Below are 109,025 nucleotides of genomic sequence, written 5' to 3' on the forward strand. Positions count from 1 at the left end.
GACCAGACTTCACAACCAGCCAGCCCGTCGGAAACATGACCATATTCGACTTGGCGCCGGGTTCGCCCAGATCCTGCATCCGGCCTTCGTCGAACAACGGCACCACAGCCAGCGGCTGCGGCTCGAAGCCCAGAACCCGGGTTCTGTTGCGCGATGTGCGACGGCGCGGAGGCGTAGCCGGGGTTGGCGGCTGGCCGGTTTCGGGCGCGGGCGGCGCCTCGGACGGGGGATCGGCCTCGATGTCCCAGATGTTCACCGCGGGGGTCGGGTCTTCCCTTGGCGGGGTCACGCTGGTCGCGGTCCTTGTCAGAACCTCGGGCGCACCGTCTGCCAGCTTCGGGAAACGGCTTGCTGCCGGACCGTGCGCCACGGGCACCGTCTGGACCGGATCCTGCGATGGCCGGACCTGCCCACCCTCGGTTCCCCGAGAGTCCGCGTCTGCGTGACGGCGCCCCGGTTTGCGGCGCAAAAGCCAGTCAAGAAAGCTCATCCCAATTCTCTCCTTCCCCGCGGCCTTGTGCCGGACAAACCTTCCCTCGGACAGCACGCCAGCCCCTGGCATTACCGCACGGGTGGCATCAGCCCCTGACACTCATCTCCCACCTGGGTTCACAAGGCGTTGCGGAGCAACTGCTCCGTCAACGATTCCCGATGCGAGAAGGGTCCGACCGTAGCGGGTTCCTGTAAACGACCCTCTTGTGGGTTTTGCACAGAAAATCTGGCCAAAACATGATGCCACTTCGGTCATTTGGCGATCAAGTAATGTTGAATTCGTTTACAAAACTCGTTCAATCACGAAATCTGCAAGGTCTGATAGCAGCGCGCGCAACTGATGCGCGGGAAGGTTGTCCAGGGCCGCGCGCGCTCGCCCGGCCCATGCAATGGCGTCCTCCCTTGCTGCCGCAATCGCGCCATGGCGAGACAGAATCGTCATCGCCATCTCCAGGTCGCCCTCGCGCTGGTCACCCTGCTCGATCACCCGGTGCCAGAAGGCCCGCTCCTCGGCCGTGGCCTTCGCCACAGCCTTGATCACCGGCAGCGTCAGCTTGCGTTCGCGGAAATCGTCGCCGGTATTCTTGCCGATCACCGCATCCTGTCCGCCGTAATCCAGGATGTCATCGACCATCTGGAAGGCGATGCCCAGCGCATCGCCATAATCGAACAGCGCCCGAACCTCGGCCTCGGGTGCCCCTGCGATAACGCCGCCCACCTCGGTCGCGGCCGAGAACAGCGCCGCAGTCTTGCCCCGGATCACCTGAAGATATATGGCCTCATCCGTCCGCAGATCCTGGGCGGCGGTCAGCTGCAGCACCTCGCCCTCGGCGATGGTGGCGCTGGCATTGGCCAGGATGTCCAGGACGCGCAGGTTGCCGGTTTCCACCATCAGCTGAAAGCTGCGGGAAAAGAGGTAGTCCCCGACCAGGACGGAAGACTTGTTGTCCCACAAAAGGTTCGCCGTGGGGCGCCCCCTTCGCCGCTTGCTTTCGTCAACCACGTCGTCGTGCAGCAGCGTGGCGGTATGGATGAACTCGACCGTCGCCGCCAGCTTCCGGTGGTCCGTACCCTGGTAGCCCAGCATCCGCGCCGCAGCCAGCGTCAGCATCGGACGCAGCCGCTTGCCCCCGGCCTCGATCAGGTGGGCGGTCACCTGGGGTATCCGGGGCGCGTGTTCGCTGGCCATCCGTTCGCGGATCAGCGCGTTCACCGCGGCCATGTCCTCGGCCAACCACTCCGCCAGCCGGTCCTGCGGTGCCTTCGCCTTTGCCTCGCCCGATCCGTCCATGCCCCGCCCATGCCCTTGCCCCGTCGCAGTCGCGGGGTTAACTCCAAATCATGAAGGAACTTCTGCGCACGAACGACCCGACGCTGATCGCCTTCGCCACGCACCTTCTGACGGGCGAGGGTATAGCCAGCTTTCCGCTGGACGTCCACATGAGCGTCCTTGATGGCAACATCGGCATCTTGCCGCAGCGGCTGATGGTGGCGGATCGCGACCATTTCCGGGCCAGCGCGGTGCTGCGCGACAACGGGCTGGAGCCCAGCCCCTGATGTTCGCCGCTGCAGAGCTTTCGGACGACAAGTTCCTCTGCGGCCGTCTGCGCCTGCTGCAACCGGTGAAGGGCTATCGCGCAGCGACGGACCCGGTTCTTCTGGCTGCCGCCTGCCCGGCCACCTCAGGGCAAAGCGTTCTCGACCTGGGCTGCGGTGCCGGGGCAGCGGCGCTGTGCCTTGGCTTGAGGGTGCCGGGCCTGCACCTGGCCGGCCTGGAGCTTCAACCGGACTACGCCGATCTTGCCCGTCAGAACGCCCAGCGCAACGGGATTGCTCTGGAGGTGCATGAGGGTGACCTGGCCCGCATGCCCGGCGCGCTGCGCCGCGACTTCGACCATGTCATCGCCAATCCTCCCTACTACCCGCCCGGCGGCAGCCCGTCGCCTGTGCCGGGGCGGGCACGGGCGATGCGGGTGGAAACACCCCTGGCGCATTGGGTGGCCGCCGCCGCCCGCAGGCTGCGGCCCGGCGGCTGGCTGACACTGATCTGCGGGGCCGACGGCTTGCCCGAGGTGCTGTCTGCCATGGCACCGAAGCTGGGTTCGGCCAGCGTCCTCCCGCTGGCGGCACGCGAGGGGCGGGCAGCGCTGCGGGTCGTCGTGCAGGCGCGCAAGGGCGGACGCGCGGCCTTCAGGCTGCTTGCGCCCTTCGTGATCCACCAGGGCCCGGCCCACGACGGCGACCGGGAAAACTATACGCCAGAGGCGAACGCAGTCCTGCGGGAAGGCGCCGACCTTCTGGCGCGCTTCCGCTGACGGAATGCTGACAATCTGTCACATCACCGTAACAGTGGGTGACACGACTCGGCTTTCGTGATCGACTGTTCCTTGTGGGTAGCTTTTCACAGGAGGACGACCATGACGATCGCATCGCATCTGGTGGAACTGCGCAGGAAGCACGAGGCCCTTTCCGAGATGGTCGAACAGGAACAGCGCAATCCTGGATCGGATGCCCTGAAGATCGCCGAACTCAAGAAGCAGAAGCTGCGGCTGAAGGAAGAGATCGCACGTCTCAGTCACTAGGGTGCGCGGCCACTCGCCCATCCACTGCCGACACTCCGCACTGATCCGGGCGCAATGCGTCCGGCGGAATGGATGGGCGTGCCTTGTCAATAGCGCCGGCCCTTGCGGCCAGCGCCGCCCCACCGGCAATAAGAACGGCCGCGATGGCAATTGTCCAGGTCGGTCGTGCAATGCCTGCGGTGACCAGCGCGATCGTGGACAGCAGGGGTGCCGCATAGGATGCAACGCCCAGCATCTGGATGTCGCCTTTCTTCATCCCGATGTCCCAAGTGAAGAAGGCCACCCCTACCGGGCCCACGCCCAGTGCAAGTAGGGCGCCCCAGCCAAGGCCGGTCGCAGGCCAAAGCGTATCCTCCAGGGCAAGGTGCGCTGCCAGCGACAGCGCCGCCGTCGCAAGGCAGAAGACCGTCACGCTTTCCGTTGGAACCGAACCCAGCCGCCGCGACAACACCGAATAGCCGGACCAGGTCAATGCGCACAGGAAGGCAAGCGCCAGCCCGGCTGCCGATCCCTCGGCATCACCCCCACGGCCCAGCACGATGATTGCCGCTCCGGCGAAGGCAATCAGCGCACCAACCACATGTGGCGTCCGAAGGCGTTCACCGGGCAGGAGGCCAGAAAGCAGCACGATGAACAGCGGCCAGAGATAGGCAATCAATCCAGTCTCGGCCGAGGGCGATAGTCGGAAGGCGGTGAAATACAGGAAGTGATAGCCGAAAAGACCGGCAGTGCCGAAGGCATAGACCTTCCAGCCGACCTCGCGCAGCACGCCCACCCCCCGACGGGCCGTCCAGACCAGCCCGATCAGCCCGCCGATACCGAAACAGACCGCGTTCAGCTGCAACGGCGGCACCGGGGCACTGCCGATTGTGAACAGGGCCAGCAAAGCCCACATCAGGACCGCGGTGAAGCCGATCCAGGTTGCGCGGGCGCGACTCATGGCAGAGGCCCATCCTTTGGCCGGGGCGTGATGGCGCGAAACCGTTCGCGAACGCGCTGCAGCTTTGGCAGAAGGTCCGGGTTCAGCAGGCCCCGGGCAAAGGCCGCCTGATAGACCGAATGGAACGGGCTGGAGTTCACTTCGGTCATGACTGGCCCCTTGTCGGTCAGGAACATGTCGATGCCCAGCACACCCAGTTCGGGAAGGGTGGCGTGCGCCGCGCGCGCGGCGGCGAGCGCCGCATCGAAATCGGGCAGGGTCTCGCCGACCATCGGCGCGCCGGTCACATGGTTCGCCTCCATCAGCGTGCCGCCCAGGCGGCGCCGGTCCTGCAGACGCAGGACGCGCCCCGAATATGCGTCGATCGCGGCATAGCCCCCCAACGGCCCTGCCGAGCTGTCCACCATTGCAGCCTTCCCCGGCATCTTCTGCACCGTGTAAAGCACCTCGGGCGCGGACCCGTCGTGAACCGTGACCACCCGCAGCGTGCCGATCACCGGGCCGATCATGCGGGCCAGATCGGGGTGCGGATGCTGCAGCTCTTCGAACAGGAAGCCGCGGGCATGGTTCTCCCATATTTCCTGCACCAGCGCGGCAAGCGGCACGGTCTGGCCATTGCCTAGCCTGATCCGGCCGTCCGGCTCCAGCCCGATCAGGCTGACGGCGCCGCGTCCGGTGCTGCCGAACACCGGCTTGCCGAAGCACGGCAAGATCCCCGGCCGTTGCAGGAAGTCTGTCAGCGCCTCGCGGCTGGAGAGCCATTCTGCGCCACTGCCCGGATCTTCGGCTGCCACGATGCCCAGACGCCGCGGCATTGCCAGCCCGGCTGCCTGAAACCCGCTTGCGGCGGCAAACTTGTTCTGGGTCTTCTGGCGCAGCTCTGGCGTAAAGGGGGGCTGCAGCGACAGGTTCAGCGCCTTTCCCGCCCGCAGCCCCAGAAATGCGCGACGCTGCGCCCAGTTCAGTCCGGGTTGCCATGCGCCTTCCAGGAAATACTCCTGCGACGTCAGCTTGCCCCACCCCCGCCCAAGCAGAAGAACCTCAAGCCCGATCCGAAATGTCGAAACCCCGCGCAACTGCGCTGCACCCAGGGTGGCGGCCCGAAAATCGAACCACCTGCCTTGCGGCTTGTGCGTGAGGATCTGCTGCATCTGTCATCGTGCTCTGCGGGCAGGGGCACCCTATCCCTGTGCACCGTCGCCTGCAATCGACAGCCGTCACGACCCGCGCGATACAATCAGATCATGGCACGTTTACTGTCGCCAGAGACGCGACAGACGGCAGCGAAGATCACACGAAGAACTGCCCGCCGTTCGCGCTGATCGTGGATCCGGTTATGAAACCAGCATCGTCGCTTGCCAGGAACACCACGCAGCGCGCAATTTCCTCTGGTTCGCCAAGACGGCCGACAGGGATCTGCGGGATGATGCGTTCGTTCAGCACCTTTTCATCGATGGCCTTGACCATTTCGGTCGCGATGTAGCCCGGGCAGATCGCGTTCACCGTGATTCCGGCGCGCGCGCCCTCTTGCGCCAAGGCCTTGGTGAACCCGAGGTCACCCGCCTTTGCCGCCGAGTAGTTGGCCTGCCCGGCCTGGCCCTTCTGGCCGTTGATCGAACTGATGTTGATCACGCGACCGAACTTGCGGTCGCGCATGCCGGACCAGACGGGATGGGTCATGTTGAACAGGCCGGTGAGGTTGGTGTCGATTACCTCTTTCCACTGCTGCGGGGTCATCTTGTGGAACATCGCGTCCCGGGTGATGCCGGCGTTGTTCACCAGCACCTCGACGGGGCCCAGGTCGGCTTCGACCCTGGCGATACCAGCGACACAGGCATCGTAGTCCGCGACCGACCACTTGTAGGTCGGGATGCCGGTCTCCTTCGTGAAGGTGGCCGCCGCCTCGTCGTTGCCGGCATAGTTCGCCGCGACCTTGTAGCCCGCCGCCTTCAGCGCGACCGAGATCGCCGCCCCGATGCCCCGCGACCCGCCAGTGACCAGTGCAACCCGTGCCATCGTGATTCTCCTCCTCCAAGTATGCCTTTGTATGCCATTGAAATCCCGTTACCGAAACGAAAACGGGCGCGCAACATTATTGCGCGCCCGCTTCGCTCTTGCAGCCAGCTGCTGCAGCGCCGCAACAGATCAGGCGCGTTCCAGGCACATGGCAACCCCCATGCCCCCGCCGATGCACAGCGTTGCCAGCCCTTTCTTCGCATCGCGGCGCGCCATCTCGAACAGAAGCGTGTTCAGGATGCGCGCACCCGAGGCGCCGATCGGGTGACCAATGGCGATCGCGCCGCCATTCACGTTCACGATCGCCGGATCCCAGCCCATGTCCTTGTTGACCGCGCAGGCCTGGGCGGCGAAAGCCTCGTTCGCCTCGACCAACTCAAGGTCGCCGACCTTCCAGCCCGCCTTGGCCAGGGCCTTGCGGCTGGCATGGATAGGACCGACACCCATGATCGAGGGGTCAAGCCCGGCCGTCGCATAGGACGCGATGCGGGCCAGCGGCTTCAGCCCGCGCCTGGTGGCCTCTTCCTCGGACATCAGCAGCACCGCCGCCGCGCCGTCGTTGATGCCGCTGGCATTACCGGCAGTGACCGTGCCGTCCCTGACGAAGGCGGGCTTCAGCTTCTGCATCGCCTCCAGCGTGGCGCCGTGGCGGATGTATTCGTCCTGGTCCACCACGATGTCGCCCTTGCGGGTCTTCACCGTGAACGGGATGATTTCGTCCCTGAATTTGCCGGCCTTCTGTGCCGCCTCGGCCTTGTTCTGGCTGGCTAGGGCGAATTCGTCCTGCATGTCGCGGCTGATCTGCCACTGGCTGGCGACGTTCTCGGCCGTCTGACCCATATGATAGCCGTTGAAGGCATCCCAGAGCCCGTCCTTGATCATCGAATCGATGAAGTTCAGATCGCCCATCTTCTGCCCGGCGCGCAGATGCGCGACGTGGGGTGAAAGGCTCATGCTTTCCTGCCCGCCCGCGACCACGATCTTTGCGTCGCCCAGCTGGACATGCTGCGCGCCCAGCGCCACCGCGCGCAGGCCCGATCCGCAGACCTGATTCAGCGACCAGGCCGAGGATTCCTTCGGCAGGCCCGCCTTGATATGCGCCTGCCGCGCAGGGTTCTGCCCCTGACCAGCGGTCAGCACCTGGCCCAGGATCGTCTCCTCGACCTCGGCCTTGTCGATGCCGGCGCGCGCCACAACCGCCTCGATCACGGCGGCGCCCAGATCATGCGCCGGCGTATTGGCGAAGGAGCCGTTGAAGCTGCCCACAGCGGTGCGGCCCGCGGCCACGATTACGACATTGGTCATCTGGATGCTCTCCCTTGCGCCCGTGCGATCCGAGATGCGGCACATCCGGGATGCACCGCTCAAGCCCTGACCTAAGGGCACAAGATCACAAGCGCAAGAATGTTGGCGCAACCACGGCAACCCCTGCGCGGACCTGCCGCGCCCCCGGCGCCGTCATCCGGCCGCGCCCGATAACGATGGCCGTCCGTGCCGAAAGGCCCGGAAGTCGGGCGTCACGGTGGGTGGACCGAACAGATAGCCCTGAAGGCATCCCACCCCCTCGGCCCGAAGCCAGTTCGCTTCGCCCTCGGTCTCGACGGCCTCGGCGGTGACATACATCCCCACCTCCTGTGCCAGGGCGATGGCCGCGCGCACGACGACCTGCGCCTCACCCGAGGTATCTACATGCTTCACCAGATCGCCATCGATCTTTGCAATCTCGAAGCGCAGGTCGCGCAGCAGACGCAGCGACGTCATGCCGGCGGCGAAATCGTCCAGCGCGAAGACGATGCCATGGCCGCGCATGTCCGCCATGAAGGGCGCCAGCACGTCGGGCACCTGAAGCGCGGATGCCTCGTTGATTTCCAGGATCAGGTTCTGCCCCAGGCGCGGATGGTCGCGCAGCGCCTTGCGCAGGATTCCGATCCACGGCTGATAACCCACGGAACGCGCCGACAGGTTGATCGACACCCGGATCTGTGGATTGCGTTGCAGCGCCATCAACCCCATCCGCAGGGCGGCACAGTCGATTTCGCGGCCCAGTTCGGTCTGTTCTACGGCACCCATGAAGTCGCGCGCCGGGATCACCTGATCGCGCAGGTTCAGCAGCCGGATGAAGCCTTCGAAGAACCCTATGATCGACGGATCAGCCGCATAGACCACTGGCTGGAAGGCCAGCCGCATGCGACGATCCTTCAGGGCAGCGGCCACCTGGGCGATCGTTTCCCGGTCCTCGGTCGTTACCGCCGCCGCCAGCGGACTGGCCAGCGCCGGATCCCGGTCGTATTTCGACAGCTTGGGTTCCTGCAAGAAGCTCATCAGATCACCCGGACCAACCCGAATCCCTGTCGACAGGGTGATCCGGCAAAGGTAAAGGATTCCTCAATTTTCATATTTTGTTCCGGCATTCGCGCGCAGGTCTGCGATGGAAAATCCCGAAGATCCGAAACGTTGTCCCTGGTGCGGAGCCGATCCGCTTTATGTCGCCTACCATGACAGCGAATGGGGCCGGCCCGAACGTGACCCGCAGCGGCTTTTCGAACTTCTGATCCTGGAAGGCTTTCAAGCCGGCCTGTCCTGGATCACGATCCTGCGCAAGCGCGACAGTTTCCGCGCCGCCTTCGCCGGCTTCCGGCCCGAAACCCTTGCGACATGGGGCGAAGCCGAGATCGCCCGCCTGCTTGCAGATCGCGGGATCGTCCGCCACCGCGGCAAGATCGAGGGCACGTTACGCGGCGCCCGTGCGTTCCTGCGGATCGAGGCGCGGGAAGGGTTTTCGCCCTTCCTCTGGTCCTTCACCGGCGGCGTGACGCTGGACGCCTGTCCTGCCCGCATGTCCGACATTCCGGCCAGCACGCCGCAATCGGCAGCAATGTCACGCGCGTTGAAGGCCGAAGGCTTCGCCTTTGTCGGCCCTACCATCACCTATGCCTTCATGCAGGCCGCGGGCATGGTGAACGATCACCTTGCCGACTGTCCCGCGCGCATCAGCCGAAAGACCCCGCGGGCCATCTAAGCGGGCCCTTGGCGTTTGCGCCATGAAGGATCATATAGACGACAGACATTCCGCAAGGGGGCAACCATGCTGGGCCTGGGCGAGAAACCGCAAGCCGATACCAATCTGATCAAGGACGGAACCGAAGCCACCTTCATGGCCGATGTGATCGAGGCCAGCCGCGAGGTACCGGTGATCGTCGATTTCTGGGCCACCTGGTGCGGACCGTGCCGCACGCTGGGCCCGATGCTCGAAGCGGCCGTCACCGCCGCGAAGGGCAAGGTGCGGATGGTCAAGATCGATGTGGACCAGAACCAGCGCATAGCCGCGCAACTGCGTATCCAGTCGATCCCGACGGTCTATGCCTTCTGGCAGGGTCAGCCGGTCGACGGCTTCCAGGGTGCGGTGCCCGCCTCGGAGCTGAAGGCCTTCATCGACCGCGTTTCGGCGCTGGCCGGGGACGGGGGCCTTGCCGATGCGCTCAAGGCAGCCGAGGACATGCTGGCAGAAGGCGCCGCCGTCGATGCAGCCGAGACCTTCGCCGCGATCCTTGGCGAAGAGCCGGAAAACGCTGCCGCCTACGCGGGACTTGTCCGTGCGCACATCGCGCTTGGCAACCTTGACCAGGCCGAGTCCTTCCTTGCGGCCGCGCCCGCGACGGTGGCCAAGTCCAAGGAATTCGACGCCGCGCGCGCGCAACTGGAACTGGCGAAGCAGGCCGCCAAGGCCGGCCCCGTGACCGAGCTGCGCGCCGCTGTCGAAGCCAACCCTAACGACCATCAGGCGCGCTACGATCTGGCTGCAGCGCTGCTGGCCGCCGGCAAGACGCAAGAGGCGGTGGACGAACTGCTGGAGCTTTTCCGCCGCGACCGCAACTGGAACGACGGGGCGGCCAAGGCCCAGCTGCTGACTATCTTCGACGCGCTGAAACCGCAGGATCCGATCGTGCTGTCCGGCCGCCGCCGCCTGTCGTCGATGATATTTGCCTGACCCCGGCGCCGGGCTAGATCCTTGCGCATGATAAGCGCCGCCGACCTTCCCGATGTCATCCCGGTCTTCCCGCTGCCCGGGGCACTGATGTTGCCCCGGGCACGGCTGCCGCTGCACATCTTCGAGCCTCGCTATCTGGCAATGATCGAGGATTGCATGAAGACGCGGCACCGGCTGATCGGCATGATCCAGCCGCGCGAGACCCCGGCATCGGAACGGCGGCAGGGCGAAAAGCGCTTGCAGGCCATCGGCTGCGCCGGACGCCTGACCGGGTTTTCGGAAACCGAGGACGGGCGCTACATGATCACCCTGTCCGGCATCTCGCGCTTTCGTGTGAAGGAAGAGGTGCAGGGCTTCACACCCTATCGCCGCTGTCTGGTGGACTGGTCCCCCTTTACCCGCGATCTTGGGCCGCCAGAGGATGACCCCGGCTTTCGTCGCGGCGAGTTCATGGCGCTGCTTGGCCGCTATTTCGTCAAGCTGAACCTGTCCACCGACTGGGACAGCCTGAAGGAGGCCGAGCCCGAGCTGCTGATCAATTCGCTGTCGATGCTCTGCCCCTTCAGCCCCGAGGACAAGCAGGCCCTGCTTGAGGCACCGACACTCGACACCCGGCGCGAGACGCTGGTCACACTGATCGAATTTGCCCTGCGCGGCGGGGCCGACGAGGAAATCCTGCAATGACCGAACCTGCCGACCGCCGGATGCTGGAGGCGCTGGTCTGCCCGGTGACCCATGCGATGCTGACCTATGATGCCGAAAGGCAGGAACTTGTGTCGAAGGCCGCGCACCTGGCCTTTCCGATCCGCGACGGCATTCCCGTGATGCTGGTCAGCGAGGCACGCGAGATCGAATAGCCGCCCGCGGCTCAGATCATCTTGATGGTGTCCTTGCCCACCGCAAGCATATAGCCGCGTCTGGCGATGGTCTTGACCAGAAGCTCTGACACAAGCTGGTTGCCCAGCGCATCTCGCAGGCGTTTCACCCGTGTCGCGCCGGCGGCTTCGTCACAGTCGGCCTCGTTGCGGCCAGAGATCACCGCCTCGATCTGGGCGCCTGTCAGCACCTCGTCGTCCATCCGCGCCTCGGCCAGGACGGCTAGCGTTTCCAGCGCCGCCTCGGTCAGCTGGAATTCCATGTCGTTGATGTAGACGGCCCGCGCCTCGCGGCTGATCATCAGACTTGCCACCTGGATCCCCGACCGCTGGATCGCCGAAATGCGCCGGTTCAGCGCGATGATCATCACCAGAAAGACCAGCGCGGCGATCAGCATGGCGGTGGAAAAGACCAGCAGCACGAAGATCACCATCCTGTAGCTGCTAAGCACCTCGGAAAAGGACGTGCCCGACTGTGCCAGGATCTCCAGCAGCTTGATCTCGGCTGCAGTGGTCAGATCGTCATTCTCGACGAAGATGCGTTCGACCTTGGCGTTGAAGGCATTCGCATCCGGCAGATTCAGGAACAGGAACAGCGCCGCAGCCAGCAGGATCAGGACGATGGCACCGATTCCGAAGGCAACCACACGGTTGCCGGCCTTGAGACTGTCAGTAACGGAGGAAATAGGCTCCGGCACTCGCTTTCCTTTCTTCAAGCCCTTCGGGCCCGAATGTGGACAGAACGTTGAGCAGCGTCCAGCCGTCTGCAGCAAGTCTCGGCGCAAGTTCGCCTTCCGCCGCCGCAGGCGAGCAGTTGCCGTCGGAAACCTGCGCCACACCGTAATGCAGCTTCAGCGGTTCGTCACGCTTGGCCTTGTAGTCAGCGTAGCATTCCGCCGCCGCGGGGCCGGCCAGCACCAGTGCGAGGGCGGCAGTGATCATCAGTCTTGTCATTTTTCCGGCTCCTGACTGGGCGGCTGCTCGATTGGCCAGACAATGCGCATGGGTGCGCTGATATACAATATCAGAGTGAAAATACGGAAGATGATATGGGATAGCATCGCCCGCATGGGGTGCTGATATCGCCTAACCGGCGGGCGTTATTGCTTACTTTCAGGCGGGGTGGCGAGTGTCGGGTCATCGGGTCCGCGCAGCAGCGTGCGGGCCGACCAACCAGAGCCGTCGCAACAGGAGGCCCGCATGTCCGTCGAGTTCACAAGCAGATCCCGCCACATCGCGTCGCAAGGGATTGCCGAGACCGGCACCCCACCGCGCCGCCTTGCCGCCATGCTGACTGCCGGTGCGGTGGCCCTGGCCCTGATTCTGGGCGCCGCTGTTCCGGCCAAGGCCGACCGCAACGACGATCTTGCCAAGGCACTGATCGGTGCGCTGGTCGTGGGTGTCATCGTGAACGAATTGAACGACAAGCACCGACCCGCCCCGAAGCCCGAGCCGGTAAAGAACCGCCGCGTGCCTGCGGTCTGCGAGATCTCGATCGACGGGGCGCGGCAGTCGGTCAGCCTGTATTCCGAGAACTGTCTCAGGCGCGAAGGCTTTGACCACCGCCTGCCGCGCAACTGCGCCAACACCGCCCGCGTCTTCGGCCGGGCCGACAGGGTCTATTCCGCGCAATGCCTGCGGGATGCGGGGTTCCGCGTCTCCGGCCGCTAAGGGGCGCGGAGCCGGGCGGGGGTGCCCTTGAACCCCGCCCGATCCGGGGGTGGAAGGGGCGAGCAGCCTTCCACCCCCTTTTTCCGCGCCGCGATACCGGATAGTCCAAAGCGCATGTCCCGCATCATCCCCGATTTCAGCCACGAGACGGCAGCCCATGCCCGCGGCGCGCATCGAGTCGTAGGGGTGGATGAAGTCGGCCGTGGCCCGCTGGCGGGGCCGGTCACGGCGGCGGCAGTAAGGCTCGATCCCGAGCGCATCCCGGAAGGGTTGGCCGATTCCAAGACACTGACTGCCGCGCGGCGCGAGGCGCTGTTCGACCGAATCATGGCCACGGCCGAGGTTAGCATCGCCCATGCGACAGTAGAAGAAATCGACAGCCTGAACATCCTGCGCGCAAGCCATCTGGCCATGGAGCGCGCCGTCGCAGCCCTGGCGCCCGACCATGCCCTTGTCGACGGCAATCTGGTGCCGCGCGGCCTTGCCTGCGCCGCGACCGCCATCGTGAAGGGCGATGCAAGGTGCCTGTCCATCGCCGCCGCCTCGATCGTGGCCAAGGTGACGCGCGACCGGATCATGGTGGATTTGGCGCAACAGCACCCCGGCTATGGCTGGGAAGTGAACGCAGGCTACCCGACCAAGGCGCATCTCGAGGCGCTTCTAAATCTTGGTGTAACCCCTTGGCATAGGCGTTCCTTTCGGCCCGTGCACAATATCTTGTATCAAGAGAATTCTGTAACCCACTGATTCAAAAAAGAATTTGACGGCGATTCGCCTCTGCCCCATCATTTTCCCCAACATCGGCACACCAAGATGCCGGGGCAGAGGCAGAGACATGACGACCAGGAACACCGCGGCAGAAGCTTGCCTGCCGTTGAACCAGATCCTTGCCGGTGACTGCGTGGAGGTGATGAACTCGCTTCCCGCAGGCAGCGTTGATCTGATCTTTGCAGACCCGCCCTACAACCTTCAGCTCAAGGGCGAGCTGCACCGCCCTGACAATTCCCGCGTCGATGCGGTGGATGATCACTGGGACCAGTTCTCCAGCTTTGCGGCCTATGACGCCTTCACCCGCGACTGGCTGGCCGCCGCTAAGCGTCTGCTGAAGCCGAATGGCGCGATCTGGGTGATCGGCAGCTATCACAACGTGTTCCGCCTGGGGGCAGAGTTGCAGAACCAGGGCTTCTGGCTCTTGAACGATGTCATCTGGCGCAAGTCGAACCCGATGCCGAATTTCAAGGGCAAGCGGCTGACCAACGCGCACGAGACGCTGATCTGGGCCAGCCGGGACGAGCAGGCGAAATATACCTTCAACTACGAGGCGCTGAAGGCCTTGAACGACGGCGTGCAGATGCGGTCGGACTGGGTGATTCCGCTTTGCACCGGTCACGAACGGCTGAAGGACGAAAACGGCGAAAAGGCCCATCCGACCCAGAAGCCCGAGGCGCTTCTGCATCGGGTGCTGGTTGCCACGACCAATCCCGGCGACGTGGTTCTGGACCCGTTCTTCGGCACCGGCACCACCGGGGCTGTGGCCAAGATGCTGGGCCGCGACTTTATCGGCATCGAACGCGAAGCCACCTACCGCAAGGCCGCGGCCGACCGCATCGCCCGCATCCGACGTTTCGACGCCAGCGCGCTGGAGGTCACCGGCTCGAAACGCGCCGAACCACGCGTGCCTTTCGGCCAGGTCGTCGAACGCGGGATGTTGCGACCGGGGGAGGAGCTATATTCGATCGGCAATCGCTTCAAGGCCAAGGTCCGTGCAGACGGGACGCTCATCGGCAATGACGTGAAAGGATCGATCCACCAGGTCGGGGCCGCTCTGGAAGGCGCGCCCTCCTGCAACGGCTGGACCTACTGGCACTTCAAGCGCGACGGCAAGCTGGTGCCCATCGACATCCTGCGCCAGCAGATCCGCGCCGAGATGGAGGCCGACGGCAGCCGCACACACTGACACCCGGAACACGCCTGTCCCCCGGTCCGCCTGGGGGACACCTGCCCCGCCGTGACATCACGGCGGGGTTTTTTCACCGGGCGGCCTGGTCGCTTCGGGCAAAGACCCAGAAGCGCATGGCAAGGTAGCTGAGGGTCGGAACAACCACCGCAACCGCCGCCAGGGCGGGAAGGAAACCCCAGCCAAGCAGGTCGGTCGTGACATGAACCGTCAGGCTGCTTGCACCCAGCCCGAGTAGCGACAGAACAAGGAAGCGGACAAGCTGCGATCCCGATTTCACGGGTGCGCCAAAGGTCACGCGGGCGTGACCCGCATAAGACAGGACAATGGCAGCGGCAAAGCCGGCCAAGTTCGCTTGTTGTGGCGTTACCGACAGCGCGGCCTGCACGACCAGCGCGACCATCACATGCGCGAGGGTGGCCAGTGCCCCGACCCCGCCGAACCGGACAAGTTGCGCGAGCATCGCCCTGTCAGGCCTTTTCCAGCACCGCCGCCAGCGACAGCCCGACCGGCAGGCGCACCCGCCCGACGAGATGGCGCTCTGCCCCGAAGACGCGCGCCAAGACGGCATTCAGCCATCCCGGCGGCATGCTGTCATCCGGCGTTTCGCTGCCGGTCATGCGCTTGAAGGTCCGTGCGGCCACGGCCGCCGGGAACAGGAAGAAGTTGAAATAGCTGCTGTAGCTGACCTTCAGCCCCGCCTCTCGTGCCGCTGCAGCCAGGCTGGCGCGGGTATAGCGGCGGAAATGGTGGTGCCGCTCGTCATGCCGCGACCAGAGGAAGGGAAAGGCCGGAACCGTTACCAGGATCGCCCCCCGGTCTGACAGGTGCGCGGCCAGCGCAGCCAGCGAAGCAATATCGGCCTCGATGTGTTCCAGGACGTCGAACAGTGCGATCAGGTCATAGCGGCGATCGGCGAATGGCAAGTCGGACGGCAGCGCGCCGAACTGCACGTCCAGATTCGACTTCGCGCGCGCATGCGCACGCGCGCCCGCATCGAATTCGAAGGCATCCACCTGACCGAACCGGCCCAGCATCGCCAGATTGCCACCACTCCCACAGCCAGCCTCGAGGATCGCCGCATCCGCCCGCCGACCAAGGTGTCGCGCCACAAGCGCGGCGATGATCTCGCGCCGGGCGACAAACCACCAATGAGCGGCCTCAAGCTCGTTCATCCGGTCGTAGACGGTGCGTTCCATGTCAATCTGCCGCCTTCGCCGACAGGAACTGAGACCGCACCACATACAGCGGGCGTTGCCGGACCTCGGTGTAGATGCGCCCGACGTATTCGCCGATGATGCCCAGCGCGAACATGTTCAACCCCCCGAAGACCAGAATCAGGATCACGGTCGAAGCATAGCCCGGAACGTCGATCCCGAAGATCAGCGTGCGGAAGAACAGGAAGGCCGAATAGAGCAGGGACAGGACGGCCATCATCATGCCGACATAGGTCCATATTCGCAGCGGAACGGTGGAAGAGGAAAAGATCGCATCCAGCGCCAGCTTGGTCAGCTTCCAGTAGCTCCACCGGCTTTGCCCGGCGGCTCGGGGCGGGCGTTCATAGGTGATCTCTTCTGTCTCGAAGCCCACCCAGGAAAACAGCGCCTTGTTGCAGCGCGACCGTTCACCCAGCTGGCGGATCGCCTGCACCACCTCGCGGTCCATCAGGCGGAAATCCCCCACATCGCGCGGGATCGGCTGTTCGGCCAGCGCGTTGAAAAGCCGGTAGAAGCCATTCGCCGTCGCCTTCTTGAGCCAGCTGTCTGCATCGCGACGGGAACGACGGGCGTTCACCACCCTGGCGCCCCCCTGCCAGCGGCGAATCATTTCCGCAATGACCTCTGGCGGATCCTGAAGGTCCACGTCCAGTGGAATGACCGCATCACCCGTCGCGTGATGCAGCCCTGCGGTCAGAGCGGCCTCCTTCCCGAAATTGCGCGACAGATTGATCAACGAGATGTCGTCCCGCCCGGCCGCCTCGGCCAGGATCGTCCGTTCTGTCCGGTCGCGGCTGCCGTCATTCACAAACAGGATGTCGAAGCTGACAGAAGCTCCGATCCTTGCCATCATCTCGGTCACCCGCTCCACGAACACGGGGATGCTGGCTTCCTCGTTGTAGACCGGCACGACAAGGGTAACGCGCGGCACGGCACGGATCCCTGCAGCGGCGCGATGGTCGACCTCAAGCTGAACGACTTCGGCACCCGGCTTCTTCTTCATCACGACGCAACTTTCCGCTGTAATCCCGGCATTTCACGTTTCCCGAACGGCAAAAGTATGGCGTTGTTGGGGATATTGGGTGATCGAAAGCCGATAGTTCCGGGCCGCCCGCCCCTACGCTTCCGCAAACCGGGCACGGCCCCCTACTGGCAAAGGCACCTCTGCATCATATCAACAGGTTGATGCGTCTGCAAAAGTTACCTATCTCGAACAGGTTCCCAAGGGAGAGGTCATGGTCTTTCGACGGCGCAGCCCGCCCAATCTTGCCCGCAGGATAAGGAACCTGTTCCTGCCACCGGGCGGATGGAGGCGCGCCTTAACCTACCTGCGCCACCGTGCATCGCGCATCCCCGACGCACCGCACCGCATCGCCCGCGGCCTGGCCTGCGGCATCCTTGCCTCGTTCACGCCGCTGTTCGGCCTGCATTTCTTTCTGGCCGCAGCCCTTGCCCTGCTGATCCGGGGCAATGTCATCGCCGCGCTGATCGGAACAGCGGCGGGCAATCCGCTGACTTTTCCCTTCATCGCCATCCTGTCGCTGGATCTTGGTCATCTGATCCTCGGCACCCGGGCCGAGGCGGTGCCGATCACCCAGATCATGACGGCCTTCGGCCAGGCCGGTGACGAGATCTTCCGCAACGTCCGCGCCATGTTCAGCGCCGATATCACGAACTGGAGCCGGCTGGAGCGGTTCTTCAACTATGTCTTCCTGCCCTATCTGGTGGGCGGGCTTGGACCGGGCCTGGCGGCGGCAACGGCGGGATACTGGATCAGCCTGCCGGCCCTGAAGGGGTATCAGAAGCTGCGGGCGGCGCGGCGTGAGGCACGGGCACGCAAGCAGGCAGAGGCAGCTGCAGGAGAGGGAACAGAAGAATGAACGGCGCCGAAACCCTTGTGCGGACCCTACTGGCCAGCGGCGTGCGGGTCTGCTTCGCCAATCCCGGAACCTCCGAGATGCATTTCGTTGCCGCGCTTGACCGTCATCCGGACATGCGCTGCATCCTTTGCCTGTTCGAGGGTGGGGTTTCGGGCGCGGCAGACGGCTATTTCCGGATGAGCGGCGAAGTAGCGGCCACCCTGCTGCACCTGGCGCCCGGGTTCGGCAATGCCTTCGCCAACCTGCACAACGCGCGCAAGGCCCAAAGCGGCGTGCTGAACATCATGGGCGATCATGCCGACTATCACCTGCGGTTCGAGGCGCCGCTGAAGGGCGATACGGTCGGAATCAGCCAGGCGGTATCGCACTGGACGCGGGTCTGTTCGGAAGCGGGCCGCGTGGCGACAGATGCCGCCGATGCGATCCAGGCGGCGCGGGCGCGGAACGGGCAGATCGCCACGCTGATCCTGCCGGCCAACATGGCCTGGGATCCGGCCGAGGGGTATCAGGTGGCCCCACCGCCCCCGCCGCTGCGCCGCCCCTCGGTGGCAGAGGTGGCCGCCGCCGCCCGCGCGCTGCGTCAGCCCGGCGCGGTCCTGCTGGTCGATGGGCCGGTGCTGTGGTCCGACCTCGGGCTTTTGGCCAGGCGCCTGACCAAGGCGGCGGGGGCACGGCTGATGCAGCCCTTCTTCGTCAGCCGGTTCCGCCGCGGCGCCGGGGCGGTGAAGATCGAACGCATGGCCTACCGGATCGAAGAAAACCTGAAGCTTTTGCAGGGCGCCTCGGCGCTGGTTCTGTGCGGCACCGACCGGCCAGCCGGGTTCTTCGCCTATCCCGGCCTGCCCTCCACCCCCGACGACCCCGACACGCGGCTTATCGAACTTTGCACCCGCGGGATGGATATCGGCTGGACACTGCGGGCGCTGGCCGACGAGATCGGCGAGGCGGACCTCGGACCGGACGATTTCATGCCCCTCGACCTGCCCGCCCTGCCCGAGGGCGACCTGACCGTGACCAAGGTTGGCGAAGCGATCGCCAACCTGATGCCGGACAATGCCATCGTGGTCGACGAGGGAATTTCCGCATCCTACTTCCTTGCCCCGGGTCTGAAACGGGCGCGGGGGCATGATGCCCTGACGATCACCGGCGGCTCGATCGGCTTCGGCCTGCCGAATGCGGTGGGGGCGGCGGTTGCCTGCCCGGACCGCAAGGTCGTGGTGCTGGAGGGCGACGGCTCGGGCATGTACACGCTGCAATCGCTCTGGACCATGGCGCGCGAGCGGCTGGACGTGACTGTGGTGATCTTCGCCAACCGGGGCTACCAGATCCTGCGCGACGAACTTGCAGCCGTGGGCGTGCGCGAGGTCGGCCGCAACATCCGCCGGATGTTCGATGTCGAGGGGCCGGAACTTGACTGGGTGGCCCTGGCACGGGGGCACGGCGTGGACGGCGTTCGCGTGACCGACATGGCCGGGTTCAACGCGGCCTTCGCCGCAGCAATGGCAGAATCCGGGCCGCGTCTGATCGAGGTGGCCTGCTGACACGGGGCTTGCCGTACCACTCGAACCCCCGACAGTCGCGCGAATTGCGGCCAGCAGCGGCCCTATCCGGCGACCGGGTTCAGCCCCTTGTTGTAGGCATGCCAGTCGGTGATGTCGGGATAATGCAGGCGCCGCCAGGCCCTGACGCGCGGGTTCATCAGCCGACGCCACAATGGCGGGATCATGGCCGCCATGGTCATCAGCGGATAGCCGTACGGCAACTTCGGCGCCTCGTTCTCGCTGTAGGTCTGCAAGAGAGGAAAGCGCCGGTCGGGCTTGTAGTGATGGTCGGAGTGGCGCTGCAGATTGATGAGAAGCCAGTTGGAGGCCCGGTGCTCGGCGTTCCAGGAATGGCGTGGCAGGACATGCTCATACCTGCCCCCGCCGAGGTGCCGCCGGGTGAGCCCGTAATGCTCGATGTAGTTGACCAGCTCCAGCTGCCATATCGCGGTGAAGGCCTGCACCAGGAACAGCCCCAGCCCCACCCAGCCGCCCAGCACCACCGCCAGTGCAAGCATCGTCGCCTGCAAGGTGGCATAGCGCCAGAACGGATTGCTGCGATGCCACCATGGCAGGCCCTTCCGCGCCAGCATCGCGGCCTCTGCCTGCCAGGCCGACTGCGGACACTGGCGCAGGACGCGCGGGAAGAAGCGGTGGAAACCTTCATTGTATCGCGCCGTCACCGGATCGCGCGGGGTTCCGACATGGATGTGGTGGACGCGCAGGTGTTCCGACCGGAAATGCGAATAAAGCACGGTGGCGAGCAGAAGGTCGGCCAGCCAGCGCTCGATGCGTGATTTCTGGTGCATCAGCTCGTGCGCATAGTTGATCCCTATCGTGCCCGAGATGACGCCCATGCCGAAGAACAGGACGATCCCTTCCACAGCGGAAAGGTGATCGGCGCGCGGAACATACCACAGCATTGCGACCAGCAGGGCGAACTGCACCGGAAACCAGATCAGCGTCACCGCGCGGTGCCAGGTCAGAAGGGATTCGTCGGTCTGCGGGTCGGGATTTTCGGTGTTCAGCCCGCTCAGCGCGTCCAGAAGCGAAAACAGCCACCAGGTCGCCAGCGGCAGAAGTGCCACGGTCCAGCCGCCCTGGACCATGCCCAGCACGGCCAGGGGCGGCAGGCAGAGCGACAACCAGAAGGGAAACGCATTGGGCAGCGGACTCATGCCAAGACCTTACCGGAATGGCGGCGGGTCTCAACCGGCCAGGTGGCGACAGGGGCGCAGGGCTTCTAGGGCCCTTGCACGGCGTGCCAGGGGGCACTGCATGCAGGACGTAACTCCAAACGGCGATGCAGGGGCTCAGCCAAGCGTGCTGCGCGCCAGATCCCAGGCCTTTCGCATGACCGTGGGCAGATCGGCGGGGCGGAAGGCCGCCAGCGGAACCCATTCGCCCCGGGTCACGGGGCCCTGAACCAGGGCGACATGGACCGACAGGACCAGATGAAAATGGGTGAAGGTATGGCGCACCTCGCCGATCTCCTTCCAGTCAGCCGCCGCAGGTGCAGCGCCGCCCGCCCCGTCCCATCCATCGCCCGGAAAACCCAGCATGCCGCCCAGAAGCCCACGTTCTGGCCGCCGCTCGAGCAGCAGCGCATCCGCGCGGTGACCCAGCCAGAGCCTGCCGCGGCGCAGCGGTTTTTCCGCCTTGCGGCTTTTGCGCGGCAGGTCGGCCTGCACGCCGGCGGCCCGGGCCGCGCAGGCATGGAACCAGGGGCAGATCCCGCAGGCCGGGCTGCGCGGGGTGCAGACCGTGGCGCCAAGGTCCATCACGGCCTGGGCATAGTCACCCGGACGTGTTTCCGGGGTCAGCCTTTCGGCAAGGGCAACCAGCGCCGGCTTCGCTGCGGGCAGGGGTGTCTCGACGTGGAACATCCGGGCCATCACCCGTTCCACATTGCCATCGACCACTGTTGCCGGCTCGTCGAAGGCAATGGCGGCAACGGCACTGGCGGTATAGGGGCCGATCCCGGGAAGGCTCAGAAGGCCCTGGCGCGTTGTGGGGAACCGCCCGCCATGGTCGGCCACGACCGCCCGGGCGCATTTAAGCAGGTTCCGGGCCCGGGCGTAATAGCCCAGACCGGCCCATTCGCCCATGACCTGCGCGTCCTCGGCAGCGGCCAGGTCGGCCACCGTGGGCCAGCGGGCGGTGAACCGGTGGAAATAATCCCGAACAGCCGCCACGGTGGTCTGTTGCAGCATGACCTCGGACAGCCAGACGCGGTAAGGATCGGGCCGCACACCCGCCGCGCGATCCCCGGGCGCGACGCGCCAGGGCATTGCGCGGGCGTGACGGTCATACCAGGCCAGAAGCTGGTGGCTGAGGGTCCGGGCGTCCTGCATCGCGCCAAAGATAGCCAACACGCAGCGCGGGGCCAGCCCCCGCCGATGCGTCACGCGATCTTTATGGCCTGACATGCAATGTCACTGGCAGGCCCGGCGGGCTGATATAGAATACTGTCAAATGGCACGGAAACCGCTTTCCTCTCCTTCTGCCGAGCACCGCATGCGCGGGTTCGAACCGGCCTTCGGGCTGGTGAAGGATGCCATCCGCGCGGCCAGCGAATCACGCGGCTTTGCCGTGGCGCGGCTTCTGACCCACTGGGCCGAGGTCGCAGGTCCGGAAATGGCCGCAAAGACCCGGCCGGTGAAGATCAGCTATGGCAAGGGCGGCATGGGTGCGACGCTGACGCTTCTGGTCAAGGCGACCGAGGCACCGATGGTGCAGATGGCGCTGCCGGTGCTGAAGGAACGCGTCAACGCGGTCTACGGCTACAACGCCATAAGCCATATCCACCTGACCCAGACCGCCGCGACCGGATTTGCCGAGGGTCAGGCAGAGTTCGCCCCCGCCCCCAGGGCATCGCCGAAGCCAGACCCCGCCGTGCGGACCAGGGCGCAGGAAACCACTGCCGGGGTTGCAGATCCCGGTCTGCGGAGCGCGCTTGAACAGCTGGCGCAAAATATCTTAACTCGCCGCGCATGACAAAGGACGCGACCCTATGCTGAAACTGAACCGCCGCGCGATGATCGCCCTTGCCGCTGCTGCCTCGGCAGCGATGACCCCGGCGCTGGCCGAGGAAATCCCAGCCGCCGAGAGCCCGGGTGATTTCTCGCTTGGCTCGCCGGACGCTCCGGTGAAGATCGTCGAATACGCAAGCTACACCTGCCCGCATTGCGCGGACTTCCACGCCAAGGTGTTCAAGAACCTGAAGGCGGAATACATCGACACCGGGAAGGTCCACTTCACCCTGCGCGAGGTCTACTTCGATCGTTACGGCCTGTGGGCCGCGATGGTCGCGCGCTGCGGCGGCGAAATGCGCTATTTCGGCATCCACGACATGCTGTTCGACAAGCAGCAGGACTGGGCTGGCACGCAGGATCCGGTTCAGGCCGTGCAGAAGCTGCGCGAGATCGGTCTGGCTGCCGGGCTGGACAATGCGGCGCTGGACGCCTGCCTGAACGACCAGGCCAAGGCCGAAGCCCTGATCGCCCAGTTCGAAAAGAACATGGCTGCCGACGAGGTGAAGGGCACGCCGACCATCTTCATCAACGGCGACCGGCATTCGAACATGTCCTGGGATGACCTGAAGGCGATTCTCGACGCCAAGCTGGCCGGCTGACATGCCGGCGCCTCTGGATGGCATCCGCGTCATCGAACTGGCGCGTATCCTAGCTGGCCCCTGGGCCGGGCAAACGCTCGCCGACCTCGGCGCGGATGTCATAAAGGTTGAGGCCCCCGAGGGCGACGACACCCGCCGCTGGGGCCCGCCCTTCATCGAGGCAGGGGGCGAGCGCACCGCCGCCTATTTCCACAGCGCGAACCGGGGCAAGCGGTCGATCATCTGCGATTTCCGCACGGCAGAAGGACAGGAGACGGTACGCCGTCTGGTGGCCGATGCCGATGTGGTGATCGAGAACTTCAAGGTCGGGGGACTGGTCAAATACGGGCTGGACTATGACAGCCTTCGCAAGGTGAACCCGCGGCTGATCTACTGCTCGATCACCGGCTTCGGTCAGACTGGTCCTTACGCGCACCGCGCCGGATACGACTTCATCATCCAGGGCATGTCCGGGCTGATGAGCGTGACCGGCCCCGCTGACGGCCAGCCGCAGAAGGTGGGCGTGGCGGTGACGGATGTCTTCACCGGGGTCTATGCCGCGACCGCGATCCTTGCTGCGCTGATCCAGCGCGGGCAGACCGGGGAAGGCCAGCACATCGACATGGCGCTGCTGGACGTGGCCACCAGCATCATGGCGAACCAGGCGATGAATTATCTGGCCTCGGGCAAGCCGCCGGGGCTGATGGGCAACGCGCATCCGAATCTGGCGCCCTATGCGGTGTTCGACTGCAAGGATGGCTGGATCATCCTTGCCACTGGGAACGACGCGCAATACCAGCGCCTGTGCCGGATCCTTGGGCTGGAGGACATGGCAACCGCGCCTGAATTCCTGACCAACGCAGACCGGGTGACGAACCGTGCCGCACTGACCGAACGGATCACGGCGGCGACGAAGACCTGGGCCAAGGCCGACCTTCTGGCGGCCTGCGAGGCCGAAGGCGTGCCCGCAGGGCCGATCAACAACATGGCCGAGGTCTTTGCCGACCCGCAGGTGATTGCCCGCGGCATGCAGATCGCGCCCGGGGGCCTGCCGGGGGTGCGCAGCCCGATGACCTTTTCGGGCGCGGAACTTTCACTTGACCGCCCAGCCCCAAGGCTCGGCCAGCATCAGGACGAGGTTCTCGGTCCTCTAGGCTGACACAGCCCCCAAGATCCTGCGCCTTCGTCCTGTCGTCAGTTCACCCCGGTGATCGGGCACGAAGTCATCGTCGTGTCCCCGGGAAACGCCGCCACGCGGTTTACCTAGAGACCCAGACGGTCAAAGGCGGCATCCAGCGCTGACCAGTCCTCGATCCGCAGACGCACCACCAGCGTCAGCACCCTGGGCCGCCAGTGCGGCGGCAGGCGGGCCGCATCCTTTTCCGTCGTCACCAATTGTGCGCCGTGGGCCAGTGCCTCGGCCTCCAGCCGGCGCAGCAGGGTTTCCGACAGCATCTCGTGATCGGCCAGCGGCTCGCCGCGCACGACCTCTGCGCCCTCTGCCCGCAATGTCGCAAAGAAGCGCGCGGGGTCTGCGATGCCGGCAAAGGCAAGCACCCTTGTGCCCTGCCAATCCATGCCCATGCGCAACGGTTCCAGCACACCGCGCAGCCTTGGCACCGTGACCTGCGCGCCCCAGATCGCATCGAAGTGGGCCTGAGCCTGGGGCGAACCGATGGTCAGCACCAGATCGGCGCGCGCCAGGCCCACGGCCACGGGTTCGCGTAGCGGGCCGGCAGGAATGCAGCGCCCGTTGCCGAACCCCCTTGCGGCGTCGACCACGACCAGCCCCAGCGCGGGGCGCACGGCCGGGTTCTGGAACCCGTCATCCAGAAGCACGACCGTTGCCCCGGCTGCTTCCGCCGCGCGCACCCCGGCGGCGCGATCCCTGGCCACCCACACCGGGGCGACGGCCGACAGCAGCAGCGGTTCGTCCCCTATGTCACCGGCACGGTGGCGCAGGGCATCCACCCGGACCGGCCCCTTCAGCCGACCGCCATGACCCCGGCTGACCACCTGCACCGCCTGGCCCCGTGCGGTCAGGCGTTCGACCAGGGCGAGCGTGGTTGGCGTCTTGCCCGCCCCGCCCGCCACCAGGTTTCCGATGCAGATGACCGGCACACCAGGCACATGGCCGGGGCGCCGCAGACGCCGCGCCGTTCCTGCGGCGTACAGCCATCCAAGTGGGGCCAGAAGTCGCGGCAGAAGGCCAGGACGGTCAGGCGGACGGAACCAGAATCCCGGGGCCCGCATCAGGCGGCGCCATCAGTCAGGGCGCGAATCCGGGCGAGGACCGCCTCGGTCACCTCGGCGCCATCGCTCGCCACGGCCCAGGCGGCCTGGGCCAGCCGCGCCGTCCGGTCAGGTGCCAGAAGATCGCCAAGCGCATCTCCCAGATCGCTGGCCGCGACCACCGCCCGCGTGGCCCGCGCCGCCCCGAGGCGCGCAAAGACCTGGCCGAAGGCACCGGTCCGAGGACCATGCAGGATGGCCGACCCAAGTGCAGCCGCCTCCATCGGATTTCGGGTCGGACCGGGGCCATTCAGGGTGCCGCCCAGAAAGGTGATCGGGGCCAGCCGATACCAGAGCCCGTATTCGGCCGGGTTGTCGACGACGAATACCTCGATCTCGGGGTCTGGCTCTTCATCCTGCATCCGCTGGGCAACCGACCACCCCTCCTCCTCCAGACGCCGCGACAGTGCCTCCGCCCGGCCGGGATCATCGGGCATCAGGATCAGAAGCAGCCGGTGCGAATAGCGCAGTGCGGCACGATGGGCGGCAAGGACGGCAGACTCTTCCGCCTCGGGCGGACCGGCCGCAAACCAGACCGGTCGCGTGGCAAGAACCCGGGCCAGAGCCGCGCGCTCTGCCTCAAGGCAGGGTGGAGCGACACTTTCCTCTTCCATCCGGCCCGTCACCGCGACACTGGACAGCACCGCACCGGATTTGCGGAACGCGCGCGCGGCGGGCTCGTCCACGGCGCAGATGTGGGAAAACCGCGAAAGTGCCGCGCGCATCAACCCCGGATACCAGGCATCGCGGTCGCGCAGGAAAGCCGGCATCGTGGCATTGACCATCAGCAGCGGGATCCCGCGCTCTGATGCCTCGTGCAGGGCGGCAGGGCGCAATTCGCCCTCGGAAAAGACGGCGATCTCGGGGCGCCAGTGGTCAAGGAAGGCGCGGATTTCGGCGGGATTGTCCGCTGGCGGCTTCTCTTGCAGCACACCGTTCCGTCCTGGCAGCTCTGCCGGGCAGGTCAGCAGGACGGCAAGGCCGTCTTCCTCGACAAGACGCCGGGCCAGTGCCAGCATCGGGCTGGCCTGGCCGGGGTTCGGGGCGTGCAGCCAGGCAAGCCGTCCGGCAGGACGCGCGACACGCACCGCAGTCTTGCCGACCTCGCGCCGGTGTCCGAGATTATAGAGCTTCAGCCCCAGCGATGCCGGCATGGACTAGCCGCCAAGCTCCTCGGTCGGCGAACCGGATTTCTCCTCGTCACGCAGGCGGTGGATATGGGCGATGAAATAGCGCATGTGGGCATTGTCCACGGTGCGCTGCGCCTCGGCCTTCCAGGCCTGGTAGGCCGACTCGTAGTTCGGGAACATGCCGACGACGTGAATCTTCGATACGTCCCGGAAGACATTCGACTGAGGGTCCACCAACTCGCCCCCGAAGACGAGATGCAGGCGCTGGGTCATGATCGGCTCCATTCTGTGGCGCAAGGAGCCTATCCGTTTCCGCCGGCAGGGGGAAGGCTGCCACCAGACTTGCGTCACAGGTCGCAAGGGGCCACATTCGCCCTCACCCTGCCCCGGAGGCGGGATTGAGATGGAGGTATTGCCGTGGATCTTTCCTTTCTGATTGGCTGGCCCGGGGTCTATCTGGCCATCGCGCTGTTCATCATTCTCTGCATCGTCCTCGGCGTCCGCATCGTGCCGCAAAGCGAAAAGCACGTGGTGGAACGCTTTGGCAGGCTGCGGTCGGTCCTGGGACCGGGGATCAACTTCGTCGTACCCTTCCTCGACCGCGTCGCGCACAAGGTCTCGGTCCTGGAACGCCAGCTGCCCAATGCCAGCCAGGACGCCATTACCGCCGACAACGTCCTGGTCAAGGTGGAGACCTCGGTCTTCTACCGCGTGACCGAGCCGGAAAAGACTGTCTACCGCATCCGCGACGTGGACGGGGCGATCGCAACCACCGTGGCCGGGATCGTCCGGTCCGAAATCGGCAAGCTGGAACTCGACCAGGTGCAGTCCGGCCGCGCCCAGCTGATCGAGCGGGTGCGTGAACAGGTAAAGGCCATGGTTGACGACTGGGGGGTAGAGGTGACGCGGGCCGAAATCCTGGACGTGAACCTTGACGAGGCGACGCGCGCCGCCATGTTGCAGCAGCTGAACGCCGAGCGCGCCCGCCGCGCCCAGGTGATGGAGGCCGAGGGCAAGAAGCGCGCCGTGGAACTGGCCGCCGACGCCGAACTCTACGCCGCCGAACAGCAGGCCAAGGCCAAGCGCGTTACCGCCGAGGCCGAAGCCTACGCCACCGGCGTGATTGCCGGCACGATCAAGGAAAGTGGGCTGGAAGCCGCGCAGTATCAGGTCGCGCTGAAACAGGTCGAGGCCCTGCAAGCCATCGCCGTGGGCCAGGGCAAGCAGACCATCCTCGTGCCCGCCAACGTGCTGGAGGCCTTCGGCGACGCCTTCAAGATGCTGAAAGGACGGGGCTAGATGCTGCAATCCCTAGCAGACACATGGTGGGCCTGGGTGATCCTGGGCTTTGCGCTGGGCGTTCTTGAGGTTCTGGCCCCGGGCTACATCTTCCTTGGCTTCGCCATCGGCGCGGTGGCGACGGGGATCTTGGTCGGCATCGGGTTTGCCCCGTCGGGCATTGCGGCGCTGCTTCTGGTCTTCGCGGTTCTGTCGGTCGTTGCCTGGCTGGCCTTGCGTCGGGTGGTAGGCATACGCCAAGGCCAGGTGAAGATCTGGGACCGCGACATCAACGACAATCCCTGACCCCCTGCCCATGACCTTTGCGGGGGCCAAGGCTGCGCTGTTCTGCAGGGCATCGATCCTGACCTTGCGGCACGACGACAGACCCGGGCTACCCTGGCCCGGCCTGTGGGATCTTCCCGTCGGCGGACGCGAGGGCGACGAGACGGCCGGGGTCTGCGTGCCGCGCGAACTGCACGCGGAATTCGGATTGACGCTTGCGCCGGAACGGCTGGTATGGCGACGGATGTTTCCCTCGATGACGGACACTTCACGCATTTCGGTCTTCTTCGGCGGTCATCTTCTGCCGGCCAAGGTCTCGGTCATCCTTTTCGGGGATGATGGTCTGGGCTGGTCGCTGATGTCAGTGCAGGACTTTCTCGCACGCCCGGATGTCATTGGCGAATTGCAGAGGCGGGTGCGCATTCTTCAGGCAGACTGGCACCCGACAAACGCCTGACTGGCGTCTCGCGACGCAAGGCCGCTTGCATCCGGGTTGTCGGCCGTTCCGAAGCGTGGCACTGCAAGACCATCTTGCGACCGCATCTCACAATGATCTGCGTCAACGCGGGATCGTTCCTCATCGGTCAGATTGAAAAACCTGATCCGTTCAGAGGGAGGACTGACTGATGCAATCGAAGATGGTTCTGATCGCTGCCTGCCTCGCGGGAAGCGCACTTTGCACGGCCGGCAGCGCGCAAGAGGCCGACATTGGCGCCACTCTCTATGCCGACCACTGCGCCGCCTGCCACGGAGCCACCGGCATGGGCGATGGTGACATGGCCGATGTGGTGAACGTCCCGTCTCCGAACCTCACGCTTCTGGCGAAGAACAACGGCGGTGTCTTCCCGATGCTGAACGTTCTGCATGTCATCGACGGCCGTTCGGGCCTGCGGGCACATGGCGGGACGATGCCGGTCTGGGGCCGTGTCTTCTCGGACGAGATTGGCGATACCGCCGGCCCTTACGGCAGCGTGCTGGAAGTTCGGGGCCGCGTGCTGTCGCTGGCGAAGTATCTCGAATCGATCCAGCAGTGATCGGCGGCGTGCGGGGGTCAGTGTTGGCCTGAGACTGGCCGGATCGTGTCGCCGGGCTCCAGCTTTGGGAAAAGTTCCACCTTGGCGCCGGGACTGGCCTTGCCCGCAATGATCTCGGCGGCCTTGCGGCCGATCTCAAGGCGGCAGGCGTCCATCGTGGCCAGCTTGCGCGGCAGGCCGTCCAGAAGTTCTACTCCGTTGAATCCGGCCAGCCCAATGCGGCCGGGCACATCCAACCCTTTGTCCAGGCAGTAAAGCAGCCCGCCCGCGCCGATCATGTCGTTGGAATAGTATAGAAAATCAACGTCGGGTGTGCGGTTCAGGACGACGGCCGTCATCTCGCGACCTTTCAGCAGCGCCGAACCGCCAGAGTAGAATTCCCGATCAACCAGCTGCAGCCCTGCCTTGGCAAGGGCTTCCTCGAACCCTTCCAGCCGCTTTCTGGCGCGGTGGTCGTTCGGCATCTGCGTGCCGAGGAAGGCAATGCGGCGATAGCCCGCGGCAATGATCGCTTCGGCCATCTGCCGCCCGGCCCGCCGGTGCGAAATGCCCACGGCGTGGTCGATCGGATCACCATCGATGTCCATGATTTCGACAATCGGGATGCCTGCCCTGCGCAGCATCGCACGCGACGCATCGGAATGTTCCAGCCCTGCCACGATCATCCCCGAGGGCCGCCAGGACAGCATCTCGTAGATGACCTTTTCCTCGCGGTCGGGCAGATAGTTGGTCACGCCGACCACGGGTTGCAGGCCGGTGCCTTCAAGCACCTCGGAGATCCCGGTCATCACCTCGGGAAAGACCATGTTGGACAGCGAGGGAATCACCACTCCGACCAGGTTTACCCGCTGGCTGGCAAGGGCACCGGCAATCTTGTTCGGCACATAGCCCAGCGCCCGGGCCGCCTCCAGCACCTTTTCCCGCGTCTGCGGCGACACATCGCCCCGATTCCGCAGCACCCGGCTGACCGTCATCTCGCTGACGCCGGATGCTTCGGACACATCGCGAAGGGTCAGGGTATGGCGCGGGTCTGACGAAGGCTTGGTCAAGGTGCTGTTCCGGCGGCTGGGGATATCTCTTGTTAACGCCAATGCCGGGGCTTGTCCAAGGTGCTTTGCCATGATAATGCTAGCGCTAACAGCCGGATAGGCTGGCCATATCCTGCGCATCCAAGCAAGCTCTCAACCCGGATGCGTCGGACCAAGGGGGGGGTAGTGGGCCAAAACTTGCCTCCCCTTTTCTTTTCACCGGTTGCCTTGCGACGGATTTCCGAGCATTCAGTGCAAAGGGCCCCGTAGCTCAACGGATAGAGCGTCCCCCTCCTAAGGGGAAGGTTGCAGGTTCAAGTCCTGCCGGGGTCACCATGCGAGGGCAGAATGGACCGACCCCCCGATATTGCCGCCTTTCTGGACAGTTCGGCACGGGCCTTGCGGGCTGCCTGCTCAGGCCAGGCGCTGCGGGCAGCTGAGAAGGTGATCGCAAGGGCGGCGATGCCGGGCCGCCCCGGGGATGGGGCAGCGCGTCTTCCGGTCTGCGACTGGATCGCCACAGCCCTGGCAGGCGCGCCTGCCGGTCGGGCTGATCTTGCCGGAGCATTCGCCGCGCTGGAAGGCCGGCTACGCTGGTACCGTCGCGGCTCGGCAAGCGAAAGCGAACCCGCGTTCTGGAACGGCCATGCCAACGCCGTGATCCTGGGCCCCGGCGGGCTGGAGACGCGCGACGATCTGTGGATCGGCGCAACCGTCATGGCGCCGAACGTCAACTACATGGATCACGACCACCCCCCGGAAGAGGTCTATCTCTCGCTTACTCCGGGCGAATGGTGGAACAGCGCGATGGACTGGACGGACCCGGGGCCGGACGGCTTCATCTACAATCCGCCCGGTATCACGCATGCAATGCGCTCGGGCACCGGGCCCTTCCTGGCGCTTTGGTATCTGCCGCTTTGACCGGGAAGCGGCCTTCAGGCCCCCATGCCACCGGCCCCTCGGGGTTCAGAAATCCAGATTCTCCACGCTCAGCGCGTTCTGCTGGATGAATTCGCGCCGCGGCTCGACGACATCGCCCATCAGTTTCGAGAATATGTCATCCGCCTCGGCCAAATCGTCCACCTTGACCTGCAACAGCGTCCGTGCCTCGGGGTCAAGCGTGGTTTCCCACAACTGATCCGGGTTCATCTCGCCCAGCCCCTTGTAGCGTTGCAGGGTCAGGCCCTTCTCGCCCTCGGCCAGGATGGACTTCAGCAGGTCGATCGGCCCGAACACGGGCTGATCCCGCTCCTTGCGCGCAAGGCGCCCCGGCTCGCGATAGATGTCGCGGTATTGCCCTGCGATCTGGGAAAGCTTGCGCGCCTCGCCGGAACGCAGCACCGCGCCGTCCAGCGTGCGCAATTCCTCGACGCCGCGCAGGATGCGGGAAAGACGGATGCCGTGGTCCTGGGTGACGCGGCCGTGCCAGCCGCGCTCGAACTCGGGTGCGATCAGGTTCAAACGCCTGGCGACCGTGTCGGCGACCAGTTGCAGATCCTCATCCGCCCGACCCGGATCGAATGCCCCAGCCAAGGCAGCTTGTTCCAGGATGGGCCTTGGGTAATGCGTGGGGAAGGCATCCAGCACCCGGCGAAACTGGCGCGCACCCTCGATCACCCTGACCAGGTCATTGCCCGCGATTTCCTGACCATCGGCCAGCCGCAACACGGCGCCTTCGGTGCCCATCTCGATCAGATAGTCGTCAAGGGCAGCCTGATCCTTCAGATAGACCTCCGATCGCCCGCGCGTGACCTTGTATAGCGGCGGCTGCGCAATGTAGAGATAGCCGCCTTCGATCAGCTGCGGCATCTGCCGGAAGAAGAACGTCAGCAAGAGCGTGCGGATATGCGCGCCATCCACGTCTGCGTCGGTCATGATGATGACCTTGTGGTAGCGCAGCTTCGAAATGTCGAATTCGTCGCGACCGATTCCGGTGCCCAGTGCGGTGATCAGCGTCCCGATTTCCTGGCTGGACAGCATCCGGTCGAACCGCGCACGTTCCACGTTCAGGATCTTGCCGCGCAGGGGCAGCACGGCCTGATTGGCGCGGCTGCGGCCCTGCTTGGCACTGCCGCCGGCGCTGTCGCCCTCGACCAGGAACAATTCCGACTTGGCCGGATCGCGTTCCTGACAATCGGCCAGCTTTCCGGGCAGGCTGGCCACGTCGAGCGCCGTCTTGCGCCGGGTCAGCTCGCGCGCCTTGCGGGCGGCTTCGCGCGCAAGAGCTGCCTCGATGATCTTGCCGACGATGACCTTGGCCGGACCGGGGTTTTCCTCGAACCATTCGGCCAGCTTCTCGTTCACCAGGTTCTCCACCGCCGGACGGACTTCGGAGGAGACCAGCTTGTCCTTGGTCTGGGAGGAGAATTTCGGATCCGGCACCTTGACCGACAGCACGCAGGTCAGCCCCTCGCGGGCGTCGTCGCCGGTGAAATCCACCTTTTCGCGTTTGGCGATGCCCGAAGACTGCGCATAGGCCGTGATCGTTCGCGTCAGCGCCCCGCGGAAACCGGCCAGGTGCGTGCCACCGTCACGCTGCGGGATATTGTTCGTGAACGGTAATACGGTTTCGTGGTAGCTGTCGTTCCACCACATCGCAATCTCGACCCCGATGCCATTGCGTTCGCCGACCATGTAGATGGGCTCGGGCATCACGGGCGTCTTGGAGCGGTCGATGTATTTCACGAACTCGCGCACGCCGCCTTCATAATACAGCTCGACCCGCTGCGGTTCGGCATGACGCTCGTCCTCCAGCACGATGCGTACGCCCGAATTAAGGAACGCCAGTTCACGAAGCCGGGTTTCCAGCGTCTTGAAGTTGTAATCGAGATTGCTGAACGTCCCGTCCGGGCGGTTGGTCTTGGCGCTGGCCAGGAAGCGCACCTCGGTGCCGCGCTTGCCGGGCGCCGGGCCTACGGGGTGCACATGCACCGTACATTCGCCGTCCTCGAACCGGGCGCGGTACTCGGTATCGTTGCGCCAGACGGTCAGCTCCAGCCATTCCGAAAGGGCGTTCACGACCGATACGCCCACACCGTGCAGCCCGCCCGATACCTTGTAGGCGTTGCCGCCCTCGTCCGTGTTGTTGAATTTGCCCCCGGCGTGCAGCTGGGTCATGATGACCTCTGCGGCGCTCACGCCTTCTTCCGGGTGCAGATCTACGGGAATGCCACGGCCGTTGTCGCGCACGGACACGCTGTCGTCGGCATGGATCTTCACAACGACCTCGGTCGCGTGTCCGGCCAGCGCCTCGTCAATGCCGTTGTCCACCACCTCATAGACCATGTGGTGCAGACCCGAGCCATCGTCGGTGTCGCCGATGTACATGCCGGGGCGCTTGCGGACCGCCTCCAACCCCTTGAGAACCTTGATGGATTCGGCGCCGTATTCGGCGGCCTTGCTGGGCTGTTCAGCCATGCGCGGGAAACCCTTGTCGTTGCCCGCGATTTATAGCGGTTCGGCCGGGCAATGTCACCCCTTGGCCACCAGATTTGGTGGTCAGACAAAGGGAATGGCCACGCCCACACCAATCAGCAGGATGCCCGAGCCCAGGTTCATCCGGCGAAGGTTTTCCGGGCTGGACAGCAGCTGCCGCGCCCGATCGAGGAACAGGGCGAGACCCAGGTTTCCGGCCATTGGGATGAGCGCTGAGATCGCGATGATGAGCGCGATGTCGATCGGCTTCAGCGTCTCGAGCGTGAAGAATCCCGGCAGCGCCCCCATGTAGAACAGGATTGCCTTTGGGTTGCCGATGACGGCCGCAAGACCGACGCTGAACCCTGCCCATATGCCGGGCCGCGTCAGGCGGCTGTCGGCATGCGGGGCAGCTGCGGGCTTGCGGACCAGCATGATCCCCATGGCCAGAAAGATCAGCGCCGCGATCCAGCGCAGTACAGACAATGCGTCGCCGTAGCTGCTGACGATCCAGGAAAGACCCAGGATTGCAGCAAGGGGCCAGACAAGGTCGCCCAGTGCCACGCCAACCGCTAGGGGCCAGGCGGCCGCCATGCCGCCCGACAGCGCCCGTGCCGTAAGCGCAACCCAGACCGGGCCGGGCACCGCCCAGAGACCGGCCATACCCAAAGCATAGAGCAGCAACTGATGAATAGAAATTGTCATTCACTTATCCATGCGCGACCCTAGAACCATCGTCGCTGTCCCTCACGGTGACCAGCTCTCCTCGCGCGCCGAGCGCATCGAAAAGCCCCGGCTCGGTCCCGGTCATCAGGGCCTGCGCACCCAGGGCGCAGATTTCGTCATAAAGCGCGGCGCGTCGGTTCATATCCAGATGTGCGGCGACCTCGTCTAGCAGCAGCACCGGTGCGTGCCCAAGATCCTGCGCCAGCGCGCGCGCGTTTGCGAGGATCAGGCTGATCAGCAAGGCCTTCTGTTCTCCGGTAGAGCATTGGTCAGCCGGGATGTCCTTTGCGGCGAAGCGCGCTGCAAGGTCGGCGCGATGCGGGCCGATCAGCGTGCGCCCGGCTGCCATGTCACGGCGGCGGCTGTCAGCCAGTGCCTTCGCTAGGTCTGCGGGTTCCTCTGCGCCCTCCGGCCCGGTCAGGGAAAGCGTGGCCCATGGAAAGGCGCTGTGCGGGTCTGCCGCTGACGCGATCCGGGCAAGGGCGGCGCGGCGGTTCCGCATGATTTGTAGCCCCGCCTCGGCCATCTGCGCCTCCAGCGCGGCATACCAGGCTGCATCCGTGACCTGATCGCGGATCAGCCGGTTCCGATCCCGCATCGCCTTTTCATAGGCGAGCGTTTGTTCGGCATGTTCGGGGAAAAAACTCAGCGTCATTCGATCAAGGAATCTGCGACGTCCCTCGGCAGCCTCGATCCACAGCCGGTCCATCGCCGGAACCAGCCAAAGGATACGGATGACCCGGCCCAGACTTGCCTGAGTGGCGGCCTTGCCGTCGATCCGCACCTGCCGCGCTTCGCCCGGTGCGGCCCATGTCTCGATCTCGTGCGCACCGCCAAGGCCCCGGACCGTGGCGCTGACCTTCCATCCCAGACCCTCGGGCCGGCGGGCCAGATCCTCGGCTGCAGCACGGCGCAGGCCACGGCCAGGAGACAGCAGCGAAACCGCTTCAAGCACATTGGTCTTGCCGGCACCATTCGGTCCGACCAACGCCAAGGGACGCCCGTCCAGCACCAGGCGCGAACTGCGGTGGCTGCGGAAGTGCGAGAGGGCGAGGGTTTCGATCACCAGACCGCCCACAGAATTTCCCTTTCAGAACGGGCGTTCGGGCCGGATCAGACCCGCATCGGCATCACGACATAGACCGCCGAAGTATCATTGCCTTCGCGCATCAGCGTGGGATCGACCGCTGAATTGAACAAGAACACCGCATTCTCACGGTCCACCTGGCTGGCGATTTCCAGCAGGTATTTCGCGTTGAAGCCGATTTCCAGCCGCTCATCGCCATAGGCAACGGCCAGCTCCTCTTCGGCGGCGCCAGAGTCGGGCGAGTTCACCGAAAGTACCAGCCGATCCTCGTCAAGCGACAGCTTCACTGCGCGCGAACGTTCGGAAGACACCGTGGCCACACGGTCAACCGCCTTGGCGAATTCGCTGGCGTCCACTTCCAGCCGCTTGCTGTTGCCGGTCGGTATGACGCGGGTGTAATCGGGGAATGTGCCATCGATCACCTTCGAAGTCAGGGTGATCGCCGGGGTAGCAAAACGAACCTTCGTTTCGGAAACCGATACGGCGATGTTCGCATCATCGTCGTCAAGCAGTTTGCGCAGTTCTCCCACCGTCTTGCGGGGCACGATCACGCCGGGCATCCCCTCGGCCCCTTCGGGCAGGGGCGCGTCGATCCGGGCCAGCCGATGGCCGTCGGTCGCCACACAGCGCAGAACCTTGCCGCCGTCGCCCTGCGCCACATGCATGTAGACACCGTTCAGGTAATAGCGCGTCTCTTCGGTAGAGATCGCGAACTTGGCCTTGTCGAACAGCCGCCGCAGAACCGGTGCCTTGGCCGAAAAATTCGACGAATATTCACTGGACGCCATCACCGGGAAATCTTCCTTCGGCAACGTGGCCAGGCTGAAAGTGGACCGTCCTGCCGTGATGGTCAGGCGTCCCGCAGCCGCATCATCCGACAGGTTTACCAGGGCGCCGTCCGGCAACTTGCGAACGATTTCATGCAACATTACCGCCGAGACAGTCGTCGCGCCCGACCGTTCGACCATGGCCGGTGCACGATCAACGACCTCGATGTCGAGATCTGTGGCACGGAAGGAGACCTGATTGCCTTCGGCCTCGATCAGAACGTTGGCAAGGATCGGAATGGTGTTGCGGCGTTCCACGACCGACTGGGCCTGCGCCAGCGCCTTCAGCAACGTGGCGCGTTCGATCGAAAGCTTCATCTCTTCCCCCTGCCGACCCCTGAAGGGACGCCGAATTTACCCGGTTTTTCCCGGTTCACAAGTGCTGCGCGCGACTGTGATTAGGATTGGCCGGGCCGTCAAGAGCAGCCCCGGCTCAGCCCTGAAGCAGCCGACGCAGAAGTTGCAGATCGTCGGCCAGCTGGCTGTCGGTGGCCATCAGCTCCTCGATCTTGCGCACGCCATGCATGATCGTGGTGTGGTCGCGCCCCCCGAAACGCCGGCCGATTTCCGGCAGGCTGCGCGGGGTCAGATGCTTGGCCAGATACATCGCCACCTGCCGCGGCCGGGCGATGGTGCGCAGCCGCTTCGGCCCGATCATGTCGGACAGGCGGATGTTGTAGTGCTCGGCCACCTTGCGCTGGATCTCTTCGATCGTGAGCTTCCGGTCGGACGACCGCAGGATGTCGGCCAGGCAGTCCTGGGCGAGATCCAGCGTGATCTCGCGCCCGACCAGCGAAGCAAAGGCGAAAAGCCGGGTCAGTGCGCCTTCCAGAACGCGGACATTGGTGGTGATCCGGTGGGCAAGGAATTCCAGCACCCCGTCGGCGATCATCAGGCCGCGATACTGCGCGCGGTAATGTTCGACCTTCTGCTGCAGGATGCCCAGCCGCAGTTCGTAGTCTGTCGGGTGCAGATCGACGACCAGGCCGCACTGCAGGCGCGACTTGATGCGTTCCTCGAGATCCTTGATCTCGCCCGGGGCGCGGTCGGCCGACAGGACTATCTGCTTGTTGGCATCCACCAGCGCATTGAAGGTGTGGAAGAATTCTTCCTGCGTCGAATCCTTGCCGGCGATGAACTGAACATCATCGACCATCAGCACATCAACGGACCGGAACAGCTCCTTGAAATCCATCACCTGACGGTCGCGCAGCGCCTGGATGAAGCGATACATGAACTGCTCGGCCGACAGATACAGTACCCGAAGCTCGGGGCGGCGGGCGTTCAGCTCATGCGCGATCGCGTGCATCAGGTGCGTCTTGCCCAGTCCGACCCCGCCATAAAGGAACAGCGGGTTGAAGGTGACGGTCCCGCCTTCGGCTACCCGCCGGGCTGCGGCATGGGCCAGCTCGTTCGGCTTGCCGACAACGAAGGTGTCGAAGGTGAATCGGGCATCCAGCGGTGCGCCGGGAAGATCTTCCTCTGACACGGGCCTAGTCCGCACCGATTTCAGCACCGGCGTCGTGGCGGGGCTTCTGGACCCGGCACCGCCTACGGCAAATTCGATGCGCTCTACCGGCTCTCCAGCACTGGCCAGCTGCGAACGGATATGGTCGGCATAGTTGCGCTGCACCCAGTCACCGAAAAAGATCGTCGGCACTTCGAACCGCGCCACGCCATTCTTGAGATGCGACAGTTTGAGGGGTTCGATCCAGGTGACGTAATTGTTCTTGCCGACCCGCTTGATCAGTTCTTCCCGGACCTGACCCCAAGTTTCGTTCGTCATTCTGTCGCCTGCCAATATCGACTGACCGGCAGAAGATCCGCCGGACATGCACAGTTGCCTCGCCATGGACGAACCACCCTCGCCAAGCGCAATGTCCACTGCGGCTGCGCAACGGACTCGACGCTTCCCGAAGGAAGACAGGAAGCAACCAGCCTGGCGCCACCGGTTACCCGGCAGCCAGACCAGTATGACGGGGCAGCAGGAATGCCGCCCTTATATCATTGACCACAAAGGAAAAACTCAGATCTTCCGGCACGGCAGCACCCGATCTGTGCAGCAGCTTTTCCTTCGCGATCCGTTCATGTCCCCCAAGACGAAGTGAATCGCAGGCTGAAGCTAGCAAGGGGTCCGCGGGCGCCGCAACCGAACAACGCGCTTGACACAGCCTTACGGAAGCCGAATCCGCGCCCCCTTGCAAATCGGCAACGGCCCGACCTGGCTACGGGTTCCGGCGGCCCGGAAATACCGAAGGGCGCCACCCTTCCGGGGGCGCCCTTCCAGACCGGACGGAAGCGCCGATCAGACCTTGGCGACGGCTTTCACACGCGAGGACAGGCGCGACATCTTGCGCGCGGCGGTGTTCTTGTGCAGTACGCCCTTGGTCACACCGCGTGCCAGCTCTGGCTGCGCAGCCTTAAGCGCAGCCTCGGCTGCGGCAGCATCGCCCGAAGCGATCGCCTCTTCCACCTTGCGCAGGAAAGTGCGAATGCGAGAGCGCCGCGCCTTGTTCACGGCATAGCGCGCCTGCGCCTGACGGGCGCGTTTCTTGGACTGTTCGGTATTGGCCATCTGGCTACCTCGGGATCTTTGCGTTTCAGATTGCACGAAAGACCACAAGGCCCCGACCGAAGGATCGGGAATGATTCTTGCCTAAGCGGGCCCACGCGCATGTACGTCGTCCATTAGTGCAGCGCGACCGAAAAGGAAAGCCCCCAAGCGCAGGATCGCGGATAGCCTTGCAAGGCTGCGCGGCTGGCTTCGACGGCACGGTGCCACCAGCTGGAAAGGCCGCCCTATCGGTCGCGGAACTGCGGCTGGCGTTTCTCAAGGAAGGCGGCCATGCCTTCCTTCTGGTCTTCGGTCGCGAACATGGCGTGGAACATGCGCCGTTCGAACAGCAGCCCTTCGGACAGGCTGGTTTCCTGTGCCCGGTTCACGCATTCCTTTACGACCATCGCCGTCACCGCCGATTTCTCGACGATCTTCTGCGCGGCCTTCATGGTTTCTTCCAGCAGCGACTTGCAGGGCACGACCCGGCTGACCAGCCCGCAACGTTCCGCTTCGGCAGCGTCCATGAAGCGCCCGGTAAGATGCATGTCCATCGACTTCGACTTGCCGACGGCCCGCGTCAGCCGCTGGGTGCCGCCCATGCCTGCCACGATGCCCAGGTTGATTTCCGGTTGCCCGAACTTGGCCGTGTCTGCGGCGATGATGAAATCGGCCAGCATGGCCAGCTCGCAGCCGCCGCCCAGGCAATAGCCCGCCACCGCCGCGATGATCGGCTTGCGGGCGCGGGCGATGGTGGCTGCCTCGGGGCCGAAGAGGTCATCGAAGAATACATCTATGAACCCCTTCTCGGCCATCTCCTTGACGTCGGCCCCGGCGGCGAACGCCTTTTCCGAGCCGGTGATCACGATGCAACGCACGCGATCATTCGTTTCCGCCGCCGTCACGGCCGCCGCAAGTTCACGCATCAGCGTGGAATTCAGGGCGTTCATGGCGTCAGGGCGGTTCAGGCGGATCAGGGACACATAGTCCTCGACCTCGACGATCAGGGTCTCATAGGCCATTGCGGCCCTCCTTCTGGCGGTCGGCTGACTCCTAGCACCAAACGGGGCGATGGCAAGTCACCTCTGGCAGTAGGGACACCAGAAGGATGATCGCCCCGACTGGACCGTACGGACGACCGTGCCGGCGCAGCCGGGGGTTTCGCAGGGTTCGCCTTCCCGACCATATACCTGAAAATGCTTGGCAAAATAGCCAAGCTCGCCATTGGCCTGCCGGAAATCCCGCAGGCTCGACCCTCCCGCCTCGATCGCTTCGGCCAGAACGTCCCGAATGGCCGGCACCAGGTCGTGAACCTGCGATTGTGCAAGATCACCGGCCAGTCGCAAGGGGCTGATCCGGGCGCGGTAAAGCGTCTCGGCAACATAGATGTTGCCCAAACCGGCCACGATCCTCTGATCCAGAAGTGCGGCTTTGATCGGGGTCTTCCGGTTCTTCAGGCGGTCCGCAAGGTAGGCTTCGTTGAAATCATTGCCAAAGGGTTCCGGCCCCAGCCCCGCCAGCAAGGGGTGGTCACCAGCGCGGTCGGTGGGTGTCAGGTCCATGGCGCCGAAGCGGCGGGCATCGTTGAACGTCACCCTTGCGCCACCCTCCAGGTGGAGCACCACATGGTCGTGCTTCTGCGGTGCGGGGTGGTCGCGGTGGAAGGCGCCGACCCGCGCGCCCGAGACGAGCATCCGCCCGGACATGCCCAGATGCACCAGGAGCGTCTCGCCCGAATCAAGATCGGCCAAAAGGTATTTCGACCGCCGCCGCAGTGCCTTCACCCGCTGCCCCGTCAGCCGCTCGGCCATCCGTTCGGGCAGGGGCCATCGCAGGTCAGGGCGGTTGACCTCGGTCCGGGCGATCATCGCGCCTTCCATCACCGGCATCAGGCCGCGGCGCACGGTTTCGACTTCGGGCAGTTCAGGCATCGGCGGTCCCTGACAGATGGGCGCATTGCAGGCGCGGGGTGGCGGACTATAAGGAGGCGTCAGGGCGAAGGATCGCAAGACCGATGAGCGAAGAAAAGACGACCCATTTCGGCTTTCAGGACGTGCCCGAGGCCGAAAAGGCCGGCATGGTGCATGGCGTCTTTTCGCGCGTGGCCTCGAAATACGACATCATGAACGATGCGATGTCCCTGGGCATCCACCGGCTGTGGAAGGACGCGATGATGGACTGGCTGGCCCCGCGCCCCGGCCAGCGGCTTCTGGACGTGGCCGGCGGCACCGGCGACGTGGCCTTCCGCTTCCTGAAACGCGCGCCCGGCGCGCAGGCCGTCGTCTGCGACATGACCGAGCCGATGCTGATCGAGGGCCGCAAGCGCGCCGAGGCGGAAAGCTTGGCCCACAGCCTCGACTGGGTCGTCGGCGACGCCATGGCGCTGCCGTTCCCCGACAACAGCTTCGACGTTTACACCATCTCCTTCGGCATAAGGAACGTGACGCGCATCCCCGATGCCCTGTCCCAGGCCTACCGCGTGCTGAAACCCGGCGGGCGGCTGATGGTGCTGGAATTCAGCCAGATTCCGAACGACCTGATGCAGAAGGTCTATGACCTTTATTCCTTCAACATCATCCCGGTGATGGGCCAGGTGATCGCTGGCGACCGCGCCAGCTATCAGTATCTCGTCGAATCGATCCGCAGGTTCCCCGATCAGGAAACCTTCGCGGCGATGATCCGCGCCGCCGGCTTCGAGCAGGTGAAATACCGCAACCTGACAATGGGCATCGCCGCCCTGCATTCGGGCTGGAAGCTGTGATGCCCTGCCGCTCATCGGCCCCGTTCGGTCCCTCTTCGCTGCCTCGCCCCGCGATGAGCGACCGCATGGGAGCGAAGAGCCGCCCGGAGCGCGCCGCATGAGGGGCCCGCACAACATCGTCCGCCTGATCCGCACCGGCGCCACGCTGGAACGCACCGGCGCCATGGACGTGGTGCTGGAGGCCTTCCGCGCCCCGCCCCGGCTGCGTTTCGCCGCGCGGATGCTGGGCTGGCCGTTCAAGTGGCTGGGCCTGAAGGGCGACCCCGCGCTGCCCCCCGCCACCCGCGCGCTGACGGCGCTGGGGCCGGCCTACATCAAGTTCGGCCAGGTCCTGTCCACCCGCCCCGACATCGTGGGCGAGGAGCTGGCCGAGCAACTCAAATATCTTCAGGACAAGCTGCCGCCCTTCCCGACCGAGACCGCCAAGAAGATGATCGAGGCGGAACTCGAGGTGCCGGTCGCCGACCTGTTCTCGGACTTCTCGGAACCCGTCGCCGCCGCCTCGATCGCCCAGGTCCACCGCGCGCGGCTGGCGGACAGCGGCGAGGAGGTCGCGGTCAAGGTGCTGCGACCCGGAATCGAACGCGCCTTCCGCAAGGACATCGACGCCTTCTACCTCGCCGCCCGCTGGATCGAGCGCCTGGCCCCCTTCAGCCGCCGGCTGCGCCCCGTGGACGTCATCGCCCATTTCGAAGGCGTGGTGATGGGAGAGCTGGACCTGCGGCTCGAATCCTCCTCCGCCGCCGAGTTCGCGGCGAACACCGCGCAGGACGAAGGCTTCCAGGTGCCCAAGCCGCAATGGTTCCTGTCGTCGCGCAACGTGATGACGCTGGGCTGGGCGGAAGGGATCGGGCTGAACGATGTCGAGGCGATCGAGGCCGCCGGCCACGACCGCCGGGTGCTGGGCGCCCGCGTGTTGCAGCTGTTCCTGAACCACGCGCTGCGCGACGGCTTCTTCCATGCCGACATGCACCAGGGCAACCTGAAGGTGGCCGCGAACGGCGACATCATCGCCTATGACTTCGGCATCATGGGCCGGATCGACGAATACACCCGCCGGGTCTATGCCGAGATCCTGATGGGCTTCATCCGCAAGGATTACCGCCGCGTGGCCGAGGTGCATTTCGAGGCGGGTTACGTCCCCCCCGACCGCGACATCGACGAATTTGCCCGCGCGCTGCGGGCGGTGGGCGAGCCGATCTTCGGCATGGATGCCAGCCGCATCTCGATGGCGCGGCTCCTCGCCTACCTGTTCGAGGTCACCGAACGCTTCGGGATGGAAACGCGGACCGAGCTGATCCTTCTGCAACGGACGATGGTCGTGGTCGAAGGCGTGGCGCGGTCCCTGGATCCGCACATCAACATCTGGGAAGTGGCCAGCCCGATCGTCGAACGCTACATCCGCGAGAACGTCGGACCAAAGGCGGTTCTGCGCGATCTGGCAAAGACCGCCCGGGTTCTCGCGCGTTTCGGGCCGAAACTTCCGGGTCTTGTCGAGGCCCAGCTCATCCGCGCCGGAAACCCGACCACACCTCCTGCGCGACCCGGCCCCCGCATGAAGGTCGGGCTTTGGCTACTGGTGATACTGGCGGCCTTCGCAGCCGGGGTGCTGACGGATCGCCTCTTCTGACCGGAGGCATCAGCGTGCCTCGCGCAGGGCCGTGACGCGGTTGGCAGACACTTCGCTGCCACCTGCAAGGACAAGGCTGGTCCCTGCAGGCGTGCCGCGCACCTCGACCACACGCGCATAATGCTCCATCGGGCCGGTGAAGATGACTTCCTCTCCGCGCAGACTTTCCAGCTTGAGAGAGTAAGCCCCGGGCGGCAGCGGATTGCCGGCCGCATCGGCACCCAACCAGGCGTATGGTTCTGCAGTGACGGGAATTTCCTCGCGTGCGACCAGACGGCCTTGCGCATCCCGCACCTCGAGAACCGCCCGGGTCGCCCCCTGCGCCGGGTTGGGCGACAGGGTCACCGGGCGACCATCGAAGCGCACCATCGCATCCGTACGCGCCTCTTTCCCGACCCAGCTGGCCATTTCGGCCATGCCGATCTGCTGGAACCGCGTCGTCATCTCGGACAGAAGCTGATTCGTGCGCACCTGCTGTTCGACCCCCGAGAAGGTGGCCAGTTGCACCGCATAATCCGCAGAATCGATCGGGTTCAGCGGATCCTGGTTCTGCATCTGCACCGTGAGCATCCGAAGGAAAGTGTTGAAATCGGACGCGATCCCGGAGGCCTGGCCCGGTTTGTTGCCGGAAGCGGTGGCACCGGACGAGGGCATTACGGTTGCGACAGTCATGGCAGTCCTCACAATCGAAGATCCAGCGAAGATGCGGGGGTTGCAGATTGCCGCAAAACTCCAGGCTTCACGGCCGCATCCGCGGGCATGGCATCCGATGCGCCCCCATAGCGCCGGGGCTCCTCCCGTCCTGATCCGGGGGTGCCGGATTGCCACTGATCCGCACCGTGCTGACCAAAGCCGATCTCTGCCCGAGGAAAGCCGGCCAAACGCAAGGCTTCGGTCAGTTGCTCTGCATGGCGCCGGAACAGGTCGAGCGTATCGGGGCGATCAAAGCTCAGCATCACGGCGATCCGATCGGGATCTGCGGCATCCGTCTGCAGGGTCACGCGGACACTGCCGAGTTCATCAGGCGACAGACGGATTTCGGTGACCTTGTCCTTCGCATGCCGGCCGGGGTCGACGATCGCCAAGGCAAGCTGGCCAATGCTTGCGCCGATATTCGGCAAGGCTGGCGCATGCGCCATCGCCCCGGTCGATGCGTGCGGTAATGTGTGGGCAAGCAGCGGCAGCGCGGCGGGATCCGGCAGCAGCCCGCCAGAAGGCCCGGCCATCGGCGCCAGGGCCGACGCTGGCACTGGCCTGCGGAACGCTTGCTCGGCCGCCAGCAGATCCGCGCCCGCAGTGCTGTCTGTCGGACGTTGCTTTTCCGGATGGTCTGGCACAATCACGGGTGCAAGGCCGGCAGCGGCTGCCCGACCTGGGCTGCCTGCGACAAAGGTCAGGCCGTCCAAATCCCCTTCCGCAGCCTGCTGCAGCCCATGCCACGGCAAAGCGGTCTCTGCCCCGGCATGGCCGACCGTGATCGGGATGGCATGACCTGCGGTCGGCCCTCTGGAACCGGCTGCACCGTGGTCGCAAGAAACCGGTGGTGCCGGGGCCAGAGGGGGGGGGGGCGACAAGGCCGCCCGCCGGCCGGTTCCGGCCAGACAGGCACGGCGGGGTCGGGGAAGCCGCCGGTGCAGACGCCGGCCCATTTCCCGGCGACGCATCGACGACCGCCGGATTCCGGGCAGGGACAAGGCCGGAAACCGAAGCCTCTGATGCCTGATCACGGACCACTTCCCCGGGCTTGGCGGCGCTTGTTGCATTCCGTGCAGGAAAGGAGGATCCGTCCTGTGCGGGGACATCCGGCACCCCTGCCGCACCAGTGCAGTTCCGGCCGTCATCGTTCGGCGCCATATCATCGGAATGCGGCAAGCCCCTGACGAAAGGACCCGGACTGTCAACCGGGCGGTCGATTGCCGCATCTGCGGTTTCCCGCGTGCAGGGGTCTAAGGCTTCGGGTGCCGATGTCTCGCTGCCGATGGCCTGCCCCTGCGGATCTGCACCGACGTCTGACGCAAGTCCGGGCACGCGCACCCCGGCCGTTCCGGGCAAAAGGAACAGCATGGTTTCCTGCGGCAGTGGCGCATTCCAATCGCAGGGTGCACCGTCTGAATCCGGGGCATCCCTCGCCCCCGCAGGAGCGCCCAGCAGATCCGCGAATTCCGGGGCGAGTCCGCCCGCCCCCTCTGCCCGAAAGCGTGCGACGAGGGAAGGGAGCGGACAAGTCTGCACAGGGCGGGTGGACTGCATTTCGGGACACCTTCGGCCACGCTGCAATCGCTTATCTGCCAGGGAGGTTACCCATTCTTTACTGCCGTCGCAGATTGTCGCGTAAATTCCGACCGATGAGAGAGCCGTTCATGCACACGAACTCCGTCCCGACCCCGGCCTTGGCATCAACTGGCCGCTACGACCGAGCATTCGCTAAGGCACAGGAACTCGAGACCGCCTTTCTGGCCGCGATGCTGGCCCATGCCGGCCTGGGCGGCGCAGCAGGTTCCTTCTCCGGCGGTTCCGGAGAGGCACAGTTCGCCTCGTTCCTGCGGCACGAACAGGCGCGGCTGATGGCAAGCGCAGGGGGAATAGGGCTGGCCCGGACGATCTTCGAGGCAATGGTGGCGAAAGGAACCGGCGATGGCGATTGAAGACCTTCTGGACGAGGCCCGGGATGCACTTCTTGCAGGCGACCTGGCCGCGCTTGAACGGATAGGAACCGGCATCGAGGCACAGGCCCAGACGCTTTCGGTACCCGACAAGGCGACCGCAGAGCGCCTGCAGCAGAAGGCCGAGCGAAATGCCCGCCTGCTTGAAGCCGCCGCGCGCGGTGTGAAGGCCGCGCTGGGCAGGCTGACCGAAATCACCACCAGCCCGACGCTGACCACCTATGATTCGCGCGGCCGGCGGGCCGAGGTCGGCGACGGCACGTCCTCGGCCCTGGGACGGTTCTGATTTTTCTAGAATGCCCGGCACTTCACGCGGCGGAGTTAGGGATTGGTTAGAACCTTGGACGCTTCACTGTCCTCGCGCCTCATGACGGGGCGGCGCTTCCGGCCCAGCCGGCGGCATCGGACAGAAGGCCCGTCCCGCCACATTCAGACGTGGCATTCGCGGCCGTGAAACCTGCGGCCATTCGTGAAGGAAACAGAAATGTCGTCGCTTCTGACCAATACCAGTGCAATGGTTGCCCTCCAGACGATGAAGGGCATTAACGCCAACCTCAACAAGACGCAGGCCGATATTTCCATCGGCAAGAGCGTGGCGACCGCCAAGGACAATGCCGCAGTCTGGGCAATCTCGAAGGTGATGGAATCTGATGTCCAGGGCTTCAAGGGCATCTCCGACAGCCTCGCCGTAGGGAATGCGACGCTGACCGTCGCCCGGTCGGCAGCGGAATCGGTGACCAAGCTGCTGACCGAGATGAAAGGCAAGATCGTGGCCGCCCAGGCCGAGAACGTCGACCGCGGCAAGATCGACACCGACATCAAGGCGCTGACCAAGCAGATCGAATCCGTCGTCGGCGCGGCGCAGTTCAACGGGCTGAACCTGGTGGACGGATCCAAGTCCACGGTCAATGTGCTTTCCTCGCTCGACCGGTCGCAGTCAGGCGTGACATCGGCCAATATCGAAGTGACGGCACAGAATCTGTCTACCACGGCGGGCAGCGCGCTGACAGGCGGCGGTCTTGGAACGCTGTCGGCCACAAGCGTGGTGACCGGAACTCCGGTCACGCTGAACGGCTTTACCTTCCAGGGGGGTGGGGGTGCCCTGGCATCGAACGCGCCAAGTGCGGATCCCGCCACGCTGACCGCTCTGATCGCAGGTGACTCGGTTTCGCTCAGGGTCGGCTCGGTTGAAGGCCGCTATGTTGTGCAGCAGGGCGACACCGCAGATTCGCTGGTTGCGGGCCTCAAGAACGCCCTGACCGCGAATGGCCTGTCCGACAGCGACTTCACCCTGTCCCTGTCGAGCGGCGCCCTGCAAATCGCGAACAACACGAACCAGGCAGCCGATGTTTCGGTTTCCGCCAGCCGAGGCACCGGCGGTCTGGCCGGGCTACACGGCATCGACGTGGTGAATGCCCCAGCAAGTGCTCTCGGGGCGATCGAGGGGATGCTCCAGACGGCGATCGACGCCGCGGCTGCGTTCGGCTCGGCACAGAAGCGCATCGAGATCCAGAGCGAATTCGTCGGGCAGCTGACCGATTCGCTCAGGACCGGGATCGGCGCCATGGTCGATACCGACATGGAGGAAGCCTCGGCCAGGCTACAGGCGCTGCAGGTCCAACAGCAGCTGGCCACCCAGGCGCTGTCGATTGCAAACCAGCAGCCGCAGGGTCTTCTCTCTCTGTTCCGCTAAGCGTTCGGGGCCGCGGCTGACGCGCCGCGGCCCGCACCCTTCCAGAGCTTCGAACCGACGGAACCCCGATGTCCCATCAAGCCCCAATCGCATATGCTCATCAGGAAGCACCTACGCGTTCGCACCGATCGGTCGAATACGATCTACTGGCACAGATCACCCGTCGGCTGCATTCTGCCTGGTCGAACCGCGAGACCGATTTTCCCGGCCTTGTGCGCGCCGTGACCGATAACCTGCAACTCTGGTCCGCGCTTGCCGCCGATGTGGCACTTCCCGGAAACAATTTGCCCGCGGCACTGCGGGCGAGACTGTTCTATCTTTACGAGTTTGCCAGCCGGCACAGCCGATCTGTGCTGGACGGCAAGGCCAGTGTCGCTGTCCTGACCGAAATCAACACGGCCGTGATGCGCGGCCTGCGGGGAGCGGGGGGCACGACATGACCGGCCTCGTGCTGAAACTCGGGCCGCATGAACGGGTGCTGATCAATGGCGCCGTAGTGAAGAATGGGGAAAAGAGGTCGCGTCTGGCCATCATGACCCCGAATGCCAATATCCTTCGACTGCGCGACGCCATCCATCCGGGTGAGGTCAACACTCCGGTCCGTCGCGTGTGCTATATCGCGCAACTTGTATTGTCGGGCGATGCCGATCCGGCCGAGGCCCGGCTGCAGCTCCTTCGCGGGATCGAACAGCTCAGTCAGGCCCTGACCGACAATGACAGCCGCACCCAACTGGCCCTGGCCAGCCGCGCGGTTCTTGAAGATCAGCATTACCAGGCACTGAAGGCGCTTCGCAGCCTGCTACCCAGGGAAGAGCGACTGCTGGTCGCTTCGGCACGACCATGAGCTTCCAGCCATTATTGCCGATGTCCGGCTATGGCGGCTGGGGTTTCCTAAAGAGGACGCTGCAGCGTCAGCAGGCGGCACAGTTGGCTTCACCCGTCCTAAAGCGGGATGAAGCCTATTTTCGCGACCGGATCGGCAAGATCGAGACGGCTGAGCAACTGGTCTCTGACAGGCGGCTCTTGCAGATTGCCCTGACCGCATTCGGGCTTGAAGGCGACGTGAACAATCGTGCCTTCATCAGGCAGGTGCTTGAAGGGGGAACCCTGCGGGAAGGCAGTCTTGCGAACCGGCTGGCCAACAAGCAGTACCATAAGCTTTGCGCGGCTTTCGGCTTCGGCGATTTCCCGGTGCCACGCACAAGAATCTCCACCTTTCCTGACGAGATCCTTGCCCAGTATCGCAGCCGCAGCTTCGAGGCGGCAGTAGGCGAACAGAACAATGCCTTCCGCCTGGCCCTGCATGCAGAGCGCGAATTGCCCGAGATTGCCTCCCGGTCCGGCAGCGAGACCGCGAAATGGTATACGATCCTGGGCAGCCCGCCTTTGCGCGAAGTGGTGCAAAAGGCACTCGGCCTGCCCAGTAGCCTTGCGGCAATCGACATCGACCAGCAGGTCACAACCCTTCGCGACAAGATGCGGGCGGTCTTCGGCGCATCGACTGTAAGCCAGTTCAGTGATCCTGCCAGGCTTGAATCGCTGATCCGACGCTTTCACTTGGGCGCCCAGGTGCAGGAACAGCAGGCAAGCTCGTCCCCGGCTGCCATCGCGCTGATGCTCATGCGTCGTTGAGGCTGCGGGCTTTGACCATGGATCGCACGGCTCCGGCCCCCGGACAGCCCGATGCGAAACGCATCGGGTGTAACGTCTCACCCGGAAATCGGTTGCGTGGCGCCAGCACGGCCCTTGCAATCGGGCCCACCGCCGGCGTGCCTGATCCTTCCAGCCGACAGGGCGGCCCGTGCCCTGGGAAACGGCCGGTCAGCCCGCATTGTCTGAATCACTCGGCAAGCAGGGCACGCAGGCGCGCGAAACTTTCCGCCGGCCCTCCGGCCGGGGCGGCTTCGGCCAGGAAGTGATCCAGCGCAGGCCACAGCCTGATCGCGCGGTCGATCACAGGGTCGGTTCCGGCAGCATAAAGCCCGGCCTGGATCATCAGTTCTGCCCGGTCGTAGGCCCCCAGCAGGCGCCGGGCCTCGCCGATCAGGTCGTTTTCTGCCTCGGTGGCCGCATCGGGCAACGACCGGCTGACTGACCGCAACAGATCGATGGCCGGAAATCGGCCCCGTTCGGCAATTCGACGATCCAGAACCACATGGCCATCCAGCACCCCGCGCAGGATATCTGCCACTGGCTCCTCCATGTCGGAGCCGGCCACAAGAACGGAAAAGACCGCCGTGATATCCCCTGCCCCCTCGGGGCCGGGACCGGCCCGCTCGGCCAGGCCCATGATCGCCTGGGTGAGAGAGGCGGGATAGCCGCGCAAGGATGCCTCTTCGCCTCCAGCCAGAGCCACTTCGCGATGCGCCTCGGCAAAGCGGGTGACGGAATCCACCAGCAGCAGGACGTGCAAGCCCTGATCACGGAAATGCTCGGCCACAACCATGGCCGCAAGCGCACACTTCCGCCGCATCAGGGGGGACTGGTCGGACGTTGCGGCGACAACCACGCTTCGCGCCATGCCATCGGGGCCGAGGACGCGCTCCGTGAACTCGCGCAGCTCGCGTCCTCGTTCACCGACCAGCGCGATGACCGCCATGTCCGCCTCCACCCCACGAGCGAACCGCGCCAGAAGAGAAGACTTGCCAACCCCCGAGCCCGCGAAAAGTCCGATCCGCTGGCCACGGACCAGAGGCAGCAGCGTGTCGAAGACCGCGATCCCCGTTGACAGCCTTTCACCCAGGCGACGCCGCGTCGCCGCGGCGGGCGCCGGTGCGCACAGGGGCCGGGAAGCGCGGCCCCGCAGCAGGGGGCGACCGTCAAGGGGCCTGCCCGACGGATCGACGATCCGGCCGATCCAGCTGTCGTCTGGCGCGATGGCAGCGCTTCCGACCAGCTCAACCCGGTCGCCGATCGCCATCCCCTCTCCTGTCGTGGCGGGCAGAACGGTGCACAGGCCTGGGCTGAGGCGCAGAACCTCGCCTTGGGAAATCCCGTCGCGGCTGTGGATCACAACGTGGTCTCCGATGGCCGCCCCCCGAAGACCAGCCACCTGCACCAGGCCGCGACGGGTTTCCGCCACGCGGCCCACCATTCGAACCGGCACGCTTCCGGCAATTTCGGCCAGAAGGCCATCGAACAACCCTGACACCGGATTCTCCGTTTGTTCGCCCTCAATTGTTTCTAAAGGAATCACCCTTAAGCCTTGGTGAAACAGGTCGAGGGAGAAGCCCCGATGTTCGAAAAACTGGAACTTGCCCGCATGGCTCAGGCGCTTGCCGCGCACTCCGGGGCGCGGATGGCGGTGATCGCAAGAAACATCGCGCATGCCGATACGCCGGGCTACAAGGCGCAGGATCTGCCGAGTTTCGCCAGCGTCCTTGCCTCCGAAGGCGGGGAAATGCGGGCCACGCGGCCGGGGCACTTGCGGACACCTGCAGGGAACTTTGCCCTGACTCCCCAGACAGCTCCTGGCCGCGAGTCGCCGAACGGGAACACGGTCTCGCTCGAAGGTGAGATGGTGAAGTCCGTCGAGGTGCGGCAAAGCCACGACATGGCGCTTGCGATCTATCGGGCGACGTCGGACGTGATCCGCGCCAGCCTTGGCCGGTCGCGATAGGGGGCCGCACATGGGGAACGATCTGAACAGCTCGCTTTCCTTTGCGGCCGCAGGGATGGAGGCGCAGGCGATGCGCCTGCGTCATGTATCGGAGAACATCGCCAATGCCGATACGCCCGGCTATCACCGCAAGGTCGTGACCTTCCGCCAGGCGATGGACACCGGCCTGGTCGAACCCGGGCGGGTGCGTCTGGACCAGAGCGACCTGCCCAAAATCTATGATCCCGGCCATCCATTGGCCGATGAGACCGGTCACTACGACGGATCGAACGTCGATCTGGTGATCGAAATCGCCGACGCTCGCGAAGCGCAACGCAGCTACGAGGCAAACCTCAGGATGTTCGACCAGGCACGTCAGATGACGCAAAGCCTGTTCGACCTTCTGCGCCGATAGGGAAGATGCAGCATGGATGTGAAAACCTCATTCGTCAGCCAGGCATATGCCAACGCCCGCACAGCCGCCGCACCGCAATCGAAGACGGGGGACGCGGTCCATGGCCTGGCGAAACTGGCAGACACCTTCATGGGCGCGTTGCAGGAGCACGAGTCGACCGCCCGCGCGGCGATGTCAGGGGGCGCCGATCCGCATGCCCTGGTTCAGGCGCTGGCCTCGTCGCAGTTGGCGGTAGAAACGGTTGCCACGGTTCGCGACCGGGTAGTCGAGGCCTACCAGGAAATCCTGAGGATGCCGGTATGACCGAGGCCGCAATCTTTGACGTGATGCGTCAGGGTCTGTGGACCGCCGTCCTGATCTCGGCACCGCTGCTGACAGTGGCTCTGGTTGCCGGCGTTGTTGTGGGCCTGTTCCAGGCGTTGACCTCGATCCAGGAGATGACGCTGACATTCGTGCCGAAGGCTGCCCTGATGCTGGTCGTGTTCTGGGCCTCGATGAGCTTCATGACCTCGACGCTGGTGGCCTTCTTCCGGGGCACGATCGTGCCGCAGATCGCGGGGGGCTGAACCATGGATGCGGCGCTCTATGTCACACTGACGCGCCAGTCGGGCCTGATGCGCGAGATGGGGGTGGTGGCCAACAATATCGCCAACAGCTCCACCACCGGTTTCCGGCGCGAGGGTGTGGTGTTTTCCGAACATGTCGCGGCGCTGAATCGGGATCCGTCGTTGTCCATGGCCCATGCCAGCGGACGGCACGTCGACCTGCGCCAGGCGACGCTGACCATGACTGGCGGGGCGTTCGACCTTGCCATCCAAGGCGATGGGTTTTTTCTAGTCCAGACACCGCAGGGCGAAAGACTGACGCGCGCCGGTTCCTTCGCGCTCAACCCTGAAGGCGAGCTGGTCACCCCCGATAACCATCGCCTGCTTGATGCTGGGGGCGCACCGGTCATTGTCCCGCCGGACGCCAAGGTGACCATCGCGCATGACGGCACGCTTTCGGCAGACGGCCAGCCCATAGCGCAGATCGGCCTCTGGCGGCCTGCCGATCCCCTCGCCCTGCGGCACCAGTCCGGCACGCTTTTCGACGGCGGGGCGCTGCAGCCGGTTGAGGGCGGCGCGATCATGCAGGGCATGCTGGAGGAAAGCAACGTCGAGCCGGTGTCGGAAATCGCCCGGATGATCGAAGTGCAGCGTGCCTACGAACTGGGGCAGAAGTTCCTGGATGCCGAAGATGAGCGGGTCCGCAGCGTGGTCCAGACGCTGGGCCGATAGGAGATTGGGATGAAGGCACTTCACATCGCAGCCACCGGAATGTCGGCGCAGCAGATGAAGGTAGATGTGGTGGCGAACAACCTCGCCAACATGTCGACCACGGGCTACAACCCCCGTCGCGCCGACTTTGCCGACCTGCATTACCAGCAGATGGCGCGACCGGGCAGCGTCTCGGCTGCGGACGGTTCCATGCTGCCGACCGGCATACAGATCGGTCTGGGGGTTCGCCCGGCCTCGGTCTCGGTGGTCCCGGGACAAGGGTCACTGGACGCGACCGGCGGCGATCTTGACGTTGCGATCGACGGCAACGGCTATTTCGAGGTGCAACTGCCGTCGGGTCAGACCGCATACACCCGCGACGGAGCGCTGAAACGTTCAGCCGACGGTCAGATCGTGACTTCGGAAGGCTATCCGGTCGTCCCAGGTATCACCATTCCCTCTGACGCACGAGGCCTGACCATCACCCCCGGCGGAGAGGTCTGGGCCGATTTCGCCGACAGGGTGGAGCCCGAACTTCTGGGACAGTTGACACTATCATCCTTCACCAACGAGAAGGGTCTGGAGGCGATAGGATCGAACCAGTTCCTTGAAACCCCCGCTTCCGGCCCTGCGCTATCGGCCGCGCCCGGACAGCAGGGATTGGGCACACTGCGGCAGGGCTATCTCGAAGCCAGTTCGGTGGACGCAGTGCGCGAGGTGACAGAGCTGATCAAGGCCCAGCGCGGCTATGAGCTGAACGCCAAGGTAATCACCGCTGCCGACCAGATGCTCGGTGCGACCACCCAGGTGCGCTGATGAGGGGCGTGCTTGCCCTGCTTCTGGCGGCATCACCCGCCCTTGCAGATAGCGTGGTCGCCACGCGGACGATCCGGGCACGCGCGCTGATCAGCCCGGATGATCTGACTATTGTCGATGCCCATATTCCCGGTGCCTTGGCCAACCCGGCCGATGCCGTCGGCCGTGAGGCGCGCGTGGCGATCCATGCCGGACGGCCGGTGCGCGCCGGTGACATCGGGCCTCCCGCTCTGGTGGACCGCAACCAGGTGGTGCCGCTGATCTACCTGTCGGGCGCGCTTGCAATATCGACGGAAGGCCGGGCACTTGCCCGCGGGTCGGCAGGCGACGTGATCCGGATCATGAACCTTGGCTCTCGTACCACTGTCACTGGCCGGATCGGTCCGGACGGTGCGGTCTATGTCGGATGGAATGACTGAAATGCTGCGATCCGCTCTTTTGCTGACACTGGTCGTCTCGGGTTGCGGGAAGCTGAGCCAGGTCGGCCGCGCCCCCGAATTTTCGGCCATTACGGGCACCAGCCAGCATTATGCAATGTATTCCGCGACCCTGCCCGAAGATCTGGCTGCTGCAACGCCATCGGACGGCTCGTCGCTGTGGGCGGGAGGGACCGAATCGCTTCTGGGTGACCGCCGCGCTGCACGTCGGGGCGACATCCTGACCGTGGTGATCGAAATCGACGAAAGCGCCTCGATCTCGAATGCCACCGGACGCAACCGCAGCGGCTCGCAGAAATCGGGCCTGCCGGAGTTCTTCGGCATCCCGCAACGGATCGATGCACGCCTGCCCGACAGCGCAGACTTGGCCGATGCCTTCGAGACGCGGTCTTCTTCGACGTTCAAGGGGGCCGGATCGGTCAGCCGAAAGGAACAACTGACCTTGCGGCTTGCCGCCACCGTGGTCGAGGTGCTGCCCAACGGCGTACTGCGCATCGAGGGCCAGCAGGAGGTGCGCGTGAACTACGAAATGCGAGAGCTGTTCGTGACCGGCTTCGTGCGGCCCAACGACATCTCGCGACAGAACGAGATCACCTATGACAAGATCGCAGGGGCGCGCATTTCCTATGGCGGGCGCGGGCAGATAAGCGATGTCCAGCAGCCAACTTATGGCCAGCAGGCTGCAGACATCATTCTGCCCTTCTGATCATGCTACGGAAATTCCTGCCCGTCCTTCTGGCAATGATCGGTCTGGGCGCCGGCCTAGGCGCCGGGCTTGCACTACGCCCGGCGCCGCAAAGGCCAGAGACCGACAGCAGCGAGCGCCACATGGAGGCCACAGCGACAGGCCATAAAGCAGGTGACTCCAACGTCAGGACGGATGACGGGACCGTGGCGGAATATGTCAAGCTGAGCAACCAGTTCGTCATACCTGTCATCGAGAAGGGCCGCGTCGCATCAATGGTCGTCCTTTCTCTGTCACTTGAGATCCTGCCGGGCCAAGCGGAGGCCATCCATCTGCGCGAGCCGAAACTTCGCGACGCATTTCTGCAGGTGATGTTCGATCATGCCAATGTCGGCGGTTTCAGCGGCTCGTTCACTGACGGATCGAACCTTGTTGTACTGCGTGAAAACCTGGGCGAAGCCGCAGCCATGGTGCTTGGCCCGATCGTCCGCAGCGTTCTGATCACCGACATCGCCCGGCAAGACAGCTGATGATCTGATCCTCGCCTAGCTTTCTCCCTCTGCATTCCGGTTGAGACCGCGCAGAGCCTCAAGCCGACCGAACGCGGCCAAGGCCCGATCGCGTGCGTCCAGCCAGGCGACTGTCTGTCGTGCAAGAACGGCATTAAGCTCGGTGCGCTGTGCATCCGCCCAAAGTTCGTAGCGCAGGGCAACCTGGTTGACCGTGACAGTCGGCAGGTCCGCAGTCTTGGCGGATTGATCGAGTGACATGATCTGCATCCTTGTCCTGTCGCGCAGATCGGCCGTTTCGCGCAGTCTCGCCAGGCGCTGGTCCAGTATCAGTTGCGACAGCTTCTGAAGGCGCGCCAGATCGCTTCTGCGGTTCATTGCCGGCGTGCCTTCTGACGCATGGCATCGGCAAAGCGGATCGCCGCGGCAACAGCACGGTAGTGTTCGGGCCGGATTTGCTGCCCGATCTCGACAGTGGCGTATATGGCGCGCGCCGCAGGCGGATCGCTGTGAACCGGCACGCCGTGCCGGGCCGCTTGTGACCGGATGACCAGGGCGATCTCGTCCACGCCCTTGGCCACGCAGACCGGCGCGGCACCGCGCTTCCTGTCCCATCGCAGGGCAACGGCGAAGTGAGTGGGGTTCACCACCACCACATCCGCCGTCGCAACATCGACCAGCATCCGGTTTGTGGCAACCGCCTGCGCGCGCTGGCGCCGGGCCGATTTGAGATGCGGATCACCCTCATTTTCCTTGTGTTCATCCATCATTTCCTTGCGCGACATCCGATTGCGCCTGCGATGGCGGTGGTGCTGCCAAAGAAGATCCACCCCGCCCAGCGTGACGGTGACGAGCAGAAGAATGAAAAGGAACTCGATCACCAGCTGCCGAAGGAAGGCCATCGATGACCCGGGATCCAGAAAAAGGGTGGCGAGAACCTTCTCGATGCGACCGGCAAGGAAATGGTACAGAATTGCCGCGACAAGGATGAGCTTCAACGCGCTCTTCCCGAATTCGGCAAGACCTTCGACGCCGAATTTCTTTCTTGCGCCTGCGATCAGCGAGATGCGGGACAGCTTCGGTGCAAGATGACTCGGGGTCACCACAAAGGCGCGTGTCGCGACAGCCACCAGCAGCACCAGCACTGGCGGCAGCAACAGAAGTGCAAGCGGCGGCCCTGCAAAGGAAAGCAGGATGCCGCCATACAATTCGCCTGCCCCGGCAAACATCAGCCGCGACAAACGGTCAGCCTGATCAAGAAACACCATTCCAGCCGTGCCCGAGCGGCGCACCACCCATCCACCCAGCGCGACGAGAGACAAGAGAAAGCCCGCGATCCCGGCCGCCATGAGAAGATCGGTCGAGCGGGGAATGTCACCCTTCTTCCGGGCCTCCTCCAACCTCTGCGGCGAGGCTTCGAATTCCTTTTCCTCGCTATCGCTCACTTCCGCGTTCATGGCGGCGGGCCGAACGGATCGGAAAGGTAGGCCTCGAAAAGCTGCAACCAGTAGGCCAGCAGGATCGGCGCCGATACCGCAAGAAGCGCAATTGCGCCCAGGGTGAGGGCCGGTGCCCCGACCATTGCGACCATGAGATGCGGCATGGCCCGGTTGATTGCCCCAAGGGCCAGGTTGTAGATCGTCGACGCCACGACAAAAGGGGCAGCAAGGGAAAAGCCCAGCGCAAAGGTTCGACTGACAAGTGAGAGGTTCCAGTCTGCCACTGCGCGCGCATCCAAATAGCCGCCCGCAGGCAGGACATCATAGGAAAGCAGGGCAAGTTCTGCCGCCCGGACATGCAGCCCGGCTGCCAGGGCCAGGGCGACGCCGGCGATGACAAGCAGGTTGCCGATTGCCGGCTGCGGCTCCGGCGCAGCATTGGGAAAAAGCTGCGACAGGGTGGACGCTTGGGCGATGAGTCCCGCTGCGGTGAGCAGGGCCAGAAGGAAAAGCCGCATCCCGATACCCAGGATCAGGCCGGCAACTGCTTCGCCCGCAAGGGGAAAAAGGGAAGGCGCCGGGCCGCTGCGGGATATCGTTTCGGCAAGGGCCGGGGCCAGGACAAGTGTGAACGCAAGGATCAGCGCCAGCTTGACTCGCGTCGGCACAGCCGGTTCCCCAAGGCCCGGCATGAATGCGATCATCGCTCCGATCCGGATGAACACCAGAACCGCCGCCCAGGCGACCCCGTCGATCAGGGAAAGCAGGGAAGACAGCTCCTCGATCAGGCCGCTCATGCCGCCACCTGCCCAAGAAGCGCAGGCCGCGCCTCTGTTCCGATTTCCTCGTAGGACAGGACAGGCATCTGCAAGCCCCTGGCCTGCACCACGGTCTTCAGGAAACGTCGACGGGTGACCGAGGTTACCAGCGCGGGATAGACGCCGGTTTCGGCCGCGCGGTTCACCCGGTCAGCCAGACCATTCGCCAGTTTTGCAAAGATTTCCGGGGGCAAGGCCACGTCACGCGGGCCACGGTCGCCGTCGATCTGGTAGGTGGAAAAGGTCTTCTCCCACTCTGGCGCCAACTGGATCAACGGCACTGTTCCGTCGGGCCGCTTGAGTTCGGCCACGATCTGGAATCCAAGCCGCTGGCGGACGTGTTCACAGATCGCCTCCGGCACCGCAAGCTGACGCGCCTCTGCCACTGCCTCGAGGATCAGGGGCAGGTTCCGGATCGAGACCCTTTCCTCCAGAAGAAGGCGCAGCACGGCATGCAGAAGGTCCACCGGAACCCTGTCAGGCATCAGTTCGTCAAGCAACCTGCGGTTCGCCTCGGCCCGGACCGGGTCGGAAAGCCGGACAAATTCGTCCAGCAATCGCCGAAGCGCGCGCAAGGAAAGCAGCCGTGACAGGTTGGCCTTCAACACTTCCAGCAGGTGTGTCGCCAGAACCTCGGTCGGCGAGACAACCGTAAGGCCGGACAGCGCCACATCTTCTTGCTGATCTGGCCGGATCCAGCGGGCCGGCGCGCCATAGACGGGCTCTTTCACGTCGATGCCGTCGGGGGCTGTAACACCATCCGCGATAAGCACGAGCACCCTGTCAGGGTACAACGTACCCGACACTCGTTCGACACCCTGAAGCCGGATCCGATACTGGCCGGGCGGAAGTGCGGCCTGATCCGTCAGGCGAATCTCGGGCAGGATCAGACCGAAGGCCAAAGCCACGTGGTTGCGCATGTTGGTGATACGCCCGTCCAGCCCCGTCGCCGGATCAAGAACCATGGCCACAAGGTTCGGGGCGAATTCGATATGGATGTCGTCGAAATCCAGCACATCCCCCATCGATCTCTGATGCGCCGGCTCCTGGAAGGTCGCGCTTGCCTCTGGCGTTTCGGCGGACTTCCGGGTGCGCAGATAGGCCATGCCGCCCAGCGCGGCGGCCGCAAGCATGAACGGAATGAAGGGCATACCAGGCACGACAGCGAAAAGCGCCATCAGCGCGGCGACCGTGCCAAGTGCCGCCGGATAACTGCCAAGCTGGGTGAAGAACGAAACATCCGCCGCACCCTTCTGATTACCCTTGGCCAGCAGAAGCGCCGCCGCCACAGAGATGATGACCGCTGGGATCTGGCTGACGAGGCCATCGCCGACGGTCAGGATCGTGTAGGTTCGGAATGCAGTTGCGATATCCAGCCCATGCATTGCAAGGCCGACAACCAGCCCGACCAGGATGTTCAGTCCCGTGATCATCAGGCCTGCAATCGCATCGCCCTTGACGAATTTCGACGCGCCGTCGAGCGAGCCGAAGAAGGTGGTCTCGGCCAGCTCCTGCTCACGCCGGCGTTTCGCTTCGGAGTGATCGATCGCCCCGGCCGAAAGGTCCGCATCGATTGCAAGCTGGCGCCCCGGCATTCCGTCCAGCGCGAAGCGGGCGCCGACCTCGGCCATGCGCCCGGCGCCCTTGGTGATGACGATGAAGTTGACGATCAGCAGGACAACGAAGATCACCAGCCCCAGGATCAGGTTGCCGCCCATGATGAAATCGGCAAATCCGGCAATGACGTGCCCGGCGGCATCCGGGCCGGTGTGGCCCTCGGCGATGATCAGCTTGGTGGAAGAGACATTCAGCGCAAGCCGCAACAGAAGCGAGGCCAGAAGGATTGTCGGGAAGGCAGAGAAGTCCAGCGGGCGGTCGATGAAGAGGGTGACCGTCAGCATCAGGATGGCAAGAGCGAACGAGACGGCCAGCCCGATGTCCAGCATCCAGGCCGGGATCGGCAGGATCATCATCACAATGATTGCCATCAGGCCCAGCGCAAGAAGGATCGTGGGCCGGAACATGCGGCGCAGACCGGGCAAGAGATGCATCTCAGGGCCCTCCGATCAGGCGGATGCCGCCCGCAGTGACGGGAACGATTGACCCATTCCGGCCGTCCGTGCCGGCGACAAACAGAGGAAACCGGTTCGTCCGCCCGGAAATCTCGGGTAACAGCGGCGTGCCTGTGAACGAAGCGCGGACGCTCTCGAACCTGGCGCGATAGCGGTCGGCCAGTTCGGGTGTCGCCGAGTGATAGGCAGCAGCCGCAAGCGACCAATCCTCGGTCACTTCATGATGGCGCGCCAGAAACTCGGCCGCGTAAAGCGCGTTCGGAACAGGGTCCAGCATGTCAGCAACGGACCGGAATGACTGTCCATGCCAACGATAATTCAATTGGAAGCAGCCAAGGTCGATGTTGGCCGCGCCTTGCGCCAGCGCCTCCTGTACCAGGGCCTCGGCCTCCTGCGCGCTGTCAAGCCAGTGGCCTGCGCCAGCCAGATTCACCGTCCAGGGCCAGGGGCGAAGGTTTCGTCCGGTCTCCACGATGGATACGGCGAGCAGGACGTCAAAGGGCACGTCGGTTCGCCGGGCAGCCAACCGGGCCGCATCAAGGCAGAGTTGCGCCGGGTCGATCTTGCCGCTGGCTGGCACCATCGCAATCGGCAGAACCACAATGAGCACGCTGCGGAGGAACACCTGCGAAGCCATTCCTGTCCTCGTCTTCGACCTTCTGTCGTCCTGCCTGCAGGCTAGGGCGCGAATCTTGCCATCCGGTTATCGAAGTCAGGGGGAAGGAGGCGGAACAGCACCGAGAAGTGCAGTCAGGGCTGCCCGTGTTGCCGAACTGGAGTTCAGCAGTGCCGCACCCCGGGCGAGCGGCCCGCCCTCGGGTATGGCAGCCTGTGCCATGGCGGCTGCCGCAGACCACGGCTCGGTCGCGGCGGCCGCAACGGCATTCCAGTCCTCAGCCCAGAGGGAGAGGCGCTGCGCATCCCCGGATCTACCAGCCTTCTGCAACGAGGTTCTGGCGGCGTCCAGGAAACCAAGCCTGGTTTGGGCAGCCGCCCGCAGGTCGCTAGCCGTCTGGCCCTCAAGCGTTGCGAGATGCTGCAACGCCCGCCCTGCATCACCCCTGGCCAGTTCGGCCGCCGCCGCAACAAGCCTGTATTCGGTAGGCGCATCCGGGCCGATCGGCCCCAGCCAGACAAGCGCGGCATCCGGGAAACCCAGGACCTGCAGTCTTTTCGCAACAGAAAGGGCGACATCTGCCTTTACCGACGGCAGAGGCGCAGGACGGACTGCATGCACGAGAAGATCGTCGTCATCGCCAAGCGCGGCAAGAACACGCCATATGTCTGCGGTCATCGCCCCGGGCTCTGCGATCGCGAAGGCTTCGTCGAACCTGCCGGATAACGCGAACGACAGGGCCACTGCACGGGCAAGGCTACTGTTGTTTCCGGTCTGCCCCTGCAGTGACTGAACCCGTTCGACAACACTGCCCGGAATGGGCCGCAGCTCAAGGAAATGCGCTTCGACGAGGGCGACAAGAGCATCAACCTCATGCCTTGGATCCGACAGGGCGGCTTCGGCATGAAACCGGGCCCTTTCGGGATGATCGGCCTGAAGTTCCATCCGCGCATCAAGGAGCGACACTGCCTGGGCAGGGACATGCGGCGTCCGCTCCATCGCGTTTCGGATCCTCCTTGCCGCTTCAGCGTCAAGATCGATGAGAAGCAAGGCCAGGCGTGGTCCGAACAGGCTGCGCAGATGCGGCGGCAATCCAAGAAATGTCCTGACCACAGCATCTATATTCACCATGGATCCAGCCGGCAGACGATCATGGGCAAGCGCCGCCCAGAATGCGGCAGCGCCATCGCAGGCAAGCATGGGCGCGAACGGTGCCTCTGGATCGGGGTCGCCATCGACAAGTCGCGTGATCGAGACAAGCAGCCGCAGCTCGTCACCCAGGCCGGTGGCCAGAGTGGCGTACTGTCGTGCCTCGGCCCCGAAGCCCAGGTAAAGATGCAGCCGAACCGAATTCAGCACTGCCTCGGGCCGGACAGCATCGAATTCGCCGAAAAGCCCTGTCCGAGCCTCTGCCAGCAGGTCGAGGGCCGCGCGGCCCGCACCCCAGTCGCCAATGGCAAGGTCTGCATCCGCAAGGCAGGGGCTGCCATCCGGTTGCATGTTGGTGCGAGGGGCATTCGGATCCAGAACGTCAAGGCCCGGCATTTCGCCAAGCCGGATCCGGGCCAGGTCCGGATCACCCTCACTGACCATTGCTCCTGCTGGCGTGCCAGACAGTCGCATGTCGACGACCCCTGCGGCGGCACCGCGGCTGATCTGTTCGAGAAGTTCGGCGCGAAGCGGTTCCAGCAAGGTCTTCTCGCGGGCAAACGTCAGTCCGGCATAGCGATGCGCTCCTGCCGCGCCACCGTTGCGGGCGTCCAGCCAGTCGAACGTCACAGGAGCCCCCGGGTCGGACCCCGGTTTCTCGTCGCGCAAGAATGCAAAGCCGGAAAAAGGGGCTTCAAAGATCGATCCCTCGGGCGGTGGTCCGCTCCGGATGTCGAGGACGATAACTCCCGGCTGGTATTCGAAGGGAAACAGATGGCACTCACAGGCGAGCGTCATTTCCAGGATCCCTGTTTCGGGATCCGCACGCAACGCCTGTAGCCGCTTGCGGGGTATTCGATCCCAGACATGCGCCAGGTCATAATCCGGCTGCTTCCGGTTTTCCGTGGCGAAGGCATAGCCAAGTGGCGTCCGACCGACCCTCCAGCCTGCTTGCGCTGGCAACTGCACCACGAGGCGCGTGAAGTCGGCATGTTCGCCCGACAGGACACGCGCCGTTTCGGCATCCGCAGGAATCGTCAGAAAAAGCATGAGGATCAGCGAAAGCAGGATCATGCGGCATCCTGCCTCAGGTTGCGCATGGCCTCCTCCAGCGCCCCGAAGCCGGGGCGGACGTGATGCGGGGTATTCTGCCGGCCAACCTCGATGCAGATGTTGGCCGGGTGGCGATGCAGGTTGGCAACCAGAACCTCACGGATCAGCTGGTAGAAATGTATGTCCTCCTCGACAACGGCTCGGACGCGGGATGCGAATGGCCCCATCAGACCGTAGGCCAGGAAGACGCCGAGAAAGGTTCCGACCAGGGCACCTCCGATCATCTTGCCGAGAACCTCGGGTGGCTGGTCGATCGACCCCATGGTCTTGATCACACCGAGCACGGCCGCGACGATGCCGAGGGCCGGCAAGCCGTCTGCCACCGTCTGCAACGCATGGCTTGAATGCATCGCGCGCTGCAGGATTGCCTCCATCCGCTTGTCCAGAACCTCCTCGACCTGGTGGGGATCGTCATAGTTCATGGAGGCGGCACGCAGGGTGTCGCAGATGAGATCCATCGCCTCCTGATCGTTCCGGATGCGTGGGTATCTTCCGAAGATCCCCGATGTCCCGGGAGATTCGACATGTTCCTCCAGCGCGACCGGATTCGCGCGCGCAAGACGGATCAGTTCGAACAGCAGACATAGCAGATCGCGGTAGTCGTCAGGCTTCCATTTCGGTCCCCGGAAGACCTTGCCCACATCCCTGAGCGTGTGTTTCACCGACGCCATGTCGTTCGAAATCAGAAAGGCCCCGACGGCGGCCCCCCCGATCATGATCATCTCGAACGGCAGCGCCTTCAGGATGATCCCCAACTTGCCCCCGGCCAGCGCGTAGCCACCGAAAACCATGACGAGAATGACGGCGATCCCGACCAGACCGAGCATTTCGACCCCTGTGCAGACTGAATCGACTATGCGGGCGGGGTATTAAGACTCTGTCACCAACCCCTAGTCCCTTGGCGCCGCCGCGTTGCGGCCGGCCACGATCACACTGACACCGTAGGCGGCTTCTGCCGACATGCCCGACAGGATGGCGGCAGCCGAATCGGGGGGCATCCGGCCAAGGAAACCGGCAGCAAATTCGGGCGACATCGCCTCGAACAGGGCGGCTGCGTCCTTCGGCTTCATTGCCTTGTAGACTGCGGTCAGCTTCTGGATGTCGGCCTCGGCCGCCCCGTCGGCCAGGGCCAGCGTCGCACGCAGTTCTGCCTCCATCGCCTCCAGCTGGGCCAGTCGTTCGGCGATGACGGCATCGGCCAGGGCGAGGGCCGCCTGCCTGTCATTCAAGGCGGCCTCGCGGACGGCAAGCCGGCCCTCGCGCTGCGTCAGAGCCTCGGCCAGTGCAGCAGGGCGTTCGCAGGGGGCGGGTTCAGCGGCGGAAGCTGCCGGGTCTTCGGCACGGGCCAGGGCTGCGCCCACACCAGACCCCAGGCGCAGCGCCCCCGACGCCGCAAAGAGCATCGCGACGATGAACAGCACCCCGCGGCCTGTCCTGCGGCTCATTCCGCGACCTCGAGGTGTGGTCTGGCCGGGCGCCGCCGGACAAGACGCAGGCGGCGTTCCTCCGCAGGTGGGTCAACGGGGGCCGAGGGGCCGGTTGGCAAGATAGTTGGCTCTGGCAGGTCGTGCAGCGACGCGACCAGCAGCTCCAGCCGGCGTGCCACCGCCTCACCCCTGGCGGTAAGCGCATCCAGCCCCTCGGCCGAGGCGTTCGCTGCCCCACGCGCCTTTTCCAGGGCAAGGGTCATGTCGTCGACCTGCGCCGACAGCACCGCAATCGCACCCCCCATGCCGCTTTCAAGAGCGGCAAAACGCCTTAGCCGCGTCGAAAGCACATGGCAGTAAAGCGCGGCCCCGAAAGAGCCCGCCACAAGCAGGATATCCGCGATAAGATCCATCTTTTCCGCCTAATTCAGCACGAATTCGGTAATCAGCAGATCGCGCACGCGCGCTTCCCCGGCAACAACCTGGACGCGGCGCAGCATCTGTGCGCGCAGGCGCGCCATGGCGCGCGGATCTTCGATCAGGGCCGTGTCGATGGCCCTGAGGTAACTGTTGAGCACATCCAGAATGCGCGGCTTCAGTGCCATCACGTCGGCCGAGGCCATTTCCGGCACCTCGACCTGGGCCGTGAAGCGCAGGTAGCGACTGCCCGCCTTCGGGCCGAGGGAGATGACCATCGTCTCGAGCGGGACGAAGGCGATGCCGGTCAGTGGCCCGGGTGCCGCAATGGCCGTGCCCTGTTTCCCGCCGGACAGAACCCATCCGGACCAGGTGGCATGGAACCCGCCGCCCGCAAGCAGCAGTGCCAGCGCCAGCCCGATCAGCAGCGGTCGCTTCGACCGCTTCGCACCCGCTTCGTTCAGCCCTGTATCCAAGGTTGCCACGCCGCCCTCCATCTTCGGGACAGGCGCAGCATAGGCCGAGGTCACTAACTGATTGTTAAGCGCCCTCCGTCATTCCTGGGACGCCGGCAGAAACGCCGGAAGCGGAGAATCGCCTTGCAGAACTTGCTTGCCACATGGTCATCCCTGGACCTGCGCCGCAGGCTCATCATCATCGGCGCGACGCTTGCCATGTTCGGCGCCATCCTTGCCCTGAGCCGGCTTTCAGGGCGGACGGATATGGCGCTGCTTTACGCCGGGCTTGAGCCTGCGGCGGCAGGCGAAGTTGTGGCCCAGCTGGATCAGCGCAACGTCCTGCATGAGGTGCGGGGCAATTCGATCTTCGTTGACGCAACGCAGCGCGACAGCCTGCGCATGGCGCTGGCCGCCGAAGGCCTGCCGCGGGTCGGCGGGGGCGGCTATGAGCTTCTGGATACCCTGTCGGGCTTCGGAACGACCTCTCAGATGTTCGATGCCGCCTACTGGCGCGCGAAAGAGGGAGAGCTTGCAAGAACCCTGCTGGCCATGCCGCAGATCAAGGCCGCCCGCGTCCATATTGCCAGTGCCCCCTCCCGACCCTTTCAGCAGGAAGGCAAGGCGTCCGCTTCTGTCACCCTGACAACGACGGCCGGCACGCTTGGCGAAGCGCAGGCCCGCGCGATACGTCACCTGGTGGCCAGTGCAGTTTCCGGAATGCAGCCCGACGCCGTTCAGATCATCGACACGGTTGCCGGCCTGATCGGCAGCCCTGAAGGAGAGGACATGCCGGGCACCGATGCTGCCGGCCGGGCGGCCGCGATCAAGGGAAATGTCGAACGCCTGCTTGCGGCGCGCGTGGGCAATGGCAGGGCCGTGGTCGAGGTGGCAGTCGACCTTGTCTCGGAACGGGAATCGATCAGGGAGCGGGTGTTCGATCCACAGGGCCGTGTCGCCATTTCCTCCGAGACCGAAGAGCGCAGCGGTTCATCGACCGAGCCCGGAGGAGAGGTCACCGTTGCCTCGAACCTGCCCGAAGGTGATGCCTCATCTGGCGGTGAAGGGAAAAGTCAGTCGTCCGAAACCCGCGAGCGGGTGAACTACGAAGTATCCGAGACGCAGCGCGAAGTCCTGCGCTCCCCCGGCGCGATCCGGCGGATGACGGTTGCAGTGATGGTGGACGGCGTCGTGAGCACCGCCGCAGATGGCAGCCGCAGCTGGGCCCCACGCCCGGAAGAGGAACTTGCGGCGCTGCGCGAACTCGTTGCGGCGGCTGTGGGACTGGACGAGTCCCGCGGCGACGTGCTGACGATCAAGTCTCTCGAATTTCAACAGCCCGCGGCAGATGAAGGCAGCATTGCCAGCGCCGGGATCCTCCAGCGGATGGGTCCGCTCGACCTCCTGTCGCTGGTCCAGACGGGCGTTCTGGCCATGGTCGCGCTGATCCTCGGCCTGTTCGTGATTCGGCCGGTCCTGATCAGCGCCCGCCGTCCCGCCCTTTCGTCCCTCGAAACCGCCCTTGCCCTGCCGCCTGCACAAGACCTTGGCGGCGCCATGCTGGAGGGTGAGGGTGCTTCCGGCCCTCTCCATGACAGCCAGGAGGATCCGGAAACCGATACTGACAGAAGCGGGCTGGATCCTGCAACACGTCTTCGCCGGCTCATCGAAGCCCGCCAGACCGAATCGATCGAGATTCTGCGCAGCTGGATGGAAGACGCAGAGGAGCCCGCATGATGGCAGGGCTACGGCTGGAGGTCTTCGACACGGCACTGTCACCGGACGGAGAGGAACGTCCGCTGGTCGAGGCCAGTCTTCTGGAGGAAACAAGGGTCGCGGCCTTCGAACAGGGCTACTGTGCCGGATGGGATGATGCCATCGCCGCCCAGATGGGCGATCAGGCACAGATCCGGTCTGATCTGGCCAGGAACCTGCAAAGCCTCGCCTTCACCTTCCATGACGCCCGCAACCATGTGCTTCAGGCGGTTCGTCCGCTGATCCTGGAGATGACGAACAGTCTCCTGCCCGCGGTCGCACGCGCCGCTCTGGGCCCCATGGTGCTGGAGGCTCTCACCCCCATGGTCGAGGAATTGGCCGACGGCCCGATCACCCTGGTTCTGAATGCCGCCGACCGCGAGCGGGTGGAAGCGCTTGTCGCCGGGGAAACGGGATTGCCCATGAAGATGGAAGAGGAACCGTCGCTATCCGAAGGGCAGGTCTACATCCGCCTCGGTACGACTGAAGCGAAGGTCGACCTTGCCCAGGTCACGACCGACATCTCCGCCGCCGTGCGGGACTTCTTCACCCTGTCCAGTCGAGGCAATACTCATGGATGATCTTCCCGATACCAATCCCTTCAGCCAGGTGCCGATCGAGGTGACGATCTCGGTCGGTCGGGCCCGACCGCTGGTGCGCGACCTTCTGCGACTTTCCAGGGATGCCATCCTGCAGCTCGACCGCAGGGTTGATGACCCGGTGGAACTCTATGTCGGTGACCGGCTGATCGCCCGGGGCGAGCTTACGGAACTCGAGGGAGAGAACGCCGGTCAACTTGCCGTCCGCCTGACCGAAGTAGCCAATCCGCGCGGTGGACTGTGACCCGTGGCCTGCCCCTTGCGCTGATCCTTGTCCTGACGGCAGGACCGGCCCTGGCGCAGCAGCTGGCAATCGACCTGGGCGGAGACGGGGACACTCTCTCCATGCGGTCGGTGCAGCTTCTGCTTCTGATCACCGTCCTGTCGATCGCGCCGGGGCTGGCCGTGATGGTCACCTGCTTCCCCTTCATCGTCACGGTGCTGTCGATCCTGCGCCAAGCCCTCGGCCTGCAGCAGGCACCGCCGAACATGCTCATTGTCAGCCTGGCGATGTTCCTGACCTGGTATGTGATGGATCCGGTCTTCACCCGGGCCTGGGTAACCGGGATCGAACCCATGACCAGGGGGCAGATGGCCCTCGGGCCCGCGCTGGAGGCGGCAATCCTGCCCTTCCGCGAGTTCATGGCGCAGCGGGTGGATCCGGAAACCCTTCTGACCCTGGCGGACCTGCGCTTCCTGAACGCCCCCCCGGCCCCCGCCGATGCTCCACTGTCGCTGCTGGTGCCGTCCTTCATGCTGTCTGAGATCCAGAGGGCATTCGAGATCGGCTTCATGATCTTCCTTCCCTTCCTGATCATCGATCTCGTCGTTGCCGCCGTCCTGATGTCGATGGGCATGATGATGGTGCCGCCCGCCGTGGTGGCGCTTCCGTTCAAGCTGGCCTTCTTCGTGGTCGCCGACGGGTGGGCGCTGGTCACCGGGGCGCTGGTGCGCAGCTATTCCTGAGCTCGTCAGGGACAGGCGGCCTCAGCTCCGGATCATCGGGGCCGAGACAACCCACCATCCCGGATGCGCCGCACCAAGGGCGACGCTGGCTGCGGCTGCAGCCTCTGCCGTGGCATAAAGGCCAAAATGTGTGCCGCCAGAGCCGGACATCCGGGCAAGCAGGCAGGCGGGATCGGCAGCAAGCGCTGCCTGGACTTCGGCCAGGACCGGCGCAACCCGCAAGGCCGGGGTGACCAGATCGTTGCGGGTATGCGCCGCAAGCCAGCCCGCGAAGGCATCGGCCGACCGCAGGGCATGGGCCGGCACATCCGGCAGGCCGGAGTTGCGCGGCGAGACAAGCCCCGCAAAGACCGATCGGGTCGGCACCGGAACGCGCGGGTTCGCCAGGACCAGCCAGAGCGGCGGCAGGCCATGCAGCGGCGTCAGAACCTCGCCCACACCCTGCATGCGTGCCGGACGGCCCGCCAGACAGACCGGCACATCAGCGCCGAGCGACAGGATCACCTGAGGTCCGGGCAGGGGCAGCCCGGTCAGCCGGGCCAGCGCGCGCAGGGTGGCCGCTGCATCCGCCGACCCCCCGCCGATGCCCGAGGCCACCGGCAGTTCCTTGTGCAGTGTCAGACGCGCATTGCTCACCCCCATCGACCGGGCGGCACGCAGCACCAGATTTTCGGCCTCGCCTGTCAGCGCCCCGGCCTCGGGACCGGCGAGCGACAGTTGCAGCCCTTGCCCCGCCGCGACTTCGACCCGGTCGCCGGTGCCCGCAAAAACGACAAGGCTGTCAAGCAGATGGTAGCCGTCGCTCCGCCGCCCGGTCACGTGTAAGCAGAGATTGATCTTGGCCGGGGCAAATTCGGTGGTCGGCTCAGTCACCATTCCCGATCGCCTTGACCGGGGCCGGCGCGCCGGCCTCCTCCGCCATCACCGCATCAAGCCCGATTTCCAGCTTGCGGCGGATCCGTTCCGCATCCTTTTCGGTGGGATTGAACGACAGCGCCCTGCGCCACTGGAAGCGGGCCTCCAGCTTGCGGCCGACCATCCAGTACACATCGCCCAGATGGTCGGTGACGATCGGATCCACCGGTTCCAGAAGCGAGGCGCGCTCCATCGGCTCCAGCGCCTCTTCGTAGCGGCCCAGGCGGAACAGTGCCCAGGCCAGGCTATCGATGATGTAGCCCTTGTCGGGGTCGCCCGCGACGACCTTCTCGATCATGCCAAGGGCTTCATCCAGCTTCTCGCCCCGGTCGACCAGCCCATAGCCCAGGTAGTTGAGCACTTGCGGCTGGGTGGGATTGACCTCTAGCGCGCGGCGGAAATCGGCTTCGGCAGCCGGCCAGTCCTTTGTCTGCTCGTGGCAGATCCCGCGATAGAAATGCAGGATCCATGAATCCTTGCTGTCCTTTGGCACAAGGTCGATCGCCGCACTGTAGGCGACCTCGGCCTCGTCACAGCGATCCTGCATCCGCAACATGTCGCCCAGTGCGAACTGGACTGACAGAAGGTTGCCATGGCTGCGAGCAAGAACCTGCAGGGCCTCGATCGCTGCATCCGTCTTGCCCTGCGACCGCAGGGCGCCCGCGCGTCCGATCTCGGCCTGGACGTAACTGGGATCGTCCGGCGGGAAAAGCGCGTAGGTTTCGGCGGCAAGCTGATGCTGGCCCAGCGTTTCAAGCACGTCACCCGTCAGCAGGATCGCATCGGCGTTGTCGGGCCGCAGGTATCCGGCGACCCGCAGGTGCAGCAGGGTATAGACCGGGTCGGCATCACCGTTCAGCGCGGTTGCGACCGTGAAGAAGACTTCGGCAATCCCGTCGCGGGCGGTACGCACCGTATCGAAGGGCAGAGGCTCTCCCGCCTCCAGCCGGCGGCGCAGGGCATCCACCACCGGATCAGGATCGGCACCGAAGCTGCGGTCCAGAAGGTCAAGCGCCTCGGTATTGCGTTCCAGTTGGCTGAGAACCTGAGCATGGGCAAACACCCCGCGGCGCATCACCGAGATCGGGCCTGCCGCCCGGCCTGACAGGATTTCGTCAGCCCCCTCGAAATCACCCACCGAGGCCAGCGCCAGCGCCTTGTGATAGTAGCCGAAGGCCTCAAGCCCACGGGTCCGGGTCACGGCGTCGAAATCGGCCAGCGCATCCGACATGTTGCCCAGCCCGACCTTGGCCCAGGCAACGACCAGCCGGTTGACCAGATCTCCAAGATCGCGCCCGCCTTCCTGGGCCGCAAGGATGGCGGCATAGTCCTCGCGCTGAGCCTCATCGGCAAGCAGGGCAAAGGCGGCAAGCTGACTGGGCTCGCCCACCAGTGCGGCGAGCTGCCGCGCGGCCTCGATCGCAAGCGCAAAGTCGCCCACCCCCAGTTCGGCCAGGATCGCGCCTTCCAGAAGCCTCGGGTTCTGGTGATCCGAAAGGATCGCCTTGCCATACCAGATCGCGGCAGCCCGGAAGTCGTTCTCTGCCTCGGCGATCCGCGCGGCGAGATAGGCGCCTGCGTCACCCTCTGCGGCACGAAGCGGAGCGCCCAGAACTGCGGCAAGGGCCAGCGCGGTCAGGGTGCGGGTCAGCGCGTTCGGCATGTCGTGTCCTCCGGTTGCGGCGGAGGCTATCGTCAGGACCGGGCCAAGGCAATGCGGGCGGCCCCTTCCGGCACCGCCCGCACGCCAAGAGTCAACACGCTTGCGTGAGGCGTCACATGTTCGGGTAGTTCGGTCCCCCGCCACCCATCGGCGTGGTCCAGGTTATGTTCTGCGACGGGTCCTTGATGTCGCAGGTCTTGCAGTGGACACAGTTCTGGAAATTGATGCGGAACGTCGCTTCCGCGCCTTCGCCCAGAACCTCATAGACGCCCGCCGGGCAGTAGCGCTGCGCCGGTTCGGCGTATTCGGGCAGGTTCACACGGATCGGGATCGACGGATCCTTCAGCACCAGATGCGGCGGCTGGTTCTCGTCATGGTTGGTGAAGCTGAAGGCCACGTTGGTCAGCCGGTCGAACGACAGCTTGCCGTCGGGCTTCGGATAGTCGATCGGCGCAAAGTTCTTTGCCTTGCCGGTCGCCGCCGCATCGGACTTGCCGTGCCGCAGCGTGCCGAAGGCGGTCAGGCCCACGGTGTTCAGCCACATGTCGATGCCGCCGCCCATCAGACTGGCCACCAGGCCATATTTCGACCAGAGCGGCTTGACGTTGCGCACCTTCTTCAGATCCTTCCCGATGGCGCCCGTGCGCACCTCGGTCTCGTAGGCGGTCAGCTCGTCGCCCTGACGGCCCGCCACGATGGCGGCATGGGCGGCCTCGGCCGCGGCCTTGCCCGAAAGCATCGCATTGTGGTTGCCCTTGATGCGGGGGACGTTCACCAGACCCGCCGAACAGCCCAGAAGCGCCACGCCCGGCGCGACCAGCTTCGGGATCGACTGCCACCCCCCTTCCGAGATCGCCCGCGCGCCATAGGCCACGCGCTTGCCGCCCTTCAGCAGCTCGGCGACCATCGGGTGATGCTTGAAGCGCTGGAACTCCATGTAGGGATAAAGGTAGGGGTTCTCGTAGTTCAGGTGGACCACGAAGCCGACATAGACCTGATTGTTTTCAAGGTGATAGATGAACGACCCGCCCCCGGCGTTCTTGCCCAGCGGCCAGCCCATCGTGTGGGTGACCGTGCCCTCGCGGTGCTTGGCGGGGTCGATCTCCCAGATCTCCTTCATGCCCAGGCCGAACTTCTGCGGGCATTTGCCCTTCGACAGGCCGTATTTCTCGATCACCTGCTTCGACAGGCTGCCGCGCACGCCTTCCGACAGGAAGACATACTTGCCGCGCAGCTCCATCCCCGGTTCGTAGGCAGGGCCGGGCTCACGGGTTTCGGGGTCGCGACCGAATTCGCCGGCGACCACGCCGACCACGGTGTCGCCTTCATAGACCAGTTCGGAACAGGCCATGGCGGGGAAGATCTCGACCCCCAGCCCCTCGGCCACCTGCGCCATCCAGCGGCAGACATTGGCCATCGACACGATGTAGTTGCCGTGGTTCGACATCAGCGGTGGCATCGGCCAGTTCGGGATGCGCAACTGGCCCGCGGGGCCGAGCAAGTAGAAGTTGTCCTCGCGCACCGGCACCTTGATCGGCGCGTCCATGTTGCGCCAGTCGGGCAAGAGCGCGTCCAGACCCGACGGGTCCAGCACCGCGCCCGACAGGATGTGCGCGCCAACCTCGGAGCCCTTTTCCAACACGACGACGCTGCGTTCGGGGTCCAGCTGCTTCAGCCGGATCGCGGCAGACAGGCCCGCAGGCCCCGCCCCCACGATCACCACGTCATAATCCATCTTCTCGCGCTGGATCGCCGTCATCGCTTGTCCTTCCCGGGCCGCCCTGCCCGCCCCTGAAACGCTGGCTTTTTGCGGGTGTCCTGTTGCCCCATGAAGAACACGAGGTCAACCATGACGCAACATCACGCCAAAAGGGCCGCCGCGCCGGAAACTTTCTGTCCCGCCGGCGACCGCCCGTTGCGCGCCTGCGGCATGCCTCTTGCATTTGCGGGGTCTATCGGGTCAGGTGAAAGGGAAGGTGATGGAAGTCATGGGCCGCGACCCGGCCTGTGACTTCTTGTTTTGATGTGGAAGGCCGATGGAAAAGATTCCGATGACCCGGCGCGGGTTCGACGCGCTGGACGCCGAACTCAAGCAGCTGAAGACGGTGGATCGCCCGGCGATCATCCGCGACATCGCCGAGGCGCGGGAACACGGAGACCTGTCGGAAAACGCCGAATACCATGCCGCGCGCGAGAAGCAGGGTTTCATCGAAGGCCGCATCAAGGAGCTTGAGGGCATCCTGTCCAAGGCCGAGGTGATCGACCCGTCCAAGCTCTCTGGCCCGGTGAAGTTCGGCGCCACGGTCACCGTGGTCGACGAGGACACCGAGGAGGAAAAGACCTACCAGATCGTCGGCGAGACCGAGGCCGACATCGAGAACGGGCTGCTGAACATCCGTTCGCCGCTTGCCCGGGCCCTGATCGGCAAGGACGAAGGCGACAACGTCGAGGTGAAAACCCCCGGCGGCACGCGGTCCTACGAAATCCTGACAATCCGCTACGTCTGACCCGGGGGGTCCCTTGGTGAAACCGCCCCTGCAATCACCGCGACATGACACGGGCCTGGGCCCTGGCAGAGGTCTGGCGGCCGCGTCGCCTGGGCGGGGATTGGAGATCGGGGGCGCAATCCTCAGCCTTGTGTGGGTGGCGCTGGTGCTGACCTCGCCTTCCGGCGACGAAGGCGGGGCACTCGGCCTGTTGATGACGCTGCTCATGCTGTTGCTGCCGGTCGCCCTGATCTGGGTCTTGGTGGTCACCTTGCGCTTCTTGCGCGACCTGCGGGCCGAGGCGGCCGAGCTTCAGGCCGCCCTGAACGCGATGCGTTCCGGCGATGTGCAGGCACAGGCCCAACCTGCGGCGAAGCCCGTGGTCGAGCGCCGGGCCGGCGAAACCGCCGCCATTGCGAGACAGGCGGGAACGGTTCCGGCAACCTTCACCTCGCGGCGCGATGCGGCGCTGACCGTGCCGTCGGCCGATCGCAAGGCTGCCCTGGTCAAGCCCGCGCCGGAACCTGCGGCGGAACAGGCGGCGCTGGCACTGGGCACGCCACCCGAGGACAACCGGCCGCCAATCTCGATCGCCGATTTCATCCGGGCGCTGAACTTCCCGGAAACACCAGACGACAAGGAAGGCTTCCGCGCGCTGCGTCTGGCGCTGGAGGACCGGACCGTCGCCAAGCTGATACGCGCCTCGCAGGACGTTCTGACGCTGCTTTCCCAGGATGGCATCTACATGGACGACCTGACGCCCGACCTGGCGCGTCCAGACCTCTGGCGTCGCTTCGCTGCCGGAGAGAGGGGTCGTTCCATCGCCGGGCTGGGTGGCATCCGCGACCGCGATTCTCTGGATCGGGTCTCAAGGCGCATGAAGTCCGACCTGATTTTCCGCGATGCCGCGCATCATTTCCTGCGTGCCTTCGACAAGACGTTCTCGGCTTTTGAACCGAACGCCAGCGATGCCGAGTTGACAGAACTGGGCGATACCCGAACGGCGCGGGCCTTCATGCTTCTGGGCCGGGTGACGGGAACCTTCGACTAGGTTGCGCCCAAACCCGGATTCAAGGAAATACATTCCGGATCACGGGTAGCCACAGCGCCATTTTCCCTTTCTTTCCGAAACACCGGCATCGGGATGGAACCTTGTTCCAGAATGCCTATGTTCCGCCCAGCAACGATTCGCAACGCATCGAGGTTCCCATGGCCATCCGCATCAACGACACCGCCCCTGACTTCACCGCCGAGTCGACCGCTGGCACGATCCGCTTCCACGAATGGTTGGGCGACAGCTATGGCATCATCTTCAGCCATCCGCGCGATTTCACGCCCGTCTGCACGACCGAATTCGGCGCCGTCGCGCAGCTGGCCGAGGAATGGAAGAAGCGTAACACTAAGGTTCTGGGCGTGTCGGTCGATTCGGTGCAGGACCATCTGAAGTGGAAGCGCGACATCGAGGCCTTCGGCGGTGCCCCGGCCGACTTCCCCATCATCGACGACACCAGCCTGACGGTGGCCAAGGCCTATGACATGCTGCCCGCCGACTATTACCTGCCGACCGAGGGTCGGACGCCCGCGAACTCGGCCACGGTGCGGACGGTGTATATCATAGGTCCGGACAAGAAGATCCGCCTTTCAATGACCTATCCGATGTCGATCGGCCGCAACTTTGCCGAGATCCTGCGCGCGCTGGATGCGGTGCGGCTGACGGATGGCGTGCCGCTGGCAACGCCGGCGAACTGGGTTCCGGGGCAGGACGTGATTGTCGCCCTTGCCCTGAACAACGACCAGGCCAAGGAACGCTACGGCGATCTGGACATCAGGCTGCCCTACCTGCGCTTCGCGAAAGCGCCTGCCTGAGACCGAAGCACGGACCCTTGCCCGGCGTGCGGGGGTCCGTTCGCAGGACCGGCAGCAAACCGGACACGGGCCCGAATGCAGAAGGCGGCACGCAGAAGCGAAAGGCCCCGCAATCACCAAGGATTGCGGGGCCTTTCGGTGTAATGGTGCCCAGAAGAGGACTCGAACCTCCACGCCTTACGGCACTGGTACCTGAAACCAGCGCGTCTACCAATTCCGCCATCTGGGCGATGTCGTGAGCCGCGATGTAACGGGCGGTTTCGGCAGTGTCAACGGTCCCCGTGGAAATTTCGTCGCGCCGCTTTGGCCTTGCCCGGTGGGCGCACGGGGGGTATTGATCCGGCCAGTTTCCAGCCCCCTCGGAAGGTGCGCCATGAGCAAGCTTGTCACCATCTTCGGCGGTTCCGGCTTTGTCGGCCGCTACATCGCCCGGCGCATGGCGAAAGAGGGCTGGCGTGTTCGCGTGGCGGTGCGCCGCCCGAACGAGGCGCTGTTCGTAAAGCCCTACGGTGTGCCGGGTCAGGTCGAGCCGCTGGCCTGCAACATCCGCGACGATGCCAGCGTATGCGCGATGATCCGGGGCGCGGATGCGGTGGTGAACTGCGTGGGTATCCTCAACGCGGTCGGCAGGAACAGCTTTGATGCGGTGCATGCCGAAGGCGCGGGGCGCATTGCCCGGATTGCGGCCGCGGAAGGCGTTCAGACGCTGGTGCATCTGTCGGCCATCGGGGCCGATCCGGCATCGGACAGCGACTATGCCCGCACCAAGGGCGAGGGCGAGGCGGCCGTGCTGGCGGCCTTCCCCGGGGCGGTGATCCTGCGCCCCTCGATCATCTTCGGTACCGAGGACCAGTTCTTCAACCGCTTTGCCGCCATGGCCCGTCTTGGGCCCATCCTGCCGGTTGTGGGGGCCAACACCCGGTTCCAGCCGGTGTTTGTGGACGACGTGGCACAGACGGCGGTCAAGGGCGTGCTGGGCCAGGCTGCGCCCGGAATCTATGAACTTGGCGGGCCAGAGGTCGATACCTTCCGCGGTCTGATGCACCGGATGCTGGCGGTGATCGAACGCCGCCGTGCGGTGGTGAACGTGCCATTCTTCCTGGCACGGATCATGGCCTTCGGGTTCGACATGGTGCAGGCCCTGACGCTGGGCCTGATCGAGAACCGGGTGATCACCCGCGACCAGGTCAAGAACCTTGCCCGCGACAACGTGGTATCGCCCGGCGCGAAGGGCCTGACGGATATGGGCATCACCCCTACCGCTATGGAGGCTGTGCTGCCGGAATATCTGTGGCGCTTCCGGCCCTCGGGCCAGTTCGCGGCGATCAAGCGCTCGGCCAGGAATCTGAGGAAGGCGTGATGCGCCAGGCAGCCCTGGTGCTGGCCGTTCTGGCCGGCCCGGCGGCTGCGCAGGGCTTTGATGCTGTCGGTGCACTTTTTGCCGATCGTTGTGTGATCTGCCATTCCGGCGAGGACGCGCCGCTGGGCCTGCGGCTCGACACGCGTGAGGGTGTGCTGGCGGGCAGCGAGAACGGGCCTGTGGTACTGGCCGGCGATCCGGCAAGCCCGCTGCTGCAGCGCCTGCGCGGGGAGGCCGAGCCGCAGATGCCGCTGGACGGCCCGCCCTTCCTTGATCGCGACCAGATCACCATGGTCGAGGCCTGGGTCATGGCTGGCATGCCGGCGGGCGCGGCTGCGCCCAGCCCCGCCGCCGACCGCCGCCGCCCCGCCCCGGGCGAGCAGGTTCTCTGGCCGGATGTGCAGCCGATTTTCCTGAAGGCCTGCATCAAGTGCCATTCCGACAATTCAAAATTGGGCGCCCCGCCGGAAGGGCTGCGGCTGGACAGTCTTGAAAACGTGCTGAAGGGCGGCCACCGGCTGGCGGTGCTGCCAGGCAACCCCGAGATGTCCGAGATCTGGCGCCGGGTCACGGGTCTGGCCACACCCAGGATGCCCTTCGACGGCCCGCCCTGGCTGCCGGACGAGGATATCCGCCTGATCCGCGACTGGATCGAACAGGGCGCGCCGGATGCCGACGGGACCAAGGCCCCGATTCCGACTGGTGCGCGCATCCGCCTGCGGGGTGTGCTGACCGGCGCGGCCGAGATCGACGGTGCCGGCTTCGTGATCGACAGCGGGACAAGGGTGGACGACCGGCCGCGGATCGGCGATCAGGCCGAGATGCGGGGCGTGGTGCAGGCAGACGGCTCGGTGCGGGCCGAACGATTCCGCGACAGGTAGGATATGGAAAACACGACGATCGTTGCCGCCCTGCTGGGGCTTCTGGAAGGGCTGACCGAGTTCATCCCGGTGTCTTCCACGGGTCACCTGCTGCTCGCTGGCCATTTCCTGGGCTTTGAGTCGAAGGGGAAGACCTTCGAGGTGGTGATCCAGCTGGGTGCGATCCTTGCGCTGACCTCGGTCTATGCGGCGCTGATCCTGCGGCTTTTCCTGCGTGCACGGCACGAGGATGCGGCGCGACGGTCGATCGTCTCGATCCTGCTGGCTTTCCTTCCGGCTGTGGTGGTGGGCGTTCTGGCGCATGACTTCATCAAGACCGTGCTGTTCGAGACGCCGATGCTGGTCGCGGCGATGCTGATCCTGGGCGGCTTCGTCCTGCTGGTGATCGACCGCATCGTGCCGCCCCCCATGCATCGCGATGCGCTGGCGCTGCCATTCGGCAAGTCGCTGGCCATCGGGTTTGCCCAGTGTCTCGCGATGATTCCCGGTGTCAGCCGGTCGGGCGCAACCATCGTCGGCGCACTGCTGATGGGGGTGGAAAAGCGGGCGGCGGCGGAATTTTCCTTCCTTCTCAGCCTGCCGACGATGGGGGCGGCGGTGGCATACGACCTGTTCAAGAACCGCGCCGTGCTGGATTTCGGCGCAGTGTGGGAGATCGCCGTGGGCTTCGCCGTGGCATTCGTGACAGCCGTTCTGGTGGTGCGATGGGTGCTGAACTTCATCAGCCGCCATGGCTATGCGCTGTTCGGCTGGTGGCGAATCATCGTCGGAAGCGTGGCTTTGACTGCCCTTTGGTTAGGCTTCTAGGCATATTGGGAAACCATGCTGACCTAAATGAGCGGAAAAATGGCAGCATCTCTGCCTCATCACTCAAAAAAGCGGTAAATAGGTAAGCTATACTGACTTTTATTGCGTCCTGATCCGCTGTATCCCATCGGTCCCGAAGGGTTCCGGTGAAAGGCGCAGCGATGGCCACGCAGAAGATGCTGAAATTCGTCACGATCGGCAAGGAAATGCCCGAAAAACGTGACGCATCCTCTCGCGCACAGGATTTCCACGAGATCTACCGCGAGTTCGCTGATGCCAAGGCCGCCGAACAAGCCAGCCGGTGCAGCCAGTGCGGCGTGCCCTACTGCCAGTCGCATTGCCCGCTGCACAACAACATCCCCGACTGGCTGAAGCTGACCGCCGAGGGCCGCCTGCAGGAAGCCTACGAGATCAGCCAGGCCACCAACACCTTCCCGGAAATCTGCGGCCGCATCTGCCCGCAGGACCGGCTGTGCGAGGGCAACTGCGTCATTGAACAGTCCGGCCACGGCACCGTCACCATCGGCGCGGTAGAGAAATACATCACTGACACCGCCTGGGAAGAAGGCTGGGTCAGGCCGATCCGTCCCCAGGCCGAACGCCCCGAAAGCGTGGGCATCATCGGCGCGGGGCCGGGCGGCCTTGCGGCGGCGGACGTACTGCGCCGGCAGGGCGTGCAGGTCACGGTCTATGACCGCTACGACCGCGCGGGGGGCCTCATGACCTATGGCATCCCCGGCTTCAAGCTGGAGAAGGATGTGGTCGAACGCCGCACCGCGCAACTGGAGGATGCCGGGGTCAACTTCGTGCTGAACTGCACTGTGGGCGAGGACATCACCTTTGATGCGATCCGGGGTCAGCACGATGCGGTGCTGATCGCAACCGGCGTCTACAAGGCCCGCGACATCGAGGCCCCCGGCGTCGGCGCCAGGGGCATCGTCAAGGCGCTGGACTACCTGACCGCCTCGAACCGCAAGGGCTTTGGCGACGATGTGCCAGAGTTCGACAGCGGCGAGCTGAACGCCAGCGGCAAGCGGGTGGTGGTCATCGGCGGCGGCGACACGGCGATGGACTGCGTGCGCACCGCGATCCGGCAGGGGGCGCTGTCGGTGAAGTGCCTCTACCGCCGCGACCGGGCGAACATGCCGGGGTCGCAACGCGAGGTGCAGAACGCCGAGGAGGAAGGCGTCGAATTCGTGTGGCTTTCCGCGCCCAAGGGCTTTACCGGCGGCACGGAGGTCGAAGGCGTGATCGTGCAGAAGATGCGCCTTGGCGCGCCGGACGCCACCGGCCGCCAGATGCCCGAGGTCATCGAAGGCGCCGACTATGTCGAACCCGCCGACCTGGTGATCCAGGCGCTGGGCTTCGAGCCCGAGGATCTGCCGACCCTCTGGGGCGTGCCGGAGCTGAAGGTCACCCGTTGGGGCACGATCAAGGCCGATTTTCGCACCCATGAAACCAGCCTGCCCGGTGTCTATGCCGCGGGCGACATCGTCCGGGGCGCAAGCCTGGTCGTCTGGGCGATCCGCGACGGGCGCGAGGCGGCCGAGGCGATCCTTTCCTATCTGAACCAGACCGGAGCCATGGCTGCGGAGTGATCCTTTTTCCCGTCTTCCTGACATCTTCCCTTTGTCTTTGTGCGCAGTGGATGCAGGAAGACCTGAACGTCAGGGTATCTGACCTGATCCAGGGTGAACCGGCGATGCGGAAGTTTCTGATCCTTGCCTGTCTGACCGTCCCGGCCACCGCCGCGCTGGCCGGAACCTGGACGCCCCCCGAAGGCTGTCAGGCCTTCATGACCGTGCAGTCCAAGGCCTGCCGCGTGTCGCACTATTACCGGTGCAGCGGGGATGCGCCCGGCGACCAATGGCGAGTGGACCTCGATCAGGAAGGTCCCTTCTTCCATTCGCGCATCGACTACGAGGCGCAATGGGTGGAAAGCTATGACCCGGTGCGTCAGGTGCTGGACCCGGCGCCCGCCGACCCGGCCAGCTTTTCGGAACTTCTGGCGGAAGGCATGGATACCTGGGACTTCACCCTCTCGCGCGCCGACGGCGCCGGCAGCCGGGCCACCGGGTACGACCGGCTGACCGGACGGACTGTGGTGATCGACGGGATCACCCTGTCCGAGACCGAGGTGCAGTTCACCGAATACGATCGTTCGGGCCGGATGCTGCGCCAGTCGCGGGGGAACGAATTCCTGCACCCCGAATGGCGCCTGTTCTTCGCCGGGCCGGGCGAGACCGACCTGGGCGACGGCATCTGGCGGCCGATCGACGGCTCGCCCGTCGAATTCGTCTTTCCGGGCGAGGAAGGATTTCTGGCCCGCCAGCCGAAATACGACTGTGACGCGCTGACGGCCGACGCCGGCCCCGCGACCAACGAAATCCTGCCAGCGAGCTTTGAGGAGTGAGCCATGACCAAATATGATGCCGCCTGGGTAAGGGCCGAAGAGGAAAAGCGCGCCTGGCTGGATGCGAACGGGCTTTACCGGGCCGAAGACGAACATTCCTCCTGCGGGGTGGGGCTGGTCGTGTCGATCAGCGGCAAGCCGAGCCGCAAGGTGGTGGAGAACGGCATCAACGCGCTGAAGGCGGTCTGGCACCGGGGCGCGGTGGACGCCGACGGCAAGACCGGCGACGGCGCGGGGATCCATGTGCAGATCCCGGTGAAGTTCTTCTACGACGTGGTGCGCCGCACCGGGCATGAGCCCGATGTGAACAAGCTGATCGCCGTGGGCCAGGTCTTCCTGCCGCGCACCGATTTCGGCGCTCAGGAACGCTGCCGGACCATCGTGGAGACCGAGGTTCTGCGCATGGGGCATTACATCTATGGCTGGCGGCATGTGCCGGTGGATGTGTCCGTGCTGGGCGAAAAGGCCAATGCGACGCGCCCCGAGATCGAGCAGATCCTGATCCGCTGCGAGAAGGACATTGACCAGGAACAGTTCGAGCGCGAGCTTTACATCATCCGCCGCCGGATCGAGAAGGCGGCGACGGCGGCGGGGATCGCCGGGCTTTACCTGTGCAGCCTGTCCTGCCGGTCGATCATCTACAAGGGGATGATGCTGGCCGAGCAGGTCTCGACCTTCTACCCCGACCTGCTGGACGAGCGGTTTGAGTCCGCCTTCGCGATCTATCATCAGCGCTACAGCACCAACACCTTCCCGCAATGGTGGCTGGCGCAGCCCTTCCGCATGCTCGCCCACAACGGCGAGATCAACACGCTGAAGGGCAACGTCAACTGGATGAAGAGCCATGAGATCCGCATGGCCAGCAACAACTTCGGCGAGGCGGCCGAGGACATCAAGCCGATCATCCCGGGTGGGACGAGCGACTCGGGCGCGCTGGACGCGGTGTTCGAGGTGCTGGTGCGGTCGGGCCGGTCGGCGCCGATGGCCAAGACCATGCTGGTGCCCGAGGCCTGGTCAAAGCAGACGGTGAACATGCCCAAGGCCTGGGCGGACATGTATTCCTACTGCAACTCGGTGATGGAGCCGTGGGACGGCCCGGCGGCGCTGGCGATGACCGACGGGCGCTGGGTCTGCGGGGGGCTGGACCGCAACGGGTTGCGCCCGATGCGCTATGTGGTGACGGGCGACGGGATGCTGATCGCCGGGTCGGAGGCCGGGATGGTGCCGGTCGATGAATCCACCGTGCGCGAGAAGGGTGCGCTTGGGCCGGGGCAGATGATCGCGGTGGATATGGTGGAGGGCAAGCTCTACCACGACACCGAGATCAAGGACAAACTTGCCGCCGCCCAACCCTATGGCGAGTGGATCGAGAAGGTCATCGATCTGAACAGCCTTCTGCGCGACGTGCCCGAGACGCAGACCTACACGGGCGCCGAACTGCGCAAGCGGCAGATCGCGGCGGGATTCACGGTCGAGGAGCTGGAGCAGGTCCTGGCGCCGATGGCCGAGGACGGCAAGGAAATGGTCGCCTCGATGGGAGACGACACGCCGCCGGCAGTCCTGTCGGCGCAGTATCGGCCGCTGAGCCATTACTTCCGCCAGAACTTCAGCCAGGTGACGAACCCGCCAATCGACAGCTTGCGCGAGGGGCGGGTGATGAGCCTGAAGACCCGCTTCGGCAACCTGAAGAACGTGCTGGATGAATCGTCCAGCCAGACCGAGATCCTGGTGCTGGAAAGCCCCTTCATCGCCAACCGCGAATTCGAGGTGATGGTCGAACGCTTTGGCGATCAGGTGGCCTTCATCGACTGCACCTTCCCGGTGGGCGAGGGGCTCGACGACCTGCGGCAGGGTCTGGAACGCATCCGCGCCGAGGCCGAGGATGCCGTGCGCAGTGGCGCGGCGCAGCTGGTGCTGACGGACGAACATCAGGGGCCGGAAAAGGTGGGGATGCCGATGATCCTTGCCACCTCGGCGGTGCACAGCTGGCTGACGCGCAAGGGTCTGCGGACCTTCTGTTCGGTCAACGTGCGGTCTGCCGAATGCATCGACCCGCATTACTTTGCGGTTCTCATCGGCTGCGGCGCGACCACGGTGAACCCCTACCTCGCGCAGGACAGCATCGCCGACCGCATCGAGCGCGGCCTTATCGAAGGCACGCTGACCGATGCCATGCGCCGCTATCGCGACGCCATCGACGCGGGCCTTCTGAAGATCATGTCGAAGATGGGGATCAGCGTGGTCTCCAGCTATCGCGGCGGTCTGAACTTCGAGGCGGTGGGCCTGTCCCGCGCCATGGTGGCGGAATATTTCCCCGGCATGCAATCGCGCATTTCGGGCATCGGCCTGACCGGGATCGAGCAGAAGCTGGAAGAGGTGCACCGCAAGGGCTGGCTGGGTGGGGCGGACGTGCTGCCCATCGGCGGCTTCTACAAGGCGCGGCGGTCGGGCGAAAAGCACGCTTGGGAAGCGCAGACCATGCACATGCTGCAATCGGCCTGCGACCGGGCGTCCTATGACATCTGGAAGCAGTACAGCGCGGCGATGCGGGCCAACCCGCCGATCCATCTGCGCGACCTGCTGGACATCAAGCCGCTGGGCAAGCCGGTGCCGATCGAGGAGGTGGAGTCGATCACCTCGATCCGCAAGCGGTTCGTGACGCCGGGCATGTCGCTGGGGGCGCTGTCGCCCGAAGCGCACAAGACGCTGAACGTGGCGATGAACCGGATCGGGGCGAAGTCCGACAGCGGCGAGGGTGGCGAGGACCCGGCGCATTTCGTGCCGGAGCCGAACGGGGACAATCCTTCCGCCAAGATCAAGCAGGTCGCCTCGGGCCGGTTCGGCGTGACGGCGGAATACCTGAACGCCTGCGAGGAGCTGGAGATCAAGGTCGCGCAAGGGGCGAAGCCCGGCGAGGGCGGCCAGCTGCCGGGGATGAAGGTCACGGCGCTGATCGCTCGCCTGCGCCATTCGACGCCGGGGGTGACGCTGATCAGCCCGCCGCCGCACCACGACATCTATTCGATCGAGGACCTGGCGCAGCTGATCTACGACCTGAAGCAGATCAACCCGCGCGCCAAGGTCTGCGTGAAGCTGGTGTCGTCGTCCGGCGTGGGCACCATCGCGGCAGGCGTGGCCAAGGCCAAGGCGGATGTGATCCTGATTTCCGGCCACAACGGCGGCACGGGGGCCAGCCCTGCGACCAGCATCAAGTATGCCGGCCTGCCCTGGGAGATGGGTCTCACCGAGGCGCATCAGGTGCTGGCGATGAACAACCTGCGCGAGCGGGTGACGCTGCGCACGGACGGCGGGCTGCGCACGGGGCGCGACATCGTGATGGCGGCGATGATGGGGGCCGAGGAATACGGCATCGGCACCGCGGCGCTGATCGCCATGGGCTGCATCATGGTGCGCCAGTGCCAGTCGAACACCTGCCCGGTGGGCGTCTGCACGCAGGACGAACGCCTGCGCGCCAAGTTCACCGGCACGGCGGACAAGGTGGTGAACCTGATCACCTTCTACGCCCAGGAAGTGCGGGAGATCCTCGCCTCCATCGGCGCGCGGTCGATGGACGAGATCATCGGCCGGGCCGATCTGCTGACGCAGGTGTCGCGCGGGGCGGCGAACCTCGATGACCTTGACCTGAACCCGCTTCTGATCACTGTCGATGGGTCGCGGTCGATCACCTATGACCGGTCGAAGCCGCGCAATGCGGTGCCCGACACGCTGGATGCCGAGATCATCCGCGACGGTGCGCGGTTCTTCGAGGACGGCGAGAAGATGCAGCTGTCCTACGCGGTGCGGAACACGCATCGGACCATCGGCACGCGGGCCTCGAGCCACATCGTCAAGAAGTTCGGGATGCGGAACGCGCTGCAGCCAGACCACCTGACGGTGAAGCTGACCGGATCCTGCGGCCAGTCGCTGGGGGCCTTCGCGGTGCGGGGCCTCAAGCTGGAAGTGCAGGGCGATGCCAACGACTATGTCGGCAAGGGCCTGTCGGGCGGCACGATCACCGTGCGGCCGCCGATGGCCTCGCCCTTGAAGGCCGAAGAGAACACGATCATCGGCAACACCGTGCTGTATGGCGCGACGGACGGGTTCCTGTTTGCCAGCGGTCGGGCCGGGGAGAGGTTCGCGGTGCGCAATTCCGGCGCAAGCGTCGTGGTCGAAGGCTGCGGCTCGAACGGCTGCGAATACATGACCGGCGGGGTGGCGGTGATCCTTGGACGGATCGGCGCTAACTTCGGCGCGGGGATGACCGGGGGCATGGCCTATGTCTATGACCCCGAGGGCGTGGCCGAGGATTTCATGAACCTGGAATCCATCCTGACCTGCGCCGTGGGTCATCCGCACTGGGAGATGCAGCTGAAGGGCCTGATCGCCCGTCATCTGGAGGAAACCGGCAGCCGGATCGCCGGACGCATCCTGTCCAACTGGGACCGCGAGCGGCAGAACTTCCTGCAGGTCTGCCCGAAGGAAATGGTCAGCCGCCTGCCCTATCCGCTGTCCGACGAAGTGGCGAAAGTTCCGGCGGAATAGGCAACCGCTGTCCTGACGTGCTAGAAAGGGCCGTCGCATTCCGCGGCGGCCCTTTGCGTGGAGCCCCCCTCATGTCGGACCTGATCATCGTTGCCTTCCCGGACGAAGCCACAGCCTTTGCGGCAGCCGAAGCCTTGGTCCTGCTTCAGAAGGAACACCTGGTCGAGATGGAGGATGTGGTCGTCGTCACCCGTGACGAAAATGGCAAGGTCGATCTGCATCAGTCCACTGATCTGGTGACCGGAGGGGCAATCGGCGGGGGGCTCTGGGGTACTCTGATCGGACTGCTGTTCCTGAACCCCGTGGTCGGCGCCGCGGTGGGCGCCGGGGCAGGTGCACTGGTCGGCAAGTTCACCGACCTGGGGATCGATGACGACTTCCTGCGCGAGGTGGGCCAGAGCCTGGACAAGGGTGGGGCCGCGGTCGGCATGCTGGTGCGCAAGATCACCACCGACAAGGTGATCGAACGGCTGGAACCCTTCCGCGAGAAAGGCCGGGTGATCCACACGTCGCTGAGTCACGAGGCAGAGGCCCAGTTGAAGGCTTTCCTAGAACAGAAGATCGCGCCCCTGCAGAAGCAGGACCAGTTGGGCGGCGGCCGGACGTGAGCCACTCTTGACGGGGATCGCCTGCCTGCATCTAAGGGCGCCATGACCGAGGACGTGACCGAGAAGCCGGCCGAAAGGCCGAAGCCTGCGCCACGCAAGCGCAAGCCGGGGGCCGGGACGGCGCCGGAAAGGCCGCGGCCCTGGCGGCGCGTGGCGCGCTGGGTGGGGCGGATCATCGGCGGGGTTGCGGCCTTCTATGCCGTTCTGATCCTGCTGTTCAGCTTTGTCCCGCCGCCCATCAACCTTTACCAGCTGAGCGAGGCCTGGCGGCTGGGCGGGATCGAGAAGGAATGGGTATCCTGGGACGAGATCGCCCCGGTCATGGCCCGGTCAGCGGTGGCGGCAGAGGATGCGAATTTCTGCAACCACTGGGGTTTCGACATGGCCGAGCTGCGCAAGGCCATCGCGGCGGGCAGCAACCGGGGGGCCAGCACGATCAGCCAGCAGGTGGTGAAGAACGTCTTCCTCTGGCATGGGCGGACTTACGCGCGCAAGGCGCTGGAGGCGGTGCTGACCCCGGTGGTTGAGCTGGTATGGTCCAAGCAGCGCATCCTGGAGGTCTATCTGAACGTTGCCGAATTCGATGAGGGCGTCTTCGGCGTGCAGGCGGCGGCGCGCCATTACTTTGGCGTGGACGCGAAAGACCTGACCGCGCTGCAGGCTGCCCGGCTGGCCGCGATCCTGCCCGATCCGAAGCAGCGCGATGCCGCCAACCCGTCGAATTTCGTCCGCAACCGCACTCGCAGCATCATCTCGGGCGCCGAGACGATCAGGGCGGACGGGCGCTCCGCCTGTTTCGAGGACTGATCCCGTGGAGGGATTGAATTCCCCCGCACGGCGCGGCAATGAGGATGCCAGACCGGAGGCCGCCGCAAGATGAACCGTCCCAGCGCACGCCTGTATCATGTTCCCCTGTCGCCGTTCTGCCGCAAGGTGCGCCTGACGCTTGCGGAAAAGAAGATCGAGGTGGAACTGGTCGAAGAACGCTACTGGGAACCTTCGCCCGATTTCCTGCGCCGCAATCCGGCCGGAAAGGTGCCGATCCTGAAACTGGGCGGACGGACGATGAGCGAAAGCCAGGCGATCTGCGAGTTCATCGAGGAAACCGTGCCCGAACCGCCCCTTATGCCGCGCAGCGCCGATGCGCGTTTCGAGGTGCGTCGTCTCTGCGCCTGGTTCGACGACAAGTTCCACAACGAAGTGACCTCGAAACTTCTGTACGAGAGGGTGAACAAGAAGGTCAGTGGCCAGGGCTATCCTGATTCGCGGAACGTCAAGATGGGGGCAACCCGCATCAAGTATCACCTGGATTACATGGCCTGGCTTCTCGATCAGCGCCGCTGGCTGGCAGGCGATGCGATGACGCTGGCCGATTTCACCGCAGCCGCGCATCTTAGCTGCCTGGACTACATCAGCGATGTGGACTGGAACCGGCACGCGGTGCTGAAGGACTGGTATGCCAAGATCAAGTCGCGGCCGGCGTTCCGGCCGCTTCTGGCCGACCAGATCTCGGGCTTCCCGCCGGCGCCGCACTATGCCGATCTGGATTTCTAGGCCCGCATTTCGGGCGGCTTGCACCCGCCGGCCCGCCTGCGGGACAGGTTCGGTCGGAAGATGGACTTGAAGGATCGCCTGAAGGATCGGGCCCGCGAAGAGGGTTTCGCCGCCTGCGGGATCTGTCGGCCGGATGCAGTGCCCGAGGCGGCGGGTCGGTTGCGGGCCTTTCTGGCGGCTGGCCGGCACGGGCAGATGGCCTGGATGGCCGGGCGCGAAGAGTGGCGGGGCAACCCGGCCGCGCTGTGGCCCGAGGCGCGGTCGGTCATCATGCTGGCCGAGGCCTACACCCCGGTGGGCGACCCTATGGCAGGGCTCGCGCAGCGGGACTGCGGGGTGGTCAGCGCCTACGCGCAGGGCAAGGATTACCACGACCTGGTCAAGCGGCGGCTGAAACGGCTGGGCCGCTGGCTGATCGATCAGGGCGGCGGCGAGATCAAGGTTTTCGTGGATACCGCGCCGGTGATGGAAAAGCCGCTGGCGCAGGCGGCGGGGCTGGGCTGGCAGGGCAAGCATACCAACCTTCTGGGCCGCGATCTGGGCAACTGGGTGTTCCTCGGCGCAATCTTCACCACGCTGGAGCTGGAGCCGGATGCGCCCGAGACCAGCCATTGCGGCAGCTGCACGGCCTGTCTGGACATCTGCCCGACCCGCGCCTTCCCGGCGCCTTATCAGCTGGATGCGCGGCGCTGCATTTCCTACCTCACCATCGAACACAACGGGCCGGTGGAGCCTGAGTTGCGCCCTCTGATGGGCAACCGGATCTACGGCTGCGACGACTGTCTGGCCGTCTGTCCCTGGAACAAGTTCGCAGTTGCCGCGAAGGACATGGGATATCAGCCCAGGGTCGGGTTGCCGGAACTGGCGGACCTGGCGGCGCTGGACGATGCGGGATTTCGGGCGCGCTTTGCCGGAAGCCCGATCAAGCGGATCGGACGGAACCGCTTCCTGCGCAACGTGATGTATGCGGTCGGCAATTCCGGCATGGCGTCGCTGATCCCCCTGGCACGGGCAAGGCTTGACGAGGCCGATCCGGCGGTTTCCGAGGCCGCCGCCTGGGCGCTGGGCAGGCTTTCGCAGGCGCAGGACGACCGGGTGGGGCCGGGCGGCGAATCGTGCTAGGGTGACGTTCCACCGGAAAGGAGACCCAGCATGTCCAAGCATCTTGCAGATCATCGCAAGGCCAGCACCGGCGCCCGGGTGAAGCATTTCCTGAGACTGGCACGAAGCCCGCGTGAAACCTGGCATCGCCCGCGGTCGGGCGCAGGTGCCGCGCGCGTGGCGCAATTCCTGCGCATCGCAAGGGGGCGGACGGCCTGATCGCCCCATTTCAACTGCCGGCTCCTCGGACAGACGGCAAGTCGGACGACACCGGACTGCAGTGCCCGGTGTCGTTCGGCCAGTGCCCTGATATCAGGAACGCACCAGTTTCTCGTATTCGGTGGCGACGCGCCGGGTGATGTCGCCCACCTCGAAGGTATGCTCGCCGATCTGGCCGACGGGTGTGACCTCGGCCGCAGTGCCGGTCAGCCAGCACTGCTCGAAGGTCGCCAGTTCCTCGGGCAGGATGTGGCGCTCATGGACCTTGATCTGCATGTCGCGCAGCATGCCGATCACCGTCTGGCGGGTGATGCCGTTCAGGATGCAGTCAGGCAGCGGCGTGTGCACCTCGCCATCCCTGACAAAGAAGATGTTGGCCCCGGTCGCCTCGGCCACATAGCCGCGATAGTCGAAGAACAGCGCGTCCGAGCAGCCCTTGGCCATGGCGGCGTGCTTGGACATGGTGCAGATCATGTAAAGGCCGGCAGCCTTGGCTGCGGTAGGAATGGTTTCGGGCGAGGGTCGCTTCCATTTGGCGATGTCCAGTTTCGCACCCTTCATCTTGGCGTCGCCGTAATAGGCACCCCAGGACCAGCAGGCGATGGCCAGACGCACCGGGTTGCCCAGGCTGGCGACGCCCATCTCCTCGCCCGCGCCGCGGAAGGCAACGGCGCGCACATAGGCATCGGTCAGACCGTTTGCCTTCAGCACCTCTTCCTTGGCGGCGTCGATCTGTTCGGCGGTCCACGGAATCGGCATGTCGAGAAGCTCGCCCGACTTGAGCAGGCGCAGCGAATGTTCGTGTCCCTTGAAGATCTTGCCGTTGTAGCAACGTTCGCCTTCGAATACCGACGACGCATAGTGCAGCGCGTGCGTCAGGATGTGGACCTTGGCGGAACGCCATTCCACCAGCTTGCCGTCCATCCAGATGAACCCGTCGCGATCGTCGTAGCCTGCCATTTCCGCCTCCGGTTTTGCGAAAGTTGCGCCTGAAAGGTCCGCTTCGGACAGATTCTTGCGCGAAATCGGGGCAGAGTTACGGGTTGATACTTGGAAAGTCAACAAGGCTGACGTAAATTCGGAACGAAGGAGACGCACGATGGCCGATGCACCCGGCGGGGAAAACCTGCTGTATCTGACCGACGAACAGTTGCGGAAGGGGATCGAGGCGATGTTCTTCGCCTATCGCGGTTTCACGGCCGACCCGGACCGGATCCTCGAGGGCATGAATTATGGCCGGGCGCACCATCGCGCGATCCATTTCATCCACCGCTCGCCGGGAACGACGGTTTCCAATCTCTTGTCGATTCTGGGGGTTACGAAACAGTCGTTGAACCGCGTGTTGCGGACGCTGATCGACGATGGCCTTGTCCGCAGCGAGAAGGGCAAGACCGACGCACGCGAGCGGCATCTGTTTCTGACCGAGAAAGGCGTCGCCCTGGAACGCGAGCTGTCCGACGCCCAGCGGGCACGGATGCGGGCCGCCTATCGCGCGGCAGGGCCGGCGGCGGTGGCCGGCTTCCGGCAGGTGCTGGAGGCGATGATGGATCCCGAGATGCGGCGGCAGTACAACCGCCTGAAGGAGGGCGGCTGATGACGGCGGACGCGCATCTTCTGATCGTCGATGACGATGAACGCATCCGGGGCCTGTTGCAGAAATTCCTGATTCGGAACGGATTTCTTGTTTCAGTCGCAAAGGACGCAGCCCAGGCGCGGCGCATTCTGGCGGGTCTGGAATTCGACCTGATCGTGATGGACGTCATGATGCCGGGAGAGGACGGCGTGTCGCTGACACGCGATCTGCGCAGAAAGATCACGACGCCGATCCTGCTGCTGACCGCGCGCGGCGAGACCGCGAACCGGATCGAGGGGCTGGAGGCCGGGGCAGACGATTACCTGGTCAAGCCCTTCGAGCCGAAGGAATTGCTGTTGCGGATCAACGCCATCCTGCGCCGGGTGCCCCAGGTGAAACCCGCAGAGCCCGTGCGGCAGGTGCTGCAGCTGGGATCTGTGCGCTATGACGTCGACCGGGGAGAGCTGTGGCGCGGCGAAACCCCGGTGCGCCTGACCGCGACCGAGGCGGCGCTGATGCGCATCTTCGCCGCCCAGCCCGGCGTTCCCCTCAGCCGCGACAAGCTGGTCAGCGAAGCCGCGCGCGGCGATGCTGCCCAGGAACGGGCGGTCGATGTGCAGATCACCCGCCTGCGCCGCAAGATCGAGGACGACCCGAAGGCGCCGCGCTATCTTCAGACGGTGCGCGGGGAAGGTTACATGCTGCAGCCGGATTGAGGGGGGCCTCCCCCCCTCTCTTCCTGAAGGGCTGCGTCAGAACGGAATGCGCAGGCCGACCGAAATCACCTGTTCTGTCAGGTCGAAGTTCAACGCCTCGACCGGAGTGCCGCCCTGCCCCGGGCCACCCTCAAGCGGCTCTGCCCCGCCCGTAACCGAACCCAGGTCGAAATAGCGCCAGGCCAGTTCCAGCTTTGCCGGGGCAGACCCCAGCACCGGGCCGACATCCACTGCCACGCCCGCACCGATGGACCAGGCAAGCCCGCTGTCGCTTCCGCTTTCGAAGCTGCGGCGCACACTGTCTTCTGCGGGGTTGATCCGCGTCCACTGGCCCATCGTGTTGCGCGCAAGGCCAAGGCCCGCCGTCACGAAGGGCGTCACGCCGCCGCCGAAATTGTCGAAATCATAATAGCCGTTCGCCATCAGCGCGAGCGAGCGGACCGAGCCTTCCATGTCGGCATGGGGCCCGTCTGTCTCGGGGACCGTGTAGGTCCAGGGTCCGGCGAAATCGGCCCTGCCGAAGATGTTCAGCGCCACCTCGCCGCGCCAGCCGTTGCCGTAGGACCGGCCGATGGCGATGGCGCCCATGGCAGCGTTGTCGATGTCAAGGTCGAAGAAGACCTGTGGATCCCCCTCTTCCCCACCTTCAAACCCGGGCGGCAGCCAGTTGGCATCGCCGGCACTGCCCCGGGCCGCGCCCAGTTCGAAACGGAAATAGCTGCCAGGGCCGAAGGGGCCGGCTGCGACAGGCTGGGCCGCAGCGTTCTCGCCCGACTGGATCAGCGGCACCTCCTCGGGCGGGGGAACAGGCTTGCCGCCATGGCCCTTGCCGCCCCCTCCGTGGCCGCCCCCTTCGTGCCCACCGTCTTCATGACCACCGTCCTCGTGCCCGCCGTCTTCTTGCGCCCAAGCCGCACCATTCTGCGCCCCGACAGGCGCCAGCGCGCCCAGCGCAAAACCGGCCAAACCCGCCGCAAGAAGAATTCGGGTGGATGGCGACGTCGTCCGTTCCATTTTCATCCTGGCACCTGACCCCGCAAAGCACGCGACATATGCAGCTTTTCGCATGAAAAGCTCCGCCCGCCAAGGGCGGTCGGAGCCAATGATCCTACCCGTTGCAATCCTGCCACTCAGCTGTTGTGACCGGCAACAACGGCAAGGCGGATGGATTCGGCAAGTTCGGCCAGATCCGCAGCTGCATCCCCTTCGATCGGGGTGCCCAGGATGGTCGTGACCGCAATCACCGTATCGGCGGTGATGCCCTCGCCCTCCTTGTCGGCGGCCACAGCCAGGAAGACCGCCATCAGAACGTCATTGTCCGTGCTGACGCCTTTCGATGCCAGGACCGACGTGCCGTCCAGGGCATCCTTCAGCAGGGCGAGGTTCTGAAGGGGCGAGTCGATATAGGCGACATTGTCGAAGTTGAACGTCAACTCTTCGATGATGTCGTCGACGGAAAGGTTATAGAAGGCGATCATCTCCGGCGTCAGCGAGGCCACCGCCTCGGCATAGGCGCGATCCAGAACCTTTGCGGGCGATCTGGCGACGTTCAGCCGACCCAGTTCAACTTCCGGGATCCCTTCTTGCGCCCACACGGGCTTGCCGCCACCGGTGCCCGCCGGTCCGCCCGCCTGCGGGCCCTGACCATCCGAATCGCTGCTGGGCCCGCCCTGGCCCTGGCCCTGACCGCGGTTGTCCTGCCCCTTCTGGCCATCGCCATGGTTGCCGCTGTCGCCCGGGCCACCCTGACCCTTGCCTTCGCCGTCATCCTCGGCCCAGGCGGCAGAAACAAGGCCGCTGTTCCACTGCGGCATCACGAAGGCGGCGGTCCCCACAAGGGCGACAACGGCCACCCCCAACGCAAGACGAGCCATGGTCCCATTTCCACGATCAGACATTTCCACTCTCCCTTGATGTGACTTGCGCCACAGACACGTCAACCAATCTGACATGCGAATATGTTACGCAATTTTCCGCACGAGTCGTTGACATGTGTCAAATCACGAAAATTTCCCGAAAATGCGTCCCGGCATGCGAAAGACTGCCATGCTGCCAGAGAAAGGACACCCATGACCTGCCGCATCTATTCGCATCCCGACTGTCAGGCCCACATGACACCCCCAGGCCATCCGGAACGCGTCGATCGCCTGGCGGCGGTAGAGCGTGGCCTTGCCGGGCTGGCGGTCGAACGATGGCCCTGCCCGGTTGCCGATGCCTCCGACGTGCTGCGCTGCCATCCCGCCCGCTATCTGGCACGTGTGCAGGCGGCTGTTCCGAAAGCGGGCTGGACCCAGCTTGACGGCGATACCTTCCTATCGCCGGGATCCTTTCAGGCGGCGATGCGAGCGATAGGCGGAATCTGCGCCGCGGTGGATGCGGTGCTGGCGGGCCAGTCCAAGACGGCCTTCGTGGCCGGGCGCCCCCCCGGCCATCATGCCGAACGTGAAACGGCCATGGGCTTCTGCCTGTTCGGTACGGCGGCCATCGGGGCGAAGCGGGCGCTGGATCATCACGGCCTTTCCCGGGTCGCCATCGTGGATTTCGACGTGCACCACGGCAACGGGACACAGGATCTTCTGTGGGACGAGGGGCGGTGTCTGTTCGTCAGTTCCCACCAGATGCCGCTTTATCCGGGGACCGGGCGGCCCGAAGAACGGGGCGCGCACGGGCAGGTGCTGAACCTGCCCCTGCGCGAAGGTACGGGCGGGGCCGCGATGCGCGAGGTCTATGAACAGGTGGTCTTCCCGGCCCTGTCCGCGTGGAAACCCGAACTGTTGCTGATCTCGGCCGGCTTCGACGCCCACGCCGACGACCCCCTGGCCGGGCTGGAATGGCAGGCCGAGGATTTCCGCTGGCTGACCGACCGTCTGTGCGATTTCGCCGGGGGGCGGGTGGTCTCGACACTGGAGGGCGGCTATGATCTGGATGCGCTGGCGGCCTCGGTGGCCGCGCATGTCGCAGTGCTGGAGGAACGGGGCCGATGACCGACAAACCGATCGACGCGATGACCTTCGAAGAGGCGATGGCCGCGCTGGAACAGGTGGTGGGGGCCCTGGAACGCGGCGAGGTGCCGCTGGAACAGTCGATCGCGCTGTATGAACGCGGGGCAGCCCTGAAGGCGCATTGCGCCAAGAAGCTGGCCGAGGCCGAGGAGAAGGTCGAACTGATCCGGGCGCAGGAAGGCCGCGCCGTCGGCACCACCCCGGCGGAGGGGATGTGACCTTTCCGGACCGTCTGGCCGCCGACGCCGCACTGATCGAGGCACGGCTGATGGCCGCCCTTGCACGGCGCGCGGATCAGCCGGTGACCGATGCGATGCGCTATGCCGTGCGGGGCGGCAAGCGGCTGCGCGGCTTTCTGGTGCTGGAAGGGGCGCGGCTGCATGGCCTGCCCGAGGCACGGGCGATCAGCGCGGCGGCGGCGATCGAGGCGCTGCATGCCTACAGCCTGGTGCATGACGACCTGCCCTGCATGGATGACGACGACCTGCGGCGCGGCCAGCCGACCGTGCACCGCAGATGGGACGAGGCAACGGCAGTGCTGGCAGGCGATGCCTTGCAGACGCTGGCTTTCGAACTGCTGTGCGACCCGGTGCTGGGGTCGGCCGAGGTGCGGATGGAACTGGTCTCGGGACTGGCGCGGGCCTCGGGCATCGACGGCATGGTGCTGGGGCAGGCGCTGGACATCGCGGCCGAAACCGCAGGGCGGCCGCTGACGCTGGAAGAGATCACCGCCCTGCAGGCGGGCAAGACCGGCGCGCTGATCGGCTTTTCAGCCGAGGCGGGCGCGGTCATCGCCGGCGCCGACCGCGCCCCGCTGCGCCGTTATGCCGCTGCACTGGGGCTGGCCTTCCAGATCGCCGACGACATCCTTGATGTGACCGGTGACGAAGCCAGGGCCGGCAAGCGGTTGCACAAGGACGCAGCGGCAGGCAAGGCCACCTTCGTCTCGCTTCTGGGACTGGAGGGGGCGCAGGCCCGGGCCGCGGCGCTGGTGGCCGAGGCCGAGGCGGCCCTTGCCCCCTATGGCGACCGCGCGGCCAACTTGATCGCAGCCGCGCGCTTCGTTATTGCGCGCGACACCTGAACGGCCCTTGGAGGGCACATGACCGACCGACCCAAGACCCCGCTTCTGGACCGGGTGAGGCTGCCATCGGACCTGAAGGCGCTGTCCGACCGCGAGCTGCGGCAACTTGCTGACGAGCTGCGGGCCGAAACGATTTCCGCCGTCAGCGTCACGGGGGGCCATCTGGGCGCCGGGCTGGGTGTGGTAGAGCTCACGGTGGCGTTGCATGCCGTCTTCGACACGCCGCGTGACAAGCTGATCTGGGATGTCGGGCATCAGTGCTATCCGCACAAGATCCTGACCGGTCGGCGCGACCGGATCCGCACCCTGCGGCAGGAGGGCGGGCTGTCCGGTTTCACCAAGCGCAGCGAGTCGCCCTATGACCCGTTCGGGGCGGCGCACAGTTCGACCTCGATCAGCGCGGCGCTGGGGTTTGCCATGGCTGCCGATCTCGGCGGCGATCCCGGCGACGCGATCGCCGTGATCGGCGACGGCGCGATGAGCGCGGGCATGGCCTTCGAGGCGATGAACAACGCGGGCCATCTGGGCAAGCGGCTGTTCGTGATCCTGAACGACAACGAAATGTCGATCGCCCCACCCGTGGGGGCGCTGTCGGCCTATCTCAGCGGGCTGTACGCCACCGCGCCGATGCAGGACCTGAAGCAGGTGGCGAAGGGAATCGTGGGGCTGCTGCCCTCGCCCTTCCAGGAAGGCGCGAAGCGGGCCAAGGACATGCTGAAGGGCATGGCCGTGGGCGGAACGCTGTTTGAGTCCTTGGGGTTCGAGTATGTCGGGCCGATCGACGGGCATGACCTGGACCAGCTTCTGCCGGTGCTGCGGACGCTGAAGGCGCGGGCCACGGGGCCGGTGCTGCTGCATGTGCTGACGAAGAAGGGCAAGGGCTATGCCCCGGCCGAGGCTGCGCGGGACAAGGGGCACGCGACGGGCAAGTTCGACGTGCTGACCGGGGTACAGGTCAAGGCGGCCTCGAATGCCCCCAGCTATACCAAGGTCTTTGCGCAAAGCCTGGTGGCCGAGGCGGAGCGGGACGAGAAGATCGTGGCCGTCACGGCGGCCATGCCGGACGGGACGGGGCTGGACCTCTTCGCCGCGCGCTTTCCGCGGCGGTGCTTCGACGTGGGGATCGCCGAACAGCATGCCGTGACCTTCAGTGCAGGGCTGGCGGCGGGGGGTATGAAACCCTTCTGCGCGATCTATTCGACCTTCCTGCAACGCGGATACGATCAGGTCGTGCACGATGTGGCGATCCAGCGGCTGCCGGTGCGCTTTGCCATCGACCGGGCGGGGCTGGTGGGGGCGGACGGGGCCACCCATGCGGGGGCCTTCGACGTGGCTTTCCTTGCGAACCTGCCGGGCATGGTGGTGATGGCGGCCGCCGACGAGGCCGAACTGGTGCACATGGTCGCCACCGCTGCGGCGCATGACGCCGGGCCCATCGCCTTCCGCTATCCGCGGGGCGAAGGCGTGGGGGTGGACCTGCCCGCGCGCGGCGTGACGCTGGAGATCGGCAGGGGCCGTGTGCTGCGCGAGGGGACGCGGGTGGCGATCCTGTCCTTTGGGACGCGCCTGTCGGAGAGCCTGAAGGCGGCAGAGGCCCTGGCGGCGCGCGGGGTGTCGGTGACGGTGGCGGATGCGCGCTTCGCCAAGCCCCTGGACCTCGACCTTGTGCTGCGGCTGGCGCGCGAGCATGAGGCGCTGATCACGGTGGAAGAGGGCGCCATCGGCGGCTTCGGCAGCCATGTGGCGCAGGCACTGGCCGAGGCGGGCATCTTCGACAGGGGGCTGAAGTTCCGCAGCCTGGTCCTGCCCGACATCTTCATCGATCAGGCCAGCCCCGAAGCGATGTATCGCATCGCCGGTCTGGATGCCGCCCATATCGAGACAAAGGTGCTCGAAGCCCTGGGTGTCGCGGTCGTCGGCAAGCGGGCCTGAGGCGCTCCGGGAATCCACGTTCGATCTGCCCTATCCGCAGGCCAAATCCTTGCGGGTTGCCAATCCCTCTGCCCGCGCCTTCCCTTCCTTGTCGCGGAGGGCCGGACGGACGTTCGGTTCTACCTCGTGCGCCTGCTTCTGCTCGTCGGGGCAAGTTGGCCAGGAATGCATGATATGCACCGACGGACATGCTTGTGGCAGGTGACCCTACCGCCGCCGCAACCCGTCCATCACCCTGACCAGCGCTTCGCTGATTCCAGGTTCGGACAGCGCGTGGCCGGCCATCGGGATCATGCGCAGATCACATCTCGCCCAGCCGTCGGCCAGTTGCCACGCCGAAACCGGCGGGCAGATCATGTCGTAGCGGCCCTGGATGATCGTGGCGGGGATATGCTCGATCCGCCGGCGTTCGCGCAGGATCCAGCCGTCGCATTGCAGGAAGCCGCCGTTGTGGAAATAGTGGTTCTCCAGCCTCGCGAAGGCGCGGGCATAGTCGGACGGGCTTTCGCCCATCGGCCCGTCATTCTGGATCGAGGCCAGCGCGTTTTCCCAGTTCGCCCAGATGCGGCCGAAGCGCGTTTCCTCCATCAGGTTGCCGGAAAAGAGGCGGCGATTATAGGCAGCGATCAGGTTGTCGCGCTCGGCCGGCGGGATGGCGGCGACGAAGCGGCCCCAGATTTCCGGGAAGAAGGCCCCTGCCCCCCCGCCGTAGAACCATTTCAGCTCTGCCCGGGTCATCAGGAAGACACCGCGCAGGACAAGATGCGCGACCCGATCGGGGTGGGTCAACGCATAGATCAGCGCCAGCGTTGCCCCCCAGCTTCCGCCAAAGGCAATAGCGCGGTCGATACCCAGGGTCTGGCGGATGGTTTCGACATCCTCGATCAGATGCCAGGTGGTATTGGCGATCACGCTGGCATGAGGCCGCGACCGGCCGCAGCCGCGCTGGTCGAACAGGATGACCCGGAAGAAGGTGGGATCGAAATAACGCCGCATGGCGGGCGAACATCCCCCGCCCGGACCGCCGTGGAACACGATGACCGGAATCCCGTCCGGCCTGCCGCATTGTTCGACATAGATCCGGTGACCGTCGCCAACATCCAGCATCCGCTGATCGAAGGGGTCGATCGGCGGATAGAGGAATTCGACTGCGCGCTTTTGACCTGATCTCTGATCCATTGATGACCTATATAGCCCCATGACGGCCCAGAGTCGAAGGGCAATCGGTTGGGTAATGGCGCAGAGGCGGCAATGACGGTGACGACGGTCGATCCGGGCGAAGTGGCCAAGTTCGAGGCGATGGCAGCCGAATGGTGGGATCCGAACGGCAAGTTCAAGCCGCTGCACATGCTGAACCCCTGCCGGCTGGACTACATCACCGCGCAGATCGCCGCAGAGTTCGGGCGCGACCTGTCGCAGTCGCTGCCATTCACAGGCCTGCGGCTGCTGGACATCGGCTGCGGCGGCGGGCTTCTGTCAGAGCCCATGGCGCGGCTGGGGGCCGAGGTGGTGGGCGCGGATGCAGCGGCGCGGAACATCCCGGTAGCCCGGCTTCACGCCGAACAGTCGGGCCTGACGATCGACTATCGCCATACCACGGCCGAGGATCTGGCAGCCGCAGGCGAACGGTTCGACGTGGTGCTGAACATGGAGGTGGTCGAGCATGTGGCCGACCCCCTGTCTTATCTGACGGCCTGCCAGCAGCTTCTGAAGCCCGGCGGGCTGATGATCTGTTCCACCCTGAACCGCAACCCTAAAAGCTTTGTCATGGCCATCGTCGGCGCCGAATGGGTGATGCGCTGGCTGCCCAAGGGCACGCATGACTGGAGGAAGTTCATCACGCCCGACGAACTGTACGATCTGATCCGCAAGGCGGGGCTGGATCCGGTCGACCGAAAGGGGATGGTCTTCAATCCGGTGGCTTGGCGCTGGAACCTTTCAGACCGCGACCTGAGCTGCAACTACGTCACCGCCTCGGTCAAGCCTGGCGGGCGGTAGGCCGGTCAGCCGATCCGGCCGCGCACCCCGCCGGTCTGGCCCCGGTCCAGCAGCAGGTGGTCCAGAAGCACGCAGGCCATCATCGCCTCGCCCACCGGCACGGCGCGGATGCCCACGCAGGGGTCGTGACGGCCCTTGGTGATCAGGTCGGTCTCTGACCCGGTCTCGGTGATGGTCCGGCGCGGGGTCAGGATCGAAGAGGTGGGCTTGACCGCGAACCGGCAGACGACCGGCTGGCCGGTCGAGATGCCGCCCAGGATCCCGCCCGCATGGTTCGACAGGAATTCCGGGCCGTCCGGCCCCATGCGGATCTCGTCGGCGTTCTCGACCCCGGTCAGGGCGGCGGCCGCCATGCCCTCGCCGATCTCTACCCCCTTGACCGCATTGATCGACATCATCGCCGCCGCCAGGTCGCTGTCGAGCTTGCCATAAAGCGGCGCGCCCAGACCCGGCGGCACGCCTTCGGCCACCACCTCGATCACCGCGCCGACCGAGTTGTGCGACAGGCGCAGCCCGTCCAGATATTCGGCCCATTCGGCGGCAGCCACGGCATCGGGCACCCAGAACGGGTTGCGCTCGATCTCGGCGGCATCGAACCGGCTGCGGTCGATGGTCTTCGTGCCCATCTGCACCATGTAGCCGGTGATCCGCAGCCCCGGCACCAGCGCGGCCAGCACCGCCCGCGCCACGCCTCCCGCCGCCACTCGGCTGGCGGTCTCGCGCGCACTGGACCGCCCGCCGCCGCGATAGTCCCGGATGCCGTATTTCTGGTGATAGGTGATGTCGGCGTGACCGGGGCGGAAGCTCTGCGCGATCTCGCCATAGTCCTTCGACCGCTGGTCGGTGTTCTCGATCATCAGCTGGATCGGGGTGCCGGTCGTCCGCCCCTCGAACACGCCCGACAGGATGCGCACCTCGTCGGGTTCCTTGCGCTGGGTGGTGAACTTCGAGGTGCCGGGCTTGCGCCGGTCCAGCCACGGCTGGATGTCCGCCTCGGACAGGGCGATGCCCGGGGGGCAGCCGTCCACCGTGCAGCCGATGGCAGGCCCGTGGCTTTCGCCCCAGGTCGTAACGCGGAAAAGATGTCCGAAGGTGTTCAGGCTCATGTCGGGGCATCCTGCAAGACCCCTTCCCCCTTAAGCCATGGCCCGCAGGGGATAAAGCCCCCTTGCACCCGCTGCCGGTTCGCCTATCCTCTGCCTTACCTCGGGGTGCCCGACAACGGGCTGAGACGCGCAGGCGAACCCGTCGAACCTGAACCGGATCATACCGGCGGAGGGAAGGTGAATGGATTTCTCCATCCCCGACCGTTCCGTCGCAACATGGAGAAGCCGATGAAAACCGAACTCCTTGCTGCGGGCCTTGTCACCATCGCCTTTCCGGCGCTGGCGGAAAGGCCTGTCCTGACTGTCCTCACCTACGACAGCTTTACCTCGGAATGGGGCCCCGGCCCAGCGATCGAACAGGCGTTCGAGGCCGAATGCGCCTGCGACCTGCGCCTTGTTCCCGCCGGCGACGGCGCGGCGCTGCTTGCGCGGGTGCAACTGGAAGGGGCGGCCTCGGATGCCGATGTCGTGCTGGGTCTCGACACCAACCTGACGGCCGCGGCTGCGGCAACGGGCCTTTTCGCGCCGCATGGGCTGACCCCGGCCACCGACCTGCCGGTGCCCTTTGCCGACCCGTTCTTCCTTCCCTACGACTGGGGCTGGTTCGCCTTCGTCCACGACCGCGCGAAGCTGCCCGCCCCCCCCGACAGCTTCGACGCTCTGGCCGCATCCGACCTGAAGATCGTGATCCAGGACCCGCGGTCATCGACCCCCGGCCTCGGCCTGCTGATGTGGGTCAAGGCTGCCCACGGCGACCGCGCGCAAGAGATCTGGCAGGCGATGGCCGACAACATCGTCACCGTCACCCCCGGCTGGTCGGAAGCCTATGGACTGTTCCTGGAAGGCGAGGCCGACATGGTCCTTTCCTATACCACCAGCCCGGCCTACCACCTGATCGCGGAAGGCGACGACACCAAGGCCGCCGCGCTGTTCGACGAGGGGCATTACATGCAGATCGAGGTCGCCGGGAAACTGGCCGCGACCGACCAGCCCGACCTGGCCGACCGCTTCCTTGCCTTCATGCTGACCGAGGGCTTCCAGGCCGCGATTCCGCAGACCAACTGGATGTATCCCGCCGTAACACCTGCCGGCGGGCTTCCCGAAGGCTTCGACCGCTTCCGCCCGGCGAAATCGCTGCTTCTGCCCGCCGATGAGGCACAGTCCACACGCGATGCGGCGCTGGCGGAATGGCTTGCGGCGCTGGCGAAATGACCTTGCGCCCGTTGGGGAAGGCCGGGCGCCTTCCCTCCTCCCCGTGGAGAGCGGAAAGGGGCGGGGGGCCTGCGGCATGACTGCTGCGGGCAGGTGGACCGTGACGCTGCTGCCGGCAGGGCTGGCGCTCGGGCTGCTTCTGCTGGTCCTTGCCCCCCTTGCCACCGTAGCAGTCCGCGGGTCCGGGATGGGGCTTGGCCCTGCGGACTGGGCAGCGATCCGCTTCACCGTGCTTCAGGCCGTGCTTTCGGCGCTGCTGTCCACTGTTCTGGCCGTCCCGGTCGCCCGGGCGCTGGCCCGCCGTCGCTTTCCGGGGCGCGGGCTGATGATCACCCTGATGGGTGCACCCTTCCTGTTGCCGGCGGTGGTGGCGGCGCTGGGTCTGCTGGCCGTTTTCGGACGGGCGGGCATGCTGAACATGGGCCTGCAATCCGTTGGCCTGCCGCCGGTGTCGATCTACGGGCTGCACGGCGTGCTTCTGGCCCATGTCTTCCTGAACCTTCCCCTCGCCACCCGGATGATCCTGCAGGGCTGGCTGTCGATTCCGGCAGAACGCATCCGCCTGGCACAATCGCTGGGTTTCGGGCCGGCACAGACCTTCCGCCATCTGGAGGTGCCGATGCTGCGCGAGGTGCTGCCGGGCGTGGCGCTGGTGATCCTGGTGATCTGCCTGACCAGCTTTGCCGTGGTGCTGATCCTGGGCGGCGGCCCGCGCGCCACCACCATCGAGCTGGCGATCTATCAGGCGGTGCGCTTCGATTTCGATCTGGCCCGCGCGGCGGGGCTGGCGGGCGTGCAGGTCTTGATCTGCGCGCTGGCAACGGGTCTGGCCTTTCTGGTGGCCGCGCCGGCGGGCTTCGGTACCGGGCTTGACCGGCAGGCGGCGCTGGAGGCACCCCGTGGCTGGCGACGGGGGCTGGATGCCGCGGTTTTGGTGCTGGCCACCCTGTTTCTCGTGGCGCCCCTTGTCGCGGTGGCCCTGCGGGGGCTTCCGGGGCTGACCGATCTGCCCTCTGCCGTCCTGCCAGCTGCGGGGCGGTCGATTGCGGTTGCGCTGGTCTCGGCCCTTGTCACGACGGCCACCGCGCTGACGCTGGCCCTTTCCGCGGCGCGCCGCCCTGCGCCGCTGGTCGAGGCAGCGGCAACCCTGCCGCTGGCGACCTCTGGCCTGGTCCTCGGCACAGGGCTGTTCCTGATCGTGCGGCCCTTCGTGTCACCGATGCAGGTCGCTCTTCCGGTGACGGTTCTGGTCAATGTAGCGCTGACGGTGCCCTTCCTTTACCGAATCCTTCTACCCGAGGCGCGGGCATTGGCCGCCGACTACGGACGGCTTGCCGACAGCCTGGGCTTGCACGGCTGGCCTCGCCTGCGCTGGCTGATCCTGCCGCGCCTTGCACGCCCCCTGGGGTTCGGCGCGGGCATCGCAGCCGCCCTTTCGATGGGCGACCTGGGCGTGATCACGCTGTTCGCGGGGGAAAGGCAGGCCACACTGCCGCTCGTGGTGCAGCAGCTGACCGGCGCCTACAGGATCGAAGCAGCGGCATCCGCCTCGCTGATCCTTGTCGTCCTGTCATTCGCCCTGTTCTGGGCATTCGATGCCGGAGGCCGCCGTGCTGCACCTTGATCGCCTTATCCTGACGCAGGGTGACTTCCGCCTTTTGGCAGACTGGTCCGCCCCGGCCGGGGCCAGGATCGCCGTCATGGGGCCTTCGGGGGCTGGGAAATCCACGCTGCTGGCCGCAATCGCTGGCTTCCTGGCACCCAGCGCGGGGCGGATCCTGTGGAACGGGCAGGATCTTGCGGGCGTCGCACCAGGCGATCGCCCGACGACGATCCTTTTTCAGGATCAGAATCTGTTCCCCCACCTGACAGTGGCACAGAACCTGGGGTTGGGCCTGCGCCCCGATCTCAGGCTGACCGATGCGGACCGCAGCCGGATCGACAGGGCGCTGGAACGCACGGGCCTGTCCGGCCTTGGGCCACGCCGCCCGGCACAGCTTTCGGGCGGGCAGGCCAGCCGGGCGGCGCTCGCCCGCGCCCTTCTGCGTGCACGTCCCATCCTGATGCTGGACGAACCCTTCGCGGCGCTTGGCCCGGCGCTGCGCGCAGAAATGCTCGCCCTGGTGCGCGAGGTGGCGGACGAGACCGGCGCGCTGGTCCTGATGGTCACGCATGACCCCGCCGATGCGCTGGCACTGGGCGGCAAGACGGCCTTCATCGCGGATGGCACGGTCCATCCGCCGGTCGATACCGGCCGCTTGCTGGCCGATCCGCCCGCCGCGGTGGCCGCCTATCTGGGGCGTCGGCAGGGCCCGGGCCCCTTTTTGCTGCACGGGGAATGAGGGAAGGCACCTTCCGCCAGTTCGAAATGAAGAACCCCGCCCTGCAGGCGGGGTTCCCCGTTTCGACCTTCAGCAGGTTCAGGCGGCCTGCTTCCTGCCCTTGACCCCGGCCCACAACCGCTTGTTCGTCAGATACAGCAGGGTGGACAGGATGATCAGGAAGATCACGCTGACAAAACCGGCATTCTTGCGGTCCATCAGCTTGGGTTCGGCCGCCCAGTAGAGGAACGAGGCGACGTCCTCGGCCATGTGATGCACCGTGGCGGGGTGGCCATCGGCATAGGTCACCTGGTCGTCCGACAGCGGCGGGGTCATCGCGATCCAGCCCCCGGGGAAGGCCTTGTTCTCGTAATAGACCGTGCCGAACTCTTCCTTTTCCTCACCAGTATAGCCGGTCAGGATCGAATAGATGTATTCCGGCCCGCCCATGCCGCGGAACAGCTGGTTGAGGCCCGTGCCATAGGGCCCGTGGAAACCGGCCCGCGCCTTCGCCATCAGCGACAGGTCCGGGGCATTTTCCAGCGCCGAGGCCGGGAAATGGTCGGTCGGAATCGCGGCACGGTCCTCTCCGGTTTCCTTGTCGGTCACCGTGAACTGGGCCGCATAGGCGCGAACCTGATCTTCGGGCAGGCCAGGCCCGCCTTCGTCCGACAGGGTGCGGAACGGCACGTATTTCAGCCCGTGGCAGGCAGAGCAGACCTCGGTATAGACCTGAAGCCCGCGCTGCAGCTGGAACTGATCGAAGCGGCCGAACGGGCCTTCGTGGGCGAAGGCCACATCCTCGACATGGCCCTGTTCGCCGGCGGCATGGGCCGCCCCGACCATGAGAACCAGCGCCGAGACGGCGGTGAGTGCGATCTTGCGGAACATCATTTGTTTCCTCTCACTCGGCCGGAGTGGCCTTGGGGCCGTAGTGGGCGTTGAAGTCTTCCTCGATGGTCGCCGGCTGCGGCAGCGGCTTCTCGATCACGCCCAGAAGCGGCAGGATGATCAGGAAGTAGGCGAACCAGTAGGACGAGGCGATCAGCGAGATCGTGGCATAGGGCTCGTCCGCCGGCATCGCGCCGCACCACATCAGGACGATGAAGTCGATCACCAGCAGCGCGAACCACCACTTGAACATCGGGCGATAGCGGCCCGAGCGCACCGACGAGGTATCCAGCCACGGCGCCAGCGCCATGACCGCGATCGCGCCGAACATGGCCAGCACGCCGAAGAACTTGGCGTCGATGATGCCGAAGCTCAGCCAGTTGGCGGCGATTACCACCCAGACGTCCCCGGTGAAGGCGCGCAGGATCGCGTAGAACGGCAGGAAGTACCATTCCGGCACGATGTGCGCGGGCGTCGCCAGGGGGTTGGCCTCGATGTAGTTGTCGGGGTGCCCCAGGTAGTTCGGCATGAAGCCGACGATGGCGAAGAACACCGCCAGGATCACCGCCAGCGCGAACAGATCCTTGATGACGTAGTAGGGCCAGAACGGCACGGTGTCGCGCTCGGCCTCTTCCTTGCTGCCACGACGGACCTCGACACCCGTGGGGTTGTTGTTGCCAGTGGTGTGGAAGGCCCAGATATGCACCGCGACCAGGGCCGCGATCACGAAGGGCAGCAGGTAGTGCAGGCTGAAGAAGCGGTTCAGCGTGGCATTGTCCACCGCCGGACCGCCCAGAAGCCAGGTCTGGATCGGCTCGCCGATGCCGGGAATGGCCCCGAACAGACCGGTGATCACCGTGGCGCCCCAGAAGGACATCTGACCCCAGGGCAGCACATAGCCCATGAAGGCGGTGCCCATCATCAGCAGGTAGATCAGCATGCCGATGATCCAGGTCACCTCGCGCGGGGCCTTGTAGCTGCCGTAGTAGAGGCCGCGGAAGATGTGCAGATAGACCGCGAAGAAGAACAGCGAGGCGCCGTTCATGTGCAGGTAGCGGATGAAGTAGCCGCCGTTCACGTTGCGCATGATGTGTTCGATCGACGCAAAGGCGTAATCGACATGCGGCGTGTAATGCATCACCAGAATGATCCCGGTGACGATCTGCAGGGCAAGACAGAAGGTCAGGACGATGCCCCAGATCCACATCCAGTTCAGGTTCTTGGGCGTGGGGATCATGATGGTGTCGTACATGAGCCCGACAATGGGCAGCCGCTTGTGCAGCCAGCGCTCACCGGCGGTCTTGGGCTCGTAATGGTCGTGCGGAATTCCGGCCATGTCTGTGATCCTTACCCAAGCTTGATGGTGGTTTCGTCGAAGAAGGTCGCAACCGGAACCGGCAGGTTCTTGGGCGCAGGCCCTTTGCGGATGCGTCCGGCGGTATCGTAGTGCGAACCATGGCAGGGGCAGAACCAGCCGCCGAATTCACCAGCGCCATCGCCCAGCGGCACGCAACCCAAGTGAGTGCACACACCCATCATCACCAGCCATTCGCCCGCCTCGTCCAGGGTGCGGTTCTGGTCCGAGGCATCGGTGCCCGGCTTGTTGGCGTTTTCCGAAGCGGTATCGGGCAGCTCGGTCAGTGCGGTCGCACGGGCGGCCTCGATCTCTTGCGGCGTGCGGCGGCGAATGAAGACCGGCTTGCCCAGCCACTTGACCGTAAGCTGAGTTCCGACCTCGACCCCTGACACATCGACCATGATCGACGACAGCGCCTGCACGTCTGCCGAGGGGTTCATCTGGTTGATCAGCGGCCAGACGGCGGCACCCGTGGCCACCGCACCGGCACCTGCCGTTGCATAATACAGGAAATCCCGCCGAGTGCCTTCGCCGGTGCCTGCGTGATCGTCTGCCTGGGACACGTGTTGTTCTCCCCTTTCGGGCCGGAGGTTCCCGGCCCATATGACCAAAGGGCCGTGACCAAGCCACGCCCCGACGCGCGGGTTTTTAGCCAAGCCGGCGGGGATCGTCCAGCGGACAAAGCCGCGCAGCGCGCGATTCTCGGGCATGATCGGACACTGTGTCGCGGAAGCCGCGGCGTCTCAGATGTCCGGGGCGGTCGCCTTCATCGACGGCCGTGCGGAAAATGCACCCCACCATTCGGCCAGGGCCGGATGCGCGGCCTGCCAGTCGCGCCCCGCATGACGGAAATCCAGATAGCCCAGCGCACAACCAAGGCCGATCTGACCCATGTCCAGCGGCCCGCGCAGATGGCTCAGCCAGCGCCCCTCGATCGCCGCAAGTGCGCGAGATACCTTGGCCCACTGCGCCTCGACCCATTCGGACGAACGGGCGGCGGGCGGCCGGACGTGGTCTTCGTAGCGCATCAGCACCGCGGCATCGGCGATCCCGTCCGCCGTCGCCTCCAGCACCAGCGTGTCCCAAAGGTGCGGCGCGGCGGGATAGAGACCGGCACCCAGCAGGTCGTCGAGATAGCGGCAGATCACCCGGCTGTCATAGAGCGTCGGCCCGTCAGGCCGTTCCAGTGCCGGGATCTTGCCCAGCGGGTTGCGGTCCACCGGCAGGGTGCCGGGATCAAGCGGCGTGCCCGCCACGGGGACGATCTCTACCCGGTCGGTGGCACACGCCTCGTGCAGCAGCACCATGACCTTGCGCACGAAGGGCGAAGCGGGGGCGTGATACAGCCTCATTCCGGGCGCTGCCGCAGACGGACCCGCGCCAGAAGGCCCGCGTCAAGTTCCCAGACCTGGCCGCGCAAGCGGATCACTCGGCGCAGACGCGCGGTTGCATTGGTCTGCCGGTCTTCCGCTCGGTCGGCAGGGCGGTGCAGGGTCAGCCCCTCGTCCAGATCATCAAGCGCGTCCTCGGCCCGCTGATCGGTGCGCCCGGGATGCGCCCGGTCCTGCATGATCCGGGCCAGGGCCCAGGTGGTCGTGGCAACGGCACCAAGCCGGAGTGCGATCGGCAGAAGCGGGGCAAACGGCAGAGGCATTGGATCCTCCTCATGAACGGAAGCGAAGTCTAGGACCGGCGTTCCGTCCTGTAAACAGCCACCCATTGCGCGGGCCGGTGGCGGGATGCAACGAAAATCGCGAAAGATCAATATTCTGCCGACCCATCCGGCACAGGGTGCGCAATCGGCCAAAGCCTTGGCCCATCGGCGCTGGCGATCGGCTGGGCGCCTGGCAGATTCGGTCCGGATCGGCCCCTGTCGCCATCCTGAAGAAAGGGACATGCGGGGCAAGGCGGCCTTCGGGGCTGTTGATCCTCGGCATGCCTGGGCCCCGGCCCTGTGCCTGCGTGACCACCGGTTCCGCGATCGAGGGGAATGAAGGGCCCCGCACCCATGTCGGGCCCTTCATCCACCCCACGCACACACCCCAAGCACCGCGCGTGATCTGTTCAGGATCCCGGGCCCGCTGCCCTGATATCCTTGCTGCCCCGAATCGCCCCGCCCCCGCAACGGTCGAGCGTCCGGCATTTGAATCGAATGTCAGCAGCCGATCTGCCCACGGGAACTGCCTGCCCCGACGTCGCGGATCATGCGGATTCTCTGGGCAGAAGCACCACCGGCGCGCCAAGTTCGACCTCGTCGTACAGCTGCTCGATATGGTCGTTCACCAGACGCACGCAGCCGTTCGATACGGCGGTTCCAATCGTCCAGGGCTCTGGCGTGCCGTGAATCCGCAGATAGGTGTCACGCCCCTGATCGTCGAACAGATACAGCGCCCGCGATCCCAGCGGATTGTCCGGCCCGCCCGGCATGCCCTTTGCATAACGCGCATACCTGTCGGGGTCGCGGGCGATCATCGCTTTGGTCGGGGTCCAGCTGGGCCATTCCCGTTTCGCACCGACCGTAAAGACGCCGGATTGATACAGGTTCCCGCGCCCGACGCCGACCGAATACTGCATGCCGCTCAGCGGAGTCGTGGCATGGTAGAGCGCGAAATAGTCCGGGTCGACGATGATCGCCCCCACCTCCTGCGGCTCGGCAAAAAGCACCGGGCGGGGCAGGAATTCTTCGGGCACCACCCAACCTTCGGCACTCCGCGCGCGGGCGCAGAGCGGCACCAGAGAGGCAACTGCCGCACCAAGGAAACCACGCCGGTCGAACGCAATCCTGTGCATCGTGTCGGTCCTTTCCTGCCTAAGCCATTCTTGCCGAAGCCGTGCCCGAAGGCCTTACAACAAGTTGTGACATAAGACGAAAAAGGCCCCGGGGCTTCCCCGGGGCCTTCACGTTCGCGCCAGCGGCAGGGGATCAGCCCTCGGCGGCCTCTTCCTTCTTCTCGACGATTTCCTCGCCGGTTTCCTGATCGACCATCTTCATGCCAAGGCGCACCTTGCCGCGGTCGTCGAAGCCCAGAAGCTTGACCTTGACCTCCTGGCCTTCCTTCAGCACTTCGCCCGGATGGTTCAGGCGCTTGTTGGCGATCTGCGACACATGGACCAGGCCGTCGCGCTTGCCGAAGAAGTTCACGAAGGCGCCGAAATCGACCAGCTTCACCACCTTGCCGGTGTAGATCTGGCCCTCTTCCGGCTCGGCCACGATCGACCAGATCATGTCATAGGCCTTCTTGATGGCCGCCTGGTCGTTCGAGGCGATCTTGATCGTGCCGTCGTCGTTGATGTCCACCTTGGCGCCCGAGGTTTCCACGATCTCGCGGATCACCTTGCCGCCCGAGCCGATGACCTCGCGGATCTTGTCGGTCGGGATGGTCATCGTCTCGATCTTGGGCGCGTAGGCGCTGAAGCCCTGCGGCGCGCTGATCGCCTTGGCCATCTCGCCCAGGATGTGCAGACGGCCGTCCTTGGCCTGGGCAAGCGCCTGCTTCATGATCTCGGGCGTGATGCCCGCGACCTTGATGTCCATCTGCAGCGAGGTGATGCCCTGCGCCGTGCCGGCAACCTTGAAGTCCATGTCGCCGAGGTGGTCCTCGTCGCCCAGGATGTCGGTCAGCACCGCCCAGGAGCCGTCCTCCTCCAGCACCAGACCCATGGCCACACCCGCGACGGGCGCCTTCAGCGGCACGCCCGCGT

The 109,025-nt window shown here is 65.3% G+C and carries 118 protein-coding genes, 2 tRNA genes, 1 pseudogene and 1 riboswitch (1 of these 122 running past the window's edge); of the genes and pseudogenes, 66 read left to right on the plus strand and 55 right to left on the minus strand.

What is annotated here, in order from left to right:
• A pseudogene (locus EZM81_RS02590) lies at positions 1-490 on the minus strand (hypothetical protein); the annotation flags it as partial.
• A gap of 285 nt (positions 491-775) precedes the next feature.
• The gene (locus tag EZM81_RS02595) at positions 776-1,783 is read right to left on the minus strand and encodes a polyprenyl synthetase family protein (RefSeq protein WP_136644695.1); all 1,008 of its coding nucleotides are present in this window, start codon (positions 1,781-1,783) and stop codon (positions 776-778) included.
• Between the two features lie 50 nt (positions 1,784-1,833).
• Between EZM81_RS02595 and EZM81_RS02600 the strand changes: the two genes are divergently transcribed.
• From EZM81_RS02600 to EZM81_RS02610, 3 genes are all read left to right on the plus strand, one after another.
• The gene (locus EZM81_RS02600; RefSeq protein ID WP_135450183.1) at positions 1,834-2,049 is read left to right on the plus strand and encodes a DUF2007 domain-containing protein; all 216 of its coding nucleotides are present in this window, start codon (positions 1,834-1,836) and stop codon (positions 2,047-2,049) included.
• Complete coding sequence (locus EZM81_RS02605; RefSeq protein WP_135450182.1) at positions 2,049-2,807, plus strand: tRNA1(Val) (adenine(37)-N6)-methyltransferase; 759 nt, start codon at positions 2,049-2,051, stop codon at positions 2,805-2,807. Before EZM81_RS02600 ends, EZM81_RS02605 begins: the two co-directional genes overlap by 1 nt.
• A 102-nt stretch (positions 2,808-2,909) precedes the next feature.
• Positions 2,910-3,074, plus strand: a complete 165-nt coding sequence (locus EZM81_RS02610; protein ID WP_135450181.1) for a YdcH family protein — start codon at positions 2,910-2,912, stop codon at positions 3,072-3,074.
• Here EZM81_RS02610 and EZM81_RS02615 read toward each other — a convergent pair.
• From EZM81_RS02615 to EZM81_RS02635, 5 genes are all read right to left on the minus strand, one after another.
• Entirely contained in the window at positions 3,064-4,014 is a 951-nt protein-coding gene (locus EZM81_RS02615; RefSeq protein ID WP_136644696.1) for a DMT family transporter, read from the minus strand. The genes EZM81_RS02610 and EZM81_RS02615 overlap by 11 nt on opposite strands.
• Positions 4,011-5,165, minus strand: coding sequence for a sugar-transfer associated ATP-grasp domain-containing protein (locus tag EZM81_RS02620; protein WP_136644697.1), 1,155 nt, complete (start codon positions 5,163-5,165; stop codon positions 4,011-4,013). The genes EZM81_RS02615 and EZM81_RS02620 overlap by 4 nt, the downstream gene beginning before the upstream one ends.
• Before the next feature lie 139 nt (positions 5,166-5,304).
• Positions 5,305-6,030 (minus strand): beta-ketoacyl-ACP reductase, encoded by a 726-nt coding sequence (locus tag EZM81_RS02625; RefSeq protein ID WP_135450178.1) that lies wholly within the window; start codon positions 6,028-6,030, stop codon positions 5,305-5,307.
• A 129-nt stretch (positions 6,031-6,159) separates the two neighbouring features.
• A complete protein-coding gene (locus EZM81_RS02630; RefSeq protein WP_135450177.1) occupies positions 6,160-7,335 on the minus strand; it encodes an acetyl-CoA C-acetyltransferase in 1,176 nt (391 codons plus the stop codon).
• A 153-nt stretch (positions 7,336-7,488) separates the two neighbouring features.
• A complete protein-coding gene (locus EZM81_RS02635) occupies positions 7,489-8,352 on the minus strand; it encodes an EAL domain-containing protein (protein WP_136644698.1) in 864 nt (287 codons plus the stop codon).
• Between the two features lie 106 nt (positions 8,353-8,458).
• Here EZM81_RS02635 and EZM81_RS02640 point away from each other — a divergent pair, with 106 nt between their 5' ends.
• From EZM81_RS02640 to EZM81_RS02655, 4 genes are all read left to right on the plus strand, one after another.
• Positions 8,459-9,049: a DNA-3-methyladenine glycosylase I gene (locus EZM81_RS02640; protein ID WP_136644699.1), complete on the plus strand. Its 591-nt coding sequence runs from the start codon at positions 8,459-8,461 to the stop codon at positions 9,047-9,049.
• A 66-nt stretch (positions 9,050-9,115) separates the two neighbouring features.
• Positions 9,116-10,018, plus strand: coding sequence for a thioredoxin (trxA, locus tag EZM81_RS02645; protein ID WP_135450174.1), 903 nt, complete (start codon positions 9,116-9,118; stop codon positions 10,016-10,018).
• 27 nt (positions 10,019-10,045) lie between these two features.
• Entirely contained in the window at positions 10,046-10,702 is a 657-nt protein-coding gene (locus tag EZM81_RS02650; RefSeq protein WP_136644700.1) for an LON peptidase substrate-binding domain-containing protein, read from the plus strand.
• Positions 10,699-10,875 (plus strand): Trm112 family protein, encoded by a 177-nt coding sequence (locus EZM81_RS02655; protein ID WP_135450172.1) that lies wholly within the window; start codon positions 10,699-10,701, stop codon positions 10,873-10,875. Before EZM81_RS02650 ends, EZM81_RS02655 begins: the two co-directional genes overlap by 4 nt.
• An 11-nt stretch (positions 10,876-10,886) precedes the next feature.
• Here the strand turns inward: EZM81_RS02655 and EZM81_RS02660 are convergent, their stop codons facing one another.
• On the minus strand, positions 10,887-11,591 hold the full coding sequence (locus EZM81_RS02660; protein WP_135450171.1) for a response regulator transcription factor: 705 nt from the start codon (positions 11,589-11,591) through the stop codon (positions 10,887-10,889).
• Complete coding sequence (locus EZM81_RS02665; RefSeq protein WP_135450170.1) at positions 11,563-11,847, minus strand: hypothetical protein; 285 nt, start codon at positions 11,845-11,847, stop codon at positions 11,563-11,565. The genes EZM81_RS02660 and EZM81_RS02665 overlap by 29 nt, the downstream gene beginning before the upstream one ends.
• Positions 11,848-12,093: 246 nt before the next feature.
• Between EZM81_RS02665 and EZM81_RS02670 the strand changes: the two genes are divergently transcribed.
• From EZM81_RS02670 to EZM81_RS02680, 3 genes are all read left to right on the plus strand, one after another.
• Complete coding sequence (locus EZM81_RS02670; RefSeq protein WP_136644701.1) at positions 12,094-12,564, plus strand: hypothetical protein; 471 nt, start codon at positions 12,094-12,096, stop codon at positions 12,562-12,564.
• Positions 12,565-12,678: 114 nt separating this feature from the next.
• Positions 12,679-13,311, plus strand: coding sequence for a ribonuclease HII (locus EZM81_RS02675; RefSeq protein ID WP_136644702.1), 633 nt, complete (start codon positions 12,679-12,681; stop codon positions 13,309-13,311).
• Between the two features lie 88 nt (positions 13,312-13,399).
• Positions 13,400-14,521 (plus strand): site-specific DNA-methyltransferase, encoded by a 1,122-nt coding sequence (locus tag EZM81_RS02680; protein ID WP_136644703.1) that lies wholly within the window; start codon positions 13,400-13,402, stop codon positions 14,519-14,521.
• A gap of 73 nt (positions 14,522-14,594) precedes the next feature.
• On the opposite strand, the gene EZM81_RS02685 is transcribed toward EZM81_RS02680, so the two are convergent.
• The 3 genes from EZM81_RS02685 to EZM81_RS02695 are packed head-to-tail and all read right to left on the minus strand — an operon-like array spanning position 14,595 to position 16,741.
• On the minus strand, positions 14,595-14,984 hold the full coding sequence (locus EZM81_RS02685) for a GtrA family protein (protein WP_167850996.1): 390 nt from the start codon (positions 14,982-14,984) through the stop codon (positions 14,595-14,597).
• A 7-nt stretch (positions 14,985-14,991) separates the two neighbouring features.
• Positions 14,992-15,720, minus strand: a complete 729-nt coding sequence (locus EZM81_RS02690; protein ID WP_136644705.1) for a bifunctional 2-polyprenyl-6-hydroxyphenol methylase/3-demethylubiquinol 3-O-methyltransferase UbiG — start codon at positions 15,718-15,720, stop codon at positions 14,992-14,994.
• A gap of 1 nt (position 15,721) precedes the next feature.
• Complete coding sequence (locus tag EZM81_RS02695; protein WP_136644706.1) at positions 15,722-16,741, minus strand: glycosyltransferase family 2 protein; 1,020 nt, start codon at positions 16,739-16,741, stop codon at positions 15,722-15,724.
• Positions 16,742-16,973: 232 nt separating this feature from the next.
• Between EZM81_RS02695 and EZM81_RS02700 the strand changes: the two genes are divergently transcribed.
• Together EZM81_RS02700 and EZM81_RS02705 are read left to right on the plus strand one after the other, a co-directional pair.
• Positions 16,974-17,618 (plus strand): DUF2062 domain-containing protein, encoded by a 645-nt coding sequence (locus EZM81_RS02700; protein ID WP_136644707.1) that lies wholly within the window; start codon positions 16,974-16,976, stop codon positions 17,616-17,618.
• The gene (locus tag EZM81_RS02705) at positions 17,615-19,159 is read left to right on the plus strand and encodes an acetolactate synthase large subunit (RefSeq protein WP_136644708.1); all 1,545 of its coding nucleotides are present in this window, start codon (positions 17,615-17,617) and stop codon (positions 19,157-19,159) included. The genes EZM81_RS02700 and EZM81_RS02705 overlap by 4 nt, the downstream gene beginning before the upstream one ends.
• A 62-nt stretch (positions 19,160-19,221) precedes the next feature.
• On the opposite strand, the gene EZM81_RS02710 is transcribed toward EZM81_RS02705, so the two are convergent.
• On the minus strand, positions 19,222-20,337 hold the full coding sequence (locus tag EZM81_RS02710) for an alkane 1-monooxygenase (protein WP_136644709.1): 1,116 nt from the start codon (positions 20,335-20,337) through the stop codon (positions 19,222-19,224).
• 135 nt (positions 20,338-20,472) lie between these two features.
• Entirely contained in the window at positions 20,473-21,513 is a 1,041-nt protein-coding gene (mutY, locus tag EZM81_RS02715) for an A/G-specific adenine glycosylase (RefSeq protein ID WP_135450196.1), read from the minus strand.
• 121 nt (positions 21,514-21,634) lie between these two features.
• Between mutY and EZM81_RS02720 the strand changes: the two genes are divergently transcribed.
• The 3 genes from EZM81_RS02720 to EZM81_RS02730 are packed head-to-tail and all read left to right on the plus strand — an operon-like array spanning position 21,635 to position 23,931.
• Positions 21,635-22,156: a DUF721 domain-containing protein gene (locus EZM81_RS02720; protein WP_371685714.1), complete on the plus strand. Its 522-nt coding sequence runs from the start codon at positions 21,635-21,637 to the stop codon at positions 22,154-22,156.
• A 16-nt stretch (positions 22,157-22,172) separates the two neighbouring features.
• Positions 22,173-22,793 (plus strand): DsbA family protein, encoded by a 621-nt coding sequence (locus tag EZM81_RS02725; protein WP_135450159.1) that lies wholly within the window; start codon positions 22,173-22,175, stop codon positions 22,791-22,793.
• A gap of 1 nt (position 22,794) precedes the next feature.
• Entirely contained in the window at positions 22,795-23,931 is a 1,137-nt protein-coding gene (locus EZM81_RS02730; RefSeq protein WP_135450158.1) for a CaiB/BaiF CoA-transferase family protein, read from the plus strand.
• A 104-nt stretch (positions 23,932-24,035) separates the two neighbouring features.
• Here EZM81_RS02730 and lpxK read toward each other — a convergent pair whose 3' ends face one another.
• From lpxK to EZM81_RS02745, 3 genes are read right to left on the minus strand one after another with little or no spacing between them, the layout of a single operon-like run.
• Positions 24,036-25,025, minus strand: coding sequence for a tetraacyldisaccharide 4'-kinase (gene lpxK / locus EZM81_RS02735; protein WP_136644710.1), 990 nt, complete (start codon positions 25,023-25,025; stop codon positions 24,036-24,038).
• Entirely contained in the window at positions 25,025-26,218 is a 1,194-nt protein-coding gene (locus tag EZM81_RS02740) for a 3-deoxy-D-manno-octulosonic acid transferase (RefSeq protein ID WP_136644711.1), read from the minus strand. The genes lpxK and EZM81_RS02740 overlap by 1 nt, the downstream gene beginning before the upstream one ends.
• A gap of 3 nt (positions 26,219-26,221) precedes the next feature.
• Positions 26,222-26,467: a DUF4170 domain-containing protein gene (locus EZM81_RS02745; protein WP_135450155.1), complete on the minus strand. Its 246-nt coding sequence runs from the start codon at positions 26,465-26,467 to the stop codon at positions 26,222-26,224.
• A 144-nt stretch (positions 26,468-26,611) separates the two neighbouring features.
• On the opposite strand from EZM81_RS02745, the gene EZM81_RS02750 reads away from it, so the two are divergent.
• From EZM81_RS02750 to EZM81_RS02765, 4 genes are all read left to right on the plus strand, one after another.
• Complete coding sequence (locus tag EZM81_RS02750) at positions 26,612-27,493, plus strand: SPFH domain-containing protein (RefSeq protein ID WP_135450154.1); 882 nt, start codon at positions 26,612-26,614, stop codon at positions 27,491-27,493.
• Positions 27,494-27,778 carry an NfeD family protein gene (locus EZM81_RS02755; RefSeq protein WP_135450153.1) on the plus strand — a complete coding sequence of 95 codons (285 nt, stop codon included), beginning with the start codon at positions 27,494-27,496 and terminating at the stop codon, positions 27,776-27,778.
• Positions 27,779-27,788: 10 nt separating this feature from the next.
• Entirely contained in the window at positions 27,789-28,214 is a 426-nt protein-coding gene (locus EZM81_RS02760) for an NUDIX domain-containing protein (RefSeq protein WP_136644712.1), read from the plus strand.
• A 169-nt stretch (positions 28,215-28,383) separates the two neighbouring features.
• Complete coding sequence (locus EZM81_RS02765) at positions 28,384-28,791, plus strand: cytochrome c (protein ID WP_248298114.1); 408 nt, start codon at positions 28,384-28,386, stop codon at positions 28,789-28,791.
• 17 nt (positions 28,792-28,808) lie between these two features.
• Here EZM81_RS02765 and EZM81_RS02770 read toward each other — a convergent pair whose 3' ends face one another.
• Complete coding sequence (locus tag EZM81_RS02770) at positions 28,809-29,840, minus strand: LacI family DNA-binding transcriptional regulator (protein WP_256371603.1); 1,032 nt, start codon at positions 29,838-29,840, stop codon at positions 28,809-28,811.
• Positions 29,841-30,079: 239 nt separating this feature from the next.
• Between EZM81_RS02770 and EZM81_RS02775 the strand changes: the two genes are divergently transcribed.
• Positions 30,080-30,155: transfer RNA gene (locus EZM81_RS02775), tRNA-Arg, on the plus strand.
• A 12-nt stretch (positions 30,156-30,167) separates the two neighbouring features.
• Positions 30,168-30,740 carry a dimethylsulfonioproprionate lyase family protein gene (locus EZM81_RS02780; RefSeq protein WP_136644713.1) on the plus strand — a complete coding sequence of 191 codons (573 nt, stop codon included), beginning with the start codon at positions 30,168-30,170 and terminating at the stop codon, positions 30,738-30,740.
• A 45-nt stretch (positions 30,741-30,785) separates the two neighbouring features.
• Here the strand turns inward: EZM81_RS02780 and gyrB are convergent, their stop codons facing one another.
• From gyrB to mutM, 8 genes are all read right to left on the minus strand, one after another.
• Positions 30,786-33,236 (minus strand): DNA topoisomerase (ATP-hydrolyzing) subunit B, encoded by a 2,451-nt coding sequence (gene gyrB / locus EZM81_RS02785; protein WP_135450149.1) that lies wholly within the window; start codon positions 33,234-33,236, stop codon positions 30,786-30,788.
• A gap of 81 nt (positions 33,237-33,317) precedes the next feature.
• On the minus strand, positions 33,318-33,938 hold the full coding sequence (locus tag EZM81_RS02790; protein ID WP_136644714.1) for a LysE family translocator: 621 nt from the start codon (positions 33,936-33,938) through the stop codon (positions 33,318-33,320).
• 4 nt (positions 33,939-33,942) lie between these two features.
• On the minus strand, positions 33,943-35,037 hold the full coding sequence (gene recF / locus EZM81_RS02795; protein ID WP_136644715.1) for a DNA replication/repair protein RecF: 1,095 nt from the start codon (positions 35,035-35,037) through the stop codon (positions 33,943-33,945).
• Between the two features lie 35 nt (positions 35,038-35,072).
• On the minus strand, positions 35,073-36,191 hold the full coding sequence (gene dnaN, locus EZM81_RS02800) for a DNA polymerase III subunit beta (RefSeq protein ID WP_136644716.1): 1,119 nt from the start codon (positions 36,189-36,191) through the stop codon (positions 35,073-35,075).
• 115 nt (positions 36,192-36,306) lie between these two features.
• Complete coding sequence (gene dnaA, locus EZM81_RS02805) at positions 36,307-37,659, minus strand: chromosomal replication initiator protein DnaA (protein ID WP_135450145.1); 1,353 nt, start codon at positions 37,657-37,659, stop codon at positions 36,307-36,309.
• 519 nt (positions 37,660-38,178) lie between these two features.
• Entirely contained in the window at positions 38,179-38,448 is a 270-nt protein-coding gene (gene rpsT, locus EZM81_RS02810; protein WP_135450144.1) for a 30S ribosomal protein S20, read from the minus strand.
• A 224-nt stretch (positions 38,449-38,672) separates the two neighbouring features.
• Positions 38,673-39,449, minus strand: coding sequence for an enoyl-CoA hydratase (locus tag EZM81_RS02815; protein ID WP_136644717.1), 777 nt, complete (start codon positions 39,447-39,449; stop codon positions 38,673-38,675).
• Positions 39,450-39,506: 57 nt separating this feature from the next.
• Positions 39,507-40,358, minus strand: a complete 852-nt coding sequence (gene mutM / locus EZM81_RS02820; protein ID WP_136644718.1) for a bifunctional DNA-formamidopyrimidine glycosylase/DNA-(apurinic or apyrimidinic site) lyase — start codon at positions 40,356-40,358, stop codon at positions 39,507-39,509.
• A gap of 83 nt (positions 40,359-40,441) precedes the next feature.
• On the opposite strand from mutM, the gene ubiE reads away from it, so the two are divergent.
• Positions 40,442-41,188 carry a bifunctional demethylmenaquinone methyltransferase/2-methoxy-6-polyprenyl-1,4-benzoquinol methylase UbiE gene (gene ubiE / locus EZM81_RS02825; protein WP_136644719.1) on the plus strand — a complete coding sequence of 249 codons (747 nt, stop codon included), beginning with the start codon at positions 40,442-40,444 and terminating at the stop codon, positions 41,186-41,188.
• A gap of 97 nt (positions 41,189-41,285) precedes the next feature.
• Positions 41,286-42,818 carry a 2-polyprenylphenol 6-hydroxylase gene (gene ubiB, locus EZM81_RS02830; RefSeq protein ID WP_136644720.1) on the plus strand — a complete coding sequence of 511 codons (1,533 nt, stop codon included), beginning with the start codon at positions 41,286-41,288 and terminating at the stop codon, positions 42,816-42,818.
• Positions 42,819-42,827: 9 nt separating this feature from the next.
• On the opposite strand, the gene EZM81_RS02835 is transcribed toward ubiB, so the two are convergent.
• Both EZM81_RS02835 and EZM81_RS18185 read right to left on the minus strand, forming a co-directional pair.
• Positions 42,828-43,490 carry a flagellar hook capping FlgD N-terminal domain-containing protein gene (locus EZM81_RS02835; protein ID WP_135450139.1) on the minus strand — a complete coding sequence of 221 codons (663 nt, stop codon included), beginning with the start codon at positions 43,488-43,490 and terminating at the stop codon, positions 42,828-42,830.
• A gap of 8 nt (positions 43,491-43,498) precedes the next feature.
• Positions 43,499-44,224: a flagellar hook-length control protein FliK gene (locus tag EZM81_RS18185; RefSeq protein ID WP_169052289.1), complete on the minus strand. Its 726-nt coding sequence runs from the start codon at positions 44,222-44,224 to the stop codon at positions 43,499-43,501.
• 954 nt (positions 44,225-45,178) lie between these two features.
• Between EZM81_RS18185 and EZM81_RS02845 the strand changes: the two genes are divergently transcribed.
• From EZM81_RS02845 to EZM81_RS02870, 6 genes are all read left to right on the plus strand, one after another.
• Positions 45,179-45,463, plus strand: a complete 285-nt coding sequence (locus tag EZM81_RS02845; protein ID WP_136644722.1) for a rod-binding protein — start codon at positions 45,179-45,181, stop codon at positions 45,461-45,463.
• Positions 45,453-45,767: a hypothetical protein gene (locus tag EZM81_RS02850; protein ID WP_136644723.1), complete on the plus strand. Its 315-nt coding sequence runs from the start codon at positions 45,453-45,455 to the stop codon at positions 45,765-45,767. Before EZM81_RS02845 ends, EZM81_RS02850 begins: the two co-directional genes overlap by 11 nt.
• A gap of 198 nt (positions 45,768-45,965) precedes the next feature.
• Positions 45,966-47,174 carry a flagellin gene (locus EZM81_RS02855; protein ID WP_135450135.1) on the plus strand — a complete coding sequence of 403 codons (1,209 nt, stop codon included), beginning with the start codon at positions 45,966-45,968 and terminating at the stop codon, positions 47,172-47,174.
• A 68-nt stretch (positions 47,175-47,242) separates the two neighbouring features.
• Positions 47,243-47,614 (plus strand): flagellar biosynthesis regulator FlaF, encoded by a 372-nt coding sequence (gene flaF, locus EZM81_RS02860; protein WP_136644724.1) that lies wholly within the window; start codon positions 47,243-47,245, stop codon positions 47,612-47,614.
• A complete protein-coding gene (gene flbT, locus EZM81_RS02865) occupies positions 47,611-48,018 on the plus strand; it encodes a flagellar biosynthesis repressor FlbT (RefSeq protein ID WP_136644725.1) in 408 nt (135 codons plus the stop codon). The genes flaF and flbT overlap by 4 nt, the downstream gene beginning before the upstream one ends.
• Positions 48,019-48,038: 20 nt before the next feature.
• Positions 48,039-48,806 carry a DUF1217 domain-containing protein gene (locus EZM81_RS02870; RefSeq protein ID WP_248298115.1) on the plus strand — a complete coding sequence of 256 codons (768 nt, stop codon included), beginning with the start codon at positions 48,039-48,041 and terminating at the stop codon, positions 48,804-48,806.
• 208 nt (positions 48,807-49,014) lie between these two features.
• Here the strand turns inward: EZM81_RS02870 and EZM81_RS02875 are convergent, their stop codons facing one another.
• The gene (locus EZM81_RS02875; RefSeq protein ID WP_136644727.1) at positions 49,015-50,325 is read right to left on the minus strand and encodes a FliI/YscN family ATPase; all 1,311 of its coding nucleotides are present in this window, start codon (positions 50,323-50,325) and stop codon (positions 49,015-49,017) included.
• A gap of 84 nt (positions 50,326-50,409) precedes the next feature.
• On the opposite strand from EZM81_RS02875, the gene EZM81_RS02880 reads away from it, so the two are divergent.
• Genes EZM81_RS02880 through EZM81_RS02920 form a run of 9 tightly spaced genes read left to right on the plus strand, consistent with a single transcriptional unit; the run spans position 50,410 to position 54,911 of the window.
• Complete coding sequence (locus EZM81_RS02880; protein ID WP_135450130.1) at positions 50,410-50,793, plus strand: FlgB family protein; 384 nt, start codon at positions 50,410-50,412, stop codon at positions 50,791-50,793.
• Between the two features lie 10 nt (positions 50,794-50,803).
• A complete protein-coding gene (gene flgC, locus EZM81_RS02885; protein ID WP_136644728.1) occupies positions 50,804-51,187 on the plus strand; it encodes a flagellar basal body rod protein FlgC in 384 nt (127 codons plus the stop codon).
• A 12-nt stretch (positions 51,188-51,199) separates the two neighbouring features.
• Positions 51,200-51,490: a flagellar hook-basal body complex protein FliE gene (fliE, locus tag EZM81_RS02890; RefSeq protein ID WP_136644729.1), complete on the plus strand. Its 291-nt coding sequence runs from the start codon at positions 51,200-51,202 to the stop codon at positions 51,488-51,490.
• A complete protein-coding gene (locus EZM81_RS02895; protein ID WP_135450127.1) occupies positions 51,487-51,753 on the plus strand; it encodes a flagellar biosynthetic protein FliQ in 267 nt (88 codons plus the stop codon). Before fliE ends, EZM81_RS02895 begins: the two co-directional genes overlap by 4 nt.
• Positions 51,754-51,756: 3 nt before the next feature.
• Positions 51,757-52,464 carry a flagellar hook-basal body complex protein gene (locus EZM81_RS02900; RefSeq protein WP_136644730.1) on the plus strand — a complete coding sequence of 236 codons (708 nt, stop codon included), beginning with the start codon at positions 51,757-51,759 and terminating at the stop codon, positions 52,462-52,464.
• A gap of 9 nt (positions 52,465-52,473) precedes the next feature.
• Positions 52,474-53,259, plus strand: a complete 786-nt coding sequence (gene flgG, locus EZM81_RS02905) for a flagellar basal-body rod protein FlgG (protein WP_135450125.1) — start codon at positions 52,474-52,476, stop codon at positions 53,257-53,259.
• Entirely contained in the window at positions 53,259-53,678 is a 420-nt protein-coding gene (gene flgA / locus EZM81_RS02910) for a flagellar basal body P-ring formation chaperone FlgA (RefSeq protein WP_135450124.1), read from the plus strand. The genes flgG and flgA overlap by 1 nt, the downstream gene beginning before the upstream one ends.
• A gap of 4 nt (positions 53,679-53,682) precedes the next feature.
• On the plus strand, positions 53,683-54,402 hold the full coding sequence (gene flgH, locus EZM81_RS02915; protein ID WP_135450194.1) for a flagellar basal body L-ring protein FlgH: 720 nt from the start codon (positions 53,683-53,685) through the stop codon (positions 54,400-54,402).
• Positions 54,403-54,437: 35 nt separating this feature from the next.
• Entirely contained in the window at positions 54,438-54,911 is a 474-nt protein-coding gene (locus tag EZM81_RS02920; protein WP_248298116.1) for a flagellar basal body-associated FliL family protein, read from the plus strand.
• Between the two features lie 15 nt (positions 54,912-54,926).
• Here the strand turns inward: EZM81_RS02920 and EZM81_RS02925 are convergent, their stop codons facing one another.
• The 10 genes from EZM81_RS02925 to fliL all read right to left on the minus strand — a co-directional run bounded on the left by EZM81_RS02925 (position 54,927) and on the right by fliL (position 64,426).
• Complete coding sequence (locus EZM81_RS02925) at positions 54,927-55,268, minus strand: hypothetical protein (protein WP_136644731.1); 342 nt, start codon at positions 55,266-55,268, stop codon at positions 54,927-54,929.
• The gene (gene flhB / locus EZM81_RS02930; RefSeq protein ID WP_371685715.1) at positions 55,265-56,335 is read right to left on the minus strand and encodes a flagellar type III secretion system protein FlhB; all 1,071 of its coding nucleotides are present in this window, start codon (positions 56,333-56,335) and stop codon (positions 55,265-55,267) included. Before flhB ends, EZM81_RS02925 begins: the two co-directional genes overlap by 4 nt.
• Before the next feature lie 8 nt (positions 56,336-56,343).
• Positions 56,344-57,126 (minus strand): flagellar biosynthetic protein FliR, encoded by a 783-nt coding sequence (locus EZM81_RS02935; protein ID WP_135450120.1) that lies wholly within the window; start codon positions 57,124-57,126, stop codon positions 56,344-56,346.
• Positions 57,123-59,198 (minus strand): flagellar biosynthesis protein FlhA, encoded by a 2,076-nt coding sequence (flhA, locus tag EZM81_RS02940; RefSeq protein ID WP_136644733.1) that lies wholly within the window; start codon positions 59,196-59,198, stop codon positions 57,123-57,125. The genes EZM81_RS02935 and flhA overlap by 4 nt, the downstream gene beginning before the upstream one ends.
• Before the next feature lies 1 nt (position 59,199).
• Positions 59,200-59,856 (minus strand): lytic transglycosylase domain-containing protein, encoded by a 657-nt coding sequence (locus tag EZM81_RS02945; RefSeq protein WP_136644734.1) that lies wholly within the window; start codon positions 59,854-59,856, stop codon positions 59,200-59,202.
• Between the two features lie 75 nt (positions 59,857-59,931).
• Entirely contained in the window at positions 59,932-62,058 is a 2,127-nt protein-coding gene (locus EZM81_RS02950; RefSeq protein ID WP_136644735.1) for a hypothetical protein, read from the minus strand.
• A complete protein-coding gene (gene motA, locus EZM81_RS02955; protein WP_136644736.1) occupies positions 62,055-62,924 on the minus strand; it encodes a flagellar motor stator protein MotA in 870 nt (289 codons plus the stop codon). The genes EZM81_RS02950 and motA overlap by 4 nt, the downstream gene beginning before the upstream one ends.
• A gap of 63 nt (positions 62,925-62,987) precedes the next feature.
• Positions 62,988-63,542, minus strand: coding sequence for a MotE family protein (locus EZM81_RS02960; RefSeq protein ID WP_136644737.1), 555 nt, complete (start codon positions 63,540-63,542; stop codon positions 62,988-62,990).
• Entirely contained in the window at positions 63,539-63,937 is a 399-nt protein-coding gene (locus EZM81_RS02965) for a hypothetical protein (RefSeq protein WP_135450114.1), read from the minus strand. Before EZM81_RS02965 ends, EZM81_RS02960 begins: the two co-directional genes overlap by 4 nt.
• Positions 63,938-63,946: 9 nt before the next feature.
• Positions 63,947-64,426: a flagellar basal body-associated protein FliL gene (gene fliL, locus EZM81_RS02970; RefSeq protein WP_248298117.1), complete on the minus strand. Its 480-nt coding sequence runs from the start codon at positions 64,424-64,426 to the stop codon at positions 63,947-63,949.
• Between the two features lie 114 nt (positions 64,427-64,540).
• On the opposite strand from fliL, the gene fliF reads away from it, so the two are divergent.
• From fliF to fliP, 4 genes are read left to right on the plus strand one after another with little or no spacing between them, the layout of a single operon-like run.
• On the plus strand, positions 64,541-66,133 hold the full coding sequence (fliF, locus tag EZM81_RS02975) for a flagellar basal-body MS-ring/collar protein FliF (protein ID WP_136644739.1): 1,593 nt from the start codon (positions 64,541-64,543) through the stop codon (positions 66,131-66,133).
• Positions 66,130-66,732 (plus strand): flagellar biosynthesis protein, encoded by a 603-nt coding sequence (locus tag EZM81_RS02980; protein ID WP_248298118.1) that lies wholly within the window; start codon positions 66,130-66,132, stop codon positions 66,730-66,732. The genes fliF and EZM81_RS02980 overlap by 4 nt, the downstream gene beginning before the upstream one ends.
• Positions 66,725-66,994, plus strand: a complete 270-nt coding sequence (locus EZM81_RS02985; RefSeq protein ID WP_135450112.1) for a FliM/FliN family flagellar motor switch protein — start codon at positions 66,725-66,727, stop codon at positions 66,992-66,994. Before EZM81_RS02980 ends, EZM81_RS02985 begins: the two co-directional genes overlap by 8 nt.
• Complete coding sequence (gene fliP / locus EZM81_RS02990) at positions 66,991-67,716, plus strand: flagellar type III secretion system pore protein FliP (RefSeq protein ID WP_169052290.1); 726 nt, start codon at positions 66,991-66,993, stop codon at positions 67,714-67,716. The genes EZM81_RS02985 and fliP overlap by 4 nt, the downstream gene beginning before the upstream one ends.
• 21 nt (positions 67,717-67,737) lie before the next feature.
• Here fliP and EZM81_RS02995 read toward each other — a convergent pair whose 3' ends face one another.
• The 3 genes from EZM81_RS02995 to EZM81_RS03005 form a co-directional block, all read right to left on the minus strand.
• Entirely contained in the window at positions 67,738-68,592 is an 855-nt protein-coding gene (locus EZM81_RS02995) for a 4-(cytidine 5'-diphospho)-2-C-methyl-D-erythritol kinase (RefSeq protein WP_136644740.1), read from the minus strand.
• Positions 68,582-70,294, minus strand: coding sequence for a tetratricopeptide repeat protein (locus tag EZM81_RS03000; RefSeq protein ID WP_136644741.1), 1,713 nt, complete (start codon positions 70,292-70,294; stop codon positions 68,582-68,584). Before EZM81_RS03000 ends, EZM81_RS02995 begins: the two co-directional genes overlap by 11 nt.
• Positions 70,295-70,406: 112 nt before the next feature.
• Entirely contained in the window at positions 70,407-72,053 is a 1,647-nt protein-coding gene (locus tag EZM81_RS03005) for an electron transfer flavoprotein-ubiquinone oxidoreductase (protein WP_135450109.1), read from the minus strand.
• A 277-nt stretch (positions 72,054-72,330) separates the two neighbouring features.
• Between EZM81_RS03005 and greA the strand changes: the two genes are divergently transcribed.
• From greA to EZM81_RS03020, 3 genes are all read left to right on the plus strand, one after another.
• A complete protein-coding gene (greA, locus tag EZM81_RS03010) occupies positions 72,331-72,801 on the plus strand; it encodes a transcription elongation factor GreA (protein WP_135450108.1) in 471 nt (156 codons plus the stop codon).
• 100 nt (positions 72,802-72,901) lie between these two features.
• Positions 72,902-73,831 carry a hypothetical protein gene (locus EZM81_RS03015; RefSeq protein WP_248298119.1) on the plus strand — a complete coding sequence of 310 codons (930 nt, stop codon included), beginning with the start codon at positions 72,902-72,904 and terminating at the stop codon, positions 73,829-73,831.
• Between the two features lie 158 nt (positions 73,832-73,989).
• Entirely contained in the window at positions 73,990-74,646 is a 657-nt protein-coding gene (locus tag EZM81_RS03020; protein ID WP_135450189.1) for a peroxiredoxin, read from the plus strand.
• A 144-nt stretch (positions 74,647-74,790) separates the two neighbouring features.
• Here the strand turns inward: EZM81_RS03020 and EZM81_RS03025 are convergent.
• Positions 74,791-74,875: transfer RNA gene (locus EZM81_RS03025), tRNA-Leu, on the minus strand.
• A 144-nt stretch (positions 74,876-75,019) separates the two neighbouring features.
• On the opposite strand from EZM81_RS03025, the gene EZM81_RS03030 reads away from it, so the two are divergent.
• The 11 genes from EZM81_RS03030 to EZM81_RS18190 all read left to right on the plus strand — a co-directional run bounded on the left by EZM81_RS03030 (position 75,020) and on the right by EZM81_RS18190 (position 88,131).
• Entirely contained in the window at positions 75,020-76,006 is a 987-nt protein-coding gene (locus tag EZM81_RS03030) for a complex I NDUFA9 subunit family protein (protein ID WP_136644742.1), read from the plus strand.
• The gene (locus EZM81_RS03035; protein WP_136644743.1) at positions 76,006-76,887 is read left to right on the plus strand and encodes a c-type cytochrome domain-containing protein; all 882 of its coding nucleotides are present in this window, start codon (positions 76,006-76,008) and stop codon (positions 76,885-76,887) included. The genes EZM81_RS03030 and EZM81_RS03035 overlap by 1 nt, the downstream gene beginning before the upstream one ends.
• 3 nt (positions 76,888-76,890) lie before the next feature.
• Positions 76,891-77,694, plus strand: a complete 804-nt coding sequence (locus EZM81_RS03040) for an undecaprenyl-diphosphate phosphatase (RefSeq protein ID WP_136644744.1) — start codon at positions 76,891-76,893, stop codon at positions 77,692-77,694.
• Between the two features lie 161 nt (positions 77,695-77,855).
• A complete protein-coding gene (locus EZM81_RS03045) occupies positions 77,856-79,292 on the plus strand; it encodes an NAD(P)-dependent oxidoreductase (RefSeq protein WP_136644745.1) in 1,437 nt (478 codons plus the stop codon).
• Positions 79,293-79,342: 50 nt separating this feature from the next.
• Positions 79,343-80,107, plus strand: coding sequence for a hypothetical protein (locus EZM81_RS03050; protein WP_248298120.1), 765 nt, complete (start codon positions 79,343-79,345; stop codon positions 80,105-80,107).
• A gap of 3 nt (positions 80,108-80,110) precedes the next feature.
• The gene (gene gltB, locus EZM81_RS03055) at positions 80,111-84,649 is read left to right on the plus strand and encodes a glutamate synthase large subunit (protein WP_136644746.1); all 4,539 of its coding nucleotides are present in this window, start codon (positions 80,111-80,113) and stop codon (positions 84,647-84,649) included.
• 71 nt (positions 84,650-84,720) lie between these two features.
• Positions 84,721-85,257, plus strand: a complete 537-nt coding sequence (locus EZM81_RS03060; RefSeq protein ID WP_136644747.1) for a DUF1269 domain-containing protein — start codon at positions 84,721-84,723, stop codon at positions 85,255-85,257.
• Positions 85,258-85,299: 42 nt separating this feature from the next.
• The gene (gene mtgA / locus EZM81_RS03065) at positions 85,300-86,064 is read left to right on the plus strand and encodes a monofunctional biosynthetic peptidoglycan transglycosylase (RefSeq protein ID WP_136644748.1); all 765 of its coding nucleotides are present in this window, start codon (positions 85,300-85,302) and stop codon (positions 86,062-86,064) included.
• Between the two features lie 69 nt (positions 86,065-86,133).
• The gene (locus tag EZM81_RS03070; RefSeq protein WP_135450099.1) at positions 86,134-86,811 is read left to right on the plus strand and encodes a glutathione S-transferase family protein; all 678 of its coding nucleotides are present in this window, start codon (positions 86,134-86,136) and stop codon (positions 86,809-86,811) included.
• 60 nt (positions 86,812-86,871) lie between these two features.
• Complete coding sequence (queG, locus tag EZM81_RS03075) at positions 86,872-87,933, plus strand: tRNA epoxyqueuosine(34) reductase QueG (RefSeq protein WP_136644749.1); 1,062 nt, start codon at positions 86,872-86,874, stop codon at positions 87,931-87,933.
• A gap of 30 nt (positions 87,934-87,963) precedes the next feature.
• Complete coding sequence (locus EZM81_RS18190) at positions 87,964-88,131, plus strand: hypothetical protein (protein WP_167850992.1); 168 nt, start codon at positions 87,964-87,966, stop codon at positions 88,129-88,131.
• Positions 88,132-88,224: 93 nt separating this feature from the next.
• Here EZM81_RS18190 and EZM81_RS03080 read toward each other — a convergent pair whose 3' ends face one another.
• Complete coding sequence (locus tag EZM81_RS03080) at positions 88,225-89,091, minus strand: branched-chain amino acid aminotransferase (protein WP_135450097.1); 867 nt, start codon at positions 89,089-89,091, stop codon at positions 88,225-88,227.
• A gap of 139 nt (positions 89,092-89,230) precedes the next feature.
• Between EZM81_RS03080 and EZM81_RS03085 the strand changes: the two genes are divergently transcribed.
• Together EZM81_RS03085 and EZM81_RS03090 are read left to right on the plus strand one after the other, a co-directional pair.
• Positions 89,231-89,725, plus strand: coding sequence for a MarR family winged helix-turn-helix transcriptional regulator (locus EZM81_RS03085; RefSeq protein WP_135450096.1), 495 nt, complete (start codon positions 89,231-89,233; stop codon positions 89,723-89,725).
• Positions 89,725-90,420, plus strand: a complete 696-nt coding sequence (locus EZM81_RS03090; RefSeq protein ID WP_135450095.1) for a response regulator — start codon at positions 89,725-89,727, stop codon at positions 90,418-90,420. The genes EZM81_RS03085 and EZM81_RS03090 overlap by 1 nt, the downstream gene beginning before the upstream one ends.
• Positions 90,421-90,456: 36 nt before the next feature.
• On the opposite strand, the gene EZM81_RS18405 is transcribed toward EZM81_RS03090, so the two are convergent.
• Together EZM81_RS18405 and EZM81_RS03100 are read right to left on the minus strand one after the other, a co-directional pair.
• Positions 90,457-91,434 carry an outer membrane protein gene (locus tag EZM81_RS18405; protein WP_135450094.1) on the minus strand — a complete coding sequence of 326 codons (978 nt, stop codon included), beginning with the start codon at positions 91,432-91,434 and terminating at the stop codon, positions 90,457-90,459.
• Between the two features lie 116 nt (positions 91,435-91,550).
• Entirely contained in the window at positions 91,551-92,294 is a 744-nt protein-coding gene (locus EZM81_RS03100; protein WP_136644750.1) for a hypothetical protein, read from the minus strand.
• Between the two features lie 195 nt (positions 92,295-92,489).
• Here EZM81_RS03100 and EZM81_RS03105 point away from each other — a divergent pair, with 195 nt between their 5' ends.
• Genes EZM81_RS03105 through dxs form a run of 4 tightly spaced genes read left to right on the plus strand, consistent with a single transcriptional unit; the run spans position 92,490 to position 96,438 of the window.
• The gene (locus tag EZM81_RS03105) at positions 92,490-93,404 is read left to right on the plus strand and encodes a histone deacetylase family protein (RefSeq protein WP_135450092.1); all 915 of its coding nucleotides are present in this window, start codon (positions 92,490-92,492) and stop codon (positions 93,402-93,404) included.
• A complete protein-coding gene (locus EZM81_RS03110) occupies positions 93,401-93,640 on the plus strand; it encodes an exodeoxyribonuclease VII small subunit (RefSeq protein WP_135450091.1) in 240 nt (79 codons plus the stop codon). The genes EZM81_RS03105 and EZM81_RS03110 overlap by 4 nt, the downstream gene beginning before the upstream one ends.
• Positions 93,637-94,506: a polyprenyl synthetase family protein gene (locus EZM81_RS03115; protein WP_371685716.1), complete on the plus strand. Its 870-nt coding sequence runs from the start codon at positions 93,637-93,639 to the stop codon at positions 94,504-94,506. Before EZM81_RS03110 ends, EZM81_RS03115 begins: the two co-directional genes overlap by 4 nt.
• Before the next feature lie 18 nt (positions 94,507-94,524).
• A complete protein-coding gene (gene dxs, locus EZM81_RS03120; protein WP_135450090.1) occupies positions 94,525-96,438 on the plus strand; it encodes a 1-deoxy-D-xylulose-5-phosphate synthase in 1,914 nt (637 codons plus the stop codon).
• 207 nt (positions 96,439-96,645) lie between these two features.
• On the opposite strand, the gene pip is transcribed toward dxs, so the two are convergent.
• Positions 96,646-97,617: a prolyl aminopeptidase gene (pip, locus tag EZM81_RS03125; RefSeq protein WP_135450088.1), complete on the minus strand. Its 972-nt coding sequence runs from the start codon at positions 97,615-97,617 to the stop codon at positions 96,646-96,648.
• Between the two features lie 72 nt (positions 97,618-97,689).
• Here pip and ubiG point away from each other — a divergent pair, with 72 nt between their 5' ends.
• Positions 97,690-98,436 carry a bifunctional 2-polyprenyl-6-hydroxyphenol methylase/3-demethylubiquinol 3-O-methyltransferase UbiG gene (ubiG, locus tag EZM81_RS03130; protein WP_135450087.1) on the plus strand — a complete coding sequence of 249 codons (747 nt, stop codon included), beginning with the start codon at positions 97,690-97,692 and terminating at the stop codon, positions 98,434-98,436.
• A 5-nt stretch (positions 98,437-98,441) separates the two neighbouring features.
• Here ubiG and aroC read toward each other — a convergent pair whose 3' ends face one another.
• Positions 98,442-99,542: a chorismate synthase gene (aroC, locus tag EZM81_RS03135; protein WP_135450086.1), complete on the minus strand. Its 1,101-nt coding sequence runs from the start codon at positions 99,540-99,542 to the stop codon at positions 98,442-98,444.
• Positions 99,543-99,633: 91 nt separating this feature from the next.
• A riboswitch (TPP riboswitch) is annotated at positions 99,634-99,734 on the plus strand.
• A 36-nt stretch (positions 99,735-99,770) separates the two neighbouring features.
• Here aroC and thiB point away from each other — a divergent pair.
• From thiB to EZM81_RS03150, 3 genes are all read left to right on the plus strand, one after another.
• Complete coding sequence (gene thiB, locus EZM81_RS03140) at positions 99,771-100,754, plus strand: thiamine ABC transporter substrate binding subunit (protein ID WP_136644751.1); 984 nt, start codon at positions 99,771-99,773, stop codon at positions 100,752-100,754.
• Between the two features lie 76 nt (positions 100,755-100,830).
• Positions 100,831-102,378, plus strand: a complete 1,548-nt coding sequence (locus EZM81_RS03145; RefSeq protein WP_136644752.1) for a thiamine/thiamine pyrophosphate ABC transporter permease ThiP — start codon at positions 100,831-100,833, stop codon at positions 102,376-102,378.
• Positions 102,365-103,096, plus strand: coding sequence for an ATP-binding cassette domain-containing protein (locus EZM81_RS03150; RefSeq protein ID WP_136644950.1), 732 nt, complete (start codon positions 102,365-102,367; stop codon positions 103,094-103,096). The genes EZM81_RS03145 and EZM81_RS03150 overlap by 14 nt, the downstream gene beginning before the upstream one ends.
• 78 nt (positions 103,097-103,174) lie before the next feature.
• On the opposite strand, the gene EZM81_RS03155 is transcribed toward EZM81_RS03150, so the two are convergent.
• The 7 genes from EZM81_RS03155 to pnp form a co-directional block, all read right to left on the minus strand.
• Positions 103,175-103,966 carry a cytochrome c1 gene (locus tag EZM81_RS03155; RefSeq protein WP_136644753.1) on the minus strand — a complete coding sequence of 264 codons (792 nt, stop codon included), beginning with the start codon at positions 103,964-103,966 and terminating at the stop codon, positions 103,175-103,177.
• A 13-nt stretch (positions 103,967-103,979) separates the two neighbouring features.
• On the minus strand, positions 103,980-105,302 hold the full coding sequence (gene petB, locus EZM81_RS03160) for a cytochrome b (protein WP_136644754.1): 1,323 nt from the start codon (positions 105,300-105,302) through the stop codon (positions 103,980-103,982).
• Between the two features lie 11 nt (positions 105,303-105,313).
• Positions 105,314-105,886: a ubiquinol-cytochrome c reductase iron-sulfur subunit gene (petA, locus tag EZM81_RS03165; RefSeq protein WP_136644755.1), complete on the minus strand. Its 573-nt coding sequence runs from the start codon at positions 105,884-105,886 to the stop codon at positions 105,314-105,316.
• Positions 105,887-106,066: 180 nt separating this feature from the next.
• Complete coding sequence (locus EZM81_RS03170) at positions 106,067-106,675, minus strand: glutathione S-transferase (RefSeq protein WP_136644756.1); 609 nt, start codon at positions 106,673-106,675, stop codon at positions 106,067-106,069.
• Positions 106,672-106,977 carry a hypothetical protein gene (locus EZM81_RS03175; protein ID WP_136644757.1) on the minus strand — a complete coding sequence of 102 codons (306 nt, stop codon included), beginning with the start codon at positions 106,975-106,977 and terminating at the stop codon, positions 106,672-106,674. Before EZM81_RS03175 ends, EZM81_RS03170 begins: the two co-directional genes overlap by 4 nt.
• A gap of 548 nt (positions 106,978-107,525) precedes the next feature.
• The gene (locus EZM81_RS03180; protein ID WP_135450078.1) at positions 107,526-108,113 is read right to left on the minus strand and encodes a L,D-transpeptidase; all 588 of its coding nucleotides are present in this window, start codon (positions 108,111-108,113) and stop codon (positions 107,526-107,528) included.
• 133 nt (positions 108,114-108,246) lie between these two features.
• A protein-coding gene (gene pnp, locus EZM81_RS03185) for a polyribonucleotide nucleotidyltransferase (protein ID WP_135450077.1) crosses the window boundary here: on the minus strand, positions 108,247-109,025 show its final stretch. Its footprint extends 1,363 nt past the window's final position; the window shows 779 of its 2,142 coding nt (coding positions 1,364-2,142); its start codon lies beyond the right edge, outside the window — the gene reads right to left on this strand; the stop codon is at positions 108,247-108,249.

The organism is Tabrizicola sp. YIM 78059 (assembly GCF_004959785.1).
Taxonomy (GTDB): domain Bacteria; phylum Pseudomonadota; class Alphaproteobacteria; order Rhodobacterales; family Rhodobacteraceae; genus Tabrizicola; species Tabrizicola caldifontis.

Excerpts from the sequence above, each read along its gene's own strand:
- EZM81_RS02595 (WP_136644695.1), bottom strand. The coding sequence starts at position 1,783 with ATGGACGGATCGGGCGAGGCAAAGGCGAAGGCACCGCAGGACCGGCTG.
- EZM81_RS02600 (WP_135450183.1), top strand. The coding sequence starts at position 1,834 with ATGAAGGAACTTCTGCGCACGAACGACCCGACGCTGATCGCCTTCGCC.
- EZM81_RS02605 (WP_135450182.1), top strand. The coding sequence starts at position 2,049 with ATGTTCGCCGCTGCAGAGCTTTCGGACGACAAGTTCCTCTGCGGCCGT.
- EZM81_RS02610 (WP_135450181.1), top strand. The coding sequence starts at position 2,910 with ATGACGATCGCATCGCATCTGGTGGAACTGCGCAGGAAGCACGAGGCC.
- EZM81_RS02615 (WP_136644696.1), bottom strand. The coding sequence starts at position 4,014 with ATGAGTCGCGCCCGCGCAACCTGGATCGGCTTCACCGCGGTCCTGATG.
- EZM81_RS02620 (WP_136644697.1), bottom strand. The coding sequence starts at position 5,165 with ATGCAGCAGATCCTCACGCACAAGCCGCAAGGCAGGTGGTTCGATTTT.
- EZM81_RS02625 (WP_135450178.1), bottom strand. The coding sequence starts at position 6,030 with ATGGCACGGGTTGCACTGGTCACTGGCGGGTCGCGGGGCATCGGGGCG.
- EZM81_RS02630 (WP_135450177.1), bottom strand. The coding sequence starts at position 7,335 with ATGACCAATGTCGTAATCGTGGCCGCGGGCCGCACCGCTGTGGGCAGC.
- EZM81_RS02635 (WP_136644698.1), bottom strand. The coding sequence starts at position 8,352 with ATGAGCTTCTTGCAGGAACCCAAGCTGTCGAAATACGACCGGGATCCG.
- EZM81_RS02640 (WP_136644699.1), top strand. The coding sequence starts at position 8,459 with ATGGAAAATCCCGAAGATCCGAAACGTTGTCCCTGGTGCGGAGCCGAT.
- trxA (WP_135450174.1), top strand. The coding sequence starts at position 9,116 with ATGCTGGGCCTGGGCGAGAAACCGCAAGCCGATACCAATCTGATCAAG.
- EZM81_RS02650 (WP_136644700.1), top strand. The coding sequence starts at position 10,046 with ATGATAAGCGCCGCCGACCTTCCCGATGTCATCCCGGTCTTCCCGCTG.
- EZM81_RS02655 (WP_135450172.1), top strand. The coding sequence starts at position 10,699 with ATGACCGAACCTGCCGACCGCCGGATGCTGGAGGCGCTGGTCTGCCCG.
- EZM81_RS02665 (WP_135450170.1), bottom strand. The coding sequence starts at position 11,847 with ATGACAAGACTGATGATCACTGCCGCCCTCGCACTGGTGCTGGCCGGC.
- EZM81_RS02670 (WP_136644701.1), top strand. The coding sequence starts at position 12,094 with ATGTCCGTCGAGTTCACAAGCAGATCCCGCCACATCGCGTCGCAAGGG.
- EZM81_RS02675 (WP_136644702.1), top strand. The coding sequence starts at position 12,679 with ATGTCCCGCATCATCCCCGATTTCAGCCACGAGACGGCAGCCCATGCC.
- EZM81_RS02680 (WP_136644703.1), top strand. The coding sequence starts at position 13,400 with ATGACGACCAGGAACACCGCGGCAGAAGCTTGCCTGCCGTTGAACCAG.
- EZM81_RS02685 (WP_167850996.1), bottom strand. The coding sequence starts at position 14,984 with ATGCTCGCGCAACTTGTCCGGTTCGGCGGGGTCGGGGCACTGGCCACC.
- EZM81_RS02690 (WP_136644705.1), bottom strand. The coding sequence starts at position 15,720 with ATGGAACGCACCGTCTACGACCGGATGAACGAGCTTGAGGCCGCTCAT.
- EZM81_RS02695 (WP_136644706.1), bottom strand. The coding sequence starts at position 16,741 with ATGAAGAAGAAGCCGGGTGCCGAAGTCGTTCAGCTTGAGGTCGACCAT.
- EZM81_RS02700 (WP_136644707.1), top strand. The coding sequence starts at position 16,974 with ATGGTCTTTCGACGGCGCAGCCCGCCCAATCTTGCCCGCAGGATAAGG.
- EZM81_RS02705 (WP_136644708.1), top strand. The coding sequence starts at position 17,615 with ATGAACGGCGCCGAAACCCTTGTGCGGACCCTACTGGCCAGCGGCGTG.
- EZM81_RS02710 (WP_136644709.1), bottom strand. The coding sequence starts at position 20,337 with ATGAGTCCGCTGCCCAATGCGTTTCCCTTCTGGTTGTCGCTCTGCCTG.
- mutY (WP_135450196.1), bottom strand. The coding sequence starts at position 21,513 with ATGCAGGACGCCCGGACCCTCAGCCACCAGCTTCTGGCCTGGTATGAC.
- EZM81_RS02720 (WP_371685714.1), top strand. The coding sequence starts at position 21,635 with ATGGCACGGAAACCGCTTTCCTCTCCTTCTGCCGAGCACCGCATGCGC.
- EZM81_RS02725 (WP_135450159.1), top strand. The coding sequence starts at position 22,173 with ATGCTGAAACTGAACCGCCGCGCGATGATCGCCCTTGCCGCTGCTGCC.
- EZM81_RS02730 (WP_135450158.1), top strand. The coding sequence starts at position 22,795 with ATGCCGGCGCCTCTGGATGGCATCCGCGTCATCGAACTGGCGCGTATC.
- lpxK (WP_136644710.1), bottom strand. The coding sequence starts at position 25,025 with ATGCGGGCCCCGGGATTCTGGTTCCGTCCGCCTGACCGTCCTGGCCTT.
- EZM81_RS02740 (WP_136644711.1), bottom strand. The coding sequence starts at position 26,218 with ATGCCGGCATCGCTGGGGCTGAAGCTCTATAATCTCGGACACCGGCGC.
- EZM81_RS02745 (WP_135450155.1), bottom strand. The coding sequence starts at position 26,467 with ATGACCCAGCGCCTGCATCTCGTCTTCGGGGGCGAGTTGGTGGACCCT.
- EZM81_RS02755 (WP_135450153.1), top strand. The coding sequence starts at position 27,494 with ATGCTGCAATCCCTAGCAGACACATGGTGGGCCTGGGTGATCCTGGGC.
- EZM81_RS02760 (WP_136644712.1), top strand. The coding sequence starts at position 27,789 with ATGACCTTTGCGGGGGCCAAGGCTGCGCTGTTCTGCAGGGCATCGATC.
- EZM81_RS02765 (WP_248298114.1), top strand. The coding sequence starts at position 28,384 with ATGCAATCGAAGATGGTTCTGATCGCTGCCTGCCTCGCGGGAAGCGCA.
- EZM81_RS02780 (WP_136644713.1), top strand. The coding sequence starts at position 30,168 with ATGGACCGACCCCCCGATATTGCCGCCTTTCTGGACAGTTCGGCACGG.
- gyrB (WP_135450149.1), bottom strand. The coding sequence starts at position 33,236 with ATGGCTGAACAGCCCAGCAAGGCCGCCGAATACGGCGCCGAATCCATC.
- EZM81_RS02790 (WP_136644714.1), bottom strand. The coding sequence starts at position 33,938 with ATGACAATTTCTATTCATCAGTTGCTGCTCTATGCTTTGGGTATGGCC.
- dnaN (WP_136644716.1), bottom strand. The coding sequence starts at position 36,191 with ATGAAGCTTTCGATCGAACGCGCCACGTTGCTGAAGGCGCTGGCGCAG.
- dnaA (WP_135450145.1), bottom strand. The coding sequence starts at position 37,659 with ATGACGAACGAAACTTGGGGTCAGGTCCGGGAAGAACTGATCAAGCGG.
- rpsT (WP_135450144.1), bottom strand. The coding sequence starts at position 38,448 with ATGGCCAATACCGAACAGTCCAAGAAACGCGCCCGTCAGGCGCAGGCG.
- EZM81_RS02815 (WP_136644717.1), bottom strand. The coding sequence starts at position 39,449 with ATGGCCTATGAGACCCTGATCGTCGAGGTCGAGGACTATGTGTCCCTG.
- mutM (WP_136644718.1), bottom strand. The coding sequence starts at position 40,358 with ATGCCTGAACTGCCCGAAGTCGAAACCGTGCGCCGCGGCCTGATGCCG.
- ubiE (WP_136644719.1), top strand. The coding sequence starts at position 40,442 with ATGAGCGAAGAAAAGACGACCCATTTCGGCTTTCAGGACGTGCCCGAG.
- ubiB (WP_136644720.1), top strand. The coding sequence starts at position 41,286 with ATGAGGGGCCCGCACAACATCGTCCGCCTGATCCGCACCGGCGCCACG.
- EZM81_RS02835 (WP_135450139.1), bottom strand. The coding sequence starts at position 43,490 with ATGACTGTCGCAACCGTAATGCCCTCGTCCGGTGCCACCGCTTCCGGC.
- EZM81_RS02845 (WP_136644722.1), top strand. The coding sequence starts at position 45,179 with ATGCACACGAACTCCGTCCCGACCCCGGCCTTGGCATCAACTGGCCGC.
- EZM81_RS02850 (WP_136644723.1), top strand. The coding sequence starts at position 45,453 with ATGGCGATTGAAGACCTTCTGGACGAGGCCCGGGATGCACTTCTTGCA.
- EZM81_RS02855 (WP_135450135.1), top strand. The coding sequence starts at position 45,966 with ATGTCGTCGCTTCTGACCAATACCAGTGCAATGGTTGCCCTCCAGACG.
- flaF (WP_136644724.1), top strand. The coding sequence starts at position 47,243 with ATGTCCCATCAAGCCCCAATCGCATATGCTCATCAGGAAGCACCTACG.
- flbT (WP_136644725.1), top strand. The coding sequence starts at position 47,611 with ATGACCGGCCTCGTGCTGAAACTCGGGCCGCATGAACGGGTGCTGATC.
- EZM81_RS02870 (WP_248298115.1), top strand. The coding sequence starts at position 48,039 with ATGTCCGGCTATGGCGGCTGGGGTTTCCTAAAGAGGACGCTGCAGCGT.
- EZM81_RS02880 (WP_135450130.1), top strand. The coding sequence starts at position 50,410 with ATGTTCGAAAAACTGGAACTTGCCCGCATGGCTCAGGCGCTTGCCGCG.
- flgC (WP_136644728.1), top strand. The coding sequence starts at position 50,804 with ATGGGGAACGATCTGAACAGCTCGCTTTCCTTTGCGGCCGCAGGGATG.
- fliE (WP_136644729.1), top strand. The coding sequence starts at position 51,200 with ATGGATGTGAAAACCTCATTCGTCAGCCAGGCATATGCCAACGCCCGC.
- EZM81_RS02895 (WP_135450127.1), top strand. The coding sequence starts at position 51,487 with ATGACCGAGGCCGCAATCTTTGACGTGATGCGTCAGGGTCTGTGGACC.
- EZM81_RS02900 (WP_136644730.1), top strand. The coding sequence starts at position 51,757 with ATGGATGCGGCGCTCTATGTCACACTGACGCGCCAGTCGGGCCTGATG.
- flgG (WP_135450125.1), top strand. The coding sequence starts at position 52,474 with ATGAAGGCACTTCACATCGCAGCCACCGGAATGTCGGCGCAGCAGATG.
- flgA (WP_135450124.1), top strand. The coding sequence starts at position 53,259 with ATGAGGGGCGTGCTTGCCCTGCTTCTGGCGGCATCACCCGCCCTTGCA.
- EZM81_RS02920 (WP_248298116.1), top strand. The coding sequence starts at position 54,438 with ATGATCGGTCTGGGCGCCGGCCTAGGCGCCGGGCTTGCACTACGCCCG.
- EZM81_RS02925 (WP_136644731.1), bottom strand. The coding sequence starts at position 55,268 with ATGAACCGCAGAAGCGATCTGGCGCGCCTTCAGAAGCTGTCGCAACTG.
- EZM81_RS02935 (WP_135450120.1), bottom strand. The coding sequence starts at position 57,126 with ATGAGCGGCCTGATCGAGGAGCTGTCTTCCCTGCTTTCCCTGATCGAC.
- flhA (WP_136644733.1), bottom strand. The coding sequence starts at position 59,198 with ATGCATCTCTTGCCCGGTCTGCGCCGCATGTTCCGGCCCACGATCCTT.
- EZM81_RS02945 (WP_136644734.1), bottom strand. The coding sequence starts at position 59,856 with ATGGCTTCGCAGGTGTTCCTCCGCAGCGTGCTCATTGTGGTTCTGCCG.
- EZM81_RS02950 (WP_136644735.1), bottom strand. The coding sequence starts at position 62,058 with ATGATCCTGCTTTCGCTGATCCTCATGCTTTTTCTGACGATTCCTGCG.
- motA (WP_136644736.1), bottom strand. The coding sequence starts at position 62,924 with ATGCTCGGTCTGGTCGGGATCGCCGTCATTCTCGTCATGGTTTTCGGT.
- EZM81_RS02960 (WP_136644737.1), bottom strand. The coding sequence starts at position 63,542 with ATGAGCCGCAGGACAGGCCGCGGGGTGCTGTTCATCGTCGCGATGCTC.
- EZM81_RS02965 (WP_135450114.1), bottom strand. The coding sequence starts at position 63,937 with ATGGATCTTATCGCGGATATCCTGCTTGTGGCGGGCTCTTTCGGGGCC.
- EZM81_RS02980 (WP_248298118.1), top strand. The coding sequence starts at position 66,130 with ATGATGGCAGGGCTACGGCTGGAGGTCTTCGACACGGCACTGTCACCG.
- EZM81_RS02985 (WP_135450112.1), top strand. The coding sequence starts at position 66,725 with ATGGATGATCTTCCCGATACCAATCCCTTCAGCCAGGTGCCGATCGAG.
- EZM81_RS02995 (WP_136644740.1), bottom strand. The coding sequence starts at position 68,592 with ATGGTGACTGAGCCGACCACCGAATTTGCCCCGGCCAAGATCAATCTC.
- EZM81_RS03000 (WP_136644741.1), bottom strand. The coding sequence starts at position 70,294 with ATGCCGAACGCGCTGACCCGCACCCTGACCGCGCTGGCCCTTGCCGCA.
- EZM81_RS03005 (WP_135450109.1), bottom strand. The coding sequence starts at position 72,053 with ATGACGGCGATCCAGCGCGAGAAGATGGATTATGACGTGGTGATCGTG.
- greA (WP_135450108.1), top strand. The coding sequence starts at position 72,331 with ATGGAAAAGATTCCGATGACCCGGCGCGGGTTCGACGCGCTGGACGCC.
- EZM81_RS03020 (WP_135450189.1), top strand. The coding sequence starts at position 73,990 with ATGGCCATCCGCATCAACGACACCGCCCCTGACTTCACCGCCGAGTCG.
- EZM81_RS03030 (WP_136644742.1), top strand. The coding sequence starts at position 75,020 with ATGAGCAAGCTTGTCACCATCTTCGGCGGTTCCGGCTTTGTCGGCCGC.
- EZM81_RS03035 (WP_136644743.1), top strand. The coding sequence starts at position 76,006 with ATGCGCCAGGCAGCCCTGGTGCTGGCCGTTCTGGCCGGCCCGGCGGCT.
- EZM81_RS03040 (WP_136644744.1), top strand. The coding sequence starts at position 76,891 with ATGGAAAACACGACGATCGTTGCCGCCCTGCTGGGGCTTCTGGAAGGG.
- EZM81_RS03045 (WP_136644745.1), top strand. The coding sequence starts at position 77,856 with ATGGCCACGCAGAAGATGCTGAAATTCGTCACGATCGGCAAGGAAATG.
- EZM81_RS03050 (WP_248298120.1), top strand. The coding sequence starts at position 79,343 with ATGCAGGAAGACCTGAACGTCAGGGTATCTGACCTGATCCAGGGTGAA.
- gltB (WP_136644746.1), top strand. The coding sequence starts at position 80,111 with ATGACCAAATATGATGCCGCCTGGGTAAGGGCCGAAGAGGAAAAGCGC.
- EZM81_RS03060 (WP_136644747.1), top strand. The coding sequence starts at position 84,721 with ATGTCGGACCTGATCATCGTTGCCTTCCCGGACGAAGCCACAGCCTTT.
- mtgA (WP_136644748.1), top strand. The coding sequence starts at position 85,300 with ATGACCGAGGACGTGACCGAGAAGCCGGCCGAAAGGCCGAAGCCTGCG.
- EZM81_RS03070 (WP_135450099.1), top strand. The coding sequence starts at position 86,134 with ATGAACCGTCCCAGCGCACGCCTGTATCATGTTCCCCTGTCGCCGTTC.
- queG (WP_136644749.1), top strand. The coding sequence starts at position 86,872 with ATGGACTTGAAGGATCGCCTGAAGGATCGGGCCCGCGAAGAGGGTTTC.
- EZM81_RS18190 (WP_167850992.1), top strand. The coding sequence starts at position 87,964 with ATGTCCAAGCATCTTGCAGATCATCGCAAGGCCAGCACCGGCGCCCGG.
- EZM81_RS03080 (WP_135450097.1), bottom strand. The coding sequence starts at position 89,091 with ATGGCAGGCTACGACGATCGCGACGGGTTCATCTGGATGGACGGCAAG.
- EZM81_RS03085 (WP_135450096.1), top strand. The coding sequence starts at position 89,231 with ATGGCCGATGCACCCGGCGGGGAAAACCTGCTGTATCTGACCGACGAA.
- EZM81_RS03090 (WP_135450095.1), top strand. The coding sequence starts at position 89,725 with ATGACGGCGGACGCGCATCTTCTGATCGTCGATGACGATGAACGCATC.
- EZM81_RS18405 (WP_135450094.1), bottom strand. The coding sequence starts at position 91,434 with ATGGAACGGACGACGTCGCCATCCACCCGAATTCTTCTTGCGGCGGGT.
- EZM81_RS03100 (WP_136644750.1), bottom strand. The coding sequence starts at position 92,294 with ATGGCTCGTCTTGCGTTGGGGGTGGCCGTTGTCGCCCTTGTGGGGACC.
- EZM81_RS03105 (WP_135450092.1), top strand. The coding sequence starts at position 92,490 with ATGACCTGCCGCATCTATTCGCATCCCGACTGTCAGGCCCACATGACA.
- EZM81_RS03110 (WP_135450091.1), top strand. The coding sequence starts at position 93,401 with ATGACCGACAAACCGATCGACGCGATGACCTTCGAAGAGGCGATGGCC.
- dxs (WP_135450090.1), top strand. The coding sequence starts at position 94,525 with ATGACCGACCGACCCAAGACCCCGCTTCTGGACCGGGTGAGGCTGCCA.
- pip (WP_135450088.1), bottom strand. The coding sequence starts at position 97,617 with ATGGATCAGAGATCAGGTCAAAAGCGCGCAGTCGAATTCCTCTATCCG.
- ubiG (WP_135450087.1), top strand. The coding sequence starts at position 97,690 with ATGACGGTGACGACGGTCGATCCGGGCGAAGTGGCCAAGTTCGAGGCG.
- aroC (WP_135450086.1), bottom strand. The coding sequence starts at position 99,542 with ATGAGCCTGAACACCTTCGGACATCTTTTCCGCGTTACGACCTGGGGC.
- thiB (WP_136644751.1), top strand. The coding sequence starts at position 99,771 with ATGAAAACCGAACTCCTTGCTGCGGGCCTTGTCACCATCGCCTTTCCG.
- EZM81_RS03145 (WP_136644752.1), top strand. The coding sequence starts at position 100,831 with ATGACTGCTGCGGGCAGGTGGACCGTGACGCTGCTGCCGGCAGGGCTG.
- EZM81_RS03155 (WP_136644753.1), bottom strand. The coding sequence starts at position 103,966 with ATGTTCCGCAAGATCGCACTCACCGCCGTCTCGGCGCTGGTTCTCATG.
- petB (WP_136644754.1), bottom strand. The coding sequence starts at position 105,302 with ATGGCCGGAATTCCGCACGACCATTACGAGCCCAAGACCGCCGGTGAG.
- EZM81_RS03170 (WP_136644756.1), bottom strand. The coding sequence starts at position 106,675 with ATGAGGCTGTATCACGCCCCCGCTTCGCCCTTCGTGCGCAAGGTCATG.
- EZM81_RS03175 (WP_136644757.1), bottom strand. The coding sequence starts at position 106,977 with ATGCCTCTGCCGTTTGCCCCGCTTCTGCCGATCGCACTCCGGCTTGGT.
- EZM81_RS03180 (WP_135450078.1), bottom strand. The coding sequence starts at position 108,113 with ATGCACAGGATTGCGTTCGACCGGCGTGGTTTCCTTGGTGCGGCAGTT.